This window comes from Staphylococcus sp. GDX8P54P (assembly GCF_017893165.1).
Classification (GTDB): domain Bacteria; phylum Bacillota; class Bacilli; order Staphylococcales; family Staphylococcaceae; genus Staphylococcus; species Staphylococcus borealis.
The window spans coordinates 1-100,744 of record NZ_JAESMM010000008.1; the positions used below are offsets into that span (position 1 = coordinate 1).

At 32.8% G+C, this 100,744-nt stretch carries 99 protein-coding genes, 1 other RNA gene and 1 riboswitch; of the genes, 14 read left to right on the forward strand and 86 right to left on the reverse strand.

The genetic code is table 11. The features are described from left to right. Window positions 1-162 precede the first annotated feature (162 nt). From KA909_RS03160 to KA909_RS03230, 15 genes are all read right to left on the reverse strand, one after another. Complete coding sequence (locus tag KA909_RS03160; protein WP_193839344.1) at window positions 163-783, reverse strand: phosphatase PAP2 family protein; 621 nt, start codon at window positions 781-783, stop codon at window positions 163-165. A gap of 18 nt (window positions 784-801) precedes the next feature. Next, window positions 802-1,869 (reverse strand): undecaprenyldiphospho-muramoylpentapeptide beta-N-acetylglucosaminyltransferase, encoded by a 1,068-nt coding sequence (locus KA909_RS03165; protein WP_193839343.1) that lies wholly within the window; start codon window positions 1,867-1,869, stop codon window positions 802-804. Window positions 1,870-1,887: 18 nt separating this feature from the next. Next, a complete protein-coding gene (locus KA909_RS03170) occupies window positions 1,888-2,391 on the reverse strand; it encodes a GNAT family N-acetyltransferase (protein WP_053030854.1) in 504 nt (167 codons plus the stop codon). An 18-nt stretch (window positions 2,392-2,409) separates the two neighbouring features. Then, a complete protein-coding gene (locus KA909_RS03175; RefSeq protein WP_193839342.1) occupies window positions 2,410-3,882 on the reverse strand; it encodes a S41 family peptidase in 1,473 nt (490 codons plus the stop codon). Window positions 3,883-4,174: 292 nt separating this feature from the next. Then, complete coding sequence (locus tag KA909_RS03180; RefSeq protein ID WP_053030848.1) at window positions 4,175-4,396, reverse strand: YozE family protein; 222 nt, start codon at window positions 4,394-4,396, stop codon at window positions 4,175-4,177. Further along, entirely contained in the window at window positions 4,396-4,896 is a 501-nt protein-coding gene (locus KA909_RS03185; RefSeq protein ID WP_075108490.1) for a PTS sugar transporter subunit IIA, read from the reverse strand. The genes KA909_RS03180 and KA909_RS03185 overlap by 1 nt, the downstream gene beginning before the upstream one ends. Before the next feature lie 12 nt (window positions 4,897-4,908). Beyond that, complete coding sequence (gene msrB, locus KA909_RS03190) at window positions 4,909-5,337, reverse strand: peptide-methionine (R)-S-oxide reductase MsrB (RefSeq protein WP_053030843.1); 429 nt, start codon at window positions 5,335-5,337, stop codon at window positions 4,909-4,911. After that, window positions 5,330-5,857, reverse strand: a complete 528-nt coding sequence (msrA, locus tag KA909_RS03195; RefSeq protein WP_193839341.1) for a peptide-methionine (S)-S-oxide reductase MsrA — start codon at window positions 5,855-5,857, stop codon at window positions 5,330-5,332. The genes msrB and msrA overlap by 8 nt, the downstream gene beginning before the upstream one ends. A 122-nt stretch (window positions 5,858-5,979) precedes the next feature. Beyond that, window positions 5,980-6,825 (reverse strand): fatty acid kinase binding subunit FakB2, encoded by an 846-nt coding sequence (fakB2, locus tag KA909_RS03200; RefSeq protein ID WP_075108492.1) that lies wholly within the window; start codon window positions 6,823-6,825, stop codon window positions 5,980-5,982. Window positions 6,826-6,851: 26 nt separating this feature from the next. Next, window positions 6,852-7,331 carry a dihydrofolate reductase gene (locus KA909_RS03205; protein WP_193839340.1) on the reverse strand — a complete coding sequence of 160 codons (480 nt, stop codon included), beginning with the start codon at window positions 7,329-7,331 and terminating at the stop codon, window positions 6,852-6,854. A 52-nt stretch (window positions 7,332-7,383) separates the two neighbouring features. Next, entirely contained in the window at window positions 7,384-8,340 is a 957-nt protein-coding gene (locus KA909_RS03210) for a thymidylate synthase (RefSeq protein WP_075108493.1), read from the reverse strand. A gap of 273 nt (window positions 8,341-8,613) precedes the next feature. Then, window positions 8,614-9,048 (reverse strand): bacilliredoxin BrxA, encoded by a 435-nt coding sequence (brxA, locus tag KA909_RS03215; protein WP_070855623.1) that lies wholly within the window; start codon window positions 9,046-9,048, stop codon window positions 8,614-8,616. Between the two features lie 33 nt (window positions 9,049-9,081). After that, entirely contained in the window at window positions 9,082-10,197 is a 1,116-nt protein-coding gene (locus KA909_RS03220) for a conserved virulence factor C family protein (protein ID WP_193839338.1), read from the reverse strand. Between the two features lie 24 nt (window positions 10,198-10,221). Further along, entirely contained in the window at window positions 10,222-10,473 is a 252-nt protein-coding gene (locus KA909_RS03225) for a NifU N-terminal domain-containing protein (RefSeq protein ID WP_053030822.1), read from the reverse strand. 12 nt (window positions 10,474-10,485) lie between these two features. After that, window positions 10,486-10,680: a zinc-finger domain-containing protein gene (locus tag KA909_RS03230; protein WP_075108495.1), complete on the reverse strand. Its 195-nt coding sequence runs from the start codon at window positions 10,678-10,680 to the stop codon at window positions 10,486-10,488. 204 nt (window positions 10,681-10,884) lie between these two features. Between KA909_RS03230 and KA909_RS03235 the strand changes: the two genes are divergently transcribed. Both KA909_RS03235 and KA909_RS03240 read left to right on the forward strand, forming a co-directional pair. Further along, window positions 10,885-11,589: a queuosine precursor transporter gene (locus KA909_RS03235; protein WP_070855625.1), complete on the forward strand. Its 705-nt coding sequence runs from the start codon at window positions 10,885-10,887 to the stop codon at window positions 11,587-11,589. A 456-nt stretch (window positions 11,590-12,045) separates the two neighbouring features. After that, entirely contained in the window at window positions 12,046-12,447 is a 402-nt protein-coding gene (locus KA909_RS03240; protein WP_075108496.1) for a ribonuclease HI family protein, read from the forward strand. 68 nt (window positions 12,448-12,515) lie between these two features. Here the strand turns inward: KA909_RS03240 and KA909_RS03245 are convergent, their stop codons facing one another. From KA909_RS03245 to KA909_RS03290, 9 genes are all read right to left on the reverse strand, one after another. After that, complete coding sequence (locus tag KA909_RS03245) at window positions 12,516-16,607, reverse strand: YSIRK-type signal peptide-containing protein (RefSeq protein ID WP_228480712.1); 4,092 nt, start codon at window positions 16,605-16,607, stop codon at window positions 12,516-12,518. Window positions 16,608-17,169: 562 nt separating this feature from the next. Next, a complete protein-coding gene (locus KA909_RS03255; RefSeq protein ID WP_075108789.1) occupies window positions 17,170-18,048 on the reverse strand; it encodes a 5'-3' exonuclease in 879 nt (292 codons plus the stop codon). A 16-nt stretch (window positions 18,049-18,064) separates the two neighbouring features. Next, entirely contained in the window at window positions 18,065-21,508 is a 3,444-nt protein-coding gene (locus tag KA909_RS03260) for a dynamin family protein (protein WP_210129955.1), read from the reverse strand. 191 nt (window positions 21,509-21,699) lie between these two features. Further along, window positions 21,700-22,338 carry an SDR family oxidoreductase gene (locus KA909_RS03265; RefSeq protein WP_075108787.1) on the reverse strand — a complete coding sequence of 213 codons (639 nt, stop codon included), beginning with the start codon at window positions 22,336-22,338 and terminating at the stop codon, window positions 21,700-21,702. 165 nt (window positions 22,339-22,503) lie between these two features. Beyond that, window positions 22,504-23,637 carry a THUMP domain-containing class I SAM-dependent RNA methyltransferase gene (locus KA909_RS03270; protein WP_193839336.1) on the reverse strand — a complete coding sequence of 378 codons (1,134 nt, stop codon included), beginning with the start codon at window positions 23,635-23,637 and terminating at the stop codon, window positions 22,504-22,506. A gap of 120 nt (window positions 23,638-23,757) precedes the next feature. Continuing rightward, window positions 23,758-24,140: RNase P RNA component class B (gene rnpB, locus KA909_RS03275), an RNA gene on the reverse strand. A 131-nt stretch (window positions 24,141-24,271) separates the two neighbouring features. Next, window positions 24,272-24,610 carry a cell division regulator GpsB gene (gene gpsB, locus KA909_RS03280; protein WP_053029416.1) on the reverse strand — a complete coding sequence of 113 codons (339 nt, stop codon included), beginning with the start codon at window positions 24,608-24,610 and terminating at the stop codon, window positions 24,272-24,274. Window positions 24,611-24,620: 10 nt separating this feature from the next. Continuing rightward, entirely contained in the window at window positions 24,621-25,184 is a 564-nt protein-coding gene (locus KA909_RS03285; RefSeq protein ID WP_210129956.1) for an SLOG family protein, read from the reverse strand. A 10-nt stretch (window positions 25,185-25,194) separates the two neighbouring features. Next, window positions 25,195-25,533 (reverse strand): DUF1798 family protein, encoded by a 339-nt coding sequence (locus KA909_RS03290; protein ID WP_193839335.1) that lies wholly within the window; start codon window positions 25,531-25,533, stop codon window positions 25,195-25,197. A gap of 305 nt (window positions 25,534-25,838) precedes the next feature. Here KA909_RS03290 and recU point away from each other — a divergent pair, with 305 nt between their 5' ends. Then, window positions 25,839-26,465, forward strand: coding sequence for a Holliday junction resolvase RecU (gene recU / locus KA909_RS03295; protein WP_053029419.1), 627 nt, complete (start codon window positions 25,839-25,841; stop codon window positions 26,463-26,465). Then, window positions 26,462-28,723, forward strand: coding sequence for a transglycosylase domain-containing protein (locus KA909_RS03300; protein ID WP_193839334.1), 2,262 nt, complete (start codon window positions 26,462-26,464; stop codon window positions 28,721-28,723). The genes recU and KA909_RS03300 overlap by 4 nt, the downstream gene beginning before the upstream one ends. A 348-nt stretch (window positions 28,724-29,071) precedes the next feature. On the opposite strand, the gene KA909_RS03305 is transcribed toward KA909_RS03300, so the two are convergent. From KA909_RS03305 to cmk, 25 genes are all read right to left on the reverse strand, one after another. Next, window positions 29,072-29,395: a YpoC family protein gene (locus KA909_RS03305; RefSeq protein WP_193839333.1), complete on the reverse strand. Its 324-nt coding sequence runs from the start codon at window positions 29,393-29,395 to the stop codon at window positions 29,072-29,074. A gap of 21 nt (window positions 29,396-29,416) precedes the next feature. Next, window positions 29,417-30,070, reverse strand: a complete 654-nt coding sequence (gene nth / locus KA909_RS03310) for an endonuclease III (RefSeq protein WP_053029422.1) — start codon at window positions 30,068-30,070, stop codon at window positions 29,417-29,419. Further along, window positions 30,060-30,746 (reverse strand): DnaD domain-containing protein, encoded by a 687-nt coding sequence (locus KA909_RS03315; RefSeq protein WP_193839332.1) that lies wholly within the window; start codon window positions 30,744-30,746, stop codon window positions 30,060-30,062. Before KA909_RS03315 ends, nth begins: the two co-directional genes overlap by 11 nt. 94 nt (window positions 30,747-30,840) lie before the next feature. After that, on the reverse strand, window positions 30,841-32,133 hold the full coding sequence (asnS, locus tag KA909_RS03320; RefSeq protein WP_053029424.1) for an asparagine--tRNA ligase: 1,293 nt from the start codon (window positions 32,131-32,133) through the stop codon (window positions 30,841-30,843). Between the two features lie 110 nt (window positions 32,134-32,243). After that, window positions 32,244-34,946 carry a helicase C-terminal domain-containing protein gene (locus KA909_RS03325; RefSeq protein WP_193839331.1) on the reverse strand — a complete coding sequence of 901 codons (2,703 nt, stop codon included), beginning with the start codon at window positions 34,944-34,946 and terminating at the stop codon, window positions 32,244-32,246. Window positions 34,947-34,978: 32 nt separating this feature from the next. Beyond that, window positions 34,979-35,950 carry a biotin--[acetyl-CoA-carboxylase] ligase gene (locus KA909_RS03330; RefSeq protein WP_193839330.1) on the reverse strand — a complete coding sequence of 324 codons (972 nt, stop codon included), beginning with the start codon at window positions 35,948-35,950 and terminating at the stop codon, window positions 34,979-34,981. Continuing rightward, complete coding sequence (locus tag KA909_RS03335) at window positions 35,937-37,139, reverse strand: CCA tRNA nucleotidyltransferase (RefSeq protein ID WP_193839329.1); 1,203 nt, start codon at window positions 37,137-37,139, stop codon at window positions 35,937-35,939. The genes KA909_RS03330 and KA909_RS03335 overlap by 14 nt, the downstream gene beginning before the upstream one ends. A 1-nt stretch (window position 37,140) precedes the next feature. After that, window positions 37,141-38,271, reverse strand: coding sequence for an N-acetyl-alpha-D-glucosaminyl L-malate synthase BshA (gene bshA / locus KA909_RS03340; protein WP_210129957.1), 1,131 nt, complete (start codon window positions 38,269-38,271; stop codon window positions 37,141-37,143). Between the two features lie 28 nt (window positions 38,272-38,299). Continuing rightward, window positions 38,300-38,617, reverse strand: coding sequence for a nucleotide pyrophosphohydrolase (locus tag KA909_RS03345; protein WP_075108776.1), 318 nt, complete (start codon window positions 38,615-38,617; stop codon window positions 38,300-38,302). Between the two features lie 289 nt (window positions 38,618-38,906). Continuing rightward, a complete protein-coding gene (locus tag KA909_RS03350; RefSeq protein ID WP_075108775.1) occupies window positions 38,907-39,605 on the reverse strand; it encodes a zinc metallopeptidase in 699 nt (232 codons plus the stop codon). 44 nt (window positions 39,606-39,649) lie between these two features. Then, the gene (locus KA909_RS03355; RefSeq protein ID WP_075108774.1) at window positions 39,650-40,249 is read right to left on the reverse strand and encodes a DUF1405 domain-containing protein; all 600 of its coding nucleotides are present in this window, start codon (window positions 40,247-40,249) and stop codon (window positions 39,650-39,652) included. A 24-nt stretch (window positions 40,250-40,273) separates the two neighbouring features. After that, window positions 40,274-40,819: a YpiB family protein gene (locus KA909_RS03360; RefSeq protein WP_256713933.1), complete on the reverse strand. Its 546-nt coding sequence runs from the start codon at window positions 40,817-40,819 to the stop codon at window positions 40,274-40,276. Between the two features lie 5 nt (window positions 40,820-40,824). Continuing rightward, window positions 40,825-42,069 (reverse strand): tetratricopeptide repeat protein, encoded by a 1,245-nt coding sequence (locus tag KA909_RS03365; RefSeq protein WP_075108772.1) that lies wholly within the window; start codon window positions 42,067-42,069, stop codon window positions 40,825-40,827. Window positions 42,070-42,075: 6 nt separating this feature from the next. After that, window positions 42,076-43,374 carry a 3-phosphoshikimate 1-carboxyvinyltransferase gene (aroA, locus tag KA909_RS03370; RefSeq protein WP_210129958.1) on the reverse strand — a complete coding sequence of 433 codons (1,299 nt, stop codon included), beginning with the start codon at window positions 43,372-43,374 and terminating at the stop codon, window positions 42,076-42,078. 12 nt (window positions 43,375-43,386) lie between these two features. After that, window positions 43,387-44,451, reverse strand: coding sequence for a 3-dehydroquinate synthase (aroB, locus tag KA909_RS03375; RefSeq protein WP_193839326.1), 1,065 nt, complete (start codon window positions 44,449-44,451; stop codon window positions 43,387-43,389). A gap of 32 nt (window positions 44,452-44,483) precedes the next feature. Beyond that, entirely contained in the window at window positions 44,484-45,650 is a 1,167-nt protein-coding gene (aroC, locus tag KA909_RS03380) for a chorismate synthase (protein ID WP_210129959.1), read from the reverse strand. A gap of 347 nt (window positions 45,651-45,997) precedes the next feature. Beyond that, entirely contained in the window at window positions 45,998-46,447 is a 450-nt protein-coding gene (gene ndk, locus KA909_RS03385) for a nucleoside-diphosphate kinase (RefSeq protein ID WP_053029437.1), read from the reverse strand. A gap of 153 nt (window positions 46,448-46,600) precedes the next feature. Next, entirely contained in the window at window positions 46,601-47,557 is a 957-nt protein-coding gene (locus KA909_RS03390; RefSeq protein ID WP_193839323.1) for a polyprenyl synthetase family protein, read from the reverse strand. A 21-nt stretch (window positions 47,558-47,578) separates the two neighbouring features. After that, on the reverse strand, window positions 47,579-48,289 hold the full coding sequence (locus KA909_RS03395; protein WP_075108768.1) for a demethylmenaquinone methyltransferase: 711 nt from the start codon (window positions 48,287-48,289) through the stop codon (window positions 47,579-47,581). Beyond that, on the reverse strand, window positions 48,282-48,869 hold the full coding sequence (locus KA909_RS03400) for a heptaprenyl pyrophosphate synthase subunit A (RefSeq protein ID WP_075108767.1): 588 nt from the start codon (window positions 48,867-48,869) through the stop codon (window positions 48,282-48,284). The genes KA909_RS03395 and KA909_RS03400 overlap by 8 nt, the downstream gene beginning before the upstream one ends. Window positions 48,870-49,078: 209 nt before the next feature. Next, window positions 49,079-49,351, reverse strand: coding sequence for an HU family DNA-binding protein (locus KA909_RS03405; RefSeq protein ID WP_011275733.1), 273 nt, complete (start codon window positions 49,349-49,351; stop codon window positions 49,079-49,081). Between the two features lie 168 nt (window positions 49,352-49,519). Continuing rightward, window positions 49,520-50,518: an NAD(P)H-dependent glycerol-3-phosphate dehydrogenase gene (locus KA909_RS03410; RefSeq protein WP_193839322.1), complete on the reverse strand. Its 999-nt coding sequence runs from the start codon at window positions 50,516-50,518 to the stop codon at window positions 49,520-49,522. 15 nt (window positions 50,519-50,533) lie between these two features. Beyond that, window positions 50,534-51,844 (reverse strand): ribosome biogenesis GTPase Der, encoded by a 1,311-nt coding sequence (gene der, locus KA909_RS03415; RefSeq protein ID WP_210129960.1) that lies wholly within the window; start codon window positions 51,842-51,844, stop codon window positions 50,534-50,536. Window positions 51,845-52,205: 361 nt separating this feature from the next. After that, window positions 52,206-53,384, reverse strand: coding sequence for a 30S ribosomal protein S1 (gene rpsA / locus KA909_RS03420; RefSeq protein ID WP_053029443.1), 1,179 nt, complete (start codon window positions 53,382-53,384; stop codon window positions 52,206-52,208). Between the two features lie 310 nt (window positions 53,385-53,694). After that, window positions 53,695-54,351 carry a (d)CMP kinase gene (cmk, locus tag KA909_RS03425; RefSeq protein WP_075108764.1) on the reverse strand — a complete coding sequence of 219 codons (657 nt, stop codon included), beginning with the start codon at window positions 54,349-54,351 and terminating at the stop codon, window positions 53,695-53,697. Between the two features lie 76 nt (window positions 54,352-54,427). Between cmk and KA909_RS03430 the strand changes: the two genes are divergently transcribed. Then, window positions 54,428-55,402: an asparaginase gene (locus tag KA909_RS03430; RefSeq protein WP_193839321.1), complete on the forward strand. Its 975-nt coding sequence runs from the start codon at window positions 54,428-54,430 to the stop codon at window positions 55,400-55,402. Between the two features lie 341 nt (window positions 55,403-55,743). On the opposite strand, the gene ypdA is transcribed toward KA909_RS03430, so the two are convergent. The 4 genes from ypdA to KA909_RS03450 form a co-directional block, all read right to left on the reverse strand. Further along, on the reverse strand, window positions 55,744-56,730 hold the full coding sequence (ypdA, locus tag KA909_RS03435) for a bacillithiol disulfide reductase YpdA (RefSeq protein WP_075109241.1): 987 nt from the start codon (window positions 56,728-56,730) through the stop codon (window positions 55,744-55,746). A gap of 285 nt (window positions 56,731-57,015) precedes the next feature. Beyond that, window positions 57,016-58,566, reverse strand: a complete 1,551-nt coding sequence (ebpS, locus tag KA909_RS03440; protein ID WP_228480710.1) for an elastin-binding protein EbpS — start codon at window positions 58,564-58,566, stop codon at window positions 57,016-57,018. A 144-nt stretch (window positions 58,567-58,710) separates the two neighbouring features. Further along, window positions 58,711-60,090 carry a RecQ family ATP-dependent DNA helicase gene (locus KA909_RS03445; protein ID WP_210129961.1) on the reverse strand — a complete coding sequence of 460 codons (1,380 nt, stop codon included), beginning with the start codon at window positions 60,088-60,090 and terminating at the stop codon, window positions 58,711-58,713. Then, a complete protein-coding gene (locus tag KA909_RS03450) occupies window positions 60,083-61,036 on the reverse strand; it encodes a YpbB family protein (RefSeq protein WP_210129962.1) in 954 nt (317 codons plus the stop codon). The genes KA909_RS03445 and KA909_RS03450 overlap by 8 nt, the downstream gene beginning before the upstream one ends. A gap of 109 nt (window positions 61,037-61,145) precedes the next feature. On the opposite strand from KA909_RS03450, the gene KA909_RS03455 reads away from it, so the two are divergent. Continuing rightward, complete coding sequence (locus KA909_RS03455; RefSeq protein ID WP_002449743.1) at window positions 61,146-61,394, forward strand: ferredoxin; 249 nt, start codon at window positions 61,146-61,148, stop codon at window positions 61,392-61,394. Window positions 61,395-61,464: 70 nt separating this feature from the next. Here KA909_RS03455 and KA909_RS03460 read toward each other — a convergent pair whose 3' ends face one another. The 6 genes from KA909_RS03460 to KA909_RS03485 form a co-directional block, all read right to left on the reverse strand. Then, the gene (locus tag KA909_RS03460) at window positions 61,465-62,016 is read right to left on the reverse strand and encodes an ECF transporter S component (protein WP_193839317.1); all 552 of its coding nucleotides are present in this window, start codon (window positions 62,014-62,016) and stop codon (window positions 61,465-61,467) included. 63 nt (window positions 62,017-62,079) lie between these two features. Further along, window positions 62,080-62,207: riboswitch (FMN riboswitch) on the reverse strand. Between the two features lie 248 nt (window positions 62,208-62,455). Further along, window positions 62,456-64,213: an ATP-binding protein gene (locus tag KA909_RS03465; RefSeq protein WP_193839316.1), complete on the reverse strand. Its 1,758-nt coding sequence runs from the start codon at window positions 64,211-64,213 to the stop codon at window positions 62,456-62,458. Beyond that, window positions 64,194-64,919, reverse strand: coding sequence for a response regulator (locus tag KA909_RS03470; protein WP_053029451.1), 726 nt, complete (start codon window positions 64,917-64,919; stop codon window positions 64,194-64,196). Before KA909_RS03470 ends, KA909_RS03465 begins: the two co-directional genes overlap by 20 nt. 151 nt (window positions 64,920-65,070) lie before the next feature. Then, on the reverse strand, window positions 65,071-65,808 hold the full coding sequence (locus KA909_RS03475) for a pseudouridine synthase (protein ID WP_053029452.1): 738 nt from the start codon (window positions 65,806-65,808) through the stop codon (window positions 65,071-65,073). Then, complete coding sequence (scpB, locus tag KA909_RS03480) at window positions 65,805-66,344, reverse strand: SMC-Scp complex subunit ScpB (RefSeq protein WP_193839315.1); 540 nt, start codon at window positions 66,342-66,344, stop codon at window positions 65,805-65,807. The genes KA909_RS03475 and scpB overlap by 4 nt, the downstream gene beginning before the upstream one ends. Then, entirely contained in the window at window positions 66,337-67,068 is a 732-nt protein-coding gene (locus KA909_RS03485; protein ID WP_193839314.1) for a segregation and condensation protein A, read from the reverse strand. Before KA909_RS03485 ends, scpB begins: the two co-directional genes overlap by 8 nt. Window positions 67,069-67,161: 93 nt before the next feature. Here KA909_RS03485 and KA909_RS03490 point away from each other — a divergent pair, with 93 nt between their 5' ends. After that, the gene (locus tag KA909_RS03490) at window positions 67,162-67,680 is read left to right on the forward strand and encodes a DUF309 domain-containing protein (RefSeq protein ID WP_193839313.1); all 519 of its coding nucleotides are present in this window, start codon (window positions 67,162-67,164) and stop codon (window positions 67,678-67,680) included. A 338-nt stretch (window positions 67,681-68,018) separates the two neighbouring features. Here the strand turns inward: KA909_RS03490 and xerD are convergent, their stop codons facing one another. From xerD to KA909_RS03505, 3 genes are all read right to left on the reverse strand, one after another. Beyond that, window positions 68,019-68,906 (reverse strand): site-specific tyrosine recombinase XerD, encoded by an 888-nt coding sequence (gene xerD / locus KA909_RS03495; RefSeq protein WP_070854997.1) that lies wholly within the window; start codon window positions 68,904-68,906, stop codon window positions 68,019-68,021. 97 nt (window positions 68,907-69,003) lie between these two features. Beyond that, window positions 69,004-69,450 (reverse strand): ferric iron uptake transcriptional regulator, encoded by a 447-nt coding sequence (gene fur / locus KA909_RS03500; protein WP_011275714.1) that lies wholly within the window; start codon window positions 69,448-69,450, stop codon window positions 69,004-69,006. 104 nt (window positions 69,451-69,554) lie between these two features. Then, window positions 69,555-70,097, reverse strand: a complete 543-nt coding sequence (locus KA909_RS03505; protein ID WP_193839311.1) for an NUDIX domain-containing protein — start codon at window positions 70,095-70,097, stop codon at window positions 69,555-69,557. Between the two features lie 81 nt (window positions 70,098-70,178). Between KA909_RS03505 and KA909_RS03510 the strand changes: the two genes are divergently transcribed. Beyond that, window positions 70,179-71,087 carry an aldo/keto reductase gene (locus KA909_RS03510; RefSeq protein WP_193839310.1) on the forward strand — a complete coding sequence of 303 codons (909 nt, stop codon included), beginning with the start codon at window positions 70,179-70,181 and terminating at the stop codon, window positions 71,085-71,087. Between the two features lie 140 nt (window positions 71,088-71,227). Here KA909_RS03510 and KA909_RS03515 read toward each other — a convergent pair whose 3' ends face one another. Together KA909_RS03515 and KA909_RS03520 are read right to left on the reverse strand one after the other, a co-directional pair. Then, window positions 71,228-71,470, reverse strand: a complete 243-nt coding sequence (locus KA909_RS03515) for a hypothetical protein (protein ID WP_193839309.1) — start codon at window positions 71,468-71,470, stop codon at window positions 71,228-71,230. Window positions 71,471-71,484: 14 nt separating this feature from the next. Continuing rightward, entirely contained in the window at window positions 71,485-72,240 is a 756-nt protein-coding gene (locus tag KA909_RS03520; protein WP_193839308.1) for an SDR family NAD(P)-dependent oxidoreductase, read from the reverse strand. Window positions 72,241-72,701: 461 nt separating this feature from the next. Here KA909_RS03520 and proC point away from each other — a divergent pair, with 461 nt between their 5' ends. After that, window positions 72,702-73,517: a pyrroline-5-carboxylate reductase gene (proC, locus tag KA909_RS03525; RefSeq protein ID WP_107629496.1), complete on the forward strand. Its 816-nt coding sequence runs from the start codon at window positions 72,702-72,704 to the stop codon at window positions 73,515-73,517. Between the two features lie 271 nt (window positions 73,518-73,788). On the opposite strand, the gene rnz is transcribed toward proC, so the two are convergent. Beyond that, a complete protein-coding gene (gene rnz, locus KA909_RS03530; protein ID WP_210129963.1) occupies window positions 73,789-74,709 on the reverse strand; it encodes a ribonuclease Z in 921 nt (306 codons plus the stop codon). Between the two features lie 235 nt (window positions 74,710-74,944). On the opposite strand from rnz, the gene zwf reads away from it, so the two are divergent. Further along, on the forward strand, window positions 74,945-76,429 hold the full coding sequence (zwf, locus tag KA909_RS03535) for a glucose-6-phosphate dehydrogenase (RefSeq protein WP_053029463.1): 1,485 nt from the start codon (window positions 74,945-74,947) through the stop codon (window positions 76,427-76,429). 319 nt (window positions 76,430-76,748) lie between these two features. Then, a complete protein-coding gene (locus KA909_RS03540; protein ID WP_075109097.1) occupies window positions 76,749-77,612 on the forward strand; it encodes an AraC family transcriptional regulator in 864 nt (287 codons plus the stop codon). Between the two features lie 132 nt (window positions 77,613-77,744). On the opposite strand, the gene KA909_RS03545 is transcribed toward KA909_RS03540, so the two are convergent. The 4 genes from KA909_RS03545 to KA909_RS03560 all read right to left on the reverse strand — a co-directional run bounded on the left by KA909_RS03545 (window position 77,745) and on the right by KA909_RS03560 (window position 83,364). Then, on the reverse strand, window positions 77,745-79,391 hold the full coding sequence (locus KA909_RS03545; RefSeq protein WP_193839306.1) for a glycoside hydrolase family 13 protein: 1,647 nt from the start codon (window positions 79,389-79,391) through the stop codon (window positions 77,745-77,747). Between the two features lie 12 nt (window positions 79,392-79,403). Next, complete coding sequence (locus tag KA909_RS03550) at window positions 79,404-80,399, reverse strand: LacI family DNA-binding transcriptional regulator (RefSeq protein ID WP_193839969.1); 996 nt, start codon at window positions 80,397-80,399, stop codon at window positions 79,404-79,406. Window positions 80,400-80,756: 357 nt separating this feature from the next. Then, window positions 80,757-82,163 (reverse strand): NADP-dependent phosphogluconate dehydrogenase, encoded by a 1,407-nt coding sequence (gndA, locus tag KA909_RS03555; protein ID WP_193839305.1) that lies wholly within the window; start codon window positions 82,161-82,163, stop codon window positions 80,757-80,759. A 73-nt stretch (window positions 82,164-82,236) separates the two neighbouring features. Then, window positions 82,237-83,364: a M20/M25/M40 family metallo-hydrolase gene (locus tag KA909_RS03560; protein ID WP_210129964.1), complete on the reverse strand. Its 1,128-nt coding sequence runs from the start codon at window positions 83,362-83,364 to the stop codon at window positions 82,237-82,239. A 157-nt stretch (window positions 83,365-83,521) separates the two neighbouring features. Here KA909_RS03560 and prli42 point away from each other — a divergent pair, with 157 nt between their 5' ends. Then, complete coding sequence (prli42, locus tag KA909_RS03565; RefSeq protein ID WP_154392014.1) at window positions 83,522-83,617, forward strand: stressosome-associated protein Prli42; 96 nt, start codon at window positions 83,522-83,524, stop codon at window positions 83,615-83,617. Between the two features lie 63 nt (window positions 83,618-83,680). On the opposite strand, the gene KA909_RS03570 is transcribed toward prli42, so the two are convergent. From KA909_RS03570 to KA909_RS03650, 17 genes are all read right to left on the reverse strand, one after another. Beyond that, window positions 83,681-84,658, reverse strand: coding sequence for an aromatic acid exporter family protein (locus KA909_RS03570; RefSeq protein WP_193839303.1), 978 nt, complete (start codon window positions 84,656-84,658; stop codon window positions 83,681-83,683). Between the two features lie 12 nt (window positions 84,659-84,670). Then, window positions 84,671-85,108 carry a bacilliredoxin BrxB gene (gene brxB / locus KA909_RS03575; protein WP_070854986.1) on the reverse strand — a complete coding sequence of 146 codons (438 nt, stop codon included), beginning with the start codon at window positions 85,106-85,108 and terminating at the stop codon, window positions 84,671-84,673. A 101-nt stretch (window positions 85,109-85,209) separates the two neighbouring features. Next, a complete protein-coding gene (locus tag KA909_RS03580) occupies window positions 85,210-86,544 on the reverse strand; it encodes a dihydrolipoamide acetyltransferase family protein (protein WP_193839302.1) in 1,335 nt (444 codons plus the stop codon). A 12-nt stretch (window positions 86,545-86,556) separates the two neighbouring features. After that, on the reverse strand, window positions 86,557-87,540 hold the full coding sequence (locus KA909_RS03585; RefSeq protein ID WP_193839301.1) for an alpha-ketoacid dehydrogenase subunit beta: 984 nt from the start codon (window positions 87,538-87,540) through the stop codon (window positions 86,557-86,559). After that, window positions 87,533-88,534: a thiamine pyrophosphate-dependent dehydrogenase E1 component subunit alpha gene (locus tag KA909_RS03590; protein WP_070854983.1), complete on the reverse strand. Its 1,002-nt coding sequence runs from the start codon at window positions 88,532-88,534 to the stop codon at window positions 87,533-87,535. Before KA909_RS03590 ends, KA909_RS03585 begins: the two co-directional genes overlap by 8 nt. A 17-nt stretch (window positions 88,535-88,551) precedes the next feature. Continuing rightward, a complete protein-coding gene (gene lpdA / locus KA909_RS03595; protein ID WP_193839300.1) occupies window positions 88,552-89,976 on the reverse strand; it encodes a dihydrolipoyl dehydrogenase in 1,425 nt (474 codons plus the stop codon). A gap of 403 nt (window positions 89,977-90,379) precedes the next feature. Further along, window positions 90,380-92,059, reverse strand: a complete 1,680-nt coding sequence (gene recN / locus KA909_RS03600; protein ID WP_193839299.1) for a DNA repair protein RecN — start codon at window positions 92,057-92,059, stop codon at window positions 90,380-90,382. Between the two features lie 15 nt (window positions 92,060-92,074). After that, on the reverse strand, window positions 92,075-92,527 hold the full coding sequence (gene ahrC, locus KA909_RS03605; protein WP_053029476.1) for a transcriptional regulator AhrC/ArgR: 453 nt from the start codon (window positions 92,525-92,527) through the stop codon (window positions 92,075-92,077). Between the two features lie 298 nt (window positions 92,528-92,825). Next, a complete protein-coding gene (locus tag KA909_RS03610) occupies window positions 92,826-93,707 on the reverse strand; it encodes a polyprenyl synthetase family protein (protein ID WP_193839298.1) in 882 nt (293 codons plus the stop codon). Beyond that, window positions 93,685-93,915: an exodeoxyribonuclease VII small subunit gene (locus tag KA909_RS03615; protein WP_053029478.1), complete on the reverse strand. Its 231-nt coding sequence runs from the start codon at window positions 93,913-93,915 to the stop codon at window positions 93,685-93,687. Before KA909_RS03615 ends, KA909_RS03610 begins: the two co-directional genes overlap by 23 nt. Continuing rightward, window positions 93,908-95,245, reverse strand: coding sequence for an exodeoxyribonuclease VII large subunit (gene xseA / locus KA909_RS03620; RefSeq protein WP_193839297.1), 1,338 nt, complete (start codon window positions 95,243-95,245; stop codon window positions 93,908-93,910). The genes KA909_RS03615 and xseA overlap by 8 nt, the downstream gene beginning before the upstream one ends. Before the next feature lie 18 nt (window positions 95,246-95,263). Next, complete coding sequence (gene nusB, locus KA909_RS03625; RefSeq protein ID WP_053029480.1) at window positions 95,264-95,650, reverse strand: transcription antitermination factor NusB; 387 nt, start codon at window positions 95,648-95,650, stop codon at window positions 95,264-95,266. Window positions 95,651-95,680: 30 nt separating this feature from the next. Next, window positions 95,681-96,040, reverse strand: a complete 360-nt coding sequence (locus KA909_RS03630) for an Asp23/Gls24 family envelope stress response protein (protein WP_053029481.1) — start codon at window positions 96,038-96,040, stop codon at window positions 95,681-95,683. Window positions 96,041-96,052: 12 nt separating this feature from the next. After that, window positions 96,053-97,408, reverse strand: coding sequence for an acetyl-CoA carboxylase biotin carboxylase subunit (accC, locus tag KA909_RS03635; RefSeq protein ID WP_210129965.1), 1,356 nt, complete (start codon window positions 97,406-97,408; stop codon window positions 96,053-96,055). Beyond that, on the reverse strand, window positions 97,408-97,887 hold the full coding sequence (accB, locus tag KA909_RS03640) for an acetyl-CoA carboxylase biotin carboxyl carrier protein (protein WP_070854978.1): 480 nt from the start codon (window positions 97,885-97,887) through the stop codon (window positions 97,408-97,410). The genes accC and accB overlap by 1 nt, the downstream gene beginning before the upstream one ends. Before the next feature lie 224 nt (window positions 97,888-98,111). Further along, entirely contained in the window at window positions 98,112-98,669 is a 558-nt protein-coding gene (efp, locus tag KA909_RS03645; RefSeq protein WP_053029484.1) for an elongation factor P, read from the reverse strand. Window positions 98,670-98,696: 27 nt separating this feature from the next. Next, window positions 98,697-99,755 (reverse strand): M24 family metallopeptidase, encoded by a 1,059-nt coding sequence (locus tag KA909_RS03650; RefSeq protein ID WP_075109085.1) that lies wholly within the window; start codon window positions 99,753-99,755, stop codon window positions 98,697-98,699. Window positions 99,756-99,858: 103 nt separating this feature from the next. On the opposite strand from KA909_RS03650, the gene KA909_RS03655 reads away from it, so the two are divergent. After that, on the forward strand, window positions 99,859-100,440 hold the full coding sequence (locus tag KA909_RS03655; RefSeq protein WP_053029486.1) for a putative periplasmic lipoprotein: 582 nt from the start codon (window positions 99,859-99,861) through the stop codon (window positions 100,438-100,440). Window positions 100,441-100,457: 17 nt separating this feature from the next. Continuing rightward, entirely contained in the window at window positions 100,458-100,673 is a 216-nt protein-coding gene (locus KA909_RS03660) for an SA1362 family protein (RefSeq protein ID WP_053029487.1), read from the forward strand. Window positions 100,674-100,744: the final 71 nt, after the last annotated feature.

Consider the following 100,744-nt stretch of genomic DNA (forward strand, 5'->3'; position numbering starts at 1 on the left):
TTTGCTTGTAGAATTTCTTAGTGAAATTCTCTTTGTTGGGGCCCCGCCCGCAAGGGTGACTAGAACTGAGAAAAGCTTGAATTAAGCGCCTTCTCAGTTCAGTCAGCTACTGCGAATTTGCAAAATAGCTTCATTATATTATTTTTTGTGCCAGCCTCTTGTTTAAATGGTTGGATATAAGTGGTTTTTAAGTATTAAAGTTGAAAGGACGATACAGAAAGCACCACCAATTATGCCAGCAATGACATCAGTAGGATAATGCACGCCTAGATATACTCTTGAAATAGAAATAAGAAGAATAAATAGTGCACATAATCCGATAATAATACCTTTATTATTGCCATTTGCTTGTCGATTTGCTATGAACATTGCACTACCAAAGAATGATGTTGAGCCCATAGCATGACCACTAGGAAAACTAAATCCTGATATATCTATTAGTCGCAATAACGTTGGACGCTCACGGTCAAAGATATTTTTTAATAATGGATTTAATATACTAGATAGTGACATGACAATCACGAAGAACAGTGCTTCGATTTTAAAACGTTTTAACATTAAGTAAGCGACAAGCATCAATGAAAGGCATACCATGGCCCATACTTCTCCAATTTTCGTGGCCCCCAAAAGGATTGAGGTAGTGATAAAACTTTCGGATGAGTAAATAAATTCATACACTTCTGTATCAATCCATCTACCCAATCTAGACTCATGGAAGGATGCAATGATACCAAATATTAATGTAAAAACGATTAATAAGGTAATACGTTTTGCATGATTCATTGTCTACACCTCCTGAGTTTATAAAGCGTCTTGTAGAATTTTATTAAATAAATCCTCTTTGGTATAACTTTCGTTGTATGTCTCCATTTGTTTCACAATCGATTCTCGATTATGCTCAATATCTTTAAGTTGTTCCAATAATTTAACTTGTGTAAGCTGGTCTTCAGGAATCGTTCTACCATAGCCTTTAGATTCGAAATTCTTTGCGTTATCGATTTGATCCCCACGAGATTGATCAAGTCCTAATGGTATCAATAACATAGGAATACGCAATGTTAAGAACTCATAAATTGCGTTAGATCCTGCACGACTCACGACAGTGTCTGTAATAGCTAGTAAATCCGTTAACGTTTCTTTTACAAATTCATATTGAACATAGCCTTTTGCATCGATACTATTATCTACTAATCCATGTCCAGTTAAATGAATGATTTGATAATCTTGAAGCAAGGCTTCTAAATTTTCACGGATAGCTTGATTTAGTTTTTTACTACCTAAACTACCGCCCATAACAAGTAATACTTTTTTAGAATCATCGAAACCGGTTAATTGATAGCCTCGTGCTTGATTACCCTCTTTTAAGTCTTGGCGAATCGTAGCGCCTACGAAGTCAGCTTTTTCTTTAGGCAAGTACTTCAAAGTATCTTCAAACGTAGTATAGATTTTTTTAGCAAATTTTAATGAAATTTTATTAGCTAAACCAGGTGTTAGATCTGATTCATGGATAATCGTTGGTATATTCAATGAGCGTGCTGCTATGACTACAGGAACGGATACAAATCCTCCTTTAGAAAATAGCAAGTCTGGCTTTTCTTTTTTTAATACTTTACGTGCATCAATTATCCCTTTTAAAACTTTGAATACGTCTTTCGCGTTATCGACTGATAAATATCGACGTAATTTACCGCTAGATATTGGATAATATTTAATATTAGGTAACTGTGATTCAATCATTTCACGTTCAATACCTGTTTTAGAACCAATATAAAATGAGTCGTGTCCTTTATCAGTAGCTGTTGGAATTAAACTTAGATTGACCGAAACATGTCCAACAGTACCGCCACCGGTAAATGCTATTTTAGACATAGTAATTAACCTCTATTCTTAAATATTTTTATAATATGCATAGAATGGTGCACCTCTATCAAATGGATGATAGTCAATTTCTGCTTCACCGACTTTGATGAAACCAAATTTTTCAAATAATCCTTGCGCTGGCTTATTTAAAGCAAACGTGTCTGTTAATATAACATGGATATTATGATCTTCAGCTAACTTTACAGCAAAATCAAATAATGCTGTAGCTGCACCTTTGTATTGTTGTGAGCCAGCAAGTCTATGAATGACATAGGCGCCTTGACGTTCGATTGGCCATTCTAAATCATCATACCATTCTGATTGTTGTTGGTCGACCACGATAAAGCCATAAATTGTATCATTTTCTTCTAAAACATATAGTGTTTCAGCTTTGATATCCTCTTCAAAATGTTCTGACACTGGGTATTTATCATCCCATTGATTATTATTAAATTCTTTCATTAATGCTTTAGCTTCCTCAACTAATGCCTCTATTTGTGAAATATCTTGTAATTTACCTAACCTAATCATTGTTTTAAAAACACCTCTTTATTTTAGTTTGTTTATTAAATCATCTAATACTTTATCTTCTTTATTAGCTTTTTCAACTAATAATTGTGTGAATTTCTCGTTGGTTTCTTTATCAAATTTACCATTCACTTGTAATTGGTGGTCTGATTGGAATGATTTTATAGCTGTTTCTAATTGCGTATCAAATTGATTTGATTCATCGCCAACGTCATAATCTAATGCGTCTAAGCCAATTTTAATTGATTTTACATATTTGGTGTTATCACCCATAGTATATGTTTTATCAGTAGGAATGACACTGATAGATTGATATTTAGGTGATGCAATTTTAGTATCAGGTTGGATACCTTTACCGTGAATATAATGACCATCAGGTGTTAACCATTTCATTTGAGTATATTTCAATAATGAACCATCTTTGAATTCACGAGTTGTTTGTACTATTCCCTTACCAAATGTTTTTGAACCGTAAACTTTTGCTTTATGGTGGTCTCTCATAGCACCTGTAAAGACTTCAGAAGCACTTGCAGAGCCCTCATTTACTAAAATACTGACTTTCATGTCTTTCGCTTCTTTTGTAGCATCATTCGACGTTTTAATTGATTCAGTATCGTCACCTTTTTCAAGTTTGACAACCGTTTGATTTTTATCAATAAAGATATTCGCCATTTTAACTGCTTCATCAAGTAAACCACCAGGATTATTTCTTAAATCTAATACAATATTGCGCACACCGTCTTTATGTGCTTTTATGATTGCTGACTTGAGTTCTCCAGCAGTATTATCTTGGAATTTATTAATTGTAAAGACACCGATATGGCCTTTTTTCTTATACTCCACGCTTTTTACATGAATTTTTCCACGCTTAATATTAATATCTTTCTCTTGTGAACCACGTTTGATCGTTAATTTGACGGTTGTTCCTTCTTTACCTCGAACTAATTTAACTACTTGGTCTAATGGCTTACCTACAACCGATTTTCCATTCACTTTAGTTACAACATCTTTAGGTTGTATACCGGCTTTTTCGGCAGGTGAATCTTTCATTGGGCTAGTAATCATGATTTGTTTATCTTTTTTCTGCATTTCAGCGCCAATTCCTACAAAGTCACCTGAAACATCCTCATTGAAACTTTTCGTCTCATCTTTAGTCATGTACTCAGAGTATGGATCTTTGAGTTCTTTTACCATGCCATCAATAGCGGCTTCAGATAAATCGCTAGCACTTTGTTTCTTATAATAATCATTATTAAGTGTCTTGTAGGCATACTCGATTTTCTTCATTTCTTGGCGTTCATCTTTATTTAATCCACTTATTTTGTGACTAATACCTATTGTAGCGGCAACTGTTATTCCAGCCGTTAATATTATAATTCCTAATATAAGTAATATGAATTGCCAAGTTTTAAATCGAATTTTCTTATTTGAAGATTTATCAATATCTTGTTTGGCATCAACATGATTGTGTCTCTCCTCAGAATGATGACTCATAAAACCACTTCCTCGTATAACATCGTATGTATTTATATTAATTTCATCTAAAAAGATAATATAAGTATGTCGTTATTTAAACATAAACGCAACTTATTAGAAAACAGATAGCTATTTACACATAAAAATGATAAAGGAGTGGAACAGAATTCGTTGTGAATTCAGAGTTCCACCCCGGCAAGGTTAACTGGAATTAATACCTTGTTTCAAATACACATTTCATTCAGTCAACTAATGCGAATGTACAATGCAAAATATAAAATTATATATACTTGGATTGACTATTTAAAATTTAGAATTTCAGCCATTCTGTATATTCTTCATATAAATCATCAAATACTGACATCGGTAATGTTATATCACTTTGCATTTCGATATAATCAGATAATTGATTGAAATCTTTTTCATGTTTAGGAAAAGATAAATCATTAAATATTTCTTCAGCTAAATCTCCTTTGCTATCTTTACGACCTCTAGCTGTTAGCGCAAATTGATAAAAAGAATGTTCTTTCATTAGCTCATTGTCACATCTACGACTTTAGTTTCACCTTTAATCACTGCTTTAACATCATTAACATGAATTGATTCAGTTTGATCTGAATTTGTAATAATAATTGGTGAAATGACATCTTTCGCATTATTTTTAATATATTCTAAATCAAATTTAAGTAAAGGGTCACCAACTTGTACAGTATCACCGCTACTTACTAGGATTTCGAAACCTTGCCCATCTAATTGAACTGTATCTAATCCAATATGAACTAAAATTTCTAAACCGTTATCTGCTTTAAGACCAATTGCGTGTTTTGTAGGGAATACATTATCAACTTTACCTTCGATTGGTGAAACTACTTCTCCTTCAGTTGGGTTAATACCAAATCCTTCACCCATCATTTTTTGTGCAAAAACTGGATCTGGGATATCCTCAATATTGATATATTCACCAGTTAATGGTGCATAAATTTCAATTTCTTTATTAACTTCTTTACCTTTACCGAATAATTTTTTAAACATTATTAGTCACTCCTATTTTTCAAAATGTGGAATTAAATCACCGTAGCCTAGCGCTTCTAATTTATCATAAGGGATAAATTGAATTGCTGCTGAATTAATACAATAGCGTAATCCACCACTTTCTTTAGGACCGTCATTAAATACATGTCCTAAGTGGCTATTAGCTTCTTCTGACCTAACTTCAGTTCTAACCATGCCGAATGTTTTATCAACCAGTTCAATGATTTCATCATCATCAAGCGCTTTCGAAAAACTTGGCCAACCACAGTTAGATTCAAACTTTTCTTCAGAAGTAAATAATGGTTTGCCTGAAATTTTATCTACATAAATCCCCTTTTCAAAATGATTCCAATATTCATTTTGAAATGGAGGTTCAGTACCATTTTCTTGAGTAACAAGATATTCCATGTCATTTAGTTCATGCTTATCTTTTTTAATCATTTTGAGACCCCCAATGTGTTTCGATGAATGATTTTCTTCCTGATCCACGTTGGTATTGCTCATAGTGTGCAGGATTCTTCTTATAATAATCTTGATGATATGCTTCTGCAGGATAAAAATTCTTATAAGGAAGAATTGGTGTTATAACCGGTTTTTTAAAAATGCCTTCCTCGTTCAGTTGTTGAATTTTAAGTTCTGCTGCTTTCTTTTGTTCATCATCGTGATAAAAGATAGCTGGTTCATAACTTTCGCCTCTATCGAAAAATTGACCACCAGCATCTGTTGGGTCAAATGTTTTAAAATACACATCTAAGATATTTTCAAAGGACGTAATGTCAGAATTAAATTGAATTTGCACGGCTTCTCTATGACCAGTTTGATTAGTGCAAACTTGTTCATACGTAGGATTTTCAACATGTCCTCCACTATATCCAGATACGACATCCTCAATTCCTGGATATGATGTAAAGGGTTTAACCATACACCAGAAACATCCTCCAGCTAATGTTGCATATGCCATATTATTACCTCCTCTGTCATTTATTAAATTTACGATATAACTTTGTTAATTTAAAGTAATCTACTCACAACGATACTTTTATTTATTTAATATAAATAGGAAGCAAGTAATAAAATACGTGTTTAGTTTGGTTCACGAACAACAACCAAACCAATTGCACCTTGACCAGTGTGCGTTGATATAACTGGCGTAGTTACATTTACATCATATGTTTGCTGCCCAAATGCTTCGTCAAACTGTGTTTTAAGTTTGTCAACAAAATCAAGTACGTTAGCGTGAGCAACACCAATAGATTTAATTTTATGTTTATCAATAAATTCTGAAATTTCTTTTTTTAAATATTGTATGCTTGAATTTTGTGTTCGTGCATTATGCACAATTTCCAAATACCCATCTTCTAATGTACCGATAGGTTTGATTTTCATAATATTACCAATCAACCCTTTAGTCTTACTTATGCGTCCACCTTTGATTAATTGATTTAACTGTCCAATAACAACAAAAAGCTTGATGTTTTTTTGTAGTTCTTTAAGTTTATCAACAATTTCATTTGGTGAAAGATTAGTATTTATGAGTTCAACAAGACGTTGAATTTGGTATCCCAGTCCATATGAAATGGATTTAGAATCAATCACGGTTACTTTAGTGTCGACCATATCACTGGCTTGAAGAGCAGTTTGATATGTTCCACTTAGACCTGATGACATATGAATACTAAAAATTTCAACATCTTCTTTACCAAGTTCTTCATATAATTCAATAAATTTACCGATTGGTGGTTGACTTGTTTTAACATCTGCATTTTCTTCAATGCGTTGGATATATGCCTCAGATGAAATGTCAATTTGATCGACAAATGATTTACCATCAATCGTTAAGCTTAAAGGTACAACGTGGATATTATGTTGATTTAAATAGTCATGTGATAAATCTGATGTAGAATCAGTCACGATAATTTGTTTAGTCATAAGTGCCTCCGGTTAATCAATTTAATTTAATGTTTACGTACTAAGTGTAGAAATGTATGTGGAATTCTGTTTTTATCATCTAGTTCTCCTTCTACTGATGATTCTACTTCCCATTCTTCAAATGTATAAGGTGGGAAAAATGTGTCACCTTGGTGTTTACCATCGACTACTGTAATGTACATATCATCTACTTTATCAATCATTTCTTCAAATAATGATTGACCGCCAAAGATAAAAATATGACCTTTTAAGTTGTAAATATCGTCAATAGAATGAATCACATCTACACCTTCGACGTTAAAAGATGTATCACTCGTTAAAACGACATTTCTTCTGTTAGGAAGCGGTTTACCAATTGACTCAAAGGTTCTTCTTCCCATTACCAATGTATTTCCAGTTGATAGTTTTTTTACGTGTTTCAGATCATTAGGCAAATGCCATGGTAAATCATTCTTATAGCCTATGACGCGTTGTTGATCGTGTGCAACTAAAATGGATAAAGTCATAATTCCCCTCCGTATCTATAATTTATTTAGATTAAATTAGTACTTTTGTTTATCACACTGCTATAGGTGCTTTAATAGCAGGATGTGCGTTATATCCAACTAACTCCAAATCTTCATAATTGATTTCAAAAATTGAAGCATCAGAATTGATTTTTAGGGTTGGTGGCTCAAAACTATCTCTAGATAATTGTGTTTGAATTGCTTCAATATGATTAGAATAAATATGAGCATCACCAAATGTATGAACAAATTCTCCTACATCTAGATTACATTCTTTTGCTATTAAATGTGTCAATAATGCATAGCTCGCGATATTAAACGGTACACCTAAGAAGATATCTGCACTACGTTGATACAATTGACAGCTTAACTTACCATCTTGAACATAAAATTGGAACATCGTATGACATGGTGGCAGGGCCATGCTATCAATTTCTGTAGGATTCCATGCTGAAACAATATGGCGTCGAGAATTTGGATTATGCTTTATTTGATCAATTACTGTTTTAAGTTGATCGAAATGATTACCTTCTTTATCTACCCAATCTCGCCATTGTTTACCATAAACGTTACCTAAATCTCCGTACTTTTTAGCGAATGCATCGTCATTTAATATACGTTGTTTGAATTTAGACATTTCTTCTTTGTATTGTTTATTAAAGTCCTCGTCTTGGAGCGCCCTATGTCCAAAATTAGTCATATCAGGTCCGTGGTAATCATTTGATTGTACGTATTTCTCAAATGCCCACTCATTCCAAATGTTATTATTATATTTTAATAAATATTGTATATTTGTATCGCCTTTAATAAACCATAGTAATTCAGTAGCTATAAGTTTAAACGATACTTTCTTCGTTGTAAGTAATGGAAAACCTTTGGTCAAATCAAAACGTAATTGATGACCAAACTTAGATATAGTACCTGTATGCGTACGATCATCACGTTGATTGCCAATTTCCAATATTTCTTCACATAGAGCATGGTAGGCTGAATCAAATGAATTTAACATCTTGTTCATCTCCTAGAATTGTTTATATTACTAATTATTATACTAGATAATACGTACTTATAAAATTAAAATAAAAAAATCCCAAATATAAAATTAACTATTAATTTTATATTTGGGATTGGTAAGTCAATCTTTAATGAATACGTATTCATAGATAATGCCATTTAGTAGTGATTTGAAATTTCTAAGCTGTAGAGTCAAAATGGTTAATTGTTTAACAAGTTTATAGTGAATTTAAGCATTTAGCATTGACTAAAAACTCAAATAGGTTTCTTAACAATTTTCATCAAATGCATCTTTAATATCCATACAGATATCTTGAATGTCACGGCCTTCAATATGCTCTCTAGGAATAAAATGCTTTAATTCTGTCCCTTTGAATAATGCATATGATGGACTAGAAGGCACTTGTTGGATGTAGTCACGCATTGTTTGAGTTGCTTCTTTGTCTTGACCAGCAAATACTGTGATTTTGTTTGTCGGTTTTTTATCATTTTGTTCAGCTACTGCAACAGCTGCGGGTCTAGCTAAACCAGCAGCACAACCACATGTAGAGTTAATTACTACAAATGTTGTATCTTCTTCATTAACACTATTCATATAATTTGATACATCTTCACTTGTTTCTAAACTTTTAAAACCATTTTCAGTAAGTTCAGCTCGCATTTGTTGAGCTAATTCTTTCATATATTGTTCATAAGGATTCATTATTTCCACTCCTATTTTAGTTTTTCTTGAAATTTATGACTTATTGCGATTTGCAATTTGTTTCCATACAGAGCCTAACGCTTCATCGCCTTTTTCAATTCTAGAAATTGCCATTTCTATTTGAAGTTTAACTTCATAGGCAGAATCGTCGGCGTGTGATTTTAAACTTGATAACTGCTCTGGTCCACCTTCATCAAATAAAAACATTGCCGCTCTCCAACGGACTATTTTTTGTGGGTCATTTAAAGCTTGTTCCATTTCTGGTAATGCCTCTTTAAACCCTAAATCACTTAAACAATCTCCAGCGGTGCGTCTAACTGCTGGGCTTTTATCATGTAAGCCTTTATATAAATATGGAAGGATTTCTTTATCTTCAATCATGCCGATTAATACAATGGCTTGTCGTCTTAATGGTGCCTTTTCTTCTTGTAAAGCTAGGTCTAATAAATCTATATCTTCGACTGTTGGTGATGGAAATGCTTTAAGCATTCTTAATTTATCTTTCCAATCAGACGCTGCTTTAAATTCGTTAACAGTAACATGATGATACTGTTGTTGTGGTACTACAATATCCGTTTCTAATGCAGTTTGAACGAGCGCGTCTAACCTTTCAATTGGGTATAGTGCAATCATTTCTTCATATACTTCATGCATAACGTCATCTAATTCACCATATCTAATACCAAGATCTTCCCACTTACGTAAGAATACAACATTGTCACCGTCTTTTTGTGTCTTTAACATTCTATCAACGAAATGGTTTGGCATTTGTTCGCGACGTTCTTCTGAAGCGGTAGTCAGTTTAATTTGATAAGGGATGCCTTTAAACATAAGTGCCTCAGCTTTAATTTCACCATAATGTTCATCAGGTTGTTGAACACTATCAATAGATGATTCGTTATTTAATGTTGAAGTGATTTGAGGTAAGACCACTTCCCAATCAGATTTCGGTTGTTTATCGATAGCTAAGAAGTCCATTACGTAGAAAATAGATTTGACATCATCGATTGCTAATAAATCATTAATAAATTGAGGTTGATGCTCATCTATTTGTGTAAATGTATTAGATTTATTGTCTTCCCTCTTTTCAGACAAGACGATTTTCATTGTATTAGGACTTGGTGTTGGCTCTACTCGTACAATTTCCATAACTACATGTCCCCTTATAAAGCTTTATTCAAAAGTAGATTGAATTTGTGGTAGTACATTATTCCAATCTGCATTGGCTTCTTTATCAACAGAAATAAAATCCATAACATAAAATATTGATTTTACACCGTCAATTTCAAATAAGTTATTTATAAAATCCGGTTGCCCTTCTTGTGCAGAAGTAAATGTATTAGATTTATTATCTTCTCTCTTTTCACTTAAATTTATTTTCATAGTGTTATGATTTGGTGTTTCTTCGATTGAAACGATATGCATAGTCCTTACCTCCTATTGAAGTTCATTTCCTAATTGTTTGATTTGTTTACCAATTGAACACTCGGAAATACAGAAATGGTGTGCCTGTGTTTTACCTTCTGTTTTTCTTATATGTGTTTTTAGTAAGCATTTATCACAATAAGTGTTCATTAATTCATCAATTTTATCAATTGCATTTTTTTCGGAATGTGTAAGTATAACCGTCACTCCTTAAGCACAGTATTACTTTATTATAAGCATGGAACAAGTATAACTTAATTTGGAGTTATTTTGAAATAATCGATTTAATAATTGATAAATGATTATGTAAGTGATTATGGTTATTGCAATTGCCAATAAATTGCTATAAAATAAATAAGTTGTTTTTGCGGTTTCTAAACACCCGCATCATCAAAATTTAGGAGGATTTTTATGTATAATGAGATTTTTGGTGTAGCATCGTTTCTTGTTACATTTATTTTAATGGTGGTAATGTTCCGATGTTTTGGTAAACAAGGTTTAATTGCCTGGGTTGCAATTGGAACTATTATTGCTAATATTCAAGTAATAAAAACAGTTCATATTTTTGGCATATCTGCTACTTTAGGTAATGTGATGTTTGCGTCAATTTATTTAGCAACAGATATTTTAAATGATATATATGGGCGCAAAGTTGCTAAAAGAGCTGTGTGGTTAGGCTTTTCATCCACGTTGGTCATGATCATTGTGATGCAAATGTCTCTTCATTTTATACCAGCACCTGAGGATATGGCTCAAAAATCACTCTCAACGATTTTTGATTTAGTTCCTAGAATTGCATTAGGTTCAATTATTGCGTATATAATTGGACAACATGTTGATGTATTCATCTTTTCTGCTATTAAGAAAATATTTAGTTCAGATAAGACGTTTATCATACGTGCATACGGAAGCACAATGTTAAGTTCAATTATTGATACAGCACTGTTCGTTACAATTGCTTTTGCAGGTACTTTACCAAATATGGTTGTATTTGAAATATTTATAACAACGTATTTATTAAAACTAATTTCGACAATTTTCAACGTACCATTCGGTTATGTAGCTAAATCTATGTATCGTAAAGGTCGAATTCATAAATTAGATGAAGGATATTAAATGCAACACACTGTGGTTGTAAGACTTTTTCCTCAAAATATGCTTAGCTGGGACACTCAATCCAAGCTATATTTATATGTTAATGAATTTAATAATACGTAATAGAGCGTATTTCACTAACTTGGGAGTGGGACAGAATTCTTTTTAGATTCGTCGTCCACTCCCAGCTTGCTTTGTTTGTAGAATTTCTTGATGAAATTCTCTTTGCTGGGGCCCCGACTCCCAACTTGCTTTGCTTGTAGAATTTCTTAGTGAAATTCTCTTTGTTGGGGCCTCGCCCGCAGAGATGACTATAACTGAGAAAGGCTTGATTGAAGCGCCTTCTCAGTTCAGTCAGCTACTGCGAAATTGCAAAATAGCATAATTATATTATTTATGTCCCATTCTCTTTCTATTCTATTCATTTTTAATTTGTTATGATTAAATCAATGACTTGATGAAAAGGTGAAATTTTTTATGGCGAAAATTTACTTCGACGCAGCGACTAAAGGCAATCCTGGAAGAAGTACATGTGGCATAGTAATTAAGGAAGATGATAAGAAATATGTATATACGCATGACTTAGGTGAAATGGATAATCATAGTGCGGAATGGGCTGCCTTAATTTATGCACTTGAACATGCTCGTGAGCTGAATGTAATGAATGCGCTATTATATACAGATTCGAAATTGATTGAAGATAGTGTCAATCAAGGGTTTGTAAAAAACATTCGATTCAAGCCCTATTTTGAAAATTTAGAAATACTTGAGCAGAGCTTTGAATTGTTGTTTGTAAAGTGGGTTCCTAGAGAACAAAACAAAGAAGCAAATCAACATGCTCAACAAGCTTTATTCAAACTGACAAAAAGGAAAAAATAATATAAAAATGTAACATACCCCCTAATTTAGAATTAATTAGGGGGGTATAACTTTAGATCGTCAACTATCTATTTATGCTCTTTTTTACGTCGTTTTGTTAATAATGCTAAACCACCTAGTAATGCAGTAAATAAAGCTGTAGATGATGCATCGCTATGTGTGAGACCTGTGTTAGGTAATGTTTGGATACCATTATGATTGTGTTTATTTGAAATGTGATCTTTTGAGTTATGATTATCTTGACCATTTAAATTTTGGTGACCATAGTTTGAATCACTTTGATCAACCTTAACATTTTTTCGATTTCGATTATTTTTGTCATCATCAGACAATGTAGCTTTAACTGGTTTTGATAATGAACTATTCGGATGTTCAGCGTGATCTGTAGCTCTAACTATCACATTACCTTCTGGGATTGGCGTATTAGGTATTATAATTGCATTGCCTTTATCATCTGTTGTAGATGAGCCAATCACATGTCCGTCTTTATCAAGTAATTCTACTAAAGTATTAGGATCAGTAGTGACGCTGACAGGTGTTTTAGTTTTAGCTTTATGAATTAGACTCGTTTTAATGATTGGTTCTTTTGGTGCTGTTGTATCAGTTACATTAATAGGTTTCGAGAATGAACTATTAGGTGGTTGCGCATTGTCGGTTGCTTTAATAATAATTGTTCCTTCTGGATATGGTTTATTAGGTGTGATAACCACATGACCATTTTTATCAGTTATACCACTTCCAATTACATTCCCCTTACCGTCAAGTATTTCTACATGAGTAAACGGTTCAGTAATAATTTCAATTGGATCTTTTGTTCCCGCTTTACCTTTCAAACTTCCATTGACCTTAGGTACAGGTGGTGGTGTTGTATCAGTCGCTTTAACTGGTTTTGAAATAGAACTATTTGGATGAGTTGCATTATCAGTTGCTTTAACATAAATATTACCCTCTGGAATTAGCTTAGTAGGTGTAATTAATGCATGACCATGTTCATCAGTCACGCCACTTCCAATTACATTCCCTTTATCATCGATGATTTCTACTTTAGTGAGTGGATCAGTAGTCACTGATATCGGTGTTAGTGTGTAAGCTTTGCCAGTTAAATTTGTATTTAATTTTGGTATTGAAGGAGGTATTGTATCTGTAGCCTCAATTGGATCAGACGTTGAACTATTTGGATGTTCCGCATGATCTGTAGCTTTGATTGTTACAGGTCCTTCAGGAATTAATTTAGTAGGTGTTATAATTGCATGACCATTTTTATCAGTTGTGCCAGTACCTATAATATGACCATTTTTATCGATCAAATCTACTCTAGTATTAGGGTCAGTTGTAACAGTTATTGGTGTTAACGTCGTTGCTTTACCAATTAGGTTTGTATCCACTGTCGGCACTGTAGGTGGAATTGTATCTGTTACTGGTACATGATCTGAATCTATTGTATTTGGTGTTTCTGCGCCATCTGAAGCTCTAGCGAATATTTTACCCAATGGTAATGGTTCTCTAGGTGTAATGATTCCGTGACCATCTATGCCTGTGATGATAACGCCATAACTCTTTCCATTCTCATCAAAAATTTCTACTCTTGTTAATACATCAGTAGAAACATCAATTGGCGTTCTTGTTCCAACTTTATTTACTAAGTTAGTATTAATAACCGGTTTTCTAGGTGGTGTTGTATCTGTAACATGTCTTGGATCAGATGTTGCGTTATTAGTTGCATCTATTTGATCATATGCTTTTGCTGTAATATTACCTTCAAATAGATAATGGTCAGGTGTAATGTATGCATGACCATTTGAGCCGGTAATGCCTCGTCCAATAACATTATTATGTTTATCTAATAATTCGACACGCGTGTTTGGTGTGGTTGTAATATCTATGACAGGTGAAGAAAATGCTTTACCTGAAACATCCGTATTAATAACGGGTTTTATTACTGGAATTAACGTTGTCGCTTGAACTGGATTAGAAACTGAACTATTCGGATGTAAGGCATTATCTGTTGCTTTCGCAGTTACATTACCTTCTGGGATTGGGCGATCTGGCGTAATAATGACATGACCACTAGCATCTGTCGTACCAGCACCAAAAATTCGGCCATTCTTATCGATTAATGCAACATGTGAATTAGGGTCAGTAGAAACATCAATTGGTGTTAATGTTCCAGCTTTATATACTAAGTTTGTGTTAATCACAGGTGTAGATGGTGGTGTTGTATCTGATGCGAATTTTGGATCAGACGTCGAAACTTTTGATTCATCACTGTGATTGTATGCTTTGGCAGTGACATTACCCTCAGGAATGGGACTTGTTGGTGTAATGTATGCATGACCACTAGCATTTGTTGTTCCTGTTCCAATTTTATTTCCGTTTTTATCGAAAATCTCAACTTTAGTATTTGGGTCAGTAGAGACATCGATAACTGATACTGTCGTCGCTTTACCTACTAAATTTGAATTAATAACGGGTTTTACTGGTGGTTGGTTCTCAATTGAAGGTAATGCACTATCTTCTGGTAATATACGACCTGATAAAACTGTATAAGCAGATTTACTTGTACCACCCATTGCAGCTGTATTGGCATATGACCATGCATTTTCTAATTCTGCTGTAGTCACGTTATCTCTTAATTTAACTTCAAGATGCATATGATATGCACGATTGGCGCCTTCAGGATGGTTAGGGTCTACTTGTATCCCAATACCATAGTTCCAGCCACTAAATTTCCCTCTTTGATCTTCTACTGCTCTTCTTAAATCAGGATTATTTCTATTTGAATGGAAATATTCGTTAGCATCTGCATTAAAGCTTCTACCTGGACGAACACCATAACTAAGATAAAATGTTGTATGACCGAAATCACGTTGATTACTTCTTAGCATATCAATCACTTGAGTACTATTATCTGGATCGATAATGAAATCACTAGGTGATTCACTCAATAAACTATTATGACCACTTCTTCTTTCATATGCTGCGTAAGAAAGATTTCTAACTGAATCACTAGCAAATGAACCATCTGAATTAAGTTTCATAACTTTGTAAGGTAATAGTAAAGCCATACCTAAACGATGTTGAGAACCGGGAGGTATGAAGTTAATTCCGTCATTATTAAAGAATACATCATAAACTAAGTATTTAGAGTTACCATCATGTTTATAATATGCACGCATAACTGTTTTTCTTGATGTAATACTTTCTACACCGTTAGCTTGTTGACCAGTTCCAAGGGCTCTACCATCAGGTAATGAAGCATAGTTACGTTGATACACAATAACGTTTCTACCTGAATTCCAACGCCCGTTTAATGTAGTAAATCTAAAATTACTACCTGGTGTAATATGTTGGCCATTTCTTGGGTCACGTTTACCTGAATGTGATCTCGTAATAATATTTGCTAATGAATTACGAGTGCGTTCTAGCCTTTTAATTAAATCAATAAGGGACTGTTGTGATACATTACTAGATTGAGTAAGATGATTACTTTCTATAACTAATTGTCTAGCTTCCTCAATACGAGAATTAGTTGGTTCTAAAGCACTCGCTTCTGGTATCTTGCTTTGGATTTCTTGAGTAAGATGAGACACTTTAGTTAAATGTTTAGGGTCTACATTTGGCTTATTGTCTGATTCCGTTATTTGGTGTTTATCTGATTTATCTTCTATTTGTTGAGATGGTTTTGAATTAGAAGACTGCGTTTGTTGATGAGTTAATTGATCTTTTGCAACTGAAGACGACTTAGACTTAAGCGGTTCTGATGTTTCATTTTGAATGACAGATGAACGTTCCTCTTTTATTTCTTTATTAGAAGAGGTTGATGTATCAGTTAATACTTTGTCATCAGTCTTAGAGTTCAAAGCGCTTTTTTCAGTGGAAGGCTTATCAATTTGCTGTAACTGATTATTATTATCTACAGTTGCATTTAACGTTTGCTTACTTTGAATTGTTGTTGCATCATTTTGAAAACTATTTATGTCTCGGTTTGCTTGTGTATCAGTATTCGTCTTAGCTTTTTCTACGGTAGCATTAGCATTCTCACTTGCATGCGCTTGATCCGTATGCGTCCCTAGAAATACGAGCGTGGCAATTAAAGTTGAGAATGTTCCCACTGCATACTTTCGGATACTGAATTTCTGCAATTTATCTCGATGATTCATTGATGCGCGTCTCTCCTATTCTATGTTGTATATTCTTGATGTTGATGTTATGAGTTTGATTGAAAAGTAATTCCGATAACACATAGCTCAATATCAAAAGGTTGATAATTAAGTTACCGTTATTATTGTCAAAATTTTAAGTGTCACTTAAACACAAAAAAATTACTCGACAAAAGTTTTACAACTCCTCTCGGGTATTAAATTTCAATTATCATTATGAAATGAACAATTCAATTGTTGTTCTCTTTAATTGTAGCACTAATTCAATTCACTGTGAATTAGAATTTTTGTCAATAAAATAAATTAATTTATGAATTGAGCGGCATTTAAAATTAATGAAAAAATAAAGAGTGGAACGGAATGCTTTTAAAATTCATCGTCCACTCCTATCTTGCTTTGTTTATAAAATATCTTAGTAAAATGCGCTTTGCTAGGACCCCCTCCCGCAAAGATGAGTAGAACTGAGAAAAGCTCGGTTTAAGCGCCTTCTCAGTTCAGTCAGCTACTGCAAATTTCCAAAATACATCATTATTTTATATATGTTCTAGATTCATTGCGTCCGTTATAACTTCGATGAAATATATTTACCTGATACATATAGTTCATGTTCATTACAAATTGAAAGTATGTGATTAATTGAATGTGCGTAAGCCATATCTTTATATATTTCAATACTATTAAGTGGTACGTCAGTATATATTTCGGCTAGGCGTTTGGATAAAGTTAAGTTATCTTTATCACTTTCAATTTTCTTGCGTTGTGCAGGTGTTAATTTATCAATATTAGACAGCACATTTTCGACACTTCCATAGGTTTGAATTAATTTGAGAGCTGTTTTCTCGCCTATCCCTTTTACACCGGGATATCCGTCTGCACTATCACCCATAAATGCTTTAATATCAATCAGTTGTTGCGGATTTAACTGATATTCATCATTGAAACGTGTTAAAGTATAGCGATTATATATGTTAAATCCTTTTTTAATTAGCCACACTTCTACTTTTTCATTGATGCATTGTAAGATGTCTTTGTCTCCAGTGATGATGTGAACTTCATTATTTTTTGAAAAAGATTTTGCAAGCGTACCTATAACATCATCAGCTTCATAATTTGTCATACCTACATTAATGAAACCAAATTGATCTGAAATGTCTTTGACATAATCAAATTGAGGTATGAGTTCTTCTGGAGGCGCTGGACGGTTTTGCTTATAAGCACTATACATCTCATTTCTAAATGTTGATTGTCCCATATCCCAACAAACTGCAACATGGCTAGGTTTAATTTCATTAATCGCTGTAAAAATATGTCTGACAAATCCTTGGATACCATTAGTTGGTACCCCTTTTGAATTATACATAAATTGTTTGTGTAAACTAGTTGCATAGAAATGTCTAAAAAGTAAAGCCATTCCATCCACTAATAGGACACGATTTTCCATAGATTGTGCCTTCTTTCTATTTTAATAGTGCATTTAATTTTTGATGCGCTGTTTGTAATTGTTCAATTAAAGTATTGTCCAAATTAAATGATACTAATTCATCAATTTGGCTTTGAATCGCACCTTCAAGTTGCGCAAATTTATCTTCTGCCTCTTCATTCATTGAGGCAACAAATTGAATTAATGCTTGTCTGAATTCACTCATTTGATTTTGTAATAATTCAAGTGTGCTTATACTAATTTGTTCTTGCAATGCTCTTTGAGTATTAGGATTAAGAATTCTTCGTTTAGTTAATTGTTTAGGTAATGCAGCAAGCATATCGTTTAAATCTATACGTAAAAATGCTTTTTCAGTAAATTCAGGCGTGACATTAAACTCAGGATTAATAAACACATGCAATTGGTTTAATTTTTGTAGTATTGGTGCGACTTGATCGCTAAGTTGATGATTATAATATTTTTTTATACGCTCAACTAATAGACTTTGTTCCAAATACAGGCGTTGATGAATTTGGTTTAAAAATGTTTTAGAAGAAATTTTCTTTTCATCATTAAAATCACTATTTTGAGTCATTTGACTATTATAAACACTTTTAACATCATCTAATAATTGTAACTTTAATCTTCCATTTAAATGATAAATCTGATCTTCAACCTCATTATTAGTATGTTGTTCCGTAGTCATTAACAATTGATTTGATAATCTTTGCTTATTTTGATATTGCTTTAATTGCTGTTGACGTTGCTCAATATGAGATTGGTTTGTTTGATAGTCATTAATCATTTCTTTAAATGAAAGATTGATTTGTTCAAGCTGCTTAACCATTTGTTGTTCTAATATACGATTTGAATCTATTTCTACAAATTGATCAATACTTTGTCGTAATTGATTAATGCCTTCATCACTTTGTTTCAGTGCTTGTCTACTTGAAACGCCAAAGATATCTGATTTTAGGTTGACTTGAGTGAGCGCATCTTTAACATAATGTTTCACAGCGTTTAAATCATCAGTGCTTTCTGCTAAGTCTACCGCATTGATGACCATTTTAAATGCTTGATTTTCATTAAGTTGATTCATTTCTTTCATATGTTCAATAAAATGTTTATCGTTATCTGTAAAGGAATGATTAAAATAACTCACATATAAAATTAAGTCAGATGAAGTCAAAATTTGTTCAGTTTCATTTGTATGTCGTTGATTATTAGAATGTAAACCTAGAGAATCAACAATGATTTTTCCTTTAAGCCATTCTATCGGTAAATTGATATGGACAGTCTTAACAAATGAAGCGAATTCATCTTCGGCACTCCATTTCTTAATTTCTTCTCGAGAAATCACATGTTTAGCACCTTCTTCTAACATATCTTTATACATCGAATAATGTTTGTGAACTGCGCTTACAAAGGCAAGTTGGTTCTTTTCTAATTTACGCTTTAAACGTTGAATATCAGAATTGATAAATGAGTCAAGTGTGTCAAAAGAAACATCGTGATATTCAATCAGTTGATTAAGTTCGCTTAATAGTTGTTCTTCAGTTTTAAGTGTAATCTGACTATTCTCTCCATATGATAATTCAGTCGTCGCTGCAGTAGTTGGATTTGGTGAACTTACTAAATATTGTCCCCCTAATAAAGCGTTAATTAAACTACTTTTACCTGCACTGAATGTGCCAAATACACCAATTTTAACTAACTTATTGTCTAATCGTTCTAATGTATCTTTAATATCTTTTTTCGTTCTTTCAAATAAAGGTACAGGATTAATAATATCCAATGCTGCTTGAATATTAACTTCATTAATGTTATTGACATTCGAATGATGATTTGATGCGTCCTCATCGTTTATGGTAGCCTGTTCGGTATCTTCTAGAACATAATTTGCCTCAGTTCTACCTATTAATTTATCTAAAGAATCTTCCATATGGATATAATAATGTAAATAATTCTTAGTAGTTAGAGATGATTTTAAATTTTGTAACTCTAGATAATGCTCGTAAATTTGTAAGTCATCAGTCGTCTCCTCAGTTAAATCTTGCGCTTGTGTATACTTAATTGCTTTATCAAACAATGGATTAGATTGTTTTTCTACATCATTTCTGATTGCTTTTAGCACGTCATCACTGAAAGTAAGTATATACGTATTACTTATACTCGTTTGAGGTTGATATAAATTTGAAATTAAACTTGAATCAATATCATAATGCTGATTTAGAATGTCATGATTCACCTCGGAATTATTAATAAAGCGAGTTAAGAACGACATATCCTCTCTTAGTGGTTGTCGAATTTGTTGATTCATCTTATCTTGTAATTTAGTTACAACATTTTGTAGCCGCGCTTCTTGTTCTTCTTGCTTTTTCTTCTTTTTATTTAAGAAGCCTCCAACTTTAAAATCGTCACTCATACTTTCAAGGTATTGTCTAATTTCTTCACGCATGTCATGCGTCATTATATATGCGTTATCTAATACATCTTTACGCTTTTGTTTTAAAAAGCTTAATAATTGATCAGGATTATTCAAAAGTCTAGCTTCTTCGCTAACAGCTTGATTTTGTTGAAACTTGGCATAAGCTTGTTCCAATTCATCTTCATTAATGTTAAGTTGTTCCAATATATCTTGTCGCTCATTTTGAATATATCCTAATTGTGCTTCTGTAATGAATTTCACTGTACGATTGACATAATCTTCAATAGCTTCTCTATTATTATCTTTCTCTATTAAATACTGAGAGAGGCGTGATAGTTCATTTTCAGGGTGATCGAATTTAGACACATAAAAGATATCTGTTAGATTAATCTCCCAATCCTCAATTGACTTATTGACTCTCTCTTTAAAAGTTTCAAAAGTAATTTCATCTTCATTATGTTTATCAATTTGATTAATGATAAAGATGACAGGAATCCCTACATCATTCATTCGTTTAATAAATTGAAAATTTAAGGCTGATTGTACATGATTATAATCTACTGTATAGAATAGAATATTACTTGTGTACATGAATTGTTCAGTAGTGGATTGATGTGTAGCAACGTTTGAATCTACGCCAGGTGTATCTTGCAAAGTGAAGCCATTTTTAAATTTTGTAGATGGAAAATTAATCTCAACAGATTCTACATCTACATTTAAACGGTTCATTTTTTTAACTTCATCATAAGTTTTTAATTTAGAATATTGTTGATTTTCTAAATTAGCTATAATACCTTGTTTATCTGAAACAGATACAATTGCTGTATTACTTGTTGTTGGTACTGGTGAACTTGGAAGAATATCTTGTTCTAATAATAAGTTGATTAAAGTTGATTTACCCGCTGAAAAGTGTCCTACAAAAGAAGCAGTATATTGATTTAAATATACTTTTTTAATGACTTGATTAATGGTATGTACTAAAGTTGAGTTTTTAGATTTTTCAACTTCCTTTTTTAATTTATATAAAATATCCAGTTGTTCATTATTAGCCATGCTAAGTCCCCTTTATTTCAAACATTCTAATAAAAAAGTAAGAGCCTGAGACATACTAAATGTAACAGGCTATTTTAAAAATGGTAGTATTCTATAGAATTGAATGAACGGCATTACAATATCAATTCTGCCAAGCTACCTATTTATTAAATTTTATCACAACACTAGTTTGAAACAAATATAAAGAATTGTTAATTAAACCAAGCAGGTTTATCTCCATCAGTGTTAGGTTTATTAACACCAATATTTTCTTTTGAGTACAGTTCTGGGTTTTTAGCAATGCGGACAGCTAAACTTGCAACACTTCGACGTGAAACTTCTGTTCCTTTAAATTGAGCGTCTTTTGAAGTAACTTCGTAATCTGTTTCATTCTTAAATGTAAGCCAAGCAGGACGTATAATTGTATAATCTAGTGTTGACGCTTCAATAATGTCTGCGGCTTTACGATATTTAGTTAATTTTTCTCCAAATTGAGATTGATTAAATGCATTAAATTTAGGCGGTAATTCATCATAAATCCCAGGGGCAGCTACAAAGATTAGACGTTTTACATCTTTTTTAGACATTGCATCTACAATCGCTTGTGCTTCAACATCTAATGAACCAGATAGGCTCGCAAAGACAACATCAACTTTATCTAATGCCTGTTCTAAATCTTCCGCATTTTTTGCATCGCCTTCATATACTGTCACTCGATTTGATGCATAATCTGGAATTCGATGTGCATTTCTTAAAAATAAATCAACATTAAAATTTGAATCCTCTAAAAATATTTTAGTAGCCTCGATAGAGACCTTACCGTTTGCGCCAATAATTAAAACTGTTTGCATATGATTTCTCTCCTAACTATGATGTATAAAAATATATGTAATTGTATCTAAATTTAACACTCTTACTATCACTTTACATCAGTAATAATAAGAGCGCTAATGAATTGATTAAATTAATTAAATATTATTAGATACATCAAGAAAAATTTACAAATTTAATAAAAATTATATCTTAGTTGGTTTTTTACCCCAATATTGATAATACGTACATTCAATATAACCATTGAATAATTTTCTTCTCTTAGTCGCTTTTCGATTAACTAAGAATTCGAATTCTTTGTTGCTAGTAAGAATGTAGGTTGATAGATGTGCATGTTGATTCATCAACTTACCAATATAACGATACATTTCTTCAACTTCTTCTCTATCCCCAATACGTTCGCCATACGGAGGGTTCCCAACTAAAGCAACAGGGTTATCCGTATCAATCGTTAATGTATTAACATCTTTCACGCTAAATTGAATAATATCTGCTAAGCCGACTTCTTCAGCATTACGTTTAGCAATTTCAACCATTTCAGGATCTATATCGGATGCAAATACTTGAATATCTTTATCATAATCTGCTTGCTGATCAGCTTCGTCTCTCATTTCATCGTATATATTAGGTGGCATAATATTCCATTCTTCAGAAACGAAATCACGATTGAATCCAGGTGCGATATTTTGAGCAATTAAACAAGCTTCTATCGCAATGGTACCTGAACCACAGAATGGATCAATGAAAGGTGTATCTCCTTTCCAATTTGCTAATCGAACTAAACTTGCAGCCAATGTTTCTTTAATCGGTGCTTCCCCTTGAGCAATTCGGTAGCCACGTCGATTCAAACCAGAGCCTGATGTATCAATGGTTAGTAAGACGTTATCTTTTAAAATAGCTACTTCAACAGGATATTTCGCGCCACTTTCGTTTAACCAACCTTTTTCATCGTATGCTTTCTTTAAGCGTTCCACAATTGCTTTTTTTGTAATTGCTTGGCAGTCTGGCACGCTATAAAGTGTAGATTTAACACTTCTACCTTGAACAGGAAATTGGCCTTCTTTATCAATAATGTCTTCCCAAGGTAATGATTTCGTCTTCTCAAAAAGTTCATCAAATGTTTTGGCATTGAAGCGGCCAACTACGATTTTAATACGATCAGCTGTACGCAACCATAAATTACATTTTACAATCGCTTTAGCATCACCTTCGAAAAAGATGCGCCCATTTTCAACTTGTGTTTCATATCCGAGTTCTTGAATTTCTTTGGCAACAACAGCCTCTAATCCCATAGGACAAACTGCTAATAATTGGAACATGACGTGATCTCCTTTTTTATAATTACATTTATATGTTAACAAATATTTAAAATCTTATGTATGATTAGAAAAAAATAAAAGCTCTCCAATCAATGGGAGAGCTAAACTAGTTCATGATATTTCTGTAAGCCATGTTCTGTACCGTTGTACTCATATCGTACACTAGTTGTACTGGTACGTCGGTGGTAACCATCTGTCTACATATCTTTATATTTCGATAAAGACGTCTCGTTTATACGTTGAATTCCGCTAAACAAGTGCTCCTACCAAATTTGGATTGCTCACTCGAGGGGTTTACCGCGTTCCACCCTTCTTATTTCTAAGAAGGCTACGTCACTGTGGCACTTTCAAACTAATTTAACCGTATCATTAGACTTAGGTTATTTCGTTGCCGTCAAATTAATGCCTTGATTTATTGTTTCATCAAGCACGAACACTACAATCATCTCAGATTGTGTGAGCATGGACTTTCCTCTATATTGCTATAGCGATTACCCAAAATATCACTCTTGCGATTATATCATAATTATCTATACTATTACAGATATTTTTGTAGATTTACTATTGTTTAGTGAAAATGACACTACACAATAGTTACCTATTATTACATTCATTAAATCTAAAGACGCTTACATTACTTTCCAAATACAGCTTTTTCTAAGTTAGAAATTCGTTTTAAAATATCAACATTATTGTTTGATGAATTAGCGTTGTTTGAAGAAAATGATTTATTGTCAGAAGGTCTTGATGTTGCCACTCGTAGTCTTAATTCTTCAACTTCTTTTTTTAGTTTGTTATTTTCTTCAGACAATTTTACAACTTCATTATTCATATCAGCCATTTTTTGATAGTCTGTAATGATATCATCTAGGAAAGCATCTACTTCCTCACGACGATAACCACGGGCCATAGTTTTTTCGAAATCTTTTTCATAGATATCTTTTGCTGAAAGCTTTAAAGAAACATCTGCCATTTTTTCCACCTCATTCGAAACTTTGATCTTGCTCCCACTGCATGTCATTTATAAAATCAGTGAGTTCATCAAATGCCACAATATCACAAGTATAGTTTGTTTTATCTATAAAATCAACTAACATCCTTTTAAAGAATTTCGGGCTTCCTTCTTGCTCATCATCATATATAAGTAAAGACATATCAGAGTGATCTAGCATAAATTGATCTGTTTGTTTGAACTGATACGGCCCCTCATATTCTGAATGATGAACACTTTCCATAAAATCAGCTTCTTGCGCAATCTTATTATACTTCATTTGATTTTGTTCATTCCACTTCGGCGTATGTCCGTAAAATGGTGTTATAATGCCTAATTTCAATTCTGGATAATCAGAACGTAAATCGATAACAACCTCAGCAGTCCATAATTCAATACCAAGTTGACCTTGGATGAGGACCCATTCAAGACCTTCATCAATATATTGAAGTAATTTGTGCTTGAGAAATGCTTTTAAATAATAGACTTCAGGTGCATCATCTTTAAATATATTTAACTCAAATGATTTATATCCTGTAACATACACAGTTTTCATTTGTGCGACATCACCCTTCAATAGTTTGATAAATATAATTTAAATCGTAATTGACTGCTTTTACCTTTTCAGTGAACAACTTTTTACTCGTTCTATGAAAATGGCAGTCGACAGATAATTCTTTATAAGACTTGATAAGTAAATCAAATTTGTTGGCGTTCATATAACTTAGTTGAATAATCTGTGGTTTTAATTTGATTAGGCTTTCTAATTTAGCATCTATCATTTGTGTGTATGGATAAACCACATTGTAAAAATCATAATCATTTTGTGACACTTTCACGTTATTAAAGCGTTCTTCAATTGTTTGTAGTTCATTAAGTAAGTCATTTATTGTTTTCGTATCCATGAAGACGCCCTCCTTATATCCAATTTAATTTATCATAATTTAATCCGACCGTCATTTAACTGATAGCTTCATTAATAGGATAAATACATTGAAATATTGTTTTACCAGATAAATAACGTTAAAATGAAGAAGATTAATAATGAAAGTCACTCATAAGTATAAGTGCTTATTTGTTTATGCTTCATTATTATCTATCCTAGTTTGAAATTACAATCCGTAATCACTTAAGGATACCATTTAGAATTGGTTGGTATTAGTGTTACATATCCACTATTAAATGTATTCAAACTTGTGTGGTGAATCTAATGAATTACCCTAATGGCAAACCTTTTAAGGGAAATACGACTAAGGTCGGAAGAAATGGCAAATCGAATTCTAGTAATATAGAATATGGTGGCCGTGGTATGACTCTTGAAAAAGATATTGAACGTTCTAACGATTACTATTTAAACCATGGCAAAGCGGTTATACATAAAAAGCCGACACCGGTTCAAATCGTTAATGTTCATTATCCGAAACGAAGTAAAGCAGTTATTAATGAAGCTTACTTTCGTACACCTTCAACTACGGATTATAATGGCGTGTATAATGGTCATTATATTGATTTTGAAGCAAAGGAGACTAAGAATAAAACTTCTTTTCCTTTGAATAATATTCATGATCATCAAGTAGAACATATGAAAAAAGCATTTCTTCAAAAAGGAATTGTATTTTTAATTATAAGATTTAAAATACTTGATGAAGTATATCTATTGCCATTTTCCAAATTCCAAAAATTTTGGGAAAGATATAAAAATGAAATAAAAAAATCAATAACAGTTGAAGAAATAAGAAAAAATAGTTACTATATTCCTTATCAGTATCAACCAAGATTAAATTACCTCAATGCAGTTGATAAGTTGATATTAGATGAAAGTGAGGACCGCGTATGACGGAAAATAAAGGATCTTCTCAACCTAAAAATGGTAAAAATGGGAAGTCCAAAGCAAAAAAGAATAAGAATGTGAAAAGAACGATTATTAAGATTATTGGCTTTTTATTAATCGCCTTTATCGTTTTAGTTCTACTAGGCATTTTATTATTTGCGTACTATGCATGGAAAGCACCTGCATTTACCGAATCTAAATTACAAGATCCTAAACCGGCAGAAATTTACGACAAAAATGGTGACTTGGTTAAAAAATTAGATAACGGCGCAAGACGAGAACATGTTGAATTAAAAGATGTTCCTAAAAATATGAGAAATGCCGTGCTAGCAACTGAAGATAATCGATTCTATGAACATGGTGCAATTGACTATAAACGTTTATTTGGTGCTATTGGTAAAAACTTAACTGGTGGATTTGGTTCACAAGGTGCATCTACCTTAACGCAACAAGTAGTTAAGCGAGCATTTCTAAGTGAAGAGAAATCTATCGGACGTAAAGCCCAAGAAGCTTACCTATCTTATCGTCTAGAGCAAGAGTACAGTAAAGATGAAATTTTTGAAATGTACTTAAATAAAATTTATTACTCAGACGGTGTATATGGTGTTAAAGCTGCAGCTAAATATTACTTTAATAAAGATTTGAAAGATTTAAATCTTGCTGAAGAAGCATATTTAGCAGGTTTACCACAGGTGCCTAACCTTTATAACATTTACGATAATCCTAAACAGGCAGAAAATCGTAAGAACACTGTACTTTACTTAATGCATTATCATAATAGAATTTCTGATAAAGAATATAATGATGCTAAGAAAATCAACTTAAAAGCGAATTTAGTAGATCGTACAGCTAAGGAACGTCAAATTGGCACAGATGATTCTGATTCAGAATACGATTCATATGTAAACTTTGTTAAATCTGAATTGATGAACAACAAAGAATTCAAGGATAAAAACTTGGCTGATGTTCTTCAAAGTGGAATCAAAATTTACACTAATATGGATAAAGATGTTCAACAAACATTACAAAATCGTATAGATAATGGTAATTACTACAAAAATGATGACCAACGAGTTGGTTCAACAATTCTTGATAGTAAAACGGGTGGTCTAGTTGCAATCTCTGGAGGACGTAACTTCAAAGACGTTGTAGATAATAATGCTGCAACAGATGCACACTTAACTGGTTCATCATTGAAACCATTCTTATCTTATGGTCCAGCAATCGAAAATATGCAATGGGCTACAAATCATGCAATTCAAGATGAATCTAGTTATTCAATTGATGGCGGTACATTCCAGAACTATGATGGAAGTGGTCATGGTACTGTAACTGCGTATGATGCATTAAGACAAAGTTTCAATATCCCAGCACTTAAAACTTGGCAACAAGTGAATGCACAAGCTGGTGACAATGCAGTTAAGAAATTTGCATCAAAAGTTGGATTAGATTATCAAAGTGATATTGGTCCTTCTGAAGTACTTGGTGGTGGCGCTTCTGAGTTCTCACCTACTCAATTAGCATCTGCATTTGCAGCAATTGCTAATGGTGGTACTTATAATAATGCGCATTCGATTCAGAAAGTTGTAACAGCTGACGATGATACAATTGAGTTTGATCATACGAGTCATAAAGCGATGGAAGACTACACAGCTTACATGTTAGCTGAAATGCTCACAGGTACATTTAAAGCCTATGGTTCAGCTTATGGACATGGCGTTTCAGGCGTTACAATGGGTGCTAAAACTGGTACAAGTACTTATGGTACTGAAATTAACCAACAATATAACCTACCTGATAACGCTGCAAAAGACGTTTGGATTAATGGCTTTACACCTAAATACACGATGTCTATCTGGATGGGCTTCAGTGAAATTAAAGAAGGTGGCGTTAACTCATTCTTAGGTCACACAGAACAAGAATATCCACAATTCTTATATGAAGATGTGATGTCAGATATATCTTCTAGTAATGATGGTGACTTTGAAAAACCAGATTCAGTTATCGGTTCTAGTCCTGATAATTTATCAGTTAGTGGTCATCCTGATAACAACACAACTAATCGTGAAGTAAACGGAAGCAGTGGCTCAAGTACATCAACTAACTCTAACAGTTCAAATAGTAGTAATAGTAACAATAGTAGCAATACTAATTCAGGAAATACGAATAACAATTCATCAACACAAAGTTCAAATAGTTTCGGAAGTACCCTTTCAAACATTTTTAATTTAAATAGTATTTTCGACTTTAAAAAAGCTTCATAGTGTTTTTGAAGTGTTAAATATTTAAATGAAAGACTGGGACATCATTCCTAGTAAAATAGCCAGTAAATGAGTTTTGATAAATTCATTTACTGGCTTCTTTATTTATAATAATTAGTATTGTTGGATTGCTTGCCTAACTTATTTTGCTTGTAAAATTTCTTAATGAAATGCTTTTTGTTGGGGCCCCGGCCGCAAGAATGACTAGAACTGAGAAGCGTTTATTTTAAGGGCCTTTTCAGAAGAGCGTATTGCAAGAAATTGAAATCATTAAACTGTAACCCTATTGTTGTGTGACCCATATCTAAAAATAACGTCTCAATCTCAACGGCTATTATCTTAATTTTAGTCCTAACGCTTCCTTCTAATTTGATACGAAGCATTCATTTTAATTAACTCACTTTTTAGCGTCTTCATTTGACTATAGCCCATAAAATGATACTTTCTAGCTAACATATACTGATAGCGTTCCTCAAAGTTCATAGGTACCACTGGATATTGATCTAATAATTTGAAATCAATCGTCTCAATTTCATTTATCTCTTTAAAGAATTGAATGATTAAGTCAAAATATTTATCAATAACCTTTTTAGCTTCATTTGAGTTTAATCTGCGCTGATTAGCAAATTCATCAAGTTGTTCTTCAATTTCTATAAAATCCTGTTTATTAATCATTTAATCAAGCTTCCTAAATTATTATTTTGTTTGTGCTTTCATACGTTTTTGCCCTTCTCTACAATCATCTAGTAAAGGACAAATGTCACACTTAGGCTTTCTAGCTAAGCAATGATAACGACCAAAGAAAATAAGTTGGTGATGACTTTTACTCCATCTTTCCCTAGGAATAATACTGCATAATCGCTCTTCCACTTGTGTAACATTATCTTTCCATCTATTGATACCAAGTCGCTTAGAAACACGCTCAACATGTGTATCAACTGCTAATGAAGGTTCGTCAAATGCTACGCTCATTACAACATTTGCTGTTTTGCGTCCAACACCCGCTAAACTTTCTAGCGCTTTATGCGTATTAGGAATGTCACCATTAAATTGGTCGATAAGTGACTGACATAGCTTTTGTATGTTTTTAGCTTTATTACGATACAAACCAATGGAACGTATGTCATTTTGTAATTCTTCGATATCAACGTTTAAATAATCTTGAGGCGTTTTATATTTCTGAAAAAGTGTACGTGTCACCTTATTCACTAAGTTGTCTGTACACTGTGCAGATAATAATACCGCAATCGTTAATTCAAAAGCATTATCATGTTTAAGTTCACATTCTGCATCTGGAAACATTTCAGCTATGACGTCTATCATTTCAAGTGCTTTCTTTTTACTTATCATCTAATTTCTCCCCATTTAACCAATCAAACTTTGGTATATGTTTAACCGTATGTGTCATAGTTGGTTTGTTAAATTGTTCTCTAATTTTCTTAGATTCTTCAGTCGTCGTTACGTTGTTCCTTTTCCAGTTCAATAAAATACGGTCAACATATTTAAAGCTAAGCTTGTCATGGCTATATGCTTCATCTAATGCAGCTCGTATTAAAGCAAAATCATGTTGGTCTACATCAATCCATTGATTAAGCGTTTCGATTTCATAAGGAGAAATAGGTCTAGCAAACAAAGTTTCAATGTATTGAAACAAATCTTTGAAATTTTGTTGCGTTTGATTCGTTTTTTGATTTGTTTGTTCCTGAGATAAAATAGTACTTAATTTCTCAAAAAAGCCATCCAAATCCATATATTCAGTAAATTTACCTTCTTCATCCTTCTTCACTTGAAGTTGTAACAAATCTTTTTGAATTAAATGTTGAATAATACTAGTAATTTCCCTTGGCTCCATGTCTGACCCTAATTTTAATTCATCGACGGATGGTTGCTTATTTGATGATTCAGAGGCGTAAATCAATTTAATTAAAATGATTAAATCTTTTTCAGATAGTCCTAATTCACTATAATGATCAAATAATTCTCTTCTAATGACAACAGGACGTTTTTTAAGTTGAAATTTATTCAAATTGATATTCCTCCCTCTTTAAAGTTGAAAAAGCGTCCAGTCAAACTGCTGACTGGACGAGTAAATAACTGTGTATGAAAAGTAATCATAAAACCTATGGATATAAACGATTTAATAATCGTGGGAATGGTGCAGTTTCTCTTACGTGTTCTACACCTGAAATCCAAGCAACTGTTCTTTCTAAGCCCAATCCAAATCCACTATGTGGCACACTACCATAACGACGTAAATCTAAATAATAATTGTAACTTTCCGCGTCCAATTGATGTTCATCAATACGTTGTTCTAATAATTCTAAATCATTAATACGTTCAGAACCGCCGATGATTTCACCATAACCCTCTGGTGCAATTAAATCAGCACAGAGTACAGTGTCTTCATTATCTGGATTTGGTTGCATATAGAATGGCTTAATTTTAGTTGGATAATTTGTAATAAATACAGGTAAATCATAATGATTTGCAATTGCAGTTTCATGTGGTGCACCAAAATCTTCGCCCCACTCGATATCGTCGAAACCTTCTTCTTTTAAGAATTTAATTGCGTCATCATACGAAATTCTTGGGAATGGTGTTGATACCTTTTCAAGTTTACTCGTATCTCTATCCAATGCTTTAAGGTCTAATTGACAATTTTTAAGTACAGATTGAACGACATGTGTTACGTATTGTTCTTGTACTTCTAAACTTTCAGCATGATTAGTAAATGCCATTTCTGGTTCAATCATCCAAAATTCAATTAAATGGCGTCTTGTTTTAGATTTCTCTGCTCTAAAAGTTGGACCAAATGAGAATACGCGACCATGAGCCATTGCAGCTGCTTCCATATATAATTGGCCACTTTGAGAGAGGAAAGCATCTTCATCAAAGTATTTCGTATGGAATAGTTCACTTGTGCCCTCTGGCGCACTTGCTGTTAAAATTGGTGGATCAATCTTAGTAAATCCATTCTCATTGAAGAATTCATATGTTGCTCTAATAATTTCATTTCTAATTTTCATAACAGCATGTTGTTTTTTAGAACGTAACCATAAATGACGGTGATCCATTAAAAATTCAGTACCGTGATTTTTAGGTGTAATTGGATAATCATGTGCTTCGTGTATAACTTCGATTGATTTCACTTGCATTTCATATCCTAAATCTGAGCGGTTATCTTCAGTAATAACTCCAGTCACATAAAGTGATGATTCTTGTGTGATTTCTTTTGCAAGTTGGAAAGTTTCTTCATCCACTTCTGATTTAACTACCACGCCTTGCATGAAGCCACTACCATCACGTAATTGTAAAAAGGCAATCTTGCCACTTGAACGTTTATTCGTTAACCAAGCACCAATAGTCACTTCTTGGTTAAGGTGTTGTTTAGCTTGTTTAATCGTTGTTTTCATAACCAATCTCCTAATTGTCATTCTATATAGTCAATACTTATTTATTTTAACAAAATAAATTGTGAAGTTCTAGCATGTGACGATGTTGTTTAATCGTTTAATCCTATTAATTATTGTTTCTTATCAATATTTTGCTGGATTTTTTTAATGAGTTTACCAAACTGTTTGATATCCCCTTTTTTCTGTTTATAATTTTCTAGCGTTTGAGCAAAAAAGTTCTTATAGTTACTACTAATTAAACGGTCATCAAATGAAACAATAAGTCCTTGATCATCCTCATTTCGAATTAATCGACCGAGTCCCTGTCTAAAACGTGTAACTGCATCAGGTAATACATAGTCTTTAAAGGTAGACTCAAACTCTGAATCCATGAGCCAATGTTTTGTATTATATTTATTCATAAATGGTAGTTTGGCAATCATGACACATTTAATACCATTTGATTGATAATCAAAGCCTTCAAAAAAGGTCGACGTACCAAGCAATATCGTTCTATCGAAACTATTAAATTGTTGAACGATTTTATAATTTTGATTTTGCTGCTGTGTGAGTACAACATAGTCCTCAAATGCAGGTAGTTCATTTAATAACTCTTGAACCATATGCATCATGCGATAACTTGTAAATAATACTAAACATTTCGACTGCGTGATTGTAACATATTCCTGTATATAAACGACAATAGATGCTACATAATCATCGATATTTTTGAAGTTATAAGCACTAACATCGCTAGGAATATACACATTCGTATTCATACGATTTGATAATGTCGATGGAACTTGATAAGTGTTAAATTGCACATCCTCTTTGAACCAATTTTTGAAGGCATCGAACTTATGATTAAAAGTTAATGTCCCTGAAATAAAGGTTAAAGAGTTAAATTTATCTAAGACACGTGTTGTAAGAATATCTCGGACAGCGTAATCTTTAACAATTAATTTAATTGTTGATTTCTGAGTCAAATTTCTAATAGATAAATAAGCTGTATGATGATCTTTAAGGCTTTGTTCTATGTTTCGATAAGTATCGTTAATATATAGCAGTTGTTTACGTAACGTCTTAATTGTTTTATGCGTCATGCCATTAAATATTTCTAATGTTTTATTTATTTTATCAACAATTAAATGTAAATCTTTAAGAATCTGTGTTGAATCAAATTCAAATACATAGTGGTGTCGATGAATGTCATCATCGTGAACGTCCGAATTTTGAATGATTTCAAATATATGATTGAATAAACGCTCATTTAAATCGTGTATTTCTGAGATGTTCATCTTCAGTCCAAATACATCAATTGGTGCAATATCTAAACGTTCTAATATACGTTGTTGTTCAAGATGATCGATTGCTTTCAACAATTTTTCATTTTCATTCTTCCCTATTAAGCCAAGTTGATATTTTAAATCTGAGTAATCAAGTTCATTTGTAACTTGATTTAATGCATAATCAGGCAAGCGATGGGCCTCATCAATGATACAATCATCGAACAGTTGGTATATTGAGTTCTCTTGATCTGAATGTATAAGATGCGCATGATTAGTGATGCCGATTTGGATGTGTTGTGCATTTCGTTTGATGTAATTGTAATAATGAATATCATGTCTAACGGGCACATAGGTTTCAACTTTTTGGTCAAAATACATTTTTTGACCACCTTTAAGATTTAAATCTTGAATATCCCCTGTTTCAGTTTCGATAATCCATGTCAATAATTGCATTTTTAAAATATTAACTTCATAGTTAGTAGTTTCATCTTTTAATATTTGACTAATTAGACCAAGTGAAATATATTCTGTTTTACTTTTAATAAGTGTTGCATTAATTTTAAAATTTAGCGCTTGATTTAAACTAGGTATGTCTTTTAATAAAAGCTGATTCTGTAATAATTTAGTATTGGTTGAAATCATGACATGACGTCCTGTTTCAATATTATACATTAGCGCTGCTAATAGATATGCTAATGACTTCCCACTACCTAAAGGTGCTTCTATCATTGCTTTATCGTTGTGCATCAATTGTTCTAATATAATTTCAGATAAATATAATTGTTGAGGACGATATGTAAGATTGAGTGCTTTAACTGCATCACGATACAGATCTTTAAGTGATCCATTAAATTTAGTTTTTGGTGCTTTTAAATCCACTTGCTTTTTATAAATAATTTGTTCAAATTGTCCAAGCGTATTATCTAAAGGTAATGATGGATGCTGACGAACCATTTCAAACAAGATATTATATAAATCATATTTTAAATTTTTACTTAAATAATAGAGTTGTTTTAACGTATCTATTGGAAGTTGTTCGAATTTCTGAAAGGCTTTAATCATTAATAATGCAGTAGTTGTAGCATCCTCATCAGCTCTATGTGCATTATCTAAAGGTATATCATGAGACTCCGCTAATTCACTAAGTTGATAACTTTTATCTGTTGGATAAGCAATTTTAAATAACTCTAATGTATCGATGACTTTTTTAGGTTCGAAATGTATATTACAATTTTTAAAAGCCTTCTTAATAAAATTCAAGTCAAAATCTACATTATGCGCCACAAATACACAATCTTTTAGTTGTTGATAAATATCTTTTGCGATTTCATGAAAATAAGGGGCTTGTTCTAACATTGTATCTTCAATTGAGGTCAATGCTTGGATGAATGGTGGAATTTCCAAATCAGTACGAATCATAGAATGATAAGTCCCAGATATTTTATTATTACTTACAAAGGTTATACCAATTTGTATAATTTCATCATAATCAAGTTGATTGCCAGTTGTTTCTAAGTCGACAACTGCATAACTTGTGTGTCCCATAACTAACTCTCCTTATCTTCTTGTCATACGCTTTATATATCTATATCCGCACTAATAAGGCGTCTAACTTCATTATTCTCATCTTTTACAATTAAGAAACCATCACGATCAATATCAATCGCTTCACCAATAAATTGTGTGTTATTCTCAGTAAAACGTAATTGGCGTTGCCAAATATTAGAAGCTTGAATATACTCATTTCTAATTTCTGCAAATGGTTGAGTTAAAAATTGAGTATAACGTTTTTCAATTGATGAAATGAGCGCTTCTAAAAATGTATATCGATTGATTTTAGTATCACTATGTAAACCGACACTTGTCGCGCTATGTTTAATCTCATCAGAGAAATCACTATCTTCATGGTTTAAATTGATGCCAATACCACAAATGATTGCGTCAATTGAATCATAATTTGCTATCATCTCAGTCAAAAAACCGCATACTTTTTTGTCAGCGATATAAATATCATTCGGCCATTTAATTTCTACTTTGTCATTTGTAAATGACTGTATAGCATCTTTAATTCCTAAAGCAGCAAACAAATTGAATTTTGGAATCATTGAAAAAGGTACATTAGGACGTAATACTAATGACATCCATAAACCTTTACCTTTTGAAGATGCCCAATTACGATTAAATCGCCCACGTCCTTGTGTTTGTTCATCACTTAAAATAATCATTGATGCACTATTGCCAACTAATTCTTGCTTAGCAATCGTTTGAGTTGACGCAACACTCTCGAATACCTTTATTTCTGAGGCTAATTGCGAATCTTTTAAAATATAAGCTACGATACCTTGATACCAACAATCTGGTAGTTCATTTAATTGATGGCCTTTATGATTGATGGAGTCTATTTTACACCCATCTTTTTTTAGTTGATCGATGACTTTTTTTACAGCTGCTCTTGAAATATTTAATTGATCAGCAATATATTGTCCTGAAATATATTCAGATTGATGCTTATATAGTATACGAATAACATCTTGACTATATTTTGACATTCTCTTTCACCCACTTCAATAATTCATCTTTAGAATTTGAAACTTTATGTGTAACAACTTCACTTTCGATTTGTCGTAACACCTCTTTTAACCAAGGACCACTTTTTTTAGACACAACTTTGAGTATATCGCCACCATTGATATTAAGCGCTTTACGACTTTTAATTGGTAATTGATGATTAATTTCTTTAATTGATTGATAATTAAAGATTAGAGGTGACGCTACTTTAATATTATTTTCTTTAAGTAAAGGAATTATGTCAATGATGTCCAAAATATTACTTGCGCCATAATCATATACAAATAACTGTAATTGATTTTTAGTTGAGATTTTTGGCATCTCTAATAATAGTTTATGATATTGATTAATTTTAGCTTTTTCTTTATTGCTTATTTTCAAGCTTGAAAGTGGCGTGTCTGATTGCTCAATGGTCTTCAAAATTGCTAGCCATAATTCAAAGCTTATCGGTGCATTAATCCTTGTTGCTTTCATATCCAGATCTTTAAAAAATGGTACATAATTAAAGAAGTTCAATGTCAATAAAGTTGTGTAGCTTTCACTAACATTTTGACCTTGTATTAATTTCTTAAGTTCTACAACGATACGTTCTATAGATAAAAATTCGATATCTGCAATATGATGTTGCATTGCCTCAAACGTATGATGTGAGATTGTGAAATTTAATTGTGATTGAAAGCGTACGCCTCTCAAAATGCGTAAAGCATCTTCATCGAAACGCTCGTGTGGTATACCAACAGTAGTTATAATCCGTTGCTGTAATGCCGTTTGACCATCAAAATAGTCATAAATTTTAAAATCTTTATCCATAGCAATAGCATTAATTGTAAAGTCACGACGTTGTAAATCTTCTTTTAAATCACGTACAAAATACACTTCATTAGGTCTGCGATGATCAACATAATCTGATTCAGCTCTAAAAGTTGTCACTTCGTAATTCGTTCCTTCGTACACGACATTAATCGTTCCGTGCTCTTTTCCGATTGGGATTGTTTTATCAAAGATCGATTCTATTTCATCTGGTGTTGCGCTAGTTGTAATATCGATATCATGGATAGGTCTATCCATTAAATAATCACGCACAGACCCTCCGACGAAGTATGCTTCAAAGCCATGGTGTTCTATTTTTTCTAAAATGGGTTTTGCTTGAGTAAATAGTTTTGTTCCCATACTAATCCTCTTTTTGATTTAACATTTTTCTATAGTAGTGTTCGTATTGATCTGTAATTAATTCTGAACCAAAGCGTTCTTCTATGTCATTTAACATAGCAGTTTGCATGTGTTGGTATAAATCAGGGTTAGTAAGAAGTTGTATGGCATAATCACTTGCGCTAGTGCTATCACCAATATCTACGATATAACCTGTTTCATTATGTTTGATAACCTCTTTTATACCACCTGCATTAGAACCGATAGGCACAACACCTGTCTTCATTGCTTCTAGTAATGTTAATCCAAAGCTCTCTTTTTCACTTAATAGAAGCACTAAATCAGACATTTGATAGAATTCACTTACTTGATCTTGTTTGCCTAAAAATAACACATCATTTTCGATATCTAATTGACGTGCTAACTTTCGCATATCTAATAATTCTGGACCGTCTCCTAATAAAATGAGTTTACTTGGTATATGATGATGAACTTTCGCAAACGTTTCTAAAATAGTATCAATACGTTTTACTTTTCTGAAATTAGATACGTGAATCAGTACCTTTTCATTTGGTTTGATGCCATAGACTTCTTTAAGTTTTTCATCATGATGTGTTGGAAATTCATTTTCACGAACAAAATTATAAATAGGGATAATTTCTTTCTCAGTTTCAATGATGGACTTTGTTTGACGTGCTAATGAATGACTCACGCTTGTAACAATATCACTTTGCTCAATTCCGAATTTGATAGCACCTTTAAGTGAGTGATCGTAACCTAATACGGTAATATCTGTGCCGTGTAACGTCGTCATTATTTTAATATCTTTACCAGACATTTGACGTGCTAGAATGCCACAAACAGCATGAGGCACGGCATAGTGCATGTGCAATAAATCTAAATCATATTCTTTTATCACTTCGGAAATTTTAGTACTCAAAGTGATATCATATGGAGGATATTGAAAGACGGCATACTGATTTACTTCAACTTGATGAAACGTAATATTAGGTAAAGGTTTGCGGATTCTAAAAGGAATATTCGACGTTATAAAATGTACTTCATGACCTCTCTCAGCCATTTTAATGCCTAACTCAGTAGCGATGATACCAGAACCGCCCATTGATGGATAACATGTAATACCTATTTTCATGTTACACTATCCTCCTTTTTAAAAATGATTATTTTCGTTCAAAACGATTTTTATCTCTAGTGTTGAATTTTTCCATTGTTTCATTAAAGCTTTCAGTCATGTCGATATCGAGTGAGTTTGCTAAGCAAAGTAAAACAAATAAATTGTCTCCTAATTCGGCTTTAATTGTATTTTCATCTTCGGTGTCTTTCTTTTTCTTTTCACCGTGATAATGATTGATTTCTCTAGCAAGTTCTCCGACTTCTTCTGTCAAACGTGCTAAATTTGCAAGTGGAGAAAAATAACCAGTTTTAAACTGTCCAATGTAAGCATCCACTTCATTTTGCATTTCTTTCATAGATTTCATTGTGTTCACTTTCTCCTTTATTATTGATACTTAATAAGTATATATCATATTAAACAATCATGCATTTTATGAATATGAAAAGAACGGATTATATTTTAATTAAATTTTCAAGAATTATAAAATAAAAAATTGGGAGTAGAACAGAATTCTTTACGAATTCAATGTCCTACTCCCACGTCGCTATCTAAGATTGAAAAGCATATTATAATTACTTACTCAACTTTAGTGAACGATTAATACTAGTAGCATAAAAATGATGTTGTATTATGCTAAATATTTATAAGCTAAATTAATTATCACTCGCTTTAGCGATAAGAATAATTCTTACTAATTCTGCGACAGCTGTTGCAGTTGCGGCAACATACGTCATTGCAGCTGCTGAAAGAACTTTTTTAGCATGTTTATATTCTTTTTCATTGACAATATCCAAAGCAGTTATTTGTTTCATTGCTCGTGAACTTGCGTCGAACTCAACAGGTAACGTTACAATCGAGAATAGGACAGCGAGTGACATTAATCCAGCGCCAATCCATAATGCTGTTGATCCAAATGCACTTCCCATAGCTGTAAGGATAATTCCTAACATGATAATCATGTAACTTAAAGAACTACCTAAATTGGCAAATGGTACTAACGCACTTCTGAATCTTAAAAATACATAACCTTGTTGATGTTGAATCGCGTGTCCAACTTCGTGTGCAGCAATAGCTGTACCAGCTACTGAAGGTCTATCGAAGTTTGCAGGAGATAAACAAACAACTTTCTTTTTAGGATCATAGTGGTCAGTTAGGAAACCTTCACCTTTAACGACGTCAACATCATAGATGCCATTCGCATGAAGGATTTCTTCAGCTACCTCACGGCCAGTTTTGCCACTTGTTGATCTCACTTGTGCATATTTTTCATAATTCGATTTTACTTTGTGTTGTGCCCACATTGGAATGAGCATAATAATGACGATATATATTATATAAGACATTATAGACAATAATTCCACTCTCCTTTATCCATATTCTACTGAGAATCCTTAATTTAATCAAATAATTTAATTGGTATTATCTTTTGTAAATAATAATATAAGCATAATGCTAATGAACTTAACCAAAACGCGATATAGCCAACCATAACTTTATGTTGCTCAATAAAGTCATAGTACGGATACTTATTTAAAACATAATCAATGAAGTCATTATGAAACACCCACACCATCGCAATTAGCAAACTACTTATTCTAATTTTTAAGCGAGGATAAAAGTAAATTGCTTGTATCGCCATAATACCATGACTCAAAATTAAAAATATATTCATGATTGTTATATTATGATTTAAATGAATCATTAGAATATTCATTATTACAGCCCATAGCCCATATTTTAATAAAGTAACGAAAGCAAGGGCTTCAATAAACGGAACATGTTTATTGATAATTAAACAAAAAATAACAATACATAAAAAAAGCGAAGCAATTGGACTATCAGGTATAAAAGGTAAGAAATACCAAGGTGTTTGAACTAATTGATCACCATACCAAATGAACCCATATAACGTGCCAAGTAAGTTACAAATAAGTAAAAAGATTAAGCAGGATTGACGATATAACGTTAACTCCCACATTTGTTTAAATGTTAGCATTCGTTTTATTTCCTTTAATGACTTTTATCGATTTTCAAGCACCTCTAAAATTTGAGTTAATTGATAGAATTGTTCTCGATCATTTAATTGAAGGCTTAAATCAATATTATGGCGCAAGTGCTCAATGAGTGAGTAGACACTTGTCGAATCAAGAGATAAATTGTAAATCGTATTTAGATAAGCCATATATTGAGTTGAATACATTAATTGATGAATCATCAAGTCATTTAATTTAAAATCGGTAGCGTGTTCGTCTGAAAAATGAATCAGAATATCAAATTCACAATGATGAGATATAATATAATTGAAAATCTCATTTGTGTTTATGAGTATGTGATGATTATTAACCAACTTAATTGCTGGAGCATCTGCATTACTTAAACTCATTTCTAGCGTTTTATGATTGGATATTTTTTGATTAACAAAATGAACGTGTTCAAGCAGATCGTAATGAGATTTAATATAGTTTAAAATCCATACACTAATACGCGATTTAAAATGATAATGAAACAAAGCATATTCAATATAACTTTGTTTCATCTGATTAAGGGTTTGACTCAAGTAAATCACCTTCATTAATAATCAAGACGATTGGCTTCTTCTTGCCAAGTCTCATTACTAGGGTCCATTTCTAGTAATTGTTGTAAGAGTGTCATTGCTTTTTCTTTATTACCGATTTCAATTAAATAATAGTAATAGTCACTTAAGAATGCGCTTTGCGTTTTCATTGTTGGATAAGCAAGTTCAAAGAAATGTTGTGCTTCTTTATCACGTTCTTCTTGACCAAATGCATGCGCTAAATGCCACATGAAAACAGGATCTAAATCATCTTCATCAACATATGATAACAATGCAATAATTGCTTCATAATCTTCTTCGTTTCGGAATAAATCACTCAAAATTAATAATGGCTCATGATAAGCGTTGTCCACTTCAAGCGCTTGTTTGAGTAATTCAACACCTTCATTAGCATCGCCATGCTCAATTTCTAAACTTCCTGTTGAAACCATCAATTCTTTATAAAATTGATTTAAGCGTAAGCCTTCTTTACCAGTTTCAATTGCATCAGGATAATTTTTTTCATTTTCATAAAGTGATTGTAAATAGAAGTATCCTTGTATAAAGTCAGGATCTTTAGATAGAAGATTTTTCGTGATTTTAATGGCTTCTTGAGTGATATCATTTTTTTCATATGCGATGGCTTTTTTGAAGAAATCTTCAGAAGTCATTTCATCTTCATTAATTTCATCATATAAATGAATCGCATCACTATAGTTACCACTTTGTAATGCGCAATCTGCCATGCGAGCAAACAAATTAATGCCATTTACTTCGTACTCACCTGTGTCTAATACGACTTCATATTCACGAGTCGCACGCAAGTATTGACCATCAAAATACAACAATTCAGCTAATGCAAAATGGATGATTGGGTCGTTAGGTTCTAATTCTCTTGCTTCTATTAATTTATCAATAGCAACTTCAGTCATATTAATTTGTTGATATAAATCAGCTTCTAACATTAGTTTTTCGGTTGATATTGCAACCTGACTTAAATATTCTAACGCTTCATCAGTTTGGTTCTCTGACATTAAGCCTTCAATAAAGTATATTAGTAATTCACTCTCATCTGGATACTTATGGTATAAAGTTCTAAACACCTCTAGTCCTTGAGGTGTTAATCCAAAATTATATAAGGTTTCACCAAGAATAAATAATGCATCATCATTATTAGAGCTCAATGCATCATTTACGCGTGTATCTAAATGATCTAATTTTTGAAGATTGATATCGTCTATTAATTTATAGATATCTTCCATTTTATTTTATCCCTCATTTTCTAAAAGCTTTAATTTAGGAAGGAAACCAGGGAATGATACATTTACAGCATCAAATTGTCGGATGTTAAGCGGTTCATCACTCAATAATGAAGCTATAGCTAACATCATCCCAATTCTATGGTCAGTTAAACTATCTACGGTTGCTGATTTTTTGAATTCTGAAGGATGAATAATTAACCCATCTTCAGTTGGTTGTAATTCGAAGCCTAATAATCCAAGCATGTCTGCAGTTGTATCAATTCGATTTGTTTCTTTCACTTTTAATTCTTCTGCATCTTTAATGATACTTGTACCAGTTGCTTGTGTACACAATAGTGCAATGATAGGTAATTCGTCAATCGCTTTCGGTACTAAATCGCCTTCAATATGGACTGGTTTTAAGTTAGGTGTATATTTTACACGAATCGATGCAGTTGGTTCTGACGTTTGCGTGACATTAAAGCACTCAATACGCCCTCCCATTTGTTCAACGATATCTATAATACCTGAACGAGTTGGATTGATGCCAACATTATGAATTATTATATCGCTTCCAGGCGTAATAAGTGCTGCTACAATAAAGAATGCTGCTGAAGAAATATCTCCCGGAACATTAAAGTCTGTAGCTTTGATATATTGGATAGCGTTTGCCTGCGTAGTAATTACCTTACCAGAAATGCTAATTGGAATGCCATAATGTTCAAACATTGTTTCAGTATGATTTCGACTTATATCTAACTCAGTAATTTCAGAAACTTCATTTGAAAATAAACTAGCAAACAATAACGCACTTTTAACTTGTGCACTTGCTACTCCCATTTCATAGGTAATACCGTTTAGTGAAGCGGGTTCAATAATTAGAGGCGTATAGTTATCATCTATTCCTGAAATATTAGCACCCATCAATCTGAGTGGTTTCATCACTCTATCCATAGGCCGCTTACCTATTGACGCATCACCAAATAACACACAATTAAGGTTGAGACCACTTAGCAAACCTGCTAATAAGCGTGTCGTAGTTCCCGAATTACCTGTGTATAAAGTTTGATGTGGTGTTTTAAATTTATTATAGCCTGGTGAATTAACAACGATTTTGTCATCCGCAATGTGTATGTCAACACCCAATAATTTAAATATTTCGATTGTACGTAAACAATCTTCGCCTAATAACGGTTTGAATATCGTTGATTGGCCAGTTGCTAAAGAAGCTAACATGATGGCTCTGTGCGTCATGGATTTATCTCCAGGCACTTCAATTTCACCAACTAGTGGTCCCTTAATATCGATCATTTGTTCATTTGACATGCTATCATCCACCTACTTTAATACTAATTGTAAATCCTCAAATGCTTGAATTAATATGTCTTTTTCAACGTGGCAGACACGTGGTTTACCAAGCTCTTCTAGTAAGACCATTTGAATACCTTCACCATTATTCTTTTTATCCGTTAACATATATTGATACATATCATTAAAGTTTAATTGTTGAACCAATTCAACTGGATAACATAATGTTTTTAAATAATTAGCATAATGTGAAACATCAAATTGTGATTCAAATAGTCTGTTGGCGATAATAAATTGATAGATAATACCAATCATTATGGCGTGACCATGTGGTATTTTAGTCTTATATTCAACAGCATGGCCGAACGTATGCCCTAAATTCAAATATTTTCGCATATTATGCTCTTTTTCATCTTTAACGATGACGTTCAATTTCGTCTTAATGCCTTTGAAGATAAACTGATCCATATCTTTTAGAGAATTTAGCTTTTCTCTAGTAGAAAAGTGCTTCTCAATATCATCTGTAGCGACTTGTCCTGTTAATAAAGCATGTTTATAAACTTCAGCATAGCCACTTAAAATTTCTTCATAGGGTAAAGTATTTAAAAAGTTTAAATCATATATGACAGCTTTTGGTCGATAAAATGCACCGATTAAATTCTTCCCATGAATAGAATTAATACCTACTTTGCCTCCAACACTTGAATCATGCGCAAGTATCGTCGTAGGTACTTGTATGAAATCAACACCTCTTAATAAAGATGAAGCTAGAAATCCAGTGAAATCACCTGTAGCACCGCCACCTATCGCAACTAAACACGTGTTGCGCGTTAAGTTATATTCAAGTAATTGTTCTAATGTTTGTTGATAGTGCTCAAATGTTTTCATTTTCTCACCGGCAGGTACAACGATCTTATAAGTGTTTGATGCGTTAAGTAGTGAAGCGAACTTATGTTTAAAATTAAAATCAACAAATTCATCAACGATGAGAAAGACTTTATCATAGTCTAGTATATAGTCAGATAATGTTTCAAACGCATTATGTTCGACGATAATTGGATAATTATTATTTGGATACGTTGTTAGTAATTGCATTCAAAATACCTCGTTTCTATACTTACATTGATTTAAAATTCAATGTTCAGACGTCTTCGTTCCTCAATTTGGGCTTTTAATTGATCAATATGGTTGGATTGAAACTCTTCTGTAATCGCTTTGGCTACTTCAAAAGCAACAACATGTTCACAAACTACACTTGCTGCAGGTACGGCACAACTATCAGAGCGTTCAATCGTAGCTTTGAAATCTTCTTTAGTGTTGATATCAACAGAATTAAGCGGTTTGTATAAAGTTGGGATTGGTTTCATAACGCCATTTACGATAATTGGCATACCATTTGTCATACCACCTTCAAAGCCACCTAGGTGATTAGAACCACGGTAGAAGCCTGATTCGCTATTATATAAGATTTCATCTTGTATTTCGCTTCCTGGTTTTTCTGCGGCTTTAAAACCTTCACCAAAACTTACTCCTTTAAAAGCATTAATACTAACAACACCTTGAGCAATACGACCATCTAATTTACGATCATATTGTACGTAACTACCAACAGCCACAGGCATATTCTCGACCATTACCTGAACAACGCCACCAATTGAATCGCCTTCTTTTTTAGCGGCATCTATCTTATCTCTCATTTTCTGTGCGATAGATTCATCGATAACACGTACATCATTCTTATCTATATTTTGTTTGAAAGTTTCAGTATCATATAACCCTTCGTCTTTAATACCGCCAATTTCAACTACACGACTATACATATGAATATCTAATTGTTCTAACAGTATTTTAGATACTGCCCCAACTGCAACACGCGCTGCTGTTTCGCGAGCAGAAGAACGTTCTAAAACGTTTCTTAAATCTCTATGATTGTACTTCATACCACCAATTAAATCCGCATGTCCAGGACGTGGTTTTGTAATAGTACGTTTCATATTCTCTCTTTCTTCATCTGTAATAGGCGCAACACCCATAATGTTTCTCCAATGTGTGAAATCATCGTTTGTGACAACAAGTGTGATTGGACTGCCAAGTGTATAACCATTTCTGACACCTGATACAATTTCTATAGCATCTTTCTCAATTTGCATACGTCGTCCTCTACCGTAGCCACCTTGACGCTTAAACATTTCCGTATTAATATCTTCTGCTTTAATTTCTAAATTCGCAGGTACACCTTCAATAATTACTGTTAATTGAGGACCATGTGATTCTCCTGACGTTAAATATCTCATGAGAATACGCTCCTTTCCCTTTACTACGTTAAATTGTGATATGTGTTATCATATCACATTCAACCGTATAACATAACTAGTGTGCAATAGTAAATTTGAATTTATTAGAATATTTCAATAATTAAAGAATGAAAAATGAAATGATGATATTTCATCTTAAATAAATAGAAAGAGAGCGAACTAGTATTCATAATGCATTCTAGTTCGCCCTCTAAAGGATGACAAGTGTGAGGCAACGTATTATTAACGGCTTCACTATTTTGTCATTCATTGTGATTTATCTAAAAGGTAAGCCTCAACCTATTTATCTAGACTACCCTTATCAGTATTATATGCGTATTAAATTTCTATTCGTATAACCAAGCATCTCTAGGTGACGCATAGCTACTTAATTCGTCTTCATTAAACCATAGTGCAATTTCACGTTGTGCTGATTCAACTGAATCTGAGCCATGAATTACATTTCGTCCTACAGTTAAGCCAAGATCGCCTCTAATAGAACCTGGTGTTGCTTCAGATGGATTTGTTTTACCTATAATATGTCTTGATACATCAACGGCATCTTCGCCTTCAACAACCATTGCAAAAACAGGTGCAGAAGTAATAAATGAAATTAATTTGCCGTAGAATGGTTTATCCGTGTGTTCTGAATAATGTTCTTCAGCTAATGATTGAGGAACAGTCATCAATTTACCACCTACTAGTTTTAAACCTTTTCTCTCAATGCGTGAAATAATTTCTCCCACTAAATTACGTTGAACTGCATCTGGTTTAATCATTAAAAATGTTCTTTCCATCGTAAATTATCCCCCTGTGTGTGAAGTCTCAATGATATAAACATAAGACTTAAATGATGAATATTTAAATATGTATCGTATTTTGGCGTAACAAAAAACCTGCTACTATTCAATAGTAACAGGTTGTTAAAGCGCTTTCAATATTTTTTCGTTTTAAACGTTACGTGATCCCATTTTCTTTATTAATTTAATAAAAAGACTTTGAGCATTGGGTTCATCAAGTTCATTAATTAACTTGAGCGCTTTAGCTAAATATTTATCACTAATTGCTTTAGATTCTTTAATGCTATTAGAGTTTCTAATTTGCTCAATCAAAGGTTCAAAGTCTTGAGAATTAGATTGATGGTTGAGTGAAGCAATTTGACGTTTGAATGATATATCTTTTTTCATTTCAAGTAGCACTGGTAACGTAATGTGTCCATTCATTAAGTCACTACCCACAGGTTTGCCCAATTTCTTTTCAGTGCTAGTGAAGTCCAAAATATCATCAACAATTTGGAAACTCATGCCAATATAGTGGCCTATCATTTTAAGTTTGCGAATAGTTTCATCATCAGCCTCAGAAGTAATCGCACCGACTTCAGTCGCTAATTGAATTAACAAAGCGGTCTTTCTATTGATGCGTCTCAAATAATTGGTAATACTTTGCTCACTATTGAATTGGTCTTGAAACTGGAATAATTCACCAAGTCCTACGTTTACAATCGAATTTGAAATAATATGATGAATTCGGTTATCACGAATTTCAGATAAATGTTCAAGACCCAATGCAAGTAAGAAGTTTCCAGTTAATATTGCGGTAGTAACGTCCCACTTTTTAACTATGGTTAAACGCCCACGCCGCTTGTCGCTTTTATCGATAACATCATCATGTACTAGTGTTGCCATATGAATTAATTCAAGGGCAACTGCAACTCGATACGTATCTTCAGTTTTCTTTTGTGGTCCGAACTGACTACTTAAGATTACGAATGCGGGTCTAACTCTTTTGCCTCCTGAAGAAAGCAAATGAGATGATGCTTCATGTAAAATTGGATCATTGCTTTCGATAGCTTTTTGAAGGCGTTTTTCTACGTTCTTAATTTCGCTATTCATGTTTAACTTTGCCACGTTAATCACCTTTTATTTTGTCTAACTTTTTTGTTTATAGCCTAGATGCATTGCAGCAACGCCACCTGTAAAGCTACGGATTTTAATTTTAGTGAAGCCAGCTTGTTCAAATAATTGTTTTAATTTGTCTTTATCTGGAAAATCGAACGTAGATTGTTGTAACCACTCATATTCTTCCTTAGATTTAGCGAATAATTTACCGAAAATTGGCATTATGAATTTAAAGTATAACTTATAGATTTGTTTAAATACGGGCATTGTTGGTTGACTTGTTTCAAGACAAACGACCATTCCACCTGGTTTTAATACTCTATTCATTTCCTTTAATGCAACTAAATAATCAGGTACGTTACGGAGACCGAAGCCAATTGTGACATAATCAAATGAATTATCTTCGAATGGTAAATTCATTGCATCTCCATGAACTAAATGAATATTATCCATATGCTTTGTTTTCTCTTTACCGACTTCTAGCATGTTTTCACTGAAGTCTAAACCAGTTACTTCACCATGCGCACTTACTGCTTTACTAAGTGCAATCGTCCAGTCAGCAGTACCGCAACACACGTCAAGTGCCTTACTACCAACTTTAACGTGCATATCTTTCATTACATGTTTTCGCCACACTTTGTGCTGCTCAAAACTAATAATGTTGTTTAAGCGATCATACTTACTTGAAATATTTTGGAAGACTGTATGAACTTGTTCTTTTTTTGCATTATTTTCAGTCATTAATATTACCTCTACTTTTCTCTATATAACTTTGATTGATATTTTGTAAAAACTGACGTACATCAGATGGTTGGTACATCTTAAGGTAAGATGGATAATAGTCATCAACCTCGGAAATTAATTGTTGATATAAATCTAAAGGCGTTACTTGTTCTTTACTGAAATGAGACAAAGTTATATATGGGAAGATTGTTTCAATTTCAATAATTGCATCATAGATAGCTTCAGACTCTAATACTTGATGATGTAATGATGATTTTAATTCATTCGATTTGACTATCGCTTTACTCATTGCTAATTGAAATGTTGGATCATTTATTTCAGCTAAAAGCGTATAAAAATGAGCGCTTAGTAAATCACCAATTAAAATAGATTTTTTTGACTTTTGGTTTTGTGTTATCTCATCAAGATGTTTCATTGAAGTATCGATAGTGAGGCAAGCAAGTTTAGCATTTTCAGGAATGTCATAAGTATCAAGTAATGCACTCAAATTAGCATTTATATGAATCGTTTCATAGTCATGAATTCCTGTAAGCTTTTGATTAATTTGTCTATTTAATTTGCTTATTGTTGTTTCCATGTTCACACCTCACGTTATTATCACTATACATCTTAACATTATATGAATAAAAATAAAATACAGTGACTTAAGTGGATATTACTTTAGTTATTTGAATATATGCGCTGATGAGACATTTGCAATAGTCAAGTTGAATTACATATTACAAATTAAGTCTTTTGAAATGATATATGTATAAAAAAAAGCCCTTTATAGGGCTTTTAAGTAAATTATTTAACAGCATCTTTTAATGCTTTACCAGCTTTAAATGCTGGAACTTTACTTGCAGGAATTTCGATTTCTTTACCTGTTTGAGGGTTACGTCCTTTACGTGCAGCACGTTCACGTACCTCGAAGTTTCCGAAACCAATTAATTGTACTTTTTCACCTTTAGAAAGTGATTGTTGGATTGATTCGAAAACAGCATCTACAGCTGAACCAGCTTCTTTTTTAGTTAAATCAGCTTGTTCTGCAACTGCGTTAATTAAGTCAGTTTTATTCATTACGAGTTCACCTCCAGATGAATGATAATGATATCTTTATATCATTATGCTATGACTTTAACACAACAATTAATGTTACCGCAATAATTTATGCACTTAAAACACTGAAATATCAGTATTTTAAGTGCAAATCTGCGAAAATTTTTTGAAATAGAGTAATATTACACGCTATTCAGATTTTTTATCTCTTCCCATCAAGTCTTTAACACTGTCTTTAACTGGTTTATCTTCGAATAAAACCTTGTAAAGTGCATTCGTTATAGGCATATCCACATTTTGTTGTTTGGCTAAATGATATACAGAATTAGTAGTATAAATACCTTCTACAACCATATTCATCTCATTTAATGCTTCATCCATAGTTTGGCCCTGTCCTAACTTATATCCCAATGTGTAGTTACGGGAATGTGTAGATGTACACGTAACAATTAAGTCACCAATTCCGCCAAGTCCTAAAAACGTCATAGGATCAGCACCTAATTTTTCACCTAATCTGCTTATTTCAGCTAAACCACGTGTCATTAAAGCAGCTTTAGCGTTATCTCCATAGCCCATACCTGACACGATACCACTTGCGACTGCTATTATATTTTTTAACGCGCCACCTAATTCAACACCAACTAAATCGTTATTAGTATAGACACGTAAATAATCATTCATAAATAAATCTTGAATGAGCTCACTAACTTTTTCATCTTTTGATGATGCAGCCACAGTTGTTGGTTGCTTAATTACTACTTCCTCAGCATGGCTAGGACCTGATAATACACCTATGCCACCATTATGTTCTTCAGATATAGAATCTTCAATCATTTCTGAAACACGTTTGAATGTATCATTTTCAATACCTTTAGCTACATGGATGAAGGTTTTCTTTGAGTTGATCAAACCATCAATTTGACTAGTTACTTCACGCATAGCTTTAGTAGGTAAAGCCATTAAATAAATATCGGTAAAATTCACAGCCTCATTGATATCGCTAGTGGCTTTAATACTACTATTGAGTACGACATCTTTTAAATAACGGTTATTTTGATGGTGATCATTTAATTCTTTGACACTATCTTCGTTTTTACCCCACATTAGAACAGTATGTCCATTTTCTGCTAACACATTGGCTAATGCAGTACCAAAACTTCCCATACCAAAAACAGTAATTTTAGTCATAGTATTATCTCCTTTTTAGTTTCTTCTTCTCGGAATGATGTGAATAGGTGTTCCTTCAAAACCAAATGCATGACGAATTTGATTCTCAAGGTAACGTTTATAAGAAAAGTGCATTAATTCGACATCATTTACGAATACAACAAACGTAGGAGGTTCGATAGCTACTTGTGTAGTATAAAATACATTTAAACGACGACCCTTATCTGTTGGCGTAGGATTCATAGATATAGCGTCTGTCACTACTTCATTTAATGTTGAACTTTGAACACGTTTCTTATGATTTTCGCTTGCTTCATTAATATAAGGGAATAGCGTGCGTAGGCGTGTACCTTCTTTGGCAGAAACGAAAGCGATTTGAGCATAATCTAAAAATTGAAATTGGTTTCTAACATCATCTGCAAATTTCTTCATTGTGTTACTATCTTTATCGACTGTGTCCCACTTATTCACTACAATTACTACGGCTTTACCTTCTTCATGAGCATAACCTGCTACACGTTTATCTTGTTCTATTATACCTTCCTCTGCATCTATAACGATTAGTACAACATTAGAACGTTCGATGGCTTTAAGCGCACGTAATACGGAATATTTTTCAGTGGACTCATACACTTTACCCTTTTTACGCATTCCAGCAGTGTCGATTAAAACATAATCTTGGCCATCATAACTATATTCAGTATCAATGGCATCCCTAGTCGTTCCAGCAACATTCGATACAATAACACGGTCCTCGCCAAGAATTGCATTTACTAAACTAGATTTTCCAACATTAGGACGTCCGATGATTGATAATCGTATTGTGTCTTCGTCGTAAGGGTCTTCATAATCCTCTGGGAAATGTTTAACCACTTCATCTAACAAATCACCTAATCCTAAGCCGTGTGAGCCTGAGATAGGATATGGATCTCCAAAACCTAATGCGTAAAAATCAAAAATGTCGTTTCGCATTTCAGGATTATCTACTTTATTAACGGCTAACACAACTGTTTTTTTAGATTTATATAACATCTGTGCAACCATTTCATCACTTTGAGTTAAACCTTCACGCACATTTACCATAAAAATAATAACATCTGCTTCATCTATTGCAATTTCAGCTTGTGCTCTAATTTGTGTTTGGAATGGCGCGTCACCGATTTCAATTCCACCAGTATCAATAATGTTAAATTCATGTGTTAACCATTCGCCTGATGAATAAATTCTATCACGAGTAACACCAGGTGTGTCTTCGACTATTGAAACACGTTCACCTACTACTCTATTAAAGATTGTAGATTTCCCTACATTTGGTCTTCCTACAATCGCTACAATAGGTTTCGTCATAAGCTAACTTCCTCTCTTTCTAAAATCTCTATAATTTTATCATATGACCTATTTATTTCAAACAAAGTATATAAGTTAAGTTACATTATAATGAATTGATAATTGAAATTTGAATGATAACACCTTAATTAAATAGAGAACGATTCATTAAATGTTTTGCTTAAAAGATAATACTAAGATTGGTAATCAGGTTGGCGTCAAAATTTTGTTAAGGTTAATCATCAAAATCCATGCAACCTATCACGTTGATAACACGCTTAAATCAAATTGATTCACATCTGTCAGCTACTGCCAGAACAATAAAATAGACTGAGACATTTTATTTTGTCCCAGCCTCATGAATTTCTATCATAACTTTAGATTAGAATTTTAAGTTTTTGAATTTATCACCAAAGACATCGCCAAGTGTTGGATTATCTTCGTTTGAATCATTACTTAAATAAGATTGAGTTGTAGCATCATCGCTTTCAACGACATCTTCTTTAGGTAAAGTAGCTTTGATTGAAAGTGAAATACGTTCATTTTCTTCATCAATACCTAAAATTTTAACATTAACTTGTTGCCCTGGCTCAAGCTTTTCACCTGGTGTACCGATATGTTCATGTGCAATTTCTGAAATATGAACTAAGCCTTGTACACCTGGTGCGATTTCAACGAAAGCACCAAAGTTAGCTAAACGTACAACTTTACCTTCGACAACATCATCTTCATGGAATTGTCCTTTAATACTTTCAAATGGTGTTGGTAAAGTGTCTTTAATAGAAAGTGAAATACGTTCTGCATCTTTCTCTACAGATTTAACTTTCACATCTACTTCTTGTCCTACAGAAACAACATCTTCTGGAGAATCAACATGTTCGTGTGAAAGTTCTGAAACGTGGACTAAGCCATCTACGCCACCGATATCAACGAAAGCACCAAAGTTAGTTAGACGAGCTACTTTACCTTTAATAACATCGCCTGCATTTAATGATTCTAGTAAAGAAGCTTTTTTAACATCATTTTCAGCTTGCTCTACTGCTTTACGGCTTAAAATGACTCTATTATTTTCAGGATCTAATTCTTCTACTTTGATACGAATAGTTTGTCCTTCAAATACAGAGAAATCTTCAATGAAATCAGTTGAAATGAGTGAAGCAGGTACGAAACCACGTTGACCTACATCTACAACTAGGCCACCTTTAACTACTTCTGTAACTTTTGCTTCAATTATTTCATCATTATCTAATTTTTCTTGTAAATATTCATATGATTTTTCAGTTTCAAGTTGACGTTTAGAAAGAATATACGCACCTGAGTCATTTTCTTCATCAACTTCTATTTTAGTAACATATGCTTCTATTTCATCACCTTGTTTAACAACCTCACTAGGGTTTTCAATATGATGAGTTGAAAGTTGGCTAATAGGAATAATACCATTGAATTTGCCACCATTAATATGAACTACGACTTGTTTGTCTTCAACTTGTTGAACCTCACCAGTGACTTTGTCACCTTCTTTAATATCATTAATCATTGATTCATTGAATTCTTCAGTCATCTTATTTGCCTCCTTATACACTACATACATATAACATCTTATAAACCAGTAGAATTGTCAAGAAATTCCCCTTTAGTTTCATAAGTTCTTAAAAAAATTATCAATTATCAAAATTATTAAATAGAAATTTAACTGATTTGTAACTTTTAAAGATTTATAATTTTAATGAACCTTAATAAATGTTATACGATTTAAACAGTGATTAATTATTACCACTTTTAATTATATAGAATAAAAATAGCTATTTAAAATAATTCGCACTTTATTCTAAATTAAGTACAAATTATTCTATATAGCTATTATTGCTCATTTATAAATTGTTAACCAAGTTCATTATTTCTTCAGTTACTTCTTCAATCGTTTTGCCAGTTGTATCCACTGTAATCGCATCGTCTGCTTTTTTTAAAGGTGAAATGTCACGATTCATATCATAGTGGTCTCTTTCTTCAATTTCTTTTTTTAGTTGCGATAATGTTGAAGGAATACCACGTTGTTCATTTTCTTTTTGTCGTCTTTCAGCTCTCTCCTCAACTGAAGCAATCATGTACACCTTTAATTCTGCATTTGGTAGCACTACTGTGCCAATATCGCGTCCATCCATGACGATCCCTTTTTTTGCTGCTAGGTCTTTTTGTTTTTCAACTGCAAATGTTCTAACAGGCGCTTTAGAAGCGACATAGGATACATTTTGAGTCACATCATTTTCTCTTAAAAAATCTGTAACGTCTTGATCATCTAATAAGATACGTTGTCCTTTACTTTTATCATAAGTTAATTCTAAAGTAGTTTGATCAACGAGTGCTTTAAAATCTTCAGGTTTATTATTTTGAAGATATTTATAAGTTATTGCGCGATACATTGCACCAGTATCAACGTATATCATTGATAATTTACTAGCAACTTGTCGAGCAATTGTACTTTTACCTGCTGCTGCAGGACCATCCAAGGCAATATTTATTAAGTCCATATTATTTTATCCTTCCTTGTTGTTTTGTTTGTATTATTTTATCATAAATATGTAAATCAAAAATAGGAGGAACGCAATGAAGCGATTATTAGTTATACATACTGGTGGTACGATTAGCATGTCTCAAAATCAATCCAACCAAGTAGTAACAAATGATGTAAATCCAATATCTTTACATACAGACATTATTGGTCAATACGCTGACGTAGATGAAATCCATCCATTTAACATTCCGTCTCCACACATAACAATTCAAAACGTTGAACAATTGAGAAATATCATTATTGATGCAAATAAGACAAATCAATACGATGGTTATGTGATTACACACGGAACAGACACGCTTGAAGAAACTGCATATCTTCTTGATTTATTAATAGATATTCGATATCCAGTTGTGATTACTGGAGCGATGAGATCTTCAAATGAAATTGGTTCTGATGGTTTATATAATTTTATTTCGGCCATTCGTGTAGCTTCATCCAGCGATGCGCAAGACAAAGGTGTAATGGTCGTATTCAATGATGAAATACATACTGCCAGAAATGTCACTAAGACGCATACGTCTAACATTAATACCTTCCAAAGTCCTAATCAAGGTCCATTAGGTATTTTAACCAAAGATAATGTTCAATTTTATAATCAGCCCTATCAACAACAGTCTTTTAATACAGTCAATCATGAGTTAAGCGTGCCATTGATTAAAGCGTATATGGGGATGGACAGTGACATATTTAACTTCTATTCACAACAGCATGTAGATGGTATTGTCATTGAAGCTTTGGGTCAAGGTAACTTGCCACCAAGTTGCTTAAATGGCGTTCAATCATGCTTGGACAATAAAATACCAATTGTGTTAGTTTCAAGATCCTTTAATGGTATTGTAAGCCCTGTATATGCCTATGATGGCGGTGGGTTCCAATTATCAAATAAAGGTTTAATATTTTCGAATGGATTAAATGGTCCGAAAGCGAGACTAAAATTATTAATTGGTTTAAGTAATCATCTTAATACGTCAGAATTGAAGCATTATTTTGAAAAGCAAAATTAGCAAGGGCCGAAAAAAGTCGCATTGAATTGAATCTGATCAGAATAAAATAAGATAACAAGGGAGTGGGACAGAATTCTTTTTAAATTCGTCGTCCCACTCCCAACTTACTTTGCTTGTAAAATCACTTTCGTGATTTTTTGTGTTGGGGCCCCGCCCCAAGGATGACTAGAACTGAGAAAAGCTTGATTTAAGCGCCTTCTCAGTTCAGTCAGCTACTGCGAATTTGCAAAATAGCTTCATTAGATTATTTTTGTCCCGGACTCTTCTATTTAGCTACTATGAAAGTGCATTGTAGCTATGAAATATTTATCTCGTTGCGTTTAGCATTTTATGATTACACCTTAACTTTCGAGAGGTGTTTGTTTTTTACTTAAAATGCTTTGGGTAATAATCCCTCCATGATATTTACCGTTTTCAATGAAGATTGCATTATTATCATTACCAGCAGCAATGACGCCGGCAATATAACAATTCTCTACATTTGTCTCAAACGTTTCTTTATTATGAACTGGCGCAGTACCGAATTCATTTGTATTGATTTCTATTCCAATTGATTCTAAAAAGTCGTAATCAGGATGGTATCCTATCATCGCGAATACATGATCATTAGGTATTTCAATTAATTTACCTGCTTTTTCATAAATCACACTATTTTCAGTGATTTCAGTTACATTAGCATTAAATTCCATTGTGATTTTTTCATGATTAACTAATGATTCAAAGTTAGGTAAAATCCATGGTTTAATAGCAGATGAATAACGATCGCCTCTATATAATACAGTTACATTTGCGCCAGCTTTTTCTAATTCTAATGCCGCGTCAACTGCAGAGTTTTTACCACCAATTACAGTTACATTTAAATTGAAATAAGGATGTGCTTCTTTGAAGTAATGTTGTACTTTCGGAAGTTCTGCACCTTTAACCTCTAATGTATTATGTTGACCATAATATCCAGTTGCAACAGTTAAGAATTTACATTCATACACATCTTTGGTAGTTGTTATAGTAAATTTATTATCAATCTTTTTAACAGTTAACACTTCTTCAAATGCATGAACATTTAATTGGTGATGTTTAACAACTTCTCTATAATAAACTAACGCTTGATTGCGTCGAGGTTTACTTTCTTCAACGATAAATGGTATATCGCCAATACTCAATTTATCACTAGATGAGAAGAATGTTTGATGTGTTGGATATTTATATATAGCATCTACAACATTCCCTTTTTCGATGACTAATGTTTCAATACCCTTTCTTTTTTGTTCGATAGCAGCACTTAAACCGCATGGGCCTCCGCCGATTATAATACTTTCTATGCTTTGCATGTCATTGGCCTCCTTTAATCACCAATTAATTATAGCAGTTGTAACATGATTTCTAAATAGAATCGCACCTATAATATTTACAATTTAATGAGATTATAAGTTTTATAAAGAAAACAGGGATAGGACCGAATTCTTTTTGAATCCATTGTCCTACCCCTGCAAGGTTAGCTAAAATGAGAGATATGCTTAATTTAAGCACCCTCTCAATTTTAGTCTGCTACGATGAATGAACAACGTAGCATTATTTTTTAATTTTTATCCTATAGCCATTTTAATTTAATGTCATTATTGTGGAATTACTAATCTTTGGCCATTTGAAATGTTATTACTAGATAAGCCGTTCGCTTGTTTAAGTTTGTTAACATTTTCAACAGTACCTTCTCCGTAGTATTGAATCGCGATACGATATAGGTTCTCGTTACCTGATACGACATGCGTTTGTTGTCCTGAATTAGTATTATTTGATTGATTGTTATTACTATTATTTTGATTACCACTGTTCTGAGTGGCTTGTGAATTAGCATTATCACTGTTGCTATTTGAATTATAAGCATCGCTATCTGATGATGAACTGTTGTCAGATGCGTTTGATGAATCATTGTTGCCAGAAGTACTACTATTATCATCGCTTGAATTACTTGATGATTCATTATCACTTGTAGCTTTGTCACTTGAGTCATCATCTTTAGTAGCATTATCTTTATTTTTATCATTGTCGTCGCTAGCTTTGTCTTTGCTATCTTTGTTTGCAGTTTGTTCAGTTTTGTTATTATCAGCTTGGTCGCTATCTTTTTTATCATTGTTTAAATACATACCAATAAAGATAGCAAGTGCTGCTAGAATAAGTAATAACGCAATTAATGGAAGTAAAAGACCTGCTAAACCACGTTTCTTTTTACCGTTATGAGCTTGGAATCCATCATTATCCTCTTGATGTTTTTTATCATTGTGTTCTTCATTCGTATGATTATCTTTATGATTATGATGGTCTTTATTATCTTTTTTATGTTTTGCGGCTGCTACGCCAGCAGCACCAGCGGCACCTGCAGCACCAGCACCGACTGCAGCTTTTTTCCCTTTATTACCTTTTTTTGATTCATCTTTAGAAAGATGTTCTTGATTGTCATCGAGTTGCTTTTCATTGTTATGTTTTCTATTACGATTACGCTTATGATCATGTTCTAAATGATCGTCATCTTTATGTTCATTATGATTTGAACGATGATTCGTGTCTTTATTTCGTTTATCCTTAGCAGCTTTGGCGCCTGCAGCACCAGCGACACCAGCACCACCAGCTAGTGCAGCATCTTTACCATGTTTTGACTTATCATGTTTGTTTGCATCGATATGCTCTTGGTGATCACGACGGTGACGATCATCATCATTTAAACTTTCATTATCATAGTCTTTATCGTGCTTTCTACTTGATGCTTCATGATGATGATTTTCTCGAGACGATTGATTATTAAAGTCTCTTTCGGGTGAGTGTTCATCATCTTTATGTATTGATGCTTTATCTAATTGATTCTCTTTTTGATTGTGTTGTAACTCATTTAAAGAGTCTTCATCGTGTCGGTCATCAAGTGAACCAGTAGCATTTGAATCAGAAGTTTGATTATCGAATTTTCTGTTTTTATTTGTAGCTTGGTTTCGTCTTCTTTGACGTCTTTGTGCATTTCTAGGTGGGAATTGTTGATCTGATTGATTCTCAAATTCATCTGAATGGTTTGAGTTATCATCAAACTCATTTGTGTTTTCTTCGAATTGGTCATCAGAATTGATAGACTGACGATTTTTTTCGAAATCATCTCTAAAATTATTTTTAGACACGGTCATCATCCTCTCTTAATTAAATATTTTAATATCACATACCATATACCCCACAAAGTGTGAAATATGTATAGTATCACGATATTTCTTGAAAAAACTTTAAGTATTTTAATTATATCCTCTTAAAATAATTTTAGTAAAGAAAAGCAACTATACTTTAAATAAATATTTTAACTTTTCACTATAATTTAATTTTCTTTTAACTTTTTTTCGGTTTGTAACGTGAATGGATTCTAAATCCGAATCAATATCACAGCATTGTTTAGGTTGAATTGGTGTATCACCAAAAAATTCTAATAAATAGCGGCGTCTACATTGATCTAAAGACGTATATCCAATCATCCTTTGATAACCTAATTTTTTACGTATTAAAGCGTTGTTGAATATTGATTTAAGCACTTTGGATGAATATCTTTGGCTCAAAATGGATAGAATTTCTTCCTTTTGTGGTGGTAGGAATACGCCAATATCAAAAGCGTCAATATCTTCAGTTGTAATCGCATCACTAAAAAGTAATGTTTCCAATATAAAGCTGTCATCTGGTTGATATAGGCTTATCGCTTGGCTTGGTAAATTATCTCTACCTGCTCTACCTATTTCTTGTAAATAGTTTGATGGACTTGTAGATAAATGAAAGTGAATCACTGTTCTAATATCTTTTTTATTGACCCCCATACCGAAAGCGCTTGTGGCCACAATAACGGGTATAAAATTTTCCATAAATTGATTTTGAACGGTATGACGTTCTTGATAGGATAGATCACCGTGGTATATACCAGTTAAATAACCATGATGATAAATCATGGTCGCTAATTCTAAGCATACTTTTTTGGATGAAACATAAATGATTGTAGGTCCAGATTGTTCTAAAAAGTTTAATAACCACTTGATTTTACTATCATCATCATCAAAATTGAGATGTGAAAAAGCAATATTTTGCCGATTCATAGAAGTCTTAATAACAGTTAATTCCTTAGATAAAATAAGGTTTAAATCTTTTTCGAGATGAGGTGGTGCTGTCGCCGTTAGGGCTAATATGGTTGCATTCTTGTAATAAGATGTAATTTCTCCAATAATTGCATAGTGTGGTCGAAAATCATATCCCCATTCTGATAGACAATGTGCCTCATCGAGTACGATTAAACCGAAATCTATGTTCTTAATTAATTTGAAATTTTGAGATTGTAACATAAATTCTGGACTTAAAAACACAAATCGACTTTTTTGTAGTAAATTTATATTTTGCCTTTTTTCATTTTCATCCATACCTGAGTGAATAGAAGCAACTAATTTCTCTCCTTGAGATTTCAATTGCATGACTTGGTCATCCATAAGAGAGATTAAAGGTGAAATGATGAGAGTTGGCTTTTCTTTTATATAAGTTGGCATTTGATAACATAAACTTTTGCCACTACCTGTTGGAAGAATTCCTAACGTATCTTTATCACTCAATACGCTTTCAATAATTTCTTTCTGACCCGGATTAAATGAGGAAAAACCGAACCATTCTTTTAATTTATCTTCAAGCACTTAACTCACCTCTTTCAATTCCGATAATTAGTAATTTGATTTGAAAATAAGATAATTGATTGAATTGTTCTTTATATATTTTTAATCGATATCCTCTATTCTGATGATAGAATTCTATGAACGAATTATAATCTGTCGTACTTACATATTGTTGATACGCTGTAAAATAACCTTTAATAAATAATTCAAGCACATGGTCTTCAATCGTATTGATTTTAACATTTTGAGTCACTGCAGCTTCATTCATTGAAAGTCCTTTGAGTAATTGATGATATGTAATTGTAGTTTTATTTAGTAATGTAGGTAAAATAATGGTTTGAGATAATATCGGAAATTGTTCTTTATGCTCTAATGCAAACATCATTTGAACTAAATTATTCAATTCATGGACAAATAAATCGGTTACTGGTATGTCTTCAATAAGAGAAACTTGTTGACGCGTATACATTGGTTCTTCATACCCTTGTAGATAATAATGAATCAAACAGTTGCCATTGCACGTTTCATTAATGATATGAAAAAGCTGCTCAATTTCATTTTCTAAATCATCAATTAAGTCACTCTCGATGATAGTTGAATATAATTGCTTTACTTTATTTTGAACTGTGACTTGTTGCGTAATAGGTATAAAGTCTAAATGATTATTTTTGTAATGCGTCATCGTTTGTATAAGTAATTGAATACAACTAAATGTTTGAATGATACTATCGTATGTAAACCTTGGATGAATGGTAATGTTGATATTCTGGTCATCATTACTATTCAAAAATCGCTCAAAAGACGGATATTTTAATTTAGGTAAACTGTGATATAATGATAAAAGTTGTTGGGAACATGCATCAAAAAAAGTTTGATGTGATTTTTTCCCAATTAAAATATTATAGATACTTTTATTGGTTTTATATTCGAATGAATGATTTGATGCATAGGTAATAATAGAATGCATTAATGATTCCTCACTTTATGTAACTAATAAAATAGTAAATAAATTAATCGAAGTGTTAGTTAACATTTGTTATATTAGTGTAGCATTTTTATCAAAGGAGGCGAAGAATTTGGCAAAGTATACAATCGTTGATATGGATACATGTATTGCTTGTGGCGCATGTGGTGCTGCGGCGCCAGACATTTACGATTATGACGACGAAGGTATTGCTTTCGTAATCCTTGATGATAATCAAGGTACTGCAGAAGTACCAGAAGAATTATATGAAGATATGGAAGATGCTCTTGAAGGTTGTCCAACTGATTCAATTAAAATTGAAGAAGAACCATTTGATGGTGATGCCCTTAAATTTGAATAGTTTATGGCACAATCAAATAAATATTAAATCTCCTATTGCTGCGTACTTCATTCAGCAATAGGAGATTTTTTTATGATAAAACGCGTTTTAATCGATTGTATAATAGTACAAATATAATTGAAATCACAACACCTTTAATAATATTAAAAGGTATAACACCAGATAAAATGACGATTTTTAAATTATTAAATACATCTCCTAAATTAAAAATCATCCCATATAAAGGAAGTAACACAAAGTAGTTTAATACACTTAACACAATAGTCATAACTATAGTACCAATTGCGAGTCCTATAACTAAAGAACGTGGCGTATGTGTATGTTGTCTTTGACGTTTTGTAACATAGTAAGCGGATAATAAGAAACTCACACCTGCTAAAAAGTTAGCAACTGGGCCCACTGGATCGCCCATGTTAAATAAAAAGTTAAGTATATTTTTTATAAGTGCTACAATAATACCAGCAACGGGACCCAAAAGGAATGTTGCTAATAATGTTGGCACATCACTAAAGTCTAATGTTAAGTATGGCGGTAAAAATGGTAGCGGAAATTTAATAAATGTTAAAATGAACGCTATCGCACTTAACATACTTATCGTGATAAGACGTTTGTTTTGTTGCATATTGAATTATCTCCTTCCATTCATCTTACTTAGAATAGGAGATAATTTTGCACAACAAAAAATCTCCATCTTCTCCCATCCAGACTATACTGTCGGCTTCAGATTTTCACTGAATCAGCCACTTCATAAGAAGCGGGTCGCAGGCTTGAATTACTGCCGGTTGGGACTTACACCCTACCCCGAAGATGAATTATAACTATATATTAATTTAATTTTTATATTACCTTATGTGAGCGCATTGCGCAATCATGGTGCTTAAACTGATTAGATAAAAAAAGAGTGAAATCAGATTCAACATGAATTCTGACCCACTCTTGGTCTAGTAATTTCATTTTTAGAATAAAAGCTAGTACGTTAAGTCAAACGTCGTGATGTACGAGTTTCTACTGTAACTTAAATTAAAGCGCTTGATAGATAAGTGCGTATGATTGTAATCATATTAGCACTTAGGTTTAGGTAATTTAATGATAAATGTTGTACCTTTGTTTACTTCGCTTTCTACTTGAATAGAACCACCATGTTCTTCGATAATCATTTTGCAAATAAATAGTCCTAAACCAGTACCTTGTTTCCCTCTCGTTCTTGATGCTTCGACTTTATAAAATCTATCAAAAACAAGTTCAAGATGTTCCGGAGATATACCACTTCCGGTATCGCTAATGTACAATGTCTGATATGTGTCATCAGATGATGAAGTGATTGTAATTGAATCACCTGGTTGAGTATAACGTGTGGCATTATCAATCAGATTTGTTAGTACTTGATCAATACGGTCGGCATCATAATCCCACAATTCATCAGTCATTTCTGGCGCAAGTGACATGTCTAACTCTAAATCTTGTGCCTGTTGTTTATACTTCATTTGCATTTTATTTAATAAAGGTTTAATGGGTTGTTTCTCTTTATTAACAGTTAAACCTTCTGCATCCATACGCGCTACATTCAATAATTCATTGACTAGACGATTTAAACGTTTTGTTTCATCAAGCACGATAGATAAAGAGTCTCGAATTTCATCGGGCTCTGTTACAATGCCATCTACAATGGACTCTGTATACCCTTGTAATAAAGAAATAGGAGTTCTCAATTCATGTGAAACGTTAGCAATGAAGTCTTTTTTCATTTGATCAAGATTATGTTCATTGGTCATATCTCTAATAATGACTACTAGACCACTACGGCCATCTTGTTGGATTCGCTCGATATAACTCATGATAATGACATAATATTTGTTATTAATTTCGTATTCTTGGAATTCTGTATTCTTTGAAACAAATGTTTTTTCGATTTGCTTTTCAATGTCTTTATATACAGGTGCACTAAGTGATTTAGTAATATCATCAGCCATTTTATTTGAAAGGATAACTTCTCTTTTGTCATTTAGACCTAGTACACCTTCTATCATAGAATTGATTAGACTATCTCTAATATTTTTTTGAGTTGAAAGTGCTTCAATATTCTCTTGTATTTCAGAACTCATATGATTGAAAGTATGTGATAATTCACCTATTTCATCTTTAGTTGAGACGCTTGTCTGTTTAGAATAGTCCCCTTTAGATATATTTAACGCTTGCGTTCTAAGTTGTCTCAAAGGCTTTGTAATTCTATTTGATAAAAAGAAAGCAAATACAGTTGAAATGGCAATAAAGATAATCGCAGTAATTAGAATGATAATTGTAATTGCATTATTCGTATCTTCAATAGATTTCAAATCTTGATATATAAATACAGCACTATACTTTGAGTTTGCATTGTCTTGTGCTTTCATTGGATAGCCCAATAGAATATAAGAGTGCGAATTACCATTATTACTAATGGTAATATTTTGGGTAGTAGATTTACCCTTTGAAAAGACTTGTTGGAATTGGGCGTTATTGTGTATTGCTTCAAGCATTTTATTTTTAGTTTCACTATTAGAATGATTAAGACTTGAAGTTTTATTTGCCATAATAATCACGCCACCTGAGCCATCAATTAATTGTTGGCTATGTTGAATGGCTAACGTCTTATTTTCTGCTTGTTCAACTAAGTGACTAATTCTAGACGCGTCTTCCCTTATAGCATTTTCAGTTTGTTGGGTGTAATAATACTGTATAAATGTAATTAAAGCTGCACTTAATAAAATTAAAACTGTCGTTACTATGAAAAGTATAGTTAACCACAGTTTTATTACCACACTATTTAGTCGGTTCGTCATTAGACTTTACCTCGAATTTGTAACCAACACCCCATACAGTTTGAATCATATGTGCAGCATCTTCAGATACACGATTAAGTTTCTCGCGAAGGCGTTTTACATGAGTGTCTACCGTTCTTAAATCTCCGTAAAACTCATAATGCCATACTTCTTTTAATAGTTGTTCACGATCAAAAACTTTATTAGGTGTCTTAGCTAAATAAATAAGTAACTCATATTCTTTAGGCGTTAAATTCACTTGTTGATTATCAGCTAAAACGCGATGAGCATCATTATCAATGATTAAATGATTAAATTCTATAACATCTCTTGCGTGAGGTTCACTTTGTTCAGGTTTAGAAGATTGCGTTCTACGCAATAATGCTTTAACTCTTAATACAACTTCTCTTGGAGAGAATGGTTTAACAATATAGTCATCAGCGCCTGATTCAAACCCCTCAACCCTATTTGTTTCTTCACCTTTAGCAGTAAGCATAATAATAGGTGTGTCTTTATGTTCACGTAATTTAGATGCCACTTCAATTCCATCCATCTCTGGTAGCATCAAGTCTAAAAGTATGCACGCATAGTCATTCTCCATTGCAAGATCATAGGCTTCTTTACCATCACTTGCTTCATGAATCGTAAACGATTCTCTCTCTAGGTAGAGTTTAAGTAACCTTCTAATTCTATCCTCATCGTCTACAATTAAAATTTCGTTTGTCATTTTGTTTATACCTCCTACACATGCTCAATACACTCAATATTATAGCATATAGCATGATTGAAAGCTTTACTTTAAAGTTAACTTTGTGAAAAAAATAGCAAGAGAAATTAAGTTAAATTAAATTCTCTTACTATTGTAAAATATTATTTATTTATTTTCCATTTTCTGCCATGTGTCTTAATACTTTAACTTCATGGGGTGTTAGGACTCTACCCTCACCTGCATTTAAACCTTTAAGATTTAAGTTGCCGAACTCAATTCTTGTTAATTTATCAACTTGGTGACCAAAGTGTTCAAACATACGACGAACTTGACGATTTCTACCTTCGCTTATAGTAATTTCTACAAGTGTAGTGTTTTTATCTTTATCCTGTTTTTTTACTTTCACTTGTGCTGGTTGTGTAAACCCATCTTCTAGTTCGATCCCTTTTTCTAAAGCTTTGACTTCTTCTCGCATGAGATATCCTTTTAATTTAGCAACATACTTTTTCTGAATGTGGTATCTAGGGTGTGTCATTAAATTAGTAAATTCACCATCATTTGTTAGTAGTAATAGACCTGAAGTATCATAATCTAATCTGCCAACTGGATAAATTCTAGTCTCTAAATCTTTAAAATAGTCTGTGACTACTGTACGTCCTCTATCATCAGACACACTTGTAATCACTTGCGTTGGTTTGTAGAATAATATATACATTTTGTCTTCTTGTTCTATTTTAATACCTTCTACTTCAACAGTATCAGAACTTTTAACTTTAGTACCTAATTCAGTCACAGTTTCACCGTTGACTTTTACCTTTCCTTCTGAAATTAAAGTTTCAGCTTTTCTGCGTGATGTATACCCACTATTAGCAATGCGTTTTTGAAGCCTTTCTAATTCTTTGCTCATTTCGTATCTCCTTTTTGATTTACTAAATTACTAAAGAAATCTTCCATCTCTTCTTCATCTTCTTCAGTAGTTGGTAAATCTTCAATTTTTTCTATTCCGAATACATTTAAAAATAAATCTGTTGTTTGTAAAGCATGACTACGAGAATTTTCCACATCTTTTGCTTCAATTAAACCACGGGCAATTAAAGTTCTAACTGCACCATCGGAATTAATGCCTCTAATTAATTCGATATCATTCCGCGTTAATGGTTGATTATATGCAATAATCGACAATGTTTCCATTGCTGCCTGTGATAACTTCATATTTGATTTTTGTTCAATGAGTTGTTCAATATAAGGTGATGCTTCTTTCTTTGAAGTTAAGATATAAGTTGAACCAAATTTTTGAATCATTAAACCACTTGAAGTATACGATGACACTAATTCAGCTAATTTTGCTTGATTAATATCTAGAATCTCTAAAATTTGCTTTTCTTCAAGACCTTCATCTCCAGCTGTATATAGCAATGCCTCTATGATTCCATGTTTATCCAAGATTAAAATTCACTCCTCTAACGATACGTATATCATCAAAATTTTTAACTTGTTCAATATTGATTTGTCCAGATTTAGACATTTCTAATATTGCTAAGAAGTGAGTAACCACTTGTTCTAATGGTTCACTAAAAGTAAACAAACTAAAGAAGTTAAACGATGTATGATGTTTTAATTGTGTCGTTACTTTTTCAGTTGCTTGTTGAATCGTAAAGCTTTCTTTAACGATGTCAACAGTCTTAGGTGTATTAAGTGCTAGTCTATTTTTAACACGTTGATAAGCAACAATTAAATCAGTTAAATCTAATGTTTGACTCTGATCCCATGTGACGTCTTTTTCAAGATGGGATAAATCAGTTGGGTGCTTAGTGAAATAGTGCTCGCGTGCTTCTTTCTTTTCGGCTAATAATTCTGTATATTCTTTATAATTTTGATATTCAATAAGTCGACCTACTAAATCTTCTCGTGGATCTTCCTCTAAATGTTCATCAACATCATGTTGCGGTAGCAATAATTTGCTTTTGATCATTAATAACTCTGATGCCATAACTAAATATTCACTCGCTATATTGATTTCTAATTGTTTCATAGCGTGAACATATTGCATATATTGTTCTGTTAATGATTTCATAGGTATATCATAAATATCAATTTCATATTTTTGAATTAGGTGTAGTAATAAATCTAACGGGCCATTGAAGGCATCTAATTTTACTTCATACATGTTAATCGTCCTTATACTGAATCTAAATCGTGCATAATTTACTAAAGTATTATAGCATGAATATTACAAACATTAAATTAAGGATGAGTCGGATTGGAAAAAGCCTTAATCGATTTTTATTATTATTTTCATAAACAGCAACATTATTTCTTATGTCATGATATTTTAGAGGATGCATGGAAAGCAAATAGTCAGTTTTCTAAAAAGGATGGCATTGTAAGCCTAATTTTATTTTCTACTGCCATGTATCATTATAGAAGAGGAAATACCAAAGGTGCGCGGATAACTTTTGAGAAGTCATTAAATACTTTTAATGACGCATGTGATAAAACAGTGCTAAATCTTAGTGAACACGCATTTCAAACATTAATTGTGAATGAGATTAAAGCTATAGATGACTTGAAACCATTCAAACCGGTATATTTGCCTATCAATTCAAACTTTGAAAAACAAATAATTGATAGGTATCCAGATTATTCATTTACATTTCTTTCTACTGAAGATAATTATATTGTTAATTACCACAAACTGAGAGATAGAAGCGATGTGATCAATGCCAGACAACAAGCATTGATGTATAAAAAGCGGATGAGGAGTTGGATGGATGATTAGTTAAAATTCAAACTGCCACTAAATAACTCGCTTTACTGTAGAAATAAAGCGTAATCTATTAGTGACTGAGACAAAAAATATAGTAATACTATTTGGAATTTTCCCAATAGTTGACTTAACGAAGAAGACACTTAAGTCAAGTTGCTTTTAGCTCTAGCAGTCTTTTAAGGAAGAGCCCCAGCAAAAAGAATATCACTAAGACATTCTTTTTGCTGCGGTTACATCGAATTCAAGAAATATTCTGTCTCCTCCCCACTCCTCATTCCTTGATATAAACCAATCTCCTTTTAAATAGTCATCTATCTATAATTAATCATTACTATAAATACTTAATTCTTTTAAGCTCTTGGGTGGAATTGATTATACATCTGTCTAATCTGAGTTTTAGAAACATGTGTATATAATTGTGTAGTCGAAATATCAGAATGGCCTAACATTTCTTGAACTGCACGTAAATCTGCACCATTCTCCAATAGGTGTGTTGCAAATGAGTGTCTTAACGTATGAGGTGTCAATGTTTTATTGATATTTGCCTTTAAACCATACTGTTTAATTAGTTTCCAAATACCCTGACGTGTCAATGGTCGTCCATGCATATTTAAAAAAAGCACGTTTGTGACGGTTTTTTTTAGTAATTGAGGTCTAACAGAATTGATATATGTGTCTAAATATTCGATTACAGTATCCCCTAATGGGATAATACGTTCTTTGTTCCCTTTACCAAACACTTTTACAAACCCCATAATTAAATTCACATCGTCTATCTCGATTTGTATTAATTCAGTCACACGCATTCCAGTCGCATATAATAATTCGAGAATTGTACGGTCGCGGTATCCATTATTTTTATTCAAATCTGGTGTTTCAAGTAACTGAATCACTTCTTCAACATCTAATACATCTGGAAGTTTCTTCTCATACTTAGGCGTTTCAATAAGAACTGTAGGATCTTTCGCTGCATATTTCTCACGTAGCGCAAATTGATGGAAACTGCGAATCGTTGAAATAAATCGCGCAATAGATTTTGCAGAAGCGCCCTGATCTATTAAATGACCTAGACATTCTTGGATCGTTTGTCTATCAATAAAATCAATATGCGCAATTTTGTTTTCTTGCATATATATTTGATATTTTTTTAAGTCTCTGCGATAGGCACCTATCGTATTCTCGCTTAAGCCTTTTTCGATTTGTATAAATTTTAAATATTCTTCAATAATTGTTTCCATTACAACACCTCTATTTGAATAGACTCACATTAAACTATGATGTGATATTAAGAAAGACTAAGACAATCATTTGAAATTGTCCTAGCCTATTATTTGTTTATTTTCCTTTTGCTTGGCATTCAGCACAAACACCGTGAAATGTTAATCTGTGATCTAAAATTTTGAAGTTATATTCTGTTTCGACTCTTTCTTCAACTTGTGGTAGTAAATCTTCATGGATTTCATCTACTTTACCACATTCCATGCACACTAAATGGTGATGGAAATGTTTAGCGCCCTCTTTTCTTAAATCGAAACGAGCAACACCATCACCAAAATTAATTTTATCGACAACTTTTATTTCGGCGAGAAGTTCTAAAGTTCTATAGACAGTAGCTAAACCTATTTCAGGTGCTTTGTCTTTTACTTTCAAATATACATCTTCAGCACTAAGATGATCTTTTTCATTTTCAATTAGAACACGGACAGTAGCTTCTCTTTGTGGTGTTAATTTATATGAAGATTGTTGTAATTGTTGTTTTACGCGATTTAATCGTTCTTCCATGGGAGCGACACTCCTCTATTAATAATTATAATCATTTTAAATTGAAAATATTTCAATTACTAAATTACCAATATTTTCAATTAAATGCAAGCTATTTACAGCACTTAATTAGAATGATTATAATTTAATAATATATACTGCAACCCAATGATTGTTTTAGCATCCTCGATTTCATGATTATCAAGTAATGCTTTTATTTCTGAAATAGGCACTTTATGCAATTCTACAAACTCATCTTCATCTAAATTAAGTTGACCTTCACTTAGTTTACTGCTGAAATAAATCGTAAGTTTCTCATTGGTGAACCCAGGGCAACCATACATGTCAGTAACAAATTCTAAGTTATTTGCAACATAACCTGTCTCTTCTTCTAATTCGCGTTTAGCAGCTTCTTCACGTATTTCATCTTGTTCTAATTTTCCAGCTGGAATTTCTAATAATGCTTTTTCAACTGGTTTACGAAATTGTTTAACAAGTAATACCTCATCATTTGGTGTTATTGCACAAACTGCTACCGCACCGTTATGATAAACTAATTCTCTTCTAGATGTATTCCCATCAGGCAATTCTACATCATGTATTTCTAAATCAATAATTTTACCATTGTAAATAACAGTTCTATCGAAAGTTTTCTCATTAAATTCCAAAAAATTCACGTCCCTTTTAATTCAGTATATAAATTGGTAAGATGAATGCGTTACTTAAAGTGTATCGAAAGGAGATTGGACATGCAAAAGAATATTTTAAAGAGTGGCATCGAAATTTCAGAATTAGGATTAGGATGTATGAGTTTAGGCACAGATTTTGCCAAGGCTGAACCTATCATTGAAAAAGCGATTGAAAGTGGTATTACGTATTTTGATACTGCAGATATTTATGACAGAGGCGTTAACGAAGAAATTGTAGGCAAAGCTTTAAAAAAATATCAAAATAGGGATGATATTATAATTGGAACGAAGGTAGGAAATCGTCCTACTGAAGATGGCGGGACTACATGGGATCCATCTAAACAATATATTAAGGAAAGTGTTAAAGGTTCTTTACAACGATTAGGATTGGACCATATCGATTTATATCAATTACATGGTGGAACAATAGATGATCCATTAGATGAAACGATCAGTGCATTTAATGAGTTAAAACAAGAAGGTATTATTAAAGCCTATGGTATTTCTTCAATCCGCCCTAATGTTATCGATTATTATTTAAAACATAGTGAAATCGAGACAATTATGTCTCAATTCAATTTAATTGATAATCGACCAGAACAATTATTAAATGACATACATGCCAATGGTGTTAAAGTATTAGCACGCGGCCCTGTGTTTAAAGGGTTATTAACTTCTAATAGTATTGATGCCCTAGATCATAAATTTAGTGAGGGCATATTTGATTATACACATCATGATTTAGGCGAAACGATTGCTTCAGTTAAAGAAATAGAAAGTAATCTTAGTGCTTTATCTTTTGAATATTTAAAATCTCACGATGCACTTGGTGCAATCATCGTTGGCGCTAGTTCACCACAACAATTAGAAGAAAATGTTAATAATTACAATAAACATGTAAGCCTTGATCAAGTAAAAGCAGCTCGAGACAGAGTGAAAAATTTAGAATACACACAACATTTAAAATAATGTAGTTATAATACAGAAGCGTTTGAGACATAAATGATGTAAAAATACTATTTTGCAAAACCTCGGTGCGGGATGGGACTAAGAATTCATAAAAGAATTTTGACCCACTCCCGCCTTTTTATTACATCTCAAATCTAACTTTAATACTGCTTATAGTAAGTATAATGACCATTGTGATTTTCGTCTTTGATAGTCACATTCATGATTTCACCTCTCAAAATTAATTCGTGAAATTTGAAATCTATGAATGATTGTTCGTCAGCATTTAATAAGTCATAATTATTCTCCCCTATTAAATCTGCAATTGTAAAAATGGAATGCGGCGGTAGTGCATTCATATTCTCAATACATTGTTTAACGTTATGGTTTACACAACATAACATACAATCACTCCGATCTATAGTTTGTTTTTGAATAAAAATGGAAAAAGTGATTCAAGCAACCTAGGGAATAAGTGATAAAATTTTAAAGTGGTGTGCATCCATTTAGGTTGATTGATTTCACATTTACGTTCAATTATCCCTTTAATAACATCATTAGCTAATAAAGTTGGATCTAACATCATTGCGTCATACTTGTGTGCATAAGCGAGACTTGGGTCTGCCTTTTCATGAAATGCTGTTCTAATCGGACCAGTATTCACAGACATTACATGAAAAGATGGGTGTTCCAGTCGTAGTGCATTTAATACCGCATTTAATGCCGCTTTAGACGCACCGTAATGCGCGGCATTAGCTTGTGTGACAAAAGCAGCTTGACTAGAGATTCCAACAATACTCGCGTGTGGAGACAATTGGTTCATTAAAGCATGTAATAATAAATTAAACCCGATAATATTAACTTCATACGTTTCTGTCATTTCATCAGGGGTGTGTTGGTTGATTGATTTAAAGTACCCTAAACCAGAACTATAAATAATGCCATCTATTTGCGTATCGATATATTGAGGTAATTGGCTAATTGCATGTTTGTCTTGCATATCACACGGAATCATTTGGACATTATGTTCATATGGTGAGAAGTCAATGTGTTTATATTTTTGTTTGCTTCTAGCAAGTAATGTAACATGCGCGCCCTTTTGAATAAGCTGTTTAGTGATTTCGAGACCTAAGCCGCTTGTACCACCAGTTACCACATAGTGTTTACCTATCATAGACATTTCCTCTCTAACTTTGAATAATTTTATATTACCTTAAAATATTTAGTGTATAAAGTTTTCTAGTAATTGAGTTATATCTAATTGCATGCACTAACTTTTATAACAAATCACCCAAAGGATCACCTAAGCTAAAGCTTATGCGTAAAAAATGAAATTATAAATGATATGATGATACTATTTTGAAATTCGCAGTAGCTGACTGAACTGAAAAGGCGCTTAAATCAAGCTTTTCTCAGTTCTAGTCATCCTTGCGGGCGGGGCCCCAGCAGAGAGAATTTCATTAAGAAATTCCACAAGCAAAGCAAGCTGGGAGGGGACAACGAATTGTAAAAAATCACCCAAAGGTTCACCTAAGCTAAAGCATATGCGTATAGTGGCACTAACTTTTATAAAAAGAAGTGCCACTTATATGTTACTATGGGTTTATAAATTAAAGAGTGAGGATGATGTTGTCAATGAAATTAGTTTTTTATGGTGCAGGTAATATGGCACAAGCAATTTTCAAAGGAATTATTAATTCTAAAAAATTAAAGTCACATGATATCTACTTAACGAATAAATCTAATGAGGAAGCTTTGAAAAATTTCGCTGAAGAATTAGGTGTTGAATATAGTTATGACGATGAAAAGTTACTCCAAGATGCCGATTATGTATTTTTAGGATCTAAACCTTATGATTTCGAAAAAGTAGCTCAACGTATTCAACCGTTTATTAATGAAAACAATCGGTTTATTTCTATCATGGCTGGTTTACCTATTAACTATATCCAAGAACAATTACAAGTTGAAAATCCAATCGCTCGAATCATGCCTAATACGAATGCCCAAGTGGGTCATTCAGTGACAGGTATTAGTTTTTCTGGAAATTTCGGACCAAAATCAAAAGAAGAAGTTATTGATTTAGTTAATGCGTTTGGTTCGGTAATTGAAGTGAACGAAGACCATTTACACCAAGTAACAGCCATTACAGGAAGTGGTCCAGCCTTTTTATATCATGTTTTTGAACAGTATGTTAAAGCAGGAACAGATTTAGGGCTTGGAAAGGATCAAGTTGAAGAATCAATTAAAAATTTAATTATCGGTACAAGTAAAATGATTGAAAGATCAGATTTAAGTATGGAACAATTGCGCAAAAATATTACCTCTAAAGGTGGAACGACACAGGCAGGTTTAAATGCCCTAGCACAACATGATATTGAGGCAATATTTAAAGATTGTTTAAATGCAGCAGTTCAACGTAGTGTTGAATTATCAAAAAATGAAGATAATTAAATTAATATATAGAGAAAATAGGCTGGGATATAATTAATATAATGAAGCTATTTTGCAAATTCGCAGTAGCTGACTGAACTGAGAAGACGCTTAAATCAAGCTTTTCTCAGTTCAAGTCATCCCTGCGGGCGGGGCCCCAACAAAGAGAATTTCACTAAGAAATTCTACAAGCAAAGCAAGTTGGGAGTGAGACGATGAATTTAAAAAGAATTCAGTCCCACTCCCTCTCTACGAAATAAAATTGCCACTAGTATTTAAAAAATATATTGTTTTAAATTTTGAAAGTATCAAAATCCTTAACAAATTCAAAGTGAGGAACATTTTCCTTAGCTTTTAATTGATGTCTAATAGTATCTATCTCATCATAATTATAACGATTACTCAAATGCGTAATTAAACTTTTCTTAACATTAGCTTGCTTTATCAAACAAAAAACATCATCAATATGACTATGGTGATAGTTATTGGCTAATGTTTTTTCGCCTTCAATATAAGTAGCCTCATGAATCATTACATCAGAATCTCTTGCTATGCTTAACTCTGATTGACAAGGTTTCGTATCTCCAAAGATAGAGATGATTGGTCCAGGTTTAGCTGGTCCTTTGAAATCTTCAGAATTATAAATTTGGCCTTCATGTTCAAAATTATCATAAGCCTTTACTTCTTGGTACTTAGGCCCAGGATATAAACCTATTGATTTGAGTGCTTCGACATCAATAGTCCCTGGCGTTGTTGGAGATTCAATGCGATAACCATAAGAAGGAATACCATGATTTAATAATTTGGCACTAACTGTAAAGCCTTTATGATGATATGTAAACTGATTATCAATTTCAATATATGTGATTGGATAATTTAGATGAGATTCGGATAATCTTAAAGAAGTCTCAATGTATTGTTGCAATCCTTTAGGGCCAATAACTGTCAATGGTTTATCTTCCCCACCTTGAAAAGAACGACTCGTTAATAAACCAGGTAATCCGAAAATGTGATCTCCGTGCATATGCGTTATAAAAATGTGGTCAACTTTTCCAAGTTTAATTGAATGATGTAAAATTTGATGTTGTGTGCCCTCTCCGACATCAAATAGCCATATACTATTCGAAAAAGGTTCAAGGTTTAAAGCAATCGCTTGCGTATTTCTCTCTTTAGTAGGTAACCCCGCACTTGTTCCGAAGAATGTAACTTCCATGCATATGCCTCCTTTTCTTTCATTATATTTTATCATATGTGATTTATTTTGCTATAAAAAGTCATAAAATAAATGCATGTGTTTCATTTTGAGTTATAATGATATTAAATTGTGCATCATTCCATAATTCAAGTGCCTTTGTAGAAACATTAAAATTAGGCAAATAAGTTTGAAGCGGTGCAAATATATTTTATAATAATACAATCATAGTATTAAAAGAATTGAGGTTTTGAACTTGAGTAAACATTCTAAACATATTCCTTGTTTAATTACTATTTTCGGTGCAACCGGAGATTTAAGTCATAGAAAGCTATTTCCATCATTATTTCACTTATTTCAACAAGATAATTTAGACGAACATATCGCTATCATAGGAATTGGACGTAGAGATTACACGAATGAAGTATTTCGTGAACAAGTTAAAAGTTCTATTCAAAAGCATGTTAAAGATACATCACAGATCGATGCGTTTATGGAACACGTATATTATTTTAAACATGACGTAAGTGATGAACAAAGCTACAATTCATTATTGAACTTCTCTAATGAATTAGATTCAAAATATCAATTAAAAGGTAATCGCTTATTTTACTTAGCAATGGCACCTCAATTCTTCGGTATTATTTCAGATTACTTAAAATCATCAGGTTTAACTGATACAAATGGATTTAAACGATTAGTCATAGAAAAACCATTTGGCAGTGATTTGAAATCAGCTGAGCAATTAAATAATCAATTAAGACGATCATTTAAAGAAGAAGAAATTTATAGAATAGACCATTACTTAGGTAAAGATATGGTGCAAAACATTGAAGTTTTACGTTTTTCAAACGCGATGTTTGAACCGTTATGGAACAACAAATATATTTCAAATATACAAGTAACGTCTTCAGAGGTGCTCGGAGTTGAGGATCGTGGAGGTTATTATGAATCTAGTGGTGCATTGAAAGATATGGTTCAAAACCATATGTTACAAATGGTTGCACTTCTTGCGATGGAAGCGCCGATTAGTTTGAACAGTGAAGATATTCGTGCTGAAAAAGTTAAAGTATTGAAGTCACTTAGACAACTGGACCCACAAGAAGTAAAACAAAATTTCGTACGCGGTCAATACGATGAAGGCTTTATTGATGGTCAAAAAGTGATCGCTTATCGAGATGAAGATCGTGTTGCTGAAGATTCAAACACACCTACATTTGTTTCAGGCCGATTAACTATTGATAATTTCCGTTGGGCAGGCGTACCATTCTATATTAGAACTGGTAAACGTATGAAGTCGAAATCGATACAAGTTGTGGTTGAATTTAAAGAAGTGCCAATGAACCTGTATTATCAAACAGATAAATTATTAGACTCGAACTTATTAGTTATCAATATTCAACCTAATGAAGGTATATCTTTACATTTAAACGCGAAAAAGAATATTCAAGGTATTGATACTGAACCTGTACAACTATCTTATGCTATGAGTGCTCAAGATAAAATGAACACAGTAGACGCCTATGAAAATTTACTTTTTGACTGTTTAAAAGGTGATGCAACAAACTTTACACATTGGGAAGAATTAAAATCAACTTGGAAATTTGTGGATGTTATTCAAGATGAATGGACAATGAATGAACCTAATTTCCCTAACTATGCGTCTGGTACAAATGGCCCACTAGAAAGTGATTTATTGTTAAGTAGAGACGGTAATCACTGGTGGGATGATATTCAATAAATCATCAATTTATAACTATGACTTTGCATCTGGAGCAAAGATAATATTTTGAGATTTCTGAGCAAGTACACAGAGTTGAGAATGTACTTAAACTAGGCTTTATCTCAGTTCTTAGCAACTGTGCGCGAGAGTTTCAGCATAAAGATATTTATTTAATAAGCAAGTTGGGAGTGGATGAATGAATTTATATAGAATTCTGTCCACTCCCCTTTTCTATTCTTCTTAAAAAATTTTTTATATAGCACATGTTAAGATGTATATTTTCAAAAAATAAGGTAAAATAAAAGTTAATGATTGTATATTTATTGGAGTGAGAGTTTTGGACGTTATCAAGCAGATACAACAGGCAATTGTATTTATCGAAGATCGTTTGTTAGAGCCGTTTAATTTGCAAGATTTGAGTGATTACGTTGGTCTTTCTCCTTACCATCTTGATCAATCATTTAAAATGATTGTTGGACAATCACCTGAACACTATGCGCATGCAAGAAAAATGACTGCAGCTGCTAAAGAAATGGTTCAAAGTTCTTCAAGGTTAGTAGATGTCGCAAAAAAGTATAACTACAATAGTTCTAATGATTTTGCGAATGACTTTAGTGATTTCCATGGCATTTCACCAATTCAAGCATCTACCAAAAAAGATGAATTAAAATTACAAGAACGTTTATATATAAAGTTAACAACGACTGAACGAGCGCCTTATCCATATAGACTAGATACTACAGAAGATATAGCATTAGTAGGTTACGTACGTTATATTGAAGCAAACGATTTATCTAATCCTTATAAAGTTCCCGATTTTTTAGAAGATTTAATTCTTGATGGTAAAATTAAAGATTTGAAAAGGTATAATAATATAAGTCCATATGAGTTATTTGTAATTACTTGCCCATTAGATCGTGGTTTAGAATTATTCATAGGTGTTCCAAGTGATAGATACCCTTCTCATTTAGAAAGTAGAGTATTGCCTGGTAGACATTATGCAAAATTTAATCTACAAGGCGAAATCGATTATGCTGTAAATGAAGCTTGGTATTATATTGAATCCAGTCTACAACTCACTTTACCATATGAAAGAGATAGCTTATATGTAGAGATTTATCCTTTTGATATCTCATTTGAGGACCCATTCACTAAAATTCAATTATGGTTGCCTATTGAACAAGAAAATTATGACATGTAAGTCATGCGATGATAAGTATTAATGAGTACTTTTTATCTACTTACATTTCTTAAATAACAAGGAATATAGTCTAATTAAAAAGACGAGGAAAAGACAGTATACTATTATTGTCTTTTCCTCGTCTTTAATAAATTAAATTTCGGCGACAAATGCTTCAAATGGTTTGAGTGATGCTACGTCTAATTGACTTGTGTAATTGTGTAGTTTGATTGCTTCGTCATCGATAGCAAAAGGTAATGTTAATGAACTTTGTTTATCAGTTAAATTACCTGCAACTACTACAGTTTTGCCATCTAATTGTCTTTTATATGCAAATACATTTTCATTATCAGCATCAATCAAATCAAATTGGCCATACGTATAGATATCATGAGATTTTTTTAATTGTATTAATTGTTTGTAGAAATTAAGTACAGAGTCTGCATCTTCTAATTGCTGAGCAACATTGATTTTTTTATAATTCGGGTTAACTGGGAACCAAGGTTCACCTTCCGTGAATCCACCATTTGGACTATCATCCCATTGCATAGGTGTACGTGAGTTATCTCGATTTTCCATTTTATACTTATCTAGTAATTGATCAACATCTCCACCTTGCGCTTTGACAATTTGATATTCATTTCTAACAGCAACATCATTAAATGTTTCAATACTTTCGAAAGGATAATTAGTCATACCGATTTCTTGTCCTTGATAGATAAACGGTGTACCTTGTTGTAAGAAATAGACAACTGCATGACTTGTAGCGGATTCAAACCAGTAATCTTTATCGTTCCCCCAAGTAGACACACGTCGAGGTTGATCATGGTTTTCTATGAAGAGTGCATTCCAACCAATTCCTTCTAGTCTCTTTTGCCAACGATTTAAAACCGTTTTATATGATTTAACATCAAATTGAGAATCACCAGTACTCCACAAACCTAAATGTTCAAATTGGAAAATCATATTGAATTTCCCTTTATCTTCTCCTACCCAATCTTCTGCATTATCTGGATTAACACCATTAGCTTCTCCAACAGTCATAATGTCATATTTACTAAGAGACGCATCTTTCATTTCTTGCAACCAATTCTGAATACCTGGTTGATTCATATCTACATCAAAGGCTGGAGCATATGTCTTTCCTTCTGGTACAGGTAAGTCGCCAGCTTCAAATGTTTTCTTAATATGGGTTATAGCATCGACACGGAAGCCGTCAATACCTTTTTCAAACCACCAGTTCATCATGTTAAATACTGCTTCACGAACATCTGGGTTATCCCAATTTAAGTCTGGTTGTTTTTTACTAAATAAGTGGAAGTAATATTGGTTCGTTGTCTCATCAAACTGCCAAGTTGACCCATTAAAGATACTCTCCCAATTATTAGGTTCAGAACCATCCTCTTTAGGGTCTGCCCAAATGTACCAGTCTCTTTTTGGATTATCTTTACTAGATTTAGATTCAATAAACCATGGATGCTCATCAGATGTATGGTTAACGACTAAATCTAATATGAGTTTCATACCACGGTCATGTACCCCTTTTAATAGACGGTCAAAATCTTCCATTGTACCAAATTCATCCATAATATCTTGATAATCACTGATGTCATAACCATTATCATCGTTAGGCGATTTATACATTGGACTTAGCCAAATAACATCTATGCCTAAGTCTTTGAGATAGTCTAATTTTTCGATTACACCTGGTAAATCACCAATACCATCATTATTACTATCATTAAAACTTCTTGGATAAACTTGATACGCTACTGCTTCTTTCCACCAATTTTTTGTCATAAGTATGCTCCTTTATCGTTTTGTAGTTGATACCCTTTCTACTATTTGAGTTGAAATCATTTTTGCAGTAAAAGAAATAGCTTTATTTCCTAATACATCAATGATTGTATTACCTGCTGTTAGGCCAAGTATATCTGGGTTAATATTTACACTTGTTTGTGATGGCGTTGCGTTTTCAGTGAGAAAAGATGTATTAAATGTAGCAGTTTGTATATCATTTGGTATGTGGATTTGATATTCATACAACACATTTAATAATTGCATATTCAACATAGCATCAGACGTTATAATCACTGTAGGCTTATGACGAACATCAATACAATAGTGTTTTATACAATCACGCAAATCTTTGATAGACGCTATTACGGCGTAGTTAATAGGAATGTTAACGTCGTTACAGTATTGTTTAAATCCTTCTGTACGATCTTCTGTAACTGCATAATGTCCAGATTCTTGTAAAAATAACATTGACCGATGACCTAATTGATACAAATACTTTGCTAATTCAAAAGCTGCATCGACATTATCATTATCGATGTGTATAACTTGATCATAGTTTAAAGATTTCCCAATAATCAGATAAGGCACATTAAACTCATGAAGTAGTCGTTCTACAGGATCATCTTGCAAAGAATACAAAAGAATAAAGCCATCTACACTTTTAGATTGAATCATTGTCTTTACTTCTTCGTATAGGTCAGCGCTTTTCTCTGATACAGTCATTCTAGTTGAATAGCCTCTTCGATTACATGCCTGATTGATACCGTTGAGAACATCGCTATTAAAGGGATTTTGACGTATTTCAGGCGCAGAACTTTTTTGTATTAATCCAATGGTCAATGTTTTATTTGTTATTAATGTTCTCGCCGCTTGATTAGGAATATAACCTAATTTGGCCATAGCTGCTTTGACTTTAATAGTAGTCGAATCACTAATTTTCGGATTGTTTTGTATGACTCTTGATACTGTAGATGTAGCTACATTAGCCTCTTTTGCAACGTCTTTAATTGTAACCGTCGCATATCACCTCACTAAGATTTTATAGTAAACGCTTTCATATTCATCTATATTTTTATCGTATAGAATTGCTTATAGGAAGTCAATCATTTTGTGCAATCGTTTGCACTAAATGCAAAAAAGAAGGGAGTGAAACAGAAATAGTATTGTTTCAAAATTTATTTCTGTCTCACTCCTAGCTTGCTTAGCTTGTCGCATATCTTGATGAAATGCTATTTTCAAGAGCCTCGAGTTGGTTTGAAAGAAGCGTGTTACAAGTTCATTGTTAATACAGTCAGCTACTATGATTTTGCAAAATAGCATCATTATATTATATATGTCTTAGGCGCTTCTCTAAAGCATTAGTGATTATTCCTCAACCCATTGTGTATGGAAGATACCTTCTTTATCTTTACGTTCATACGTATGTGCACCGAAATAGTCACGTTGCGCTTGAATTAAGTTTGCTGGTAAATCTTCAGAACGATAACTATCATAGTAGTTTACGCTGGCAGAGAAGCCGGGTGTTGGTACACCGTTACGCACACCTGTTGCCACTACGTCTCTCAACGCATCTTGATATTCTGTGACAATACCTTTGAAATAAGGATCTAATAAAAGGTTTTGTAATTCTGAGTTATTATCATAAGCGTCTTTAATTTTTTGTAAGAATTGAGCACGAATAATACAACCCTCACGCCATATCATTGCTAAATCGCCCAATTTTAAATTCCATTCATTTTCTTCGCTAGCTTTACGCATTTGCGCAAATCCTTGTGCGTATGAACAAATTTTACTCATATATAAAGCTTTACGGATTTTTTCTAAGAACGCTTCTTTATCACCAGTAAATTCTGCTTTAGGGCCATTTAATTCTTTAGATGCATTCACACGTTCTTGTTTAATTGATGAAATGAAACGTGCAAATACAGATTCAGTAATAATTGTTAAAGGAATACCTAATTCTAAAGCATTGATAGAAGTCCATTTACCTGTACCTTTTTGACCTGCAGTATCTAAGATTTTTTCAACAAGTGCTTCATTGTCATCGTCTAATTTAGTAAAGATATCACCTGTGATTTCAATTAAATAACTTTCTAACTCACCGGCATTCCATTCTTTAAACGTTCTAGAGATGTCTTCATGTGACATGCCTAATAAATCTTTCATCATTGCATAACTTTCTGCGATAAGTTGCATATCTGCATATTCAATACCATTGTGAACCATTTTAACATAGTGACCTGCGCCATTTGGTCCTATATATTCTACACATGATGCACCATCTTTAGCTTTTGCAGCTATAGCATCTAATATATCACTTACTTTATTGTAAGCTGCTTCTTGACCGCCTGGCATTAATGAAGGGCCAGTAAGGGCACCTACTTCACCACCAGATACGCCCATACCGATAAAGTTAATACCACTTTCAGCTAAGGCTTTATTTCGACGGATTGTATCTTGATAATTAGTGTTACCACCATCAATTAAAATGTCATCATCATCTAATAATGGCAGTAAACTGTCAATTGTTGCATCTGTTGCAGGACCAGCTTTGACCATTAATAAAATTTTACGTGGTTTTTCTAATGAATTCACAAATTCTTCCAAAGAATATGTTGGGTGGATTTGTTTACCTTTAGATTCATTCACCATCTCATCTGTTTTTTCACTTGAACGGTTGAATACAGATACACTATAACCACGTGATTCGATATTCCAAGCCAGGTTTTTTCCCATTACAGCTAAACCTACTACACCTATTTGTTGAGTCATATTACTTACCTCTCTCATTCAATTTTTCAATAGTATTGTATCATAAAACTAGAATGTACTTCACTAAACTAAATTACGATTTAGCTACTAATTCAATAATTTTGACAATTTGTGTTGCTAAGTCGTTGAGAGACTTAATTGAAATGCGTTCTGATGTAGTGTGAATGTGTTCATAGCCCACACCTAAAATGACTGTAGGGATTCCAAATGTATTAATAATACTACCATCTGAGCCACCTCCAGCAATAACAGTATCACCAGCTAATCCTAATTCTTTCGCACTATTTATAGCATATTGCGTAACTTTATCTTCATCATTTAATTTAAAGCCAGGATAGCTTTTCTCAATCATTACTTTGGCTTCTCCACCAAATTCTTGCGCAGTTGACTCAAATATTTCTTTCATATGTGCTACTTGTTGCTCAATACTTTGTTCATTATGAGAACGTGCTTCAGCTTCTAGCATGACTTCATCTGCAACAATATTAGTTGCAGAACCACCGTGAAATTTACCTATATTTGCAGTTGTATATTGATCAATTTGACCTAGTTTCATACGACTTATTGCTTTTGCGGCAATATTAATTGCACTAATCCCTTCTGAAGGCGTACTAGCATGAGCAGTTTTACCTAAAATAGTCGAATTGATGACCATTTGAGTTGGTGCACGTACGACTGTTGTACCAACAGGTTGACTAGCATCGACAGCATAACCAAATTCAGCGTCTATGAGTGATTTATCTAATTCTTTCGCACCTTTAAGACCTGACTCTTCACCAACAGTAATTATGAATTGAATTTGACCATGTGGTATTTTATTGTCATTAAGATACTGTATTGTCTCAATAATTGCTGCTAATCCTGCTTTGTCATCCGCACCTAAGATGGTTGTTCCATCTGAGTATATATAGCCATCATCATTAATTTGAGGTTGAATATTTAACCCTGGCACTACGGTATCCATATGGCTAGTGAAATAAATTTTAGCTACATCTTGGTTATCACTTGTTGCGGGCAATGTACATATAAGATTATTAGCACCTAACCATGACTTTTCTGAAGCTCTGTCTTCAGCAACATGTAAACCTAATGCTTCAAATTTCTTTTTTAGAATGGGTTGGATGACTTCCTCATGACCTGTTTCAGAATTTATTTTCACTAATTCTAGAAATGTTTCAAGTAATCGTTGACTGTTTATCATTGTGATAAAACCCCTTTCTTATTTGATTTCTATTTTAACTAACTTTCTACAATATCAAAAATAAATTGATTGCCATTTGTATTAAAATCATTTATGGTTAATTTATATATTTGGTAAAGTACATGTTACTAAGTACTTTAATAAGGAGCGTCAAATAGTGAATAATAAAGTACTAAGAATTATAATTATTGTAATGTTAGTCGCTATTATAGCAGCATTACTACTCACAAGTTTAGTGCCATTGATGCATTAATATTTATAGAAAAGAGGCTAAGACGAACATCTCGTCTTAGCCTCTTTTCTATTTAATAACTTATTATAATTCATTATGCAATCTTAATGAACCAAACTGAGATTTAATATTTAGATACTCTTCTAACTCATTTAATATTTGCATCATACTTGAACGTGATTTTAAAGATTGATGAGATTTAGGAAGTGGTAATTCATCTAATGACAAACGGATTTCATATAATGAATGTAAACGAAGTGCAGTATAGTCGTTACTATTTACATTATTACCAATTTCTGTCATTAAATGTGATACATCTGCCAATAGAGGATCGTCGACAGTAACTTGATTTAATAAAGGTTTAATTCTACGAAGTAATTCAAGTTGTTCTTGTCTCATATCAAAGTAGTGATAATAAGAGTTTTCATTTCGAATAAAATGATTTTTAACATCTCTAAATGCAATAGATTTCGCTTTACGAATATCCAACTGAAGTTTCTCGAAAGATAAAGACAAATCATTACTATAATTCGAGCACGCTTCACTATATGCCATAAATATGTCTTTGAATCCTTTTTCAATTTCTTTCTTGAAAGAAACGAGTGTTTTATCCAAACTCGGCATAATTAAATTCATGATGAATGCAATTCCTAGCCCAATAGTTAATAAGAGTAGTTCGTTGATAATTAAATGTAAATTAATCGTTGTTGCATTAAAAACATGTAGTAATATGACGCAACTCGTTACAACACCCTCTTGAACCTTAAGCATGACAGTTATAGGAATAAATAATAAAACAATTAATCCTAGAACAAGTGCACTCTGACCTAGTAGGCTAAATACAAGTGAACCGAATAGTAGAATTAAAATACAAGATACAAATCGTGATACGATAGCTTGTACTGAATGAACTTTTGTATGTTTGATACACAATACAATGAGGATAGCACTTGATGCATAATTATCAAGTCCTATCCATTTGGCTAAAATGACACCTAGCGTTATACCTACCGCAGTTTTAAGTGTTCTAAATCCAATCTTATACGGATTTAACTTTAGCATCGGTAAATCCTCTTATCTTTCGTCGCAATACTTATCAAATAGGCTTTGTAATTGATTAATAACATCCATTACATCATGGCCTTCTATTTGATGACGTTCGATCATTTCGGTAATTTTACCATCTTTAATTAGAGCAAAAGATGGGCTTGAAGGTGCATATCCTTCAAAGTAATCTCTAGCCTGTTGCGTAGCTTCTTTATCTTGACCAGCAAATACAGTAACTAATCGATCTGGTAACTTATCATAATGTAATGCATGTGATGCTGCTGGACGCGCAATTCCACCTGCACACCCACATACAGAATTAACCATTACTAATGATGTACCATTTTGTTGTAATACTTTATCAACGTCTTCTGCTGATGTTAATTGCTCGTATCCTGCACTTTCAATTTCGTTACGAGCTTGTTCAACCACACCATTCATATATAAATCAAAATTTAAATCCATTTTGAATCACCTTTCAATCTTTTATTTATTCAATGTTATTCTACTAATTTAAACGATAGAGTTCAAATAGGTTGTCCAAGGCTATGCCATCTTATTACATACTAATAAATACTTGTATTTTCAACTGTAAATTGCTCAATTCGTTGTTTTACTTGCGACATGAAGCGACCTGTTTGGACACCATCTAATATACGGTGATCAATCGAAATACATAAATTAACCATGCTTCTAATTGCTATCATGTCATCAATCACGACAGGTTTTTTTACAATTGATTCTACTTGTAATATTGCAGCTTGTGGATGGTTAATAATACCCATTGACGAAACAGAACCGAATGTACCAGTGTTATTAACCGTAAACGTTCCACCTGACATGTCCTCTTGAGTTAATTGTTTATTTCTAGCTTTTCGTGCTAATTCATTGATTTCTCTAGCAATGCCTTTAATAGATTTTTCATCAGCATGTTTGATAACTGGAACATATAATTTATCTTCATCTGCAACTGCAATCGAAATATTAATGTCTTTATGAATGATAATTTCCTCACCGTCCCAACTACTATTTAAGAGTGGGTTTGATTTGAGCGCTTCTGCAACAGCTTTTACAAAGAATGCAAAGAAGGTTAAATTATATCCTTCATTCTCTTTGAATGTGTTTTTATGATGGTTTCTCGTTTTAACCAAGTTAGTTGCATCAACTTCAACCATCATCCATCCATGTGGAATTTCAGTAACACTTGTTACCATGTTTTGGGCAATTGCTTTTCGTACGCCTTTTACCGGAATAGACTGACCTGGTTGCGTATGATTTGAATCAGTGCTGGCCACTTGATTTTCAAAAGATGGCTCTGTTTTGTTATTAAGTTTAGAATTTTGTTTCTCAGAATGCACATAAGCTTCAATATCTTTTTTAGTTACTCTTCCTTCGAAACCTGTGCCACGCACACGTGATAAATCAACATTATTTTCAGAAGCAATTTTAAATACGACAGGAGAATAGCGACCATTATTTAGTGGTGACGGTGCTGATTCTGTATTTGATTGTTCATTTTGACGAACGTTCTGATCAGTGTGAACACTTGAGTCTGATTTTGGCGTTTTATCAGTTAAGACATCCATATTGTTTGTATTAACAGTTGTTTCATTCTTATTATCATCTGTTTCTTGTTTATTATTATGCGTGTTCGTTGATTGATTTGACTCAGAAGATTCAATTTTACATATAACATGATCTATTTGAACTGTTTCTCCTTCAGAAACTAAGATTTCAGTAATAGTACCAGAAACCGTTGAAGGTACCTCAGCGGTTACTTTATCAGTAACGACTTCACATAAGGGTTCATATTCGTCTACATAGTCTCCTACAGAAATAAGCCATTGCTCGATTGTACCTTCATGAACACTTTCGCCTAGTTTAGGCATTTTAACATCCATAATTTTGCCTCCTTAAAATTGTGCAAGTTCTCTCATTTTTTCTAAGATTTTATCAGGATTCATCATAACTTCATTTTCTAAATTCGGAGAAAATGGCATTGAAGGTACATCTGGTCCAGCTAACCTCATAATCGGTGCATCAAGTTCAAATAAACAGTTTTCAGCAATAATTGCCGAAACTTCTGACATGATACTACCTTCAAGATTATCTTCAGTTACGAGTAAAATCTTGCCATTGATTTTGGCGCGTTCAATAATTGTCTCTTTATCTAAAGGGTAAACTGTTCTTAAATCAACAATTTCTACACTGATACCATCAGCGGCTAAAATATCAGCAGCTTGCATACAATAATTTACACATAATCCATATGTAAATACTGTAATATCGTTGCCTTCTCGTTTAACATCAGCTTTTCCAAGAGGAACAGTATAATATTCTTCTGGTACTTCTTCTTTTAAGAAGCGATAGGCCTTTTTATGTTCAAAAAATAGTACTGGATCATTAGATTCAATAGAAGATAACAATAACCCTTTAGCATCATAAGGTGATGAAGGAATGACGATTGTAAGCCCAGGTGTAGAAGCGAAAATACTTTCGATACTTTGAGAATGGTATAAACCACCATGAACACCACCACCAAAAGGTGCTCTTATTGTAATCGGGCATTGCCAGTCATTATTTGAACGATAACGCATTTTTGCTGCTTCACTTATAATTTGATTAACTGCTGGTAAGATAAAATCTGCAAATTGAATTTCTGCAATTGGTCGTTTGCCAATCATTGCAGCGCCAATAGCAGTACCAACGATATTAGATTCGGCTAACGGGGTATCAATTACTCTTTCAACACCGTATTTTTCTTGTAAACCACGTGTAGCGCCAAATACGCCACCTTTCTTCCCAACATCTTCACCAAGTATAAATACATTGTTATCTTGTTCCATGGCTAAATCTTGTGCTTGTTGTATCGCTTCAATATAAGTCATTTTACTCATTGCCAATACCTCCTTCTGGATCATACACAAATTGATATGTTTCATCTACAGATGGATATGGCGCTTGTTCTGCGTCTTTTGTGGCTTTGGTAATAATTTCTTTATGTGCTTGCTCTAACTGATCTAACCATGCTTGATCGATGATACCTTGTTCGAGTAAATAATCTTTAAATTTAAGATTGCAATCATACGTTTTTAAAGCTTCTCGTTCTTCTTTAGTACGATATGTATCATCATCATCTGATGAATGTGGTGTCATACGATTTGTAACGGCCTCAATTAAGGTAGCACCTTCACCATTTAATGCACGTGTTCTAGCTTCTTTCATTGCTTTATACATAGCAATAGGATCGTTACCATCTACAGTTTCACCGTGGATACCATAGCCTAAAGCTCTATCAGAAAGTTTTTCGGCGGCATATTGTAGTGAATTTGGAACTGATATCGCGTATTTATTATTAATAATGACGCAAACAAAAGGTAGTTTGTGTACACCTGCAAAGTTTAACCCTTCGTGAAAATCTCCTTGATTTGAACTTCCTTCACCTACAGTGGCTGTAGCGATATTAGGTTTTTTATCCATTTTCAAAGCTAAAGCAGCACCTACTGAATGCGGTATTTGAGTTGCAACAGGAGAACTTTGAGATAATATCCCTTTTTCACGATGACTGAAGTGAGATGGCATCTGCTTGCCACCAGAATTAATATCATCCTTTTTACCGAATGAAGCTAGCATTGTATCATAAGGAGAAATACCCATATAAGTTACAAATGCTAAATCTCTATAATATGGAGATGAAATATCTCCTTCTTTCATAGCATAAGCCATTCCTATTTGAGTGGCTTCCTGACCTTGTCCACTTACGACAAAGGGAATTTTACCCGCACGGTTTAGTAACCATAATCGTTCATCTACTTTTCTGCCTAAATCCATCCATTTATAGATTTCTTTGAGGTCATCTTCTGAGAGTCCGACAGATTTATAATCAATCATTTTAAATATTCCTCCTATTAAACATGTATCGCTCTATTTTCTACTTTCAATCCCAATTCCATTAATACTTCAGATATTGAAGGATGTGCATGTGTTGTCAGACCTAATTCAATTGCTGAGCCATTCATAAATTGTAATAATGACGCTTCATTGATTAATTCAGTAACCTGTGGTCCAATCATGCTAATACCGATAATTTCATTTGTTTCTTGATCAATAACCATTTCGCAAAAGCCTTTATCCTTAGCATTAGTCTCTATCACAGCTTTACCTATTGCATTAAATCCCACTTTAAATGATTTAGATTTAATATTTTGCGCTTTGGCAGACTCCTTATTATAACCAATGGAAGCAACTTCAGGATGTGTATATATACATTTTGGCATTTTGTTATAGTTTAAAGGTAAGTTAGATCCATTAAACATATGTTCGACAGCTAAAATGCCTTCTTTTGAAGACACATGAGCTAATTGTAATTTGCCTATACAATCACCAGCAGCATAGATATGTTTATCTTCTGTTTGTAAGCATTCATTAACTAAAATGTTGCCTAATTGATCTGTTTGAATTTTAGTATTATTTAACCCAATATCATTGGTGTTAGGAGTACGTCCAATTGCTACTAAAACTTTGTCTAATTCTAATGTTTTTTCCTCATTGACTTGAATGGTTACGGAATTAGCGTTAACGGTTACTGATGCATCACTTAAAGCACAATTTTCATAAAATGCAACGCCTCTTTCGCTAAGAGCGGTTTTAAGAAATTTTGCAATTTGAGCACTTTCAGCAGGTAGAATTCGTTCTCCAGCCTCAATTACACTAACCTCTACACCTAAGTCTATTAATAAAGAAGCGAATTCAAGTCCAATCACACCACCGCCTATGATTGCTATCTTTGAGGGTAAATCAGTGAGTTCAAGCATGTCACTGCTAGATAATACTGTTTCATGATTGAAAGGTAAAAATGGTAATTGTGTTGGGTATGATCCTGTAGCAATTAAGACATATTGATTAGGTAAAAGATCAGATTCACCATCTTCGTATTCAACTGAGATTGTACCACTTTGTGGTGAAAAAATAGATGTACCCATTATTCTTCCAGTACCATTAAAAACATCAATGTGATTTTTTTGCATTAAACTATCTATACCATGATGCATTTGGCTAACAATAGTGTCTTTACGTTCCATCATAGTTTTTAAGTCAAATGAAAAATGGTCTATATTCACCCCAAAGTCAGCGGATTCTTTCACCGTTCTTAATACTTCAGCAGATTTTAATAATGCTTTTGTAGGGATACACCCTTTATGTAAACAAGTTCCACCTAATAATGATTTCTCTACAATAGCTACCTTTTTACCCAGTTGAGATGCTCGTATGGCCGCCACATATCCAGCGGTTCCTCCACCTAAAACGACTAAGTCATATTGCTTTTCGCTCATTTTTTTACTCCTAACGCATTTACAATTTATTTATCAATAGTATGATGCAACAATGCTCAATATAAATAGATTTTAAATGTCTTATGTCATTTATAACGCAATGAGCATAGCTCATAAAAATTAATCTATTTAAATCAGTGATTTATTATACATTTTACATCAAAATTTAATAGTAATAAAACTAATATATTACCTAAGAGGTTGGGACAAAATATAAGTCTCAGCCTAATTTATTATTTTAGCAGTAGCCGACTCGTTTGAAAATGCGCTTAAATCAAGCTTTTTTTCAAACCTAGTCATTCTTACCTATGCATTGCCAAGCAAAGAGAATTTTATCAAAAAATTCTACAAGCTAAGCATGCTGGGGTGGGACAACGATTAACTTTAATTGCAGTACCGCACCCTATTTTTTTCTTTGATTTTGGCTAATCATTTCTTTTGCATTTTCTCTAGTTAATTCCGTCACACTAGCACCAGAAATCATGCGTGCGATTTCATCAATTTTATCATCATCTTTTAATTCTTTAACTTGAGTTGTTGTACGGTCATCATTGGAAGCTTTGCTTATTAATAAATGATGATCACTCATTGATGCGACTTGTGGTAAGTGAGAGATACAAATGACTTGGATATATTCTGCGATATCTCTCATTTTTTCAGCCATTTTTTGGGCAGCTTGACCAGACACACCCGAATCAACCTCATCAAATAGAATTGCTGTTTGTCCTCGTGATTGTACAAATATACTTTTTAAAGCGAGCATAATACGAGATAGCTCACCACCAGAGGCAATTTTATTTAAACTCTTAAGTGGTTCTCCTTTATTTGGACTTATTAGGAACTCAACGAATTCTATACCATCAATCGTTGGCTTTTCTAATAATTGGAAAGAAATTTCTAAATTAGCATCTTTCATTTGTAAATTTTGAATTTCGGAAACGATATGGTCTCTTAATGTGCGTGCTACAGTACGACGCGCCTTAGATAATAACTTACCTTGAGACATGACTTCTTCATATAATCGATTAATTTCCTCACGTAATTGAGATGTACTTTCCTCATAATTTTCAATTTTAGCAATTTCATTTTGCAGTTTGTCTTTGTAAGTCATTAATTCATCGATATCTTTGCCATATTTTCTTTTGAGATTATTTAATAAATTCATTCGGGATTCTAATTCATTGAGCATTTGTTCATCAAATTCGTTGTTCGACATTTCATCATATATCTCGTGTTTGGCATCCTCAAGCGTATAATAAAATTGGTCGATATCCTCTTTAAGTTTACTAAATTTATCCGGCAGAATTTCATCAATGGATTGCAAATGATTACTTAATTCATAAAGTCTATCTGTAATCGCGTGTTCATCGGTTAAAGTAACATGGGCATTATTAAGCGCTAAGCTTAGTTTCTCAGAATTTTGAATTCTACGAATATCAACTTCTAATTGTTCAATTTCGCCTTCTTTTAGAGAAGCTTCTTCTAATTCTTCATATTGAAATTTCATTAAATCTAAACGTTGAAGTAACGCTTGATCTGCAGACTCTAGATCTTCTAATTCCTTTGTTTTACTTTTATATTGGTTAAACACGTTTTGATATTGTTCTTTTGTAGTTGAATATTTATCCTCTGCATAGTCATCTAATAATTTTAAATGGTACTTTTGTTTAAGAAGTGTTTGAGTTTCATGTTGACCATGAATATCTAATAACTCTTGCATGACTTTACGTAAATCTTGAAGTGTTACGATTTGATTGTTTAATCTACAAATACTTTTACCAGTACTAAAAATTTCTCTTTTTACTAATAAAAAGTCTTCATCAATATCTATATCTAGGTCCTGAAGGATATGAATAACATCTTTACTTTCGTCTATGTCAAAGATACCTTCAATAATTGCCTTTTTTTCACCATGTCTAACATAGTCTGATGAAGCACGCACCCCAATTAATTGGCCAATAGCATCTATGATGATTGACTTACCTGAACCAGTTTCACCACTCAGTACTGTAAGGCCATCTGAAAAATGAATTTCTAATTCATCAATAATTGCAAATTGTTTTATTGATAAGGTTTGTAACATGAATTCATCGCATCCTTATAATAAATTGAAAATTCTAGTTTTAATTGTATTACTTGCTTCTTCATCTTTACAAATTAAAAGACAAGTGTCATCTCCACAAATAGTACCGAGCACTTCGTCCCAATCGATTTGGTCTAGTATAGCACCTATTGATTGAGCGTTACCTGGTAATGTTTTTAAGACTAGTAAATTTCCAGTTCCTTCAATGTTAACAAATGAGTCCATAAGATAACGTCCCAATTTTTCAAGTGGATGATATTTTCGATCATTCGGCAAGCTATAAACATATTGACCTGTCGGTGCGGGTACTTTGATTAATTGTAATTCTTTAATATCACGAGATACGGTTGCTTGAGTCACATTAAGGTCGTATTCATTTAGACGTTTGACGAGTTCGTCTTGCGTTTCTATCTTTTCGCTTGAGATAATTTCTCTTATTTTTATGTGTCTCACTGATTTTTTTGCCATTATGAACACTCCTAGTTTCGAATAATTATACAATGATTTTAACACAACATAATTTTCACTACTACTATTGCTATTATGCATAAGTAACTGATAACTCAATAATCGTAAATTGTTTAAATTAATGACATAGCGCTATTATTGAATGATTTTGTTTGAAAAAATGTATATATTTATAAATAATTATGTAAATTTTTAATAATAATAATAACGAGCACCTAGTCATTAAAATAAAGTATTAAAACACCCTTCAAAGCTGATGTATAAAACAATAACTTTAAAGGGTTCTTATTCGTTCAACTTAATGATCACGAGTGTAAAATAAATCAACGACATCTAGTAAAGGCTTAATATCGTATTGCTCAGAGAGCTTTTTAATTGATTCAGTGGCAGCATTTTTATGGAAATCAAGTTTATCTTCTGCACCTTTTTTTCCTAATAATGAAACATAAGTGCTTTTGTGATTTTCAATATCACTACCTACTTTTTTACCTAACTTAGATTCATCACCATACACATCTAGTAAATCATCTTTAATCTGGAACATTAGACCTAGATGATCGCTAAATGATTCAAGTAATTGTGACGTCGATTGATCGACTTTTGCAATATCGGCAGCACTTAATATCGCAAATTTTAATAATGCACCTGTTTTAGCTTTATGTATTTGTTCAAGGGTTTCCAAATCAACAGGTTTATCCTCGCTTTGCATGTCTAATGTTTGGCCACCAACCATACCTAAGTGACCGCTATTGTGAGCTAATCTTGAAAGCACCTTTACTTTAACCTCTGGTTCTAATAACTCATCGTCAGCAACGATTTCAAAAGCCTTCGTTAAAAGTGCGTCTCCAGCTAAAATAGCCTTCCATTCACCATAAACTTTATGATTTGTTAATTTTCCACGACGATAATCATCATTATCCATAGGAGGTAAATCATCATGTATTAAAGAATATGTGTGAATCATTTCCAATGCTAAAGCCGTTTGTTTACCTTTGATATAATCTTGATTTAATACATCCAACGTTAAGAAAACAAGTAGCGGTCTTATTCTTTTACCACCTGCATTAAGTGAATACTGCATACTTTCTTCAAGATTGGTATTTAATGGTGAAGGTTTAATTACACCGTCAAGAGCGCTATTAATTTGTTCAATTAACTCATTCATTGACATCTTTGTCATTATCTTCATCCTCTGCTTCATCTTTAATAAGTTGATTAACTTTATTTTCCGCATCTTTTAGCGTTGCATCACATGTGGCTGAAAGTTTCATTCCTCGCTGATATAACTCTAGTGATTCTTCAAGAGATACAGTTTCATTATCTAACTTTTGAACGATTTTTTCCAATTCTTGCATCATTTCTTCAAAACTTTGTTGATCTTTACTCATGTTCACACCTAACCTTTTTAACAATAGCATCAACGCTACCATCTTTCATTGCTAATGTAATTTCATCATTTTCATTTAAGTCTTGTGTACTTGTAATCACTTGGTCGTTCTTATTAATAATAGTATAGCCTCTTAGCATTGTATTAGTCGGACTTAAGTTGTTTAATAGTTCAATTTTATTTTTGAGCTCTAATTGATTATTTTGAATACTTTTCTTTGTTAAGTTTGTTAATCGACTATTAATGTTCATTAAGTGTTTATTATTTTGCGTAATGGATTGCTTTAAAGCTTTTAAATTAAAATTTTGACGAAGTACTTTAATTTGATACTTTTTACTTTCAATTTTAGATGATATTAATTGAGATAATTGCTTTTCTAAATCATCTTTTCGTTGAATTTGTTGATCATATAATAATGAAGGTTGTTTAAATTTATAATACGATGATAAATGGTCGAGCTGTTTATGTTGTTTTTCAAGATATTGTTTTATATATCTTGAAAGCGAAAATTGATATTGTTTAATTTGTTGCATCAATTCGTACTGATCGGGTGTAGCGATGACCGCAGCTTGAGTAGGTGTTGCTGCCCTTACATCAGCGACAAAATCACTCAATGTAAAATCAGTTTCATGTCCGACAGCTGAAATAATAGGAGTTTGACATTCAAAGATTGCTTTCACAACATCCTCTTCGTTAAAGTTCCATAAATCTTCTATAGAACCACCACCACGACCAACTATAATAGTATCGACGCCAAGCGCGTCAGCGTGTTTTATTTTTTCGATAATATCTTCTTTTGCTTGAGTTCCTTGCACTAAAGTACTTAATTGAATTTTTTCAACTAAAGGATATCTGCTATTGATTGTAGACACAATATCCCTAATTGCTGCACCAGTACTTGCAGTTAAAATCGCAATTTTTTTAGGAAACCGGGGAATAGGCTTTTTATATTTATTACTAAAATAGCCTTCTTTTTTTAATTTTATCTTTAATTGTTCTAACTTTTGATACAAGTTCCCTATACCATCTAATTCCATCTTATTGACATAAATTTGATAGTTTCCACGTCGCTCATATACTGAAACACGTGCTTCTAAGAGAACTTCGTCACCTTCTTTAGGATCAAAAGTAAGTTTGCTAGCATTGCCCTTAAACATCATTGCACTAATGACACTATCTTTATCTTTAACATTGAAATAAAGGTGTCCGCTAGAATGCCTTTTAAAGTTAGATAGTTCGCCTTTAAGCAAAATAGACTGTAAATGTGGGTCTTGGTCAAATTTGTATTTAATATATTTTGTTAATGTTGTTACACTTAAGTATTCAGACATAGTCATCACTCAAATTAATTATTTTATGTTACTTAGCACACCGTTAATAAATTTATAATGTTCATCGTCACTAAACTGTTTTGCCAATTCTACAGCTTCATTGATGATTACTTTTGGTGGTGTATCACTGTGTAATAATTCAAATGTAGCCATACGTAGTATAATACGGTCTGTTTTTAGCAAACGTTGAAGTGACCAATCTTTAAGATATGGTTTGATCGTATCATCTAAAACCGGTTCATGATCTTTTACACCAGTCACTAACCAGTGTATAAATTCAAAGTCTAAATCTGGCTCATCATCTTTAATAAAATTGATTGCTTCATTGATAGTTAATTCTGTATCTTTCATTTCTAACTGAAACAAAGTTTGAAATGATTGCTTTCTTGATTCTTTTCGACTCATAAATAACTCCTTGTTAATGTAATCTTTATATTATTCGACAGTGATATGCATGATATGAACGTTAATTTCTTTAGGCTCGATTGCAGTCATTGTTTTAATTGAGTTGAAAATGGATGTTTGAATTTTGCTCGCAAACTTAGAAATATTGATACCATGTTTAATAGAGCAATATACATCAATTTGAATGCCATCTTCTTTAACATCTATTTTTAAATTTCTATTGAGATTTTTTCGACTCATTTTCTCAATATTACTATTTTTTAATTCTGCAAAATGTCCGGTAACACCGTTTACCTCTGATACTGCAATACTTGCAACTACAGAGATAACTTCTGGTGCAATTTCAATTTTACCTAAATTTGAATTTGAATAATCTGCCACTTTAACCATTTATACTACCTCCTACTCATTGTCATTCATAATATTATATTGCTCTAAGAAATTTGTATTAAATGATCCACTTCTAAAAATATCATTATTCATTAATTTCAAGTGGAACGGAATTGTTGTATCGATTCCTAAAATTAAATACTCGCTTAATGCTCTGATTCCAGTCATAATCGCTTCTTCACGAGTAGGTTCATGTACAATTAACTTAGCAACCATAGAATCGTAATATGGAGGGATTGTATAATTCGTATAGCAAGCTGATTCAATTCTCACACCATAACCTCCAGGCGCAAGGTATTGGGTAATTTTACCAGGAGAAGGCATGAAATTCTTATATGGATTTTCAGCATTTATACGATATTCAATCGCATGCCCATTAATAGTAATATCATCTTGTGTATATGGTAATGTTTCACCCATCGCAACTTTTAATTGCAATTTAACTAAGTCTATTCTCGTAACCATTTCAGTAACCGGATGTTCAACTTGGATACGCGTGTTCATTTCCATAAAGTAAAATTGATTGTCATTTAAGTCATAAATAAATTCAATTGTACCTGCGTTCTCATAATTTACTGCTTTAGCAGCTCTAATTGCAGCATTTCCCATTTCTTCACGTTGTTCATTTGTTAATATAGGTGATGGTGATTCTTCAACTAACTTTTGCATACGTCTCTGAATCGTGCAATCCCTTTCTCCGAGATGAATTACATTTCCGTATTGGTCACCAATTATTTGAATTTCGATATGGCGGAAGTTCTCGATAAATTTTTCAAGATAAAGTCCCCCATTACCGAAAGCAGTTTCTGCTTCTTGCTGGGTCATTCGATAGCCATTTTCAAGTTCTTTCTCTGTTCTGGCCACTCGGATCCCTTTACCGCCACCGCCTGCTGTCGCTTTTATAATTACAGGATAGCCGATTTCTTCAGCAATTTGTTTAGCATCCTCTATAGATGTGACAAGTCCATCGCTTCCTGGCACAACTGGCACATTGGCAGCAATCATTTCAGCTTTTGCAACGTCTTTAATACCCATTTTTTGAATAGATTCATAGCTAGGACCAATGAATTTCAATTGGCAAGCTTCGCATAGTTCTGCAAAGTCACCGTTCTCAGCTAAAAAGCCATAACCCGGATGAATACCATCACACCCTGTTGATGTTGCTATAGATAAGATATTAGGAATATTTAAATATGAATCTTTAGACTGAGTAGGACCAACGCAATATGCTTCATCAGCAATTTGAGTATGTAATGCGTCTTTATCTCCCTCAGAATAAATAGCAACGGTTTGTATGCCTAAATCATGGCAAGCTCTGATAATTCTAACCGCAATTTCGCCACGGTTAGCGATTAAGATTTTTTTCATTATTTCACCTTAAATAACGGTTGGCCATACTCTACCATTTGTCCGTCTTCTACTAATATTTCAACGATTTCTCCAGAAACTTCTGCTTGAATTTCATTAAATAATTTCATTGCTTCTAAAATACATACAGTTGATTCATTTGTAACTTTATCACCAACTTGAACATAAGCATCTTCCTCAGGTGATGGAGATTTATAAAATGTACCAACCATTGGTGCATTAATCGTTTGATATGATGATTCATCATCTTGACTTTTATTTTCTTCAACAGGTGCTTCTGATACACTTTGATTTGGTGTTGACATTGTTGGTGCAGCAGGTGCTAAAGGTGCTTGTTGTGTATATTGTGGTGTAATTATTTCAGTTTCTTTTTGTTTTTTTAGATTAACTACACTACCTTTATTATCTTCAATATTAATTTCAGTTAAACTTGATTGATCAAGAATTTCGATTAATTCTTTTATTTCTTTAAAATTCATAAGTTACTGACTCCTCGACTTAGTTTTCATCTACCAATCTATTTTACTTGACTCAACTTGCCAATTCAAGCATGTGTCATTTTATGGCAAATAGTTAATATCATTATATGAATATTATAAATGATACTCTGATATTTTATAATTTTTTGTATGCATGATTTGAGTATTAAAAAAAGTCTTTCTAATTGGTAATCAGAAAGACTCTAGTTATCGTTCATAATAAATTAAGCTCTTGAAATATAGCTTCCATCACCAGTATTAATTACTAATACATCACCTTCATTAACAAATAAAGGTACATTTAATGTATAACCAGTTTCAACTGTAGCTGATTTAGTTGCACCAGTAGCAGTATCACCTTTAATACCAGGTTCAGTTTCAGTAACTTCTAATTCAACGGTCTTAGGTAATTCAACACCGATTGTTTCACCTTCATATGATTGAATTTGAACTTCCATGTTTGCTTTTAAGAATTTTAATTCATCTTTTAAATAATCTGCTGATAATTCAGTTTGATCAAACGTTTCATTATCCATGAACACATGATTATCACCATCTGCATATAAATATTGCATGCGACGATTTTCAATCATTGCTTGTTCAACTTTTTCTCCAGCTCTAAATGTTTTTTCTTGGATTGCACCTGTTCTTAAATTACGTAATTTAGAACGAACAAAGGCAGAACCTTTACCTGGTTTTACATGTTGGAAATCAATAACTTTCCAAATGCCATTATCTACAGAAATTGTTAAACCTGTTTTAAAATCATTAACCGAAATCATTCAGTTTCCTCCTCAAATATGCGCTTTCTATAAAATAATAAGGTCTTTTGTACATTTAGTAAAGACTTCGCAGCCATTTTCAGTGATTAAAATATCATCTTCTATACGTACACCGCCAAGACCATCTACATAAATACCTGGTTCAATAGTAACACAATTATTTACTTGAATCGTACCCTTTGCATTTTTAGACAATAATGGCCCTTCGTGTATATCTAATCCAATACCATGACCGAGTGAATGACCAAATGCTTCTCCATATCCATGAGACGCAATATAATCTCTTGATAAAGCGTCTGCTTCTGCCACAGTCATGCCAGCTTTAATTTCATTGATGGCTTTTATTTGGGATTCAAGAACAATATTATAAATGTCTTTCATCTTTGGATCAGGTTCACCTATAGCAAATGTTCTTGTAATATCAGAGCAATATCCTCTGTAGTATGCACCAAAGTCTAACGTGATCATATCCCCTTGTTCAATAACTTTATCACTTGCTACGCCGTGTGGTAAGGCGCCTCTATAACCCGATGCTACAATTGTGTCGAATGAAGGTCCATCTGCACCTAATTCTAGCATTTTGCTCTCTAATTTCGCCTTTAATGTTCTTTCAGTCATGCCAGCCTCGGCAATTTCTAAGATATAATTATATGTATCATCAACTATTTTAGCAGCATATTTAATTTTCTCAATTTCCTCAGGTGTTTTTACTTCTCTAATTTTTTCAATGTCGTCACCAATTGAAACTAAATTTGCGCTTGATTGATTTAACGTTTGGTAAGTATCGTAACTTACTAAGTGACCTTCAAACCCAATTGACTTAAATTGGTTATGATTGATAATTTCAACGATTTCTTCAATTAATCCACCACTGCGCTTGATAATTTCGAAATGAGTAGCCTGTTCGGTAGCTTGTTCAATATAACGGAAGTCTGTTATTAGTTGATAACGATCTTTTGAAATAACTAATGCACCACTTGTACCAGTAAAATCAGATAAATATCTTCGATTATAATCTGATAAGATAACTAAAGCATCTATTTGATGATGATTTAGTAGTTCTTGAACTTTTGCTAATTTATTCATACAAATCACTCCTAGTATAACGTTTGTACATTTGCTCTATTTACATTAAAATAATAGCATAATTATTTTAGAAATAAAGAGATTTTGGTTTAGGGAGATTTTAATGAAAAAATTAATCGTTATTCTAGGAGCTTCATGTTTATTGGTTGGTTGTGGCTCTCAAAATTTAGGACCTTTGGAAGACAAGACAACCAAATTAAGAGATGAAAACCATAACTTGAAGTTAGATATCCAACAGCTAAATCAAGATATAAGTAATCAAAAAGCACAAGTTGAAGCTCTTAATAAAGATAAAAAGAACGTATCTAAAACTGTTGATAACAATAAAGAAGCTAAATTTCTAGATGCTTCTTCAAAATACTATCAGGATATTACTAAAGTGATTAGTAATTATAATCAACTAGATTTAACTAAAAAGAAAAAAGAGGATAAAAAGCAAAATCTTGAAAAATTAAATACTATAACAAACGATATTGATGATGCGTATAGTAAATATAAAGGCACGATTTCAACAAAAGATTTATCAAGTGCCAATAAGAATGAAGATAAGAATATTAGACAAATGAATAAAGAATTACAATCAGCATTTAAAGATATAAAGAGTGGATATGAAACTAATAATTCTAATAAATTAAATAAAGGTAAGACAAAGCTATCTCAAGTTAACATGTCCAATAATTCATAAATATAGGAGTTTTTGTTTTGAAAAATATATTGTTTTATTTAGTATTAATTATTGCAGCAATTGGCTTAATCTTAAATCTGAATGCGTTTATGATGTCATTTGCTAAAACTATTTTTACTTTTATAATTATCGCAATCATTATTTATTTAATATACTATTTCTTCTTCTTAACTGAAGATCAACGTAAATATAGAAGAGCTGCAAGAAAATATAAAAAGAAACATCGTAAATAATACGTCTAAGATTTTAAAACCTTAGACTAGTAAGGGAGTGGGACAGAATTCTTTTAAATTCGTTGTCCACT

Coding starts and splice junctions, on each gene's coding strand:
- KA909_RS03160 (WP_193839344.1), bottom strand. CDS start 783: ATGAATCATGCAAAACGTATTACCTTATTAATCGTTTTTACATTAATA.
- KA909_RS03165 (WP_193839343.1), bottom strand. CDS start 1,869: ATGTCTAAAATAGCATTTACCGGTGGCGGTACTGTTGGACATGTTTCG.
- KA909_RS03170 (WP_053030854.1), bottom strand. CDS start 2,391: ATGATTAGGTTAGGTAAATTACAAGATATTTCACAAATAGAGGCATTA.
- KA909_RS03175 (WP_193839342.1), bottom strand. CDS start 3,882: ATGAGTCATCATTCTGAGGAGAGACACAATCATGTTGATGCCAAACAA.
- KA909_RS03180 (WP_053030848.1), bottom strand. CDS start 4,396: ATGAAAGAACATTCTTTTTATCAATTTGCGCTAACAGCTAGAGGTCGT.
- KA909_RS03185 (WP_075108490.1), bottom strand. CDS start 4,896: ATGTTTAAAAAATTATTCGGTAAAGGTAAAGAAGTTAATAAAGAAATT.
- msrB (WP_053030843.1), bottom strand. CDS start 5,337: ATGATTAAAAAAGATAAGCATGAACTAAATGACATGGAATATCTTGTT.
- msrA (WP_193839341.1), bottom strand. CDS start 5,857: ATGGCATATGCAACATTAGCTGGAGGATGTTTCTGGTGTATGGTTAAA.
- fakB2 (WP_075108492.1), bottom strand. CDS start 6,825: ATGACTAAACAAATTATCGTGACTGATTCTACATCAGATTTATCACAT.
- KA909_RS03205 (WP_193839340.1), bottom strand. CDS start 7,331: ATGACTTTATCCATTTTAGTTGCACACGATCAACAACGCGTCATAGGC.
- KA909_RS03210 (WP_075108493.1), bottom strand. CDS start 8,340: ATGTTAAATTCATTTGATTCAGCCTACCATGCTCTATGTGAAGAAATA.
- brxA (WP_070855623.1), bottom strand. CDS start 9,048: ATGAATCCTTATGAACAATATATGAAAGAATTAGCTCAACAAATGCGA.
- KA909_RS03220 (WP_193839338.1), bottom strand. CDS start 10,197: ATGGAAATTGTACGAGTAGAGCCAACACCAAGTCCTAATACAATGAAA.
- KA909_RS03225 (WP_053030822.1), bottom strand. CDS start 10,473: ATGCATATCGTTTCAATCGAAGAAACACCAAATCATAACACTATGAAA.
- KA909_RS03235 (WP_070855625.1), top strand. CDS start 10,885: ATGTATAATGAGATTTTTGGTGTAGCATCGTTTCTTGTTACATTTATT.
- KA909_RS03240 (WP_075108496.1), top strand. CDS start 12,046: ATGGCGAAAATTTACTTCGACGCAGCGACTAAAGGCAATCCTGGAAGA.
- KA909_RS03245 (WP_228480712.1), bottom strand. CDS start 16,607: ATGAATCATCGAGATAAATTGCAGAAATTCAGTATCCGAAAGTATGCA.
- KA909_RS03255 (WP_075108789.1), bottom strand. CDS start 18,048: ATGGAAAATCGTGTCCTATTAGTGGATGGAATGGCTTTACTTTTTAGA.
- KA909_RS03260 (WP_210129955.1), bottom strand. CDS start 21,508: ATGGCTAATAATGAACAACTGGATATTTTATATAAATTAAAAAAGGAA.
- KA909_RS03265 (WP_075108787.1), bottom strand. CDS start 22,338: ATGCAAACAGTTTTAATTATTGGCGCAAACGGTAAGGTCTCTATCGAG.
- KA909_RS03270 (WP_193839336.1), bottom strand. CDS start 23,637: ATGTTCCAATTATTAGCAGTTTGTCCTATGGGATTAGAGGCTGTTGTT.
- gpsB (WP_053029416.1), bottom strand. CDS start 24,610: ATGGCAGATGTTTCTTTAAAGCTTTCAGCAAAAGATATCTATGAAAAA.
- KA909_RS03285 (WP_210129956.1), bottom strand. CDS start 25,184: ATGAAAACTGTGTATGTTACAGGATATAAATCATTTGAGTTAAATATA.
- KA909_RS03290 (WP_193839335.1), bottom strand. CDS start 25,533: ATGGATACGAAAACAATAAATGACTTACTTAATGAACTACAAACAATT.
- recU (WP_053029419.1), top strand. CDS start 25,839: ATGAATTACCCTAATGGCAAACCTTTTAAGGGAAATACGACTAAGGTC.
- KA909_RS03300 (WP_193839334.1), top strand. CDS start 26,462: ATGACGGAAAATAAAGGATCTTCTCAACCTAAAAATGGTAAAAATGGG.
- KA909_RS03305 (WP_193839333.1), bottom strand. CDS start 29,395: ATGATTAATAAACAGGATTTTATAGAAATTGAAGAACAACTTGATGAA.
- nth (WP_053029422.1), bottom strand. CDS start 30,070: ATGATAAGTAAAAAGAAAGCACTTGAAATGATAGACGTCATAGCTGAA.
- asnS (WP_053029424.1), bottom strand. CDS start 32,133: ATGAAAACAACGATTAAACAAGCTAAACAACACCTTAACCAAGAAGTG.
- KA909_RS03325 (WP_193839331.1), bottom strand. CDS start 34,946: ATGGGACACACAAGTTATGCAGTTGTCGACTTAGAAACAACTGGCAAT.
- KA909_RS03330 (WP_193839330.1), bottom strand. CDS start 35,950: ATGTCAAAATATAGTCAAGATGTTATTCGTATACTATATAAGCATCAA.
- KA909_RS03335 (WP_193839329.1), bottom strand. CDS start 37,139: ATGGGAACAAAACTATTTACTCAAGCAAAACCCATTTTAGAAAAAATA.
- bshA (WP_210129957.1), bottom strand. CDS start 38,271: ATGAAAATAGGTATTACATGTTATCCATCAATGGGCGGTTCTGGTATC.
- KA909_RS03345 (WP_075108776.1), bottom strand. CDS start 38,617: ATGAAATCTATGAAAGAAATGCAAAATGAAGTGGATGCTTACATTGGA.
- KA909_RS03355 (WP_075108774.1), bottom strand. CDS start 40,249: ATGCTAACATTTAAACAAATGTGGGAGTTAACGTTATATCGTCAATCC.
- KA909_RS03365 (WP_075108772.1), bottom strand. CDS start 42,069: ATGGAAGATATCTATAAATTAATAGACGATATCAATCTTCAAAAATTA.
- aroA (WP_210129958.1), bottom strand. CDS start 43,374: ATGTCAAATGAACAAATGATCGATATTAAGGGACCACTAGTTGGTGAA.
- aroB (WP_193839326.1), bottom strand. CDS start 44,451: ATGCAATTACTAACAACGTATCCAAATAATAATTATCCAATTATCGTC.
- aroC (WP_210129959.1), bottom strand. CDS start 45,650: ATGAGATATTTAACGTCAGGAGAATCACATGGTCCTCAATTAACAGTA.
- ndk (WP_053029437.1), bottom strand. CDS start 46,447: ATGGAAAGAACATTTTTAATGATTAAACCAGATGCAGTTCAACGTAAT.
- KA909_RS03395 (WP_075108768.1), bottom strand. CDS start 48,289: ATGACTGAAAATAATGCAAAAAAAGAACAAGTTCATACAGTCTTCCAA.
- KA909_RS03400 (WP_075108767.1), bottom strand. CDS start 48,869: ATGGAAACAACAATAAGCAAATTAAATAGACAAATTAATCAAAAGCTT.
- KA909_RS03405 (WP_011275733.1), bottom strand. CDS start 49,351: ATGAATAAAACTGACTTAATTAACGCAGTTGCAGAACAAGCTGATTTA.
- KA909_RS03410 (WP_193839322.1), bottom strand. CDS start 50,518: ATGACTAAAATTACTGTTTTTGGTATGGGAAGTTTTGGTACTGCATTA.
- der (WP_210129960.1), bottom strand. CDS start 51,844: ATGACGAAACCTATTGTAGCGATTGTAGGAAGACCAAATGTAGGGAAA.
- rpsA (WP_053029443.1), bottom strand. CDS start 53,384: ATGACTGAAGAATTCAATGAATCAATGATTAATGATATTAAAGAAGGT.
- cmk (WP_075108764.1), bottom strand. CDS start 54,351: ATGGACTTAATAAATATTGCCTTGGATGGTCCTGCAGCAGCAGGTAAA.
- KA909_RS03430 (WP_193839321.1), top strand. CDS start 54,428: ATGAAGCGATTATTAGTTATACATACTGGTGGTACGATTAGCATGTCT.
- ypdA (WP_075109241.1), bottom strand. CDS start 56,730: ATGCAAAGCATAGAAAGTATTATAATCGGCGGAGGCCCATGCGGTTTA.
- ebpS (WP_228480710.1), bottom strand. CDS start 58,566: ATGACCGTGTCTAAAAATAATTTTAGAGATGATTTCGAAAAAAATCGT.
- KA909_RS03450 (WP_210129962.1), bottom strand. CDS start 61,036: ATGCATTCTATTATTACCTATGCATCAAATCATTCATTCGAATATAAA.
- KA909_RS03460 (WP_193839317.1), bottom strand. CDS start 62,016: ATGCAACAAAACAAACGTCTTATCACGATAAGTATGTTAAGTGCGATA.
- KA909_RS03465 (WP_193839316.1), bottom strand. CDS start 64,213: ATGACGAACCGACTAAATAGTGTGGTAATAAAACTGTGGTTAACTATA.
- KA909_RS03470 (WP_053029451.1), bottom strand. CDS start 64,919: ATGACAAACGAAATTTTAATTGTAGACGATGAGGATAGAATTAGAAGG.
- KA909_RS03475 (WP_053029452.1), bottom strand. CDS start 65,808: ATGAGCAAAGAATTAGAAAGGCTTCAAAAACGCATTGCTAATAGTGGG.
- KA909_RS03485 (WP_193839314.1), bottom strand. CDS start 67,068: ATGTATGAAGTAAAATTAGATGCCTTCAATGGCCCGTTAGATTTATTA.
- xerD (WP_070854997.1), bottom strand. CDS start 68,906: ATGGAAACAATTATTGAAGAATATTTAAAATTTATACAAATCGAAAAA.
- fur (WP_011275714.1), bottom strand. CDS start 69,450: ATGGAAGAACGATTAAATCGCGTAAAACAACAATTACAACAATCTTCA.
- KA909_RS03510 (WP_193839310.1), top strand. CDS start 70,179: ATGCAAAAGAATATTTTAAAGAGTGGCATCGAAATTTCAGAATTAGGA.
- KA909_RS03515 (WP_193839309.1), bottom strand. CDS start 71,470: ATGTTATGTTGTGTAAACCATAACGTTAAACAATGTATTGAGAATATG.
- KA909_RS03520 (WP_193839308.1), bottom strand. CDS start 72,240: ATGATAGGTAAACACTATGTGGTAACTGGTGGTACAAGCGGCTTAGGT.
- proC (WP_107629496.1), top strand. CDS start 72,702: ATGAAATTAGTTTTTTATGGTGCAGGTAATATGGCACAAGCAATTTTC.
- rnz (WP_210129963.1), bottom strand. CDS start 74,709: ATGGAAGTTACATTCTTCGGAACAAGTGCGGGGTTACCTACTAAAGAG.
- KA909_RS03545 (WP_193839306.1), bottom strand. CDS start 79,391: ATGACAAAAAATTGGTGGAAAGAAGCAGTAGCGTATCAAGTTTATCCA.
- gndA (WP_193839305.1), bottom strand. CDS start 82,163: ATGACTCAACAAATAGGTGTAGTAGGTTTAGCTGTAATGGGAAAAAAC.
- KA909_RS03560 (WP_210129964.1), bottom strand. CDS start 83,364: ATGATAAACAGTCAACGATTACTTGAAACATTTCTAGAATTAGTGAAA.
- KA909_RS03570 (WP_193839303.1), bottom strand. CDS start 84,658: ATGCTAAAGTTAAATCCGTATAAGATTGGATTTAGAACACTTAAAACT.
- brxB (WP_070854986.1), bottom strand. CDS start 85,108: ATGGATTTAAATTTTGATTTATATATGAATGGTGTGGTTGAACAAGCT.
- KA909_RS03580 (WP_193839302.1), bottom strand. CDS start 86,544: ATGGATGTTAAAATGCCTAAACTAGGCGAAAGTGTTCATGAAGGTACA.
- KA909_RS03585 (WP_193839301.1), bottom strand. CDS start 87,540: ATGAGTAAAATGACTTATATTGAAGCGATACAACAAGCACAAGATTTA.
- KA909_RS03590 (WP_070854983.1), bottom strand. CDS start 88,534: ATGATTGATTATAAATCTGTCGGACTCTCAGAAGATGACCTCAAAGAA.
- lpdA (WP_193839300.1), bottom strand. CDS start 89,976: ATGAGCGAAAAGCAATATGACTTAGTCGTTTTAGGTGGAGGAACCGCT.
- recN (WP_193839299.1), bottom strand. CDS start 92,059: ATGTTACAAACCTTATCAATAAAACAATTTGCAATTATTGATGAATTA.
- ahrC (WP_053029476.1), bottom strand. CDS start 92,527: ATGGCAAAAAAATCAGTGAGACACATAAAAATAAGAGAAATTATCTCA.
- KA909_RS03610 (WP_193839298.1), bottom strand. CDS start 93,707: ATGACAAAGATGTCAATGAATGAGTTAATTGAACAAATTAATAGCGCT.
- KA909_RS03615 (WP_053029478.1), bottom strand. CDS start 93,915: ATGAGTAAAGATCAACAAAGTTTTGAAGAAATGATGCAAGAATTGGAA.
- xseA (WP_193839297.1), bottom strand. CDS start 95,245: ATGTCTGAATACTTAAGTGTAACAACATTAACAAAATATATTAAATAC.
- nusB (WP_053029480.1), bottom strand. CDS start 95,650: ATGAGTCGAAAAGAATCAAGAAAGCAATCATTTCAAACTTTGTTTCAG.
- KA909_RS03630 (WP_053029481.1), bottom strand. CDS start 96,040: ATGGTTAAAGTGGCAGATTATTCAAATTCAAATTTAGGTAAAATTGAA.
- accC (WP_210129965.1), bottom strand. CDS start 97,408: ATGAAAAAAATCTTAATCGCTAACCGTGGCGAAATTGCGGTTAGAATT.
- accB (WP_070854978.1), bottom strand. CDS start 97,887: ATGAATTTTAAAGAAATAAAAGAATTAATCGAAATTCTTGATCAATCA.
- efp (WP_053029484.1), bottom strand. CDS start 98,669: ATGATTTCGGTTAATGATTTTAAAACAGGTTTAACAATTTCTGTAGAT.
- KA909_RS03650 (WP_075109085.1), bottom strand. CDS start 99,755: ATGAATAAATTAGCAAAAGTTCAAGAACTACTAAATCATCATCAAATA.
- KA909_RS03655 (WP_053029486.1), top strand. CDS start 99,859: ATGAAAAAATTAATCGTTATTCTAGGAGCTTCATGTTTATTGGTTGGT.